Here is a 115,343-nt window from a genome sequence, read left to right on the forward strand (position 1 = left end):
GGTATTCGTGAGTTGGGAATTGTGGTTATAGAAAAACAGGAGCTATCCCATTTTTTTCCAGAGATGCGCGCGTTGATGAATCAATGTCGATTTCATAATTGCAGGCATATCAATGAACCCGGTTGTGTCATTATGGAGGCTGTGGAAGAAGGCGATATTGAGAGTTCCCGCTATGATAGCTACCTCAGTATATATCATAACGAAGATAGTAGAGCTTAATCTTTATAAAAATATAGCGCCTTCTTACATCAGGAAGGGGCTATATTTTTATAAAGCAAGTTAGGCGGCAGCCCTTATTGTATCGCTTGTGTCAAGTTTAAAAAGTCGCGAAGATAGGTACACTCTTTTGACGCGATGGTAAAGAATGGTGTATCTTTATATTGTGTGCTCAATTCTTTGAAGTACCTATTTTGCATTGAAAAGCGGTAAAAAGGATTTTTCAAGGGTGAATCATAATACTGCCAACGTGATTCATTGGTATAAACAAAATCTTTTTGTTCGCATTTGGCCAGCATAAAAGTGCATTTAGCCTTGAATTCTTTATTGGAACTGAGCGCGCGCGCTTTGCTATACCATTCCTTAGCCGATTTAGTCTGTAGGTAGTTTCGTTGCCAATGGAGTGTCGAGGGAGCGTGGTTATCTGTCGATGACCAATCGTAGGATACGATCGACCATGCATTGCCGTAGGTACTTGTCTGATAGATACCTGTAGCCATTTGAAAGTAATACTCCGCTTTTTTCTGATTATCTTTTTCCGTTTTTATCGCATTTTCCAACCGCGCCATCCGTTCAGCATATTTTAGTTTGGTTGTATTTTCCTTTCCGTATTTTTTGGGATAGTCATTTATCGTCACAACAAAGGGGTTGGGTTTGATATCATCTTCATCCGCGCTGTACCAGTTTTTAATTTCCTTTATTTTATGGTCTTTAGGAAGTGCTGCTAAAGTTTTTGCTGCTTTTTGAAAATCCAGTTCGCGCAAATAAGTTGTACCCAGTAATTCGGTGAGATAATCTTTATTGAAATGTTTAATATCCTTCAATAAGAATTTAGATAGGGTGTTCTGTTGGGAATTGTCCGACAATAAATTCCTTATTTTTAACAGGGTTTTAGGTGTAAGGCTATTTTCCCAAAAGTGCATTGTTGTCCACTGCATATTATCTTCCAATGAGTCTTTCACAAAGCCATAGTTGTAAAAAGCATCGGCCTTTACAGCAGCTAAACTAGCCATAGCGGTGTCTTGTGTGTTCAAATAGTGTTTTACAACAAGATTTTGTAGAACGTTCCGGCAGATTAAACTATAGTTGCTGTATTCAAAAGCACTATAACCCCAGTTTTGCTTGCGGATATCTTCTTTACCATCTAGTTTTGCTTTTTCTTCTAACCACGATAAGGTTTTGGTCAATTGAACTTCATCCAGCTGCTTACTGCTTTGCCAGTCCGTTAATTGCGTGAGCAATCGGGTAATTTGCAGCTGATCAATCAATTTTGGACTGAGGTCAGTCTCTTTTATTCCAGCAAGGTATTCTTTTGCTAAAGTATTTTCCTTATTCATCCAACTTAGGTAGGCAGCAGTAATAAGGCCCAATTGGGGTTGAACATATTTTTTGTCGCGATAAAGTTTTAGCGCAAAATTGCGGAGCGAATCCAGATGTAGCTTAACCTTTCCTTTATCGTCATTTTTACTGTAGTAATTATAATTATCGCTACTGAGGTAAAAAGACTCGTTCATTTCTGTTTCTATCTTATTGACTTCGCGTCCTAATAGTACCGCATTTACGGTATTGGCAGGATCGAGCTGATAGCAGTCGCTCAGATATTTCAGGGCATAGTCACTTGTCCCGAAGCCAATGATAGCATTGATGTTGAATCTATCGGCATCATTTTTTGCATATTGAAATATCTCGGCATCGCTGGCTGTAATATAATGGAAATTAGCATACGCGAGGATGCGCCTTTCCGGACTGGCGGTGAATAATTTGGAAAAGAGATAAGCTGCCCTTGCAGGATCACCATTTTTGCGGACAGCCCCCGCATAGTTGGATAGTGCCCAATTGAGGATAGCTTCGTCTCCCTTAGCAGATTGCAGGTACTTTTCATAAATCGTCATGCTCTTGGCGTATTCCTGCCCAAATAGATATAAACGGGCGGCTTGATATGCATAACGGATATAGAGAAAGCTATTTTTGGGGTACTTGGAGATCTGCTGTTCGGCGAGTTCAGCTAATTGTGTGATTTCTTTGAAATTTCGGGTATCCGGATCCCAATAGTTATGTTGAATATTCGTAATGGGTTCCTGCTTTTTGGTGAACATAAAATAAGCACGTTCAGCTTCATGTTTTCCGTCAATCAATGTGCTTAAGAACGTATTTCCTTTAATGGAATCTGGCAGGCTGGTCCAAGCCGATTTTTGTTGATTGCTGGCTAAATTAGCGGTTGCAGCGTTGCTGTTGTACATCAATTGCTCGACATCCTTAACCTTGACCTGTGAACCGAGGTGCTTCACCCAAGTTTCGGCATTAATTAAACTTTCTTTGACTGGTGCTTCCTCCGTATAAAGAAATTGGTAGGGGATGAATTGAAAGGCAGAAAATCCATTGTCCTCCAGATTGGGGAGATAATATGTCGTTTGATTGTCGTAAGGATCCACTTCAGGACCACAGGCGATATTGGTTGCAATCTCTCCAAAGAAGAAAGCTAATGTAGTGCTAGAAAGCAGCAATAATTTTTTGTAATTCGGCATTGCCATGGTTTGCTAGTGTAGCTTGATCTAAATGATAAAAAATAATCCGGTGTTCTTTTCCTTTCAGCTCTCCCTTCAAAAATTTTGCCGTTTGTAGGAGCTCACCCTGATTGATGGATTCAAAACGTATAACATCTCCCTTTTTAAGGTTTGCTTTTGGGAGATCCTTTGTTAAAATATAGAGGTTCGTATTGGGGTTATGGGTAAATAAGGCCGAGTCTTTGATATCCTCTTCGTTGATATGCTTTGAAATACCGATGTAATTATTATTTCTGAAAACGACAAACCACTGAAATAGCGGTAATGCAATATCCATTTCCATCGGATAATTGCGTAATGTTCCGCTTAGGTAAGTCTTGAGGTCCTGTTGATTTAAAATGGAGTTCTGATTGCCAAATTGTCTGAGATTTCCCATATTGTAACACATCAACATGGCTTTTTTCACAGGCGGAATTCCGCTGGTGACCGTATTTTTGACTTGGTGGAGCCGCAGCGTAGCGCTCACGATAACATCTTTTAATGCCGGTAATTGCTGCAAATAGCTGAGCAGATAGAAAAATTTATCACGGGATGTCTTTGTCCAATCGCAGTCCAGTTGGAGTTCGGTAAATTTTTCTTTCCCGGCTTGTTGTATTTTAGCCGTCACAAACGGAACAATCTTATTTGCCAATCCCCTGATCTGCAGGCTATCCATCTCTGCAAAAACACGTTGGTTGACAAATACTACAGGAATCAATTGCTGTTCTTTGGGTATAGGTTGCGTAAACGTAATGGGGCTAATAGGAATGGCTTGTACACCAGATGGATCGAAATCAATATCCATGATGCGGACATAGATAGATTTCGCGTCAATTTCTTTTAAGGATCGGCTTTCTGCGGTATCTAACTGAAATACGGTCTTCCAAAAATAGAAGCCCGTTTCATGCTTTGTTTTGGTGCAGGAACCTAAAAAAAGTAGAGATAGCGGTACAAAAAATAAAAATAGTTGTGTTTTACGCAGCATATTCACCTTATTTAGTCATAATTCAAACAAAATGGGCTTAATTTTGTTTGTTATTCAATAAAATAAAGACGAAATTACAAAGAGATTGTGACTTTATGAAGCCTATTTTCAAATGGATTCTTGGTATTGTAGCGTTTATCCTACTGGCGTTGGCTGGTGGTATTTGGTATTTTAGCAATAAGTGGAAGCCCCTTTTAGATACTAAAATCAAGCAGCTGGTGTCTCAAGCAACGGACAATTTGTATACTATTACATACGACGATATCCACGTCAACCTATTATTAGGCAATATAACAATAGACAATCTGCAGCTCGTCTCAGACAGTTCCGTATATAAAAAGTTGGAGTTGGTCAAAAAAGCACCAGATAACCGCTTTGAAATTTCCATCAATAGGCTGAAAATAAAAAGCTTTGGTATCCGGAGGGTATTGATGGAAAAGGAACTTTTTTTGAATGATATCACTGTCGAAACACCAACGATTCATGTCATCAATGAGGTACACCGTTATAACGATACGGTGAGTAGGGGACCTAAAAAACCATTGTATGAAAAGATAAAGGATAATCTGAAAAAAATTCAGGTTCGGGCTGTCAATTTGAATGATATCGATTTTAAATATACGCAGGTCCAAAAAGGGGTTTATCAAGATTTCGAAGTCAAGAAGGTCAAGGTTCGTATAGATGACGTTTTAATCGATTCGACTTCTGAGCGAGATAAGCAGCGCTTTTATCATACGAAAATGATTGATATTGAGGTGCCTGGTTTTACCTATAAAACTCCAGACGGGTTTTATAAGATAAACTTTGATCAGTTGAAAATCAATAGTAAAAATCGCAATGTCCTGTTGACTAAAGTTGCTTATCAGCCGACGCTGAATAAGGCTGCATATTACCGAAAGAAAGGTGAAGGTGGAAGCTATATGGTGCTGAAAATGGATACTCTGCTTTTGACGGGATTCAATTTTGCCGAGCTATCCCGTGATAAGAAAATATATGCACAAAATGCACGCTTAAAAAATGGTTCTCTTTCGATTTATAGTGATAAACATTATAAAAGCCCACCCACCAGTCAGATTGGAAATGCTCCGCACATGAAATTAATGCAGATGTCGACACGCTTGGGAATTGATTCATTGATTTTAGATAATATAGGAATTACGTATGCTGAAATGAGTGATGAGTATAGTCAAATCGGTACCATTACTTTTGATCACACGTATGGTACGATATTGAATGTGACAAATGATTCGACAAAATTGCTTAAGCAGAAGCTCATGCGTGCAAATTTGAGCAGCAATTTTATGAACGCAGGCAAGCTTTCTACCAACTTCGTTTTTGATATGACCTCTAAAGTTGGGGCCTATACCTACAAGGGCACACTTGGGAAAATGGATCTAACAGTCGTTAATAAAATGATCCGGCCATTGTTAAATGTTGAGGTTAAATCGGGCAATCTCAGTCAGATTACATTTGACATATGGGCCAACGATTACCGTAGTAAAGGGACCTTTAAAATGGATTATGATGATCTCAAAGTTAATATCCTGTCGGAGCCAGGTGATGATGGTCGTCGAGAAAAAAAGGGGCTGCTGTCTTTTATGATTAATCAGGTGTTGTTTAATCCGGGCAATCCGGATTTATACGGTAAATATACGGTAGGGCATATCAATAAGCGCAGGGACCCCAATCATCCATTTTTTAAAGCGATGTGGCAGACTTTGTTGGTTGGAATTAAGCAATGTGTCGGCCTTGGTCCAGAACGGGAAGCTAAATTAATGAACACAGCTGGAAAAGTTGAAAAAGTCGTTGGGGGAATCAGCAAGGCCAAGAAAATGATTTCAAGTATATTTAAGAAGCACAAAACGCCTGAGGAGTTGCTGAAGGAAGAAAAAGAAGATGAGGCCAAAGAGGCGGCAAAGATTGAAGAGAAAAGGAAGCGTGACCGTGAAAAGGCTGAAAAGGAACTCGAGAAAGAAGGGGCGGGAAATTAAAGATCCGTTTCACGTGAAAAGGTTGCCTTGGTTTAGTCGGCGCGCCAAAAAACACAACGGAGATAATTTGTATTTATTGACAGATTTATCTTAGTTTGAGACATTATGATAGATTCGATTTTAAGTTTTATCCGATTTGTTTTCAAATATAAAAATGGGCTTGTAGACAAAATCATGTTCTATGTGAGCATGATTTGTGCTGCAATCGTTATATTTAATGTAGGCTATGTTACTGATCCTGCACTAGGGAAATTGCTGGGTAAAACAATTCATTATCTTTTCTTTGTGCTCTTTTTCATGATTGCTCTCCGCGAGTCATCCTCCATTTACGCACTCAAAAAAATTGCTGTGGAGCATTACTCGGGCTTGGTTATTCTCATTTACTTTGTATTTATTCTTATTGCCCGTTTTGCAGGGTTTGGAGCACTCGCTGTTTTTTCAAGAGAACAGTGGGTTTATCTCGGAATCTATCTAATTTTTATCGCGGAGCTGTCGAAGAGCACACTTTTCTTTGATAATTTTTATTTTAATCCGACCATATTATTTGTCATCAGTTTCCTCGCTCTTATCCTGCTTGGCACGGTACTCTTGATGTTGCCGCGGACCACGGTAGAAGCTCCGTTAAGTTTTGTGGACGCCTTATTTATGGCAACAAGCGCTGTTTGTATCACGGGCTTGTCGGTTGCCGATATTTCAACAAATTTTAGCATGTTCGGACAAACTGTGGTCATTGTCTTGATACAGGTTGGAGGATTAGGTATTATGACATTTACAGGTTTTTTTGGTTATTTTTTTTCGGGTGGATTTTCATTTAAGAATCAATTGATGTTTGGTGAAATTTTAGGTGAAAATAAAGTAGCCTCCGTCATTAAAACCCTATTGACCATGATCTTTATTACGCTGCTGTTTGAATTGCTTGGAGCAATACTGATCTTTAGTACCTTGGAAAGTGCTAATTTTCCAAATTTGGGGAGCATGGTTTTCTTTTCGATCTTTCATTCCATTTCGTCATTCTGTAACGCTGGATTTTCGATTTTATCTGGAGGAATTACCCATGAAGCCTATAAATTCAATTATCCGTTCCAATTGGCATTGTCCTCGCTTTTCATTCTGGGCGGTTTGGGGTTTGGAATAGTATTGAATTTCTACACCTATATGAAAGAATCCATATTGCTTTATTATCACCGATGGATCACAAAGAAAAACTATAAGCATAAAGCATGGAGCTTTAGCTTTAATTCTAAATTGGTGCTGGTCTGTAATGCGATTATTATTGTAGGTGCCACTTTGTTTTTCTATTTCTTAGAGCGAGGGAATACACTTTCTCTTGAAAAGGGAATCGATGGGGAATGGGCGACTTCCTTCTTTATGGCCAATGCGGCACGTTCGGCAGGTTACAATAGTGTTGATTTGAGTTTTGTTGGGCCACCAACTGTTTTTTTGATTATGCTGCTGATGTGGGTCGGGGCCTCCCCCGGATCTACTGGTGGGGGAGTAAAGGTAACTACAGTTGCTGTTTCACTGTTGAATATTGTTTCGCTGGCTAAAGGAAAAGAATATATAGAGATTTTTAAAAGGCGAATAGCAGGCGAGTCTGTTAACAAGGCTTTTGCGATTATTTTATTGTCGTTTTTTGTGGTTGGATTCAGTTTTTTTGTGCTCATTTTTACAGATCCCGATAAGAGTATGAAAGCACTCCTCTTTGAATCACTATCAGCCTATACAACATGTGGATTAAGTTTGGGGATTACACCGTCGCTCAGTACGGGGGGGAAATTAATTATTGCGTTGACAATGCTTGTTGGACGTGTTGGGATGTTGACGCTATTGGTAGCTTTTATTAAAAATACAACCCGGAGAAATATTGTATTTCCGGAAGAAAAAATCTTGTTTTAAGCAGACAAGTGACCGTTTTGGCTAAATTTGATGGCTTTATCAGCGGAATATGAGCATATAAATTGAAAGATAGCTTGGAATTAAAGGTAAATTTATTTTAGTTTGAGATATGAAGTATATTGTTTTAGGATTGGGGCATTTTGGACGTTCTTTAGGGGTACATCTTACTGAACTCGGGCATGAGGTGATTGGTGCCGACCGAAATCTCAGTATCGTTGAACAATTAAAGGACAAGATAACGCACACGGTATGCCTAGATACCACCGACCGAGAAGCGGTATCGTCATTACCGCTTAAAGATGCTCATGCTGTCATTGTTGCAATAGGAGAGGATGAGGGAGCTTCGCTCATGACCGTGGCGCTCTTAAAACAGTTGAAAGTTAAACGCATCATTGGTCGAATTGTTTCAGATTTACAAAAAACTGTGTTGGAGGCCATGGAAATCAATGAATATATCATGCCGGAAGAAGAGGCTGCTGAGCGGTTGGCAATGCGTTTAGACAATATTGATATCGTCGATTCGTTTAAAGTCTCGGATAAATACTCTATTGTCGAGACTAAAGTTCCGGCGCGTTACGTGGGGATGACCTTGCGTGAAGCGAACCTGACGAATTTATACAAGGTGATCGTCTTAACCACCGTGAAAATTACAGAAATGAAAAAGGATGGTGTGACTAAAGAACAAAAAGAAGCTTCAGGAATTGCCGCATCGGAAACGATCATGGAAGAGGGTGATATTTTGGTTGTTTTTGGTGAGCTATCCAATATTAATAAGTTAATTCAAAAAGGAGAATAAAATATGTTATTGACAACAACAGGTACTATTGAGGGACACCAAATTGAACGCTATTTGGGAATAGTCTCTTCCGAAGTGGTTCTGGGGGCAAATGCAATCAAGGATATGATGGCGGGTTTCCGCGATTTTTTTGGCGGAAGATCCAACTCTTATGAACGCGCATTCCAGGAAACCCGTGAAGCAGCGCTGCGTGAACTTGAAGACCGTGCACGCGCCTTGGGCGCTGATGCGGTCGTTGGGGTTCGACTGGACTTCCAGACGGTAGGAACAGGAGGAATGATGATGGTGGGCGCAACGGGAACGGCGGTAAAAATGAGATCTTAATTACAAGGGGGCAAAAAATTTTGCTCCCTTTTTTATGTGTCCCTCGCTAAGGCAACATTTCAGCTATTGAGTGCCCAAAGGCTTGGCCCGGTTTTTCTAGATACCTTCTATTTATGTATTTAAAAGGAAGAGCGATCGATTGCCGAGTCAATACAGCTAACACCTTGCTGTTAACAGGACACTGAGCGATAATTATAATTGTATATAAAAACAAATTTATCTAAGTTTGGCTTTTAAGACTTTTAAACAACCTAAGAAGGTAAATGAAATCATCGAGATTTATCAAACCGCATATAATGTGTTCATAGATACAACGAAAAGCAAGTTATGAATGAACGATTATTTGGTAAGTTGAATAAATTAGATATATTCATCACCTTAAAATGACAAATTTATACGGATGAAAAATTGGTTTAAGGCGAATTCAGCACATTTGATCGTTATTGCGATATTTATTGCGCTCGTATTTTTTTATTTTACCCCTGTTTGGCAAGGAAAAACACTGGCGCAGTCGGATGTGGTACAGGCGCAGGCGGCGCAGAAGGAATTATTTGATTTTAAGGCAAAGGATGGTAAAGCGCCCTTATGGACTAACTCGATGTTTGGCGGAATGCCGACTTATCAAATTTGGCAAGAAAATGAGAATAACATTGGTACCTATTTCTTAAAAGCCGTTAAGTTCGCCTTTCCGAGCCCAATGGATACGGTGCTATTTTATTTGTTGGGGGCTTATTTCCTTTTTAGTGTCTTACGGATCAAACCCTGGCTTGCCGCAGTCGGCGCAATAGCCATTGCATTTACATCCTATAATTTTATTTATATTGAAGCTGGGCATATAACAAGGGCCAATGCAATCGCATTTATTCCGCCTGTTATTGCTGCGGTTATTATGTGTTACCGGGGAAGTAAATTGTGGGGGCCTGTATTATTGGCGTTGTTTCTTTCGCTGGAAATTCGCGTCAATCACTTACAGACAACCTATTATCTGTTGATTGTCCTCATGGTATACGTGATTTTCACGTTCATCGATGCACTTAAACAAAAGCAATTAAAAGGTTTTTTTATAGCTTCAGGAAGGCAGATTATTGCAGTGGTCATCGCTTTGATGGTAAATGCATCTATTTTATTGCCGACTTGGGAATATAGTAAATTAAGTACGCGTGGGCATGCCAATATCACGAAGGTTGATAACAACAATGCTAAAGAGAAAGGGCTTGATAAAGAATATGCCTATGAGTGGAGCCAAGGGATTGGTGAAACCATTACCTTTTTAATTCCGAATGCCTATGGTGGTTCAACTGGAGGACAATTGGACGAGAAATCACATGTCGCTAAGTTCTTAATGGAACGAGGAGGGGCGTCGGAGATTCAAGCTGGCCAGATGGCGCAAGGCATGCCAACCTATTGGGGCGACAAACGTTTTACTTCGGGACCATGGTATTTTGGGGCAGGAGTTTTCTTCCTATTTGTGTTGGGCCTTGTTATTGTCAAGGATCGCTTCAAGTGGTGGATTTTGGCAACAACCATTTTAGCATTGCTTTTGTCATTTGGAAAAAACTTTACCCTTGTATCGGATCTGTTCTTTGACTATTTCCCCATGTACAATAAGTTTAGGGCTGTTGAATCTATTCTTGTTGTGGTTTCTATTACAGTGCCAATGATGGCGATTATGGCATTAAATGAACTGTTAACACGTGCTAAGGAGATACCAAACTTAGATAAAAAAATCTTATATACTTTTATTGGAGTCGGTGGAGTCTGTCTGTTGATTGCCATAATGCCGGATCTCTTTTTGAATTTTGGAAATGCGGGGCATAGCAATTTGGTAGAAATGTTAGAGCGTCAAATCGGTGATAAGGCCTTTGCGACAGAGTTGGCAAACCAGTTGGTTCTGGATCGCAAAGATATCGCGAGTAAAGATGCCTACCGTTCTTTTTTCATTGTTTTGCTGACCTTTGGATTCGTTTGGGTCTTTTTAAAGAAAAAACTGAGCGAGGGTGTATTATTAGGGGCTTTGCTCGTCTTATTCCTGTTTGATTTATGGAGTGTAGATAAGCGCTTCTTGAATGATAAATCTTTTATGGAGAAGGGGGCTACAGCACAGCAAGTATTCCAACAACGGGAAGTGGATCAATTGATCTTAATGGATAAAGATCCAAGCTACCGCGTGCTTGACTTGACTTCGGATCCGTTTTCGGATGCCCGGCCGTCCTACTTCCATAAATCCTTAGGCGGATACCATGCAGCAAAATTAATGCGTTTCCAGGAAATTTTGGAAAATCAATTTAATGGCGCCCTTAACGAAGATGTATTGGATATGTTCAACGTGCGTTATTTGATTACGACAGATCCTCAGAATCAGTCACAACGAATTGTAAGAAGAAGTACAGCTGCAGGGAATGCTTGGTTTGTAGATCGGGTAAGTTTTGTGAAAGGAAACGCCGAAGAAATGCAGGCAATTAGTTCTTTTGATCCACATAAGGAGGCCTTTGTGAATCAACAATATCAAAATGAGATTAAGGCTAAAACATCGACTGCTTCAACGACAGGGGAGATTAAGTTGACCTCCTACCATCCCGATAAAATGCAATATGAATATACAGTTGCCAATGACGCTTTTGCTGTATTTTCTGAAGTATTTTACGATAAAGGATGGAAAGCTTATGTGGATGGAAAAGAAACGCCAATTATTCGTGCGGACTATATCTTAAGGGCACTGCAGTTACCTGCGGGAACGCATAAGGTAGAGTTTGTTTTTGATCCAGAGTCACACAAATTGGGTAATTTATTGACTTTAATCTCGTCTATTGTTCTTGTATTGGGAATAGGGACGGCGATATATTTCTCCTTTAAAGGGAATAAAAAAGAAACAGCGGCTTAGCTGCTGTTTCTTTTCGAATTGTTTGAGCTTTAGAATAATTTGAGCTGCGGGTCGGTTATTCTAAAGCTCTTTCTATGATGCGGCGTAGACCCATGCGCCAATACAGCTGATCTGTGTTTAACTGTTGGGTACCCTTTGTTGTTGAGCCAGTCGTAGTGGGGATAATCCACAGCAATGTTGTCCATATATTCATCCCGATAAGTTTTGGCCAGAATTGAAGCGGCTGCGATCGACAGATACTTGCCATCCCCCTTGACGATACATGTATGCGGAATCTGTTGATAGGGAATAAACTTATTTCCGTCAACGATGATATACTCCGCTTTGGTCTTTAAGAGATCAAGCGCCTTGTGCATGGCTAAGTAGCTTGCATTATGGATGTTTATGCGATCTATTTCTTCAGCCGAAACACTAGCAACAGCAAATGCGAGAGCTTCGCGTTCGATAATTGGCCGCAATATCATCCTTTTTTTCTCACTAAGTTGTTTGGAGTCGTTAAGGAGATCGTGGTAATAGTCTGTTGGGAAAATTACAGCTGCCGCGAAAACAGGTCCCGCCAAACAACCCCTGCCTGCTTCGTCACAACCCGCCTCTATCCACTGCTCCTGATAATATGATAATAACATGTTCCGCCCTTAAAATAGCCGAAAATACAAATAAATTTACACTAATCTATTGTAACTTCTGTGTGAATATTGGCCATTTACATTAATTAACACTAATAATGTCTTCTTTTGTAAAGATTTAGAGCACTGAACTATTAATGCTGAAGTAATTTTCATTGGCAAAACAAAAGTTTGTTCTGGTGTAGGCCATATGGTTTCAACATTAAACTTGAGCAATAATTTTAGTGTCGAAGATTTATCAATTATAGAAATATAAAAATACGTGTTATGAGAGGCTTTATGCTTTTTTTGTTTAGTATGCTGATGGGATGGACCGTTTATGGCCAGACGAAGAGCGTGCAGGGAATCTTGAAAGATGACAAGAATCGAATTGTCGCCGGTGCAACGGTGAAGTTGACATCAAAGTTGGATTCCATGACTACAGGATCCAATATGGCGGGGATTTTTATCTTTGATAAGATCAAATCCGATACCTTTAAAATTACCGTTTCAAACTTAGGCTTCGAGCGTTTTGAAAAGGAATTTAGTATTCCCAAAGGCGAGTCAAAATATATAATTCCAAGTTTAACTTTACAACAGAATTCACAGATGCTGCAGGAAGTTGTGGTTGATGGTGTCCCTACTGTCGTTGTTAAAAGTGATACCCTGGAATACACCATGAAAGATCTAAAGCTCCGCGATGGCGCCGTTGCGGAAGACGCTTTGAAGAAGTTGCAAGGCGTAGAGGTTGATAAAGACGGTAATGTAACGGCACAAGGTGAATCCGTAAAACGGGTTCGTATTAATGGTAAGGACTTTTTTGGTGGAGATGTAAAGACTGCTACCCAAAATCTACCTGCAAATATTATCCAAAAGATGCAGGTCATTGATGATTATGGTGATATGGCCAATGTCACTGGCAATAAAAACGGTGATTCGGAAAAGGTATTAAATATCCAGATTGACCCCAAATACAATACGGGACACATGACTACACTACGAGCAGGCGTGGGAACCGAAGACCGTTACCAAGCTACAGGGATGTGGATGGGAATGCGTGAAGGTGAACAAATTTCGGTGCTGGGGAATTTGAATAATACCAATGCCCCCTTATTCGATTTTAGTACTGTAGGCGGTGGTGCACGTCGTGGCCAAGGTGGCGGTGGCCGTCGCGGTGGCGGCATGTTTGGTGGATCGGACGGTTTGACAAAAATTGGTTCCATAGGACTGAATTACCGCAAAGACTTTAATGATAAACTGACTGTTTACGGTAGCTATAGTTTTAGCCATAGCAACAATACAACGCTATCCCAACGTTTTCAGGAAAATACACTGCCTAATATCATGCAGACGGACAGTGTGACATCCAATTCGAACACGGTTGGCGATAGCCATCGTTTCGAAGCAAATGTCGAATGGAAGCCTACAACGAAAGATTATATCAAAATATCACCTCAGTTTGGTTACGACAAGAGCGATGCAACGACAGGTACGAATTCGCTCACGTATCGTAGTAGTGTATTTAATAATTCTCAGGCGCAAGATATTGTTGCCAATTCCACTGCACCGCGATTTGGGATTAGCGGGTTGTATAATCATAAATTTAATGATAAAGGAAGGAATGTTTTTGTAAACATGAACTTCAATAATGCAAAAACAACGAAAGATCAGAATGCCATTCTAGATAGGTTGTTGGCCGATCCCAACAATGCAAATGCTCCCTTAGATTCGATCTATGAGAAGACGATTCTGGAAGCAAATAATAAAAGTTGGAATGGAGGCGCTTCGGTGAATTATACTGAACCTGTCTCCGAGAAAGGAAAAGTAGAGTTTACCTATGATTTCAACAAAAATAAGTATGATAATTCGAACAAACAGCAGGGGTTCGATCGTGATGGAAACTTAATTGCGGAGGACCCGAAGTTGAATTTTGATTACAATTACGATTATTCCTTCACAACACATAAAATAGGCGCAAACTATTTGTATAGTGGCGATAAAATAACCTATTCCATTGGAGCAGCAGCTCAACCTTCCCAATTAAGAGGAGATGCGATCAGTTCAGGCTTAGTCGTTCCAATTCATCGCAACAATATGAACTGGATGCCTATTGCACGTTTTGAGTATAAATTTTCGAGACAGTCCAATATCTCTGTCAATTATTCGGGAACACCGAATGAGCCTTCAGTAACGCAGATCTTGCCCTTTGATATGAGTACAAACCGGACCAGTATCGTAATCGGTAACGCCAATCTGAATCCGGAATTTAGCCATCAATTGAATGTACGGTTCCGTAAAAATGATTTTCAAAAAGGAAATAACTTCTTTGCGTTTGTTAATGCCGGCTTGACTAACAACAAGATTGTGAGCTTGAGCAAAAGCTATTTTGATGATTTAATGGACTATCAAACTGGACAAACAAATTCTACGTTAGTTTCTGAAACCCGCTACTTGAATGAAACAAGCGATAAACCATTTAATGTGAGTTCTTTTTATCATTACGGAAAGTCATTGAAAGAAAAAACATATAATATTATGTTAATGGGAGGGGTGTCCTACAATAAAAATATTGGATATGTTTCCACGGAGAAAGATGATAACATCGGTCAAAAGAACGTCGCCCGGAATATTGTATTAAATCAAGGTTTAATGTTTAGATACAACCCTTCGGAGAATTTGGAAATCAATCCGGGAGTACGCTACCAATTTAATCATACGGAGAATTCATTGACAAATCGTACGACGAATGTTTCTTCTTGGACACCCACATTGATTGGCTCTGTTAACATCACAAAAACAACCATTTTCGGAGCGGATCTATCGAAGCAATTCAATAGTGGTTATGGAGCCGGTATCAATGCAAACCCGTTTGTCATCAATACGTACCTTGAGCAGAAGTTCTTGAGTCAACAACGTGGTACAGTACGTTTACAAGCATTTGACTTATTGAATCAGCAAACGAATGTTTCCCGGACAGTGAGTGAATCTATGATTACGGATAGCCGTACCAACCGTTTGGGACGATATTTTATGATTTTGTTTACATACAAGTTCCAAAAATTCGCCATGGGAAACCCTGAAGGCGAGAACAGATTCCCAGGGGGGATGAGACCTCCGCGCATGTAATTTGAATAATCTTATTGCGATAGGATATAAAAACGGTCATAGTGATTTCGCTATGACCGTTTTGCGTTTAAAAATGCCTAGTTTTGTGACGGCTTCATGTGACCCTACGGTTTGAAGATTGAGCAAAGTGGCAAAAAATGATAGATTATATATTTTTTGTCGGAGAAGATGGTTAAGGTTAGTGGGCGCGCAAAAATAGATAAACTAAAAGAAGCTACAGCAAGTTTGTACTGCATGGAATACGAAATTATTAGACTTTCAAACGGAATACGCGTAGTATTTCAATATCAGAATTTACCGGTTACACATGTATGCATGGTAATCAACGCCGGGTCTCGGGATGAGACTGTGGGGAAGTTCGGTGTTGCCCATTTTATTGAGCATCTACTATTTAAGCGGACGGAAAGACGTTCTACACAGCAGATTATAAATCATTTGGAATCGGTTGGGGGAGATTTGAATGCCTATACAACGAAGGAATATACTTGCGTCCATGCGTCTATACTTCGTCCTTATTTAGATCGTGCATTAGATCTTTTTGAGGACATCTTTTTTCACTCCACTTTCCCCGAAACAGAAATGGATAAGGAGAAGTCTGTAATCGTAGATGAAATGGCTTCTTACTTGGATAGTCCCGAAGAGTCAATCGTTGACGATTTCGAAGACCTTATATTTCAGGGCTCCGGATTGGGACACAATATTCTGGGATTGGAGGATCAGCTCCTTGCATTACAAAAGAACGATATCGACGATTTTATGCGGGGAAATTACGATACCAATGAAATGGTTATCGGTATCACCGGCAATTATAGCCTCAAAGAGGTTGAGAAATTGCTGCACAAGATCTTTGGTGGGGTTCCAGCAAATAGAATTATGCGGATCAGAAATGATGTCAATCCGATTATTGAACAGCATATTGCTGTTGCAAAACCAATTAATCAGGTTCATTACATGCTTGGATCTTTGGCATATGGTTATCGTGATGAGCGTAAGACAGGGCTATTGCTTTTGAACAATATGCTTGGTGGCATGGGAATGGGGTCTATTCTGAATCTGTCTATTCGGGAGAAATATGGAATTGCCTACACGATAGAATCGAACTATACGATATTCTCGGATACAGGTTTGTTTAGTATCTACCTTGGTACAGATGAGGAAAAAGTGGAGAAGGCTAAAAAACTTGTCTTTAAAGAACTTGCTAAGATGTGTGAACAGCCACTTTCCGAGACGAAGATTAAGAAAGCAAAGCAAAAATTCATCGGACAAATTGCCCTAACAGAAGAGAACCGTATGAGCATGATTATATCAGCGGCAAAAAATGTGATGGACTATGATCGTGTTATCTTATTGGATGAAGTCATTGAAAAGATTCAGCACTTGACGAGTACAGAGTTGCTGGAAATAGCACAAGATGTATTTGATCCGAAGAAGATGTTGTCGCTTAGTTTTGTTCCCGAAGATTGAATTTAAGGCCCTACAATATTCCGTAAGAGGTAGTGGATCGATCGGCCAAGAATAGGAATAATAGCTGGCTGAAATGAATTTATATTGCATATAAAAAGCAATTTATCTAAGTTTGCGCTTAGGGGAATTCGTTCTCATCAACCATTGACTGCAAAAGGCAGATTCAATACCTATGGTAGCAGACAAATAAACGAATAAAAAATATAAGGGATGAAAACAGCATATGTATTTCCTGGTCAAGGAGCCCAATTTGTTGGAATGGGGCAGGACCTGTATAACTTAAATGATGAAACGAAAGCTTTGTTCGAACAGGCTAACGATATTTTAGGATTCCGTATTACGGATATTATGTTTTCCGGTACAGACGAGGAGTTGAAACAGACCAAAGTAACTCAACCGGCTATTTTCTTACATTCGGTCATTTTGGCAAAAGCATTGGGAGAGTCTTTTCAACCGGATATGGTTGCAGGCCACTCATTGGGTGAGTTCTCAGCCTTGGTAGCAGCAGGAGCATTGAGCTTTGGAGATGGCTTGAAATTGGTTGCACAACGCGCCAATGCGATGCAAAAAGCATGTGAGCTTCAGCCTTCAACGATGGCTGCGATATTAGGTCTGGAAGATGCTATAGTGGAAGATATCTGTGCTAAAGTTGATGACGTTGTTGTGGCAGCGAATTATAACTGTCCCGGACAATTGGTGATTTCGGGATCTATTGAAGGGGTGGATAAAGCTTGTGCTTTATTGACCGAGGCTGGTGCTAAGCGCGCATTAAAGCTAAATGTGGGTGGAGCATTTCACTCACCATTGATGGAATCTGCCAAAGTGGAATTGCAAGCGGCTATAGAAGCTGTAGATATTTTGTCGCCTAGCTGTCCGATTTATCAAAATATCGATGCCAAACCACAGACAGATCCAGCGGTTATAAAACAAAATCTGATTGCGCAATTGACTGGCGCTGTACGATGGACGCAGACGGTACAAAATATGTTGGCCGATGGTGCAACAGCTTTTGTAGAAGTTGGCCCAGGCAATGTATTGCAAGGCTTAGTAAAGAAAGTCGACCGTCAGGTGCAGACTTCTGCGGCTTCAGTGACCGCGTAACATAATATTCAGTATAAAAAAGGAATTATTTTGCTGTGCCCTCAAAAAGTGTCCAACTTTTTGAGGGCATTTTTTATGAACGAAAAATCGGAATCACATTAAGAATTACCTGTAAAAATGGATAAGACATAGCGATCAGTTTCGGAGATTACTCGGTGCTTCTTCGGTGCTTGTTCGGAGCTCGTTCGGTACTTCTTCGGTTGCAAGCGAAGAAACACCGAACGAGCTCCGATCGATATCCGTTTTTTAACCGAGAGAATGCAGAATCAACTAGGAGCGTAAAAACTATTTGTCCTTAAACATACTATAGTGATCTTTCATGACCTGCAGCACGAAGTCGTTGGGAGTCATTTTTTCAGGATGTTTGACTTCCATAACCGCTTCAAGACGCTGTACCAAAGCTGTTAAAATTCCTACATCTCTTCTGTCAAAAGCTGTTTGATAGATCTCTTTGACCGAATTGGCATCCTTGTCGCTCAATTTGATAACCTGCGGAAATAAAATTGGATGATTGTCAAAAGTCTCTTCGTAGATTGTGTCGCTCAATTTTAAAGTAGGTTTGAGGCTTATAACCGAAGTTTCCGCGGCAATATCTCCAATGCGTTGTCCATTTTTGGATAAAACGATCGAAGTAATGGCGACACCGCCCATCGTCATCCAAATATCTACGATAGATAGGCTCCATCTGGACAAGTATTGATAAAAGTTGGCCCGCGAACCGTCAAGTTTAACGACCTTTATTTTCATGATCTTCTTGCCTACTGTCTGACCGCCAAAGGCAGTTTCGGTAATCAATGTATAAAAAAACGCGGGCAACGTCAATGCCATCATAATACCATAAAAGAGATAAGGATCTCCGCTGGTGCTATTTATACTGTCCAATAGGAAAAAGCAAAAGAAATAATAACAGACTATAATAAAATAATCTATTGCAAAAGCGATCATTCTTGAACCAAGACTGGCAAGATTATATTCGATTTTTACATTTTGTGCTGTATTTATCTCAAGCTTATTCATATGTAAATTATTTGAATTTAATAGCAATATAGCATATCTGGGTCATTTTAGCTCCAATTTGTGCTTTTCAATGATGGATATTTCATATATTTGGTTGAGCCAGTTAAAAAAATTAATGAGAGAAGCATCCTTTGTAGAACGAAATAAAGAAAAATGGGCGTTAATTGAAAATAATTTATCAATTAATATGCAGGTTGATCCAGATGAACTGGCCTCAAATTACATTGAGCTCACCAATGATCTGGCTTATGCACAAACTTTTTACCCTGAAAGTAAGGTGAAGGCTTACCTGAATGAACTGGCTGTGACCGTACATCAGAAAATCTATAAAGATCAAAAAGCTTCCAATAATAAGTTTAAATCTTTTATCAATGAAGAGATACCGCAGGCAATCTGGTCAATCCGTAGACCTTTGTTGTACTCCTTCTTAATTTTTGTTTTGGCTTCAGTCATTGGTTTTGTATCGTCTGTATACGATATGGATTTTATTCGGCTTATTTTAGGTGACTACTATGTCGATTCGACGATAGAAAGTATAAAAGCGGGTGATCCTGCTGCGGTATATGGAAAGGGGAGCAACTTTGGATCAGCGATTTGGATTACGATTAATAATGTGCGGGTTGCTTTTATGGCCTTTGCTGCTGGACTATTTTTCAGTGTAGGGACAGGTTATGTGCTGTTTAGCAATGGTATTATGCTTGGTGCATTTCACCATATGTTTTTCCAGTATGGCGTTATGGGGAAAGCCATGTCGGCGATTTGGATTCATGGTACCATTGAAATCTCGGTAATTATTGTGGCAGGGGGATGTGGACTGGCCATCGGTAATAGCATTCTATTTCCCAAATCGTTTACACGTTTGACATCTTTTGTTCGTACTGCAAAGATTGCGATGAAAGTTTTAGTCAGCACGATTCCTTTTTTTATTATAGCCGGTACATTGGAAGGTTTTGTGACACGGTATTATAATGCGTCAATTTGGTTATGCTTATTGATCATCGTTTTATCCGTGCTGGCTATCCTTTATTTTTATGTTATTAATCCTTATCGACTAGCAAAACGATTTCAATGGAAATAGATTTTGAGTTTCAAAAAGAACGTAAGGTGGGAGACTTTATCCAAAGTTTCATAGATCTTTTTAAATTGATCTATAAGCACTTTGTTTCTACTATTTTTGGTTTATCTGCGGTTCCCCTAGCAGCGATTGCTTTAGTTTACTATTTTCTCTCTACAAAAATCACTTTTTCGGCCAATAGCGATTCTTTTGAGGATATTGATGCTTTTACTTGGGCTGGATTACTCATTTTGGCATTGATTGCTTTGGGATTGTACGTTTATGGTATTTCCATTGAGTATTTTATGCTACTCAAAGAACGTAAAAGCACAGCATTTTCAGGATCGGAAGTGTTCAGCAATTTCAGATCTAACCTCGGTAAATACTTTATGTTTTTGATTGCCATGATATTGGCTTTAATCGTTGTCTTTATCCCACTGGCAATCGTAGCGGCGATTTGTGCATTTATCCCTTTTATTGGAAGTTTTGCCATTGGTATATTGGGCTCGATGGTTGGGATATGGTTGTTTTGCTCTTTTCTATTTTATCGGGAAGGTTATTCGGATCTGGGAAGCTGTTTTACAGATGCCTATGTCATGTTGAGCAAAAAATTGATTCAATACGGTATCGCAACCTACATTGTGAACTTTATTTTTCAAATGGCTGTCATGATGATTTCCATTGTGCCGTTGGTTATCATGGGGCTTTTGTCATTCAACTTCCTCGGAATAGATGCCGCTTTCTTTGACTCATCCTGGGGAAAACTCCTGATGACATTTGGAGGCTTATTTATCACACTATTTACGCTATTTCTTTATATGTCCGGTGTTTTGGCCAATGGTATTATTTATGAAACAGCCAAAGATCTCAAATTTGGAGAACGTATTTATGGTATGATCGAAAAGATAGGAGGAAAAGATGAATAAACTCTTGTCTTTTTTCTGCATTGCCTGTTTGTCGGTTATGTATGCCTGTGATCCCAAGCCAAGGGACACGGACTCCAACAGCGGTAGGATTGATTCACTTAATGTGCAAATAGATTCTACTTTGGTGGGAGCAGATTCTCTCCGCATTGATTCTGCAGTAAAGGCACCCAATGGCCAACAGGAAAAAGACGAAATTGACCTGTGGGACCCAGCATTATTTGATTCGATCCCAAAATATACCGAAGAACGTTCGTTTAAAATGGATCCTTATCAGGATATTATCAAACGTTACGAGACGGACGAATTTGTTTATTCTGAAAATATTAAAGATCGGGTGGGCGTATTGCAACGCATCCTTGCCCGGCTCGCCGATTGGATCGGAAGTATCATGCCCGATAATCCTTATAAATTTCGGGAAGAATTTGGCTATGTATTTGCCTTCTTAGCTGTCATCGCATTAGCGTTTATTCTTTATAAAGTGCTCTATAACAGAAAACAATATTTTATTAAGCATAGTGAAGAGGAGAGTGAACTGGACGTTTTAGCGTATGTGGAGCGAAACCTAATGAATAGTAACCTGGAACCTTATATTCAGGAGGCTATTGCCCAAAGGAATTATGCATTGGGTATCCGGTACTTACAGCTATTGAATATTCAGAAACTAGCGCAATCCGATCATATCAAATGGAAGCTGAGCAAAACGAATGCTGAATTTACACAGGAGATTCAAAACGAGGAGCTCCGTCGCGGATTTGCGGAATGTACAAGAATATTTGATTATGTCTGGTTTGGCCAATTTGAATTAACAAAGGACAATTTTAATCAATATCAGCAATTGTTTCACCAATATCAAAAACAAATTAAATGAAGGGATCGGTAAAATTTGGATTGATATTATTGACTGTTGTGTTAGTGTTAATAGCCCTTATCGATGCAACAAGTAAGAAACCGATTATCTGGGATCGGACTTTTGATGCAAAAGATAAAAATCCTTTTGGCGCTTATGTGCTACGTCAAGAACTAAAGCATATCATTGATCAAAAGAACACAACGATTGAGCGACCATTGTATGAATATTTAGACAGTACAAAGAAAACCGACGCTAACTTATTTTTTTATACCTCCTATTTTTCGATGGGTGAAGCAGCGGAAGATAAATTACTGGATTATGTAAACCGGGGTGGGAAAGCAATGATTGTAGCCGAGGATATTGATCCTTACCTGTTGGATTCCCTCGGGTTGAAAACAGATAACTTCTATGGTTTTAAAAAAGGTGTGAATATAAAAAGCCAGCTGCGTGTGCGCTTGATGAACGATAACAATAAAATTCATTATAGTAAATCAGATCTTGGCGAAGTATTCAAAAAACTTCCTAAACATGCGACCATTTTGGGCGCGATTACCTATAAGGAATTTACGTTACCGAACTTCATAGCCGTTCAATTCGGTAAAGGGACATTCTATCTGCACCTGACCCCTGATTTATTTGGAAACTATTACTTGCTGAATTCCGCTTCGCAATATGCCTATGTTGCTAAGTCGTTATCTTATCTAAATGATAAGCCGATCGCTTGGTATGATTTTAAAGCGAATCTGGAGCAATATCGGACACCTTTGCGTGTATTGCTTATGAACGATGGTCTTAGGCAAGCTTGGTATGTTTTGTTGGCGGGGCTAGTCCTTTTGCTTGTGTTTCGAAGTAGACGTGAGCAACGGGCTGTGGCGGTCGTGAGCCCAGAACCGAATCTCTCGAAGGACTTTTGTGGAACCATTGCCACTTTATATTATGAAAATGGCGCACCAGGTAATATGGTCGCAAAAAAAATAGATTACTTCCTGCACGATCTTCGGATGCGGTTTCATTTGGACACGCTGATGTTGCGGGAAGAGGAGTTCAGTGAAGAACTGGCTGAGCGGGCTGGAGTTCCGCTCGTAGAGACACAGTCTTTAATCAGGCTGATTGTTCGTATGCAAGATGCTAAACAACATGATGTGGCTGATCTCAAATTGATTAATGATACAATAGAAGAGTTTAAACATAAAGCAAAAATGATATGAGTGACTTCGATAAATATATATCTTTTGAAAACCGAATAGATGTCTCGGTTTTATTCGATAAAATGACGCAGGTAAAGTCGGAGGTGAAAAAAGTCATCGTTGGGCAGGATCAATTGATTGACATGCTCTTAATCTCGATCTTGGCCTCAGGGCATTCTTTGATCGAGGGCTTACCCGGGGTGGCGAAAACATTATCCGCAAAATTGATCGCCAAAACGATTCATAGTGAATTCAAGCGGATTCAATTTACACCGGATTTAATGCCCTCGGATGTAACCGGTTCGTCGATACTTGACTTGAAAAGTAATGAATTTGAATTTCGTAGAGGGCCTATTTTTGCAAATATTGTTTTAATCGATGAAATCAATCGTGCTCCGGCAAAGACGCAGGCAGCACTTTTTGAAAGCATGGCGGAGCAACAGGTGTCGGTAGATGGAACAACCTATCAATTGCCGGGGCCGTTTGTTGTTTTTGCGACTCAAAATCCCATCGAACACGAAGGTACTTATCGACTGCCGGAAGCTCAGCTCGACCGTTTCTTGTTTAAGATCAATGTGAACTATCCTGAACTTGAACAGGAATTGGAAATATTGAAGGAGCATCATGCTCAAAAAGCACAAAATAAAGAGGATCAGGTTCAGGCTGTAGTTTCGGCCACAGAAATTTTAGAATTCCAGAAATTGATCAAGTCTATTTTTGTTCACGAGGAGTTGCTAACTTACATTGCTCAAGTTATTATAAAAACACGAACGAATCCAAGTTTGACATTAGGTGCATCACCGCGGGCTTCTATTGCTTTGCTGGAATCAGCAAAGGCTTCAGCTGCGTTGACAGGCCGGGACTTTGTTACTCCTGAAGATATTCGGAGGGTAGCGTCCGCCGTGCTGGGTCACCGTGTCATGTTGACTCCAGAAAGGGAAATGGAAGGATTTACCACCGCCTATGTCATCGACCAAATCATTAATTCTGTAGAAATTCCTAGATAATGAAGAAACTAAAACAGCTCTTTCTAACAAATCAATTCTTCTACTCCCTATTGGGGATGGCTACACTCTTTACATTTTCTTTTTTCATCAAAGGATTGTTGATTGTGGCCTGGATTGTCTTTTGGATCTGGTTGGCTGTTTTGGCTTTTGATTTTATTGTCTTATTCTCAGGAAAGGGTAAAATTGAAATCACACGGATATATCCTGAAAAATTATCCAACGGAGATGAAAACCCGATGAAGCTTATGGTGAGCTCTTTTTATCCATTTGCAACAAAAGTGGATATTTTGGAGGAGTTCCCGGTACAGCTTCAAATTCGGGACAAGGATTTTGAAGCCACTTTACCCGCCTTTCAGCGCTCAGAAATTTCGTTTTCCTTGCGGCCCACACAAAGGGGAATTTATCAGTTTGGTCGTTGTATGGCTTTGGTTAAGCGTTTCGGATTTTTCAAAAGAAGGTTTGTTACGAATCAGGAACAGGAAATCCCCTGTTATCCATCCTATATTCAGCTTAGAAAATATCAACTGCTTGCAACGAGTAACAGGTTAAATGAACTGGGTATAAAGCGTATTCGACGCATTGGTTCAGCCATGGAATTTGACCATGTTAGAGAGTATGTGCAGGGGGACGATTATAGGCATATGAACTGGAAGGCGTCCGCAAAAGTAAAGAAGCTGATGGTCAATCAATACGAAGAAGAGAAGTCTCAGCCGATCTATTCATTTATTGATTTGGGCCGGGCAATGCGTATGCCATTCAACGGTCTTACCTTATTGGATTATTCCATTAATGCTGCACTTGTTCTTTCCAATGCGACCATCTTAAAGCAGGACCGAGCCGGATTATTAACCTTTTCAAAAGATATCAATGCATTTATAGCTGCAGAAAAGAGGAATAATCAAATGCATAAGATTTCGGAAGCACTATATCAGGTGTCGACCAAATTTGAGGAGTCTGAATTTGGAAGATTATATAGTTATGCCAATGCACATATTAACAAGCGGTCGCTTATTTTTGTCTATACCAATTTTGAGACCTTAGATTCCTTAAAACGTCAGATAAATTATCTGTCGATGTTGAATAGGAGCCACATCATCGTCATCGTTGTTTTTAAAAATGTGGAAATTGAAGAGTTAGCCAAGAGTGCCCCCAAAAAAACCATTGATATTTACAACCAGGTCATTGCTGAAAAGTTTATCTATGAAAAACAGCTTATTGTACAAGAACTGATTCGCAACGGCTTTCAGACCATCTATACAGCGCCCGAAAATCTGACCATCAACTCCATCAATAAATATTTGGAAATTAAGGCACGGGGCCTTATTTAATGATGGAAGTATCTTTCACCATGACTTTTGTCCAGTGATGCTGATATTTTTCGATCGCTTTTAAATGAATCGGATGTGTCTCGTAGCGGGTAATATCTTGAAGGTTTTTGAAAGTGACGATCAACGTATAGTCAAAGCTGTTGTCTACGACAGGTCGCGGGTTTGTATGGGCTGGAATTCCATAGTTAAGTGTTTTGATGACGTCGATTTTACGCAGTTCCTCAAAAAATCCAACAAAATTCTTTTTTTCTTTTTCACTGAGATCTTCTTTTAGCCAAAAATTCACAACGTGGACAATGGTGGTTGGTTGGATATCCTCATCCGATTGAACATTATTTGCCCATGTTGGGGCAGTTACGAGCACCATTGGTGCCAGAAGAAAATTGCGTCTTTTCATGATTGAAACGGTTTAGAACTTTTAAGATACAAAACCTGCGTGATTTTACCAATAGCCTGGGTATAAAAGTCGGTTCAAACTGTTTAAGAATAGAGTGCTGAGAAGGCGCTGTGAAGGGAGGGTATAAAGTTGTATAAAAAAGGGACTATCCAAACTTGGACAGCCCCATTCTATTTTGATGGACGTCTGGCCCTTATAAACCAAACTCTTCTTTTACTTTGTCGATATAATCCAGTTTTTCCCAAGTGAACAGTTCAACTTCGACTTGCTTTTTCTCGCCTGTCGAGCTTTCGAACTCCTTGGTTACTTTTCTTGGTGTTCTTCCCATGTGTCCATAGGCTGCAGTTTCTGAATAAATTGGATTTCTCAGCCCCAAACGGGTTTCAATTCCATATGGCGTCATGTCAAATAAGTGGGCTATTTTTTCCGCAATCTGGCCATCAGTCAGGTTGACTTTGCTCGTGCCGTAGGTATTTACATAGATTCCCATTGGATCTTTTACGCCAATTGCATAGGAAATCTGTACGAGAATTTCATCTGCAACACCCGCTGCCACTAAGTTTTTGGCGATGTGACGGGTTGCATAAGCTGCAGAACGGTCCACCTTTGATGGATCTTTTCCTGAGAAAGCACCACCACCATGTGCACCTCGGCCGCCGTAGGTATCGACAATGATCTTACGGCCGGTAAGACCGGTGTCTCCATGAGGTCCGCCGATAACAAACTTTCCGGTTGGATTGATGTGAAACTTAATTTCATCGTTAAATAACAACTGAAGTTCGGGTTTCAATTGTGCTTTAACACGTGGAATTAAGATTGTTTTGATGTCATGTGTGATTTTATCCAACATGGCTTGTTCGGTGTCAAAGTCGTCATGTTGCGTAGAGATGACGATGGCGTCAATTCTTTTTGGTTTGTGATCGTCGCTATACTCTAGGGTAACTTGAGATTTTGCATCGGGGCGCAAATATTTAATTTCGTTATTTTCGCGACGCAGCTCGGCCAATTCATAAAGTAAGCGATGCGAAAGGTCTAATGCCAAAGGCATAAAATTTTCGGTTTCGTTATTGGCATAACCGAACATGATCCCCTGGTCACCCGCACCCTGCTCCTGTCTTGTCTTGCGGTCTACTCCTTGATTAATATCAGCAGATTGCTCGTGAATCGCCGAAAGGACACCACATGAGTTCGCCTCGAACATATACTCAGATTTGGTATAGCCAATCTTTTGGATTACCGAACGGGCTATTTTTTGAACATCGAGGTATATGTTTGATTTAACTTCCCCAGCAAGGACAACCTGCCCAGTTGTTACCAGCGTTTCAATAGCGACGCGCGAATCTTCGTCCCAAGCTAAAAAATTGTCTATTAATGCATCTGAAATTTGATCCGCAATTTTGTCTGGATGCCCTTCAGAAACAGATTCTGACGTAAATAAATAAGCCATGCTTTACGTAATTTTTAATATTGGATTTGCGCTAGAATGAAATAACAGCAAAGTGATAAGAGCCGTGACAGCGAAGGGTTTTTAGCACTTTTTTACTGTGGTTGCAATCTCCTTGTCGTTGCCTTGTAACGCAACAGCACGCAAATCAGTCCACATTCTATTTTTTGTGCGACAAAGCTACAATACTTTAGGGAGTATTTAAAATCAAATTTATATTTTAACTTTTAAAAGCATGTGAAAACGTGCCGACAGGTATAAAGATTACATTATTTTAAGAAATTGGTAATTTCCGCTATCTTTGGATATGTCAGAACGTAAACAAATATTGTTTGTTATTAATCCTATTTCAGGGGGGAAAAATAAAACTTCTTTTAAAAAGCAGGTGCTCGATGTGCTTGATCTTCAGAAATTTGACCCCACTTTTCAACAGACCGCAAGACCCAACCATGCTTACGAAATTGGTTTGAAAGCCATTGAGGAAGGATATGATGCTGTCATAGCGGTCGGCGGTGATGGTACGATCAATGAATTGGGCTCTGCTTTGGTTGGATCGGGCATTCCGTTGGGTATTATTCCTGAGGGCTCTGGTAATGGCCTAGCACTTTATTTGGGAGTTCCCATGAATGAGGCTGCCGCTATCCGCCGGATTAATCGTTTTGAATCGATTGAGGTTGATTGTGGTATTATTAATAATAGAAGGTTTTTTAATATAGCTGGTTTGGGCTTTGATGCATCCGTGAGTGAAAATTTTGCCAATGAAAATATTCGTGGACCTCTGGGGTATATGAAGTCAGTTTTTAATGTGCTCAGTAAATACCAGCCGGCGCACTATAAATTGACTATTGATGGAAAGGTATACGAACGACAAGCCTTTATGATCAGTGTGGCAAATTCACCACAGTATGGGAATAATGCCTATATCGCGCCACAAGCCTCCGTTAACGATGGTATTTTGGATGTCTGTATCGTACACAAATTTCCACTTTATATTTTGCCCAAGATGATTTTTCATCTTTTTAATAAATCAGCAGATCAATCCAGCTACGTTGAGATTATTCCAGGGAAGAACATACAGATCGAAGTCGATCAGGTGTCACCGGTCCACGTAGACGGTGAACCCATCGAACTTGGCGATAAACTGGATATTTCCATTATGCCAAAAGCATTAAAGATAATTTGTTAAGATCATGAGTAAAAATAAAAAACAGTCCTACGAGGGCGTTGTATATTCGACAGATGACAGCTTCAGTTATCAGCTGGCTGATTTTTTTCAGGAAGCAGATACTTTACCTGTAAATCAGCAAAATTTAAAAGTGCAGCTTGACCGGAAAATGCGAAAAGGGAAAGTTGTTACGTTAGTAACGGGATTTGTTGGGAAAGAGGAAGACTTGGAAAGTTTAGGTAAATTGTTGAAAACGAAGTGCGGAGTTGGCGGAACCGTGAAGGACGGCGAGGTCATCATTCAAGGCGAGTTTAAACAAAAGATCTATGATTTGTTACTTAAAGAGGGGTATCGCGTGAAATTAGTTGGTGGTTAAACAAGTATATCAGGGATAATTGTGGTAAATCTAACGAGTTGTTTATTAGGGAAATATACCTTTAATGACGCGCGTTTGATTGTTTCAAAACATGAGTAATCACTTACTTTTTGTCGTTTAAAATCCTTGATTTTCTTGCATATCAAAAAAAAAATGGCTTTCATTGTAAAATAATTATTGCGAATAAGCGATTTAGCATAGAGTAATAATGATTATATAACGGGAACTGCTGAGAAAAATAACACGGATTAATGGTGTGTTCAGTTTGAAAAAACAAATTTGATTTTTTTTATGTATTTAAGAGGAATATTTTAAATTTGACATTAAATATTAAATTTGCTTTGCAAAATTGATTTCAAAAGCGACTAAGAGTGCATATAATTTAAACAACATTATATATTTAAACAACAGTAAAAAACTAAAAATTAGAAAAATGGCAAACGCACCTAAAACTGCTGCAAAACAAGAGAGCAACAACGGAGGATCTTTCTTTGCTCAAGCTGCAATCATCATCTGTTTCATCGTGGGTTTCTGTGTATGGAAATTTGTGATGGGTAATCCAACTAACTTCGTTGACAACAATCCTGAAAATGCTCCAAATCCAGGTAACTACTTAGGAATGGTTTACCATGCTGGGGCTATCGTACCTGTTTTGCTTGGTTTATTCTTAATGGTATGGGTTTTCTCAGTAGAACGTTTAATCGTTATTAACAAAGCATCTGGTACAGGAAATGTTGGAAACTTTGTGAGAAAAATCCAAACTTTGATTAATGGTGGAAACATCGACACAGCAATCGCTGAGTGTGACAAACAAAAAGGTTCAGTAGCAAACGTAGTTAAAGCTGGTTTATTGAAATACAAAGCAGTATCAGTAGATCCTAACGTTGACACTGAAAAAGCTACTATCGCAATTCAAAAAGAAATCGAAGAAACTACAGCATTAGAAATGCCAATGTTAGAGAAAAACTTGAACGTTATCGCTACATTAGTTTCTATCGGTACATTATGTGGTCTATTAGGTACAGTAACAGGTATGATCAAAGCGTTCTCGGCATTGGCTACAGGTGGTGCTCCAGATTCAGCTAAATTGGCAAACGGTATCTCTGAGGCCTTGATCAATACAGCAACTGGTATCGCGACTTCAACATTCGCTATTGTATTGTATAACATCTTTACTGCAAAAATCGATAAATTAACTTACTCTATCGACGAAGCTGGTTTCTCAATCGTACAAACATACGCTGCAAACCACAAATAAGAACTATGATGAAAGTTTTTGATTTTATTTTATGGAAATCAAAAATCAAAAGCATCATAGGATAGAAGATTGAGTTTTTAATTTAAAAGGAAGAATTTAAAATGGGTAAAGCAAAAGTAAAAAGAGCCAGTACGTCGATCGACATGACAGCGATGTGTGACGTATCGTTCTTACTGCTTACGTTCTTCGTCTTAACGGCGACAGCGCGCCAACCGGAAGCATTGACGGTGGATACCCCAGCATCGACTACGAAAGATAAGTTACCTGATTCAAATGTAGGTATGATCACAATAGGCGATCAAGGTAAAGTTTTCTTCGGTACGACTGATCAACAGGTTCGCGTAAAAGCATTGGAAAGAATGTCAGCAAAGTATGGCGTTGGCTTTTCACAAGAAGATTATGATCGTTTCAAATTGATGGAAAACTTCGGTGTACCAATGTCTAAGTTAAAAGCATTGTTGGCTTTGGATGGAAGTAAGCGTACAGAAAAAGGTGTGCAAACTGGTATCCCAATTGATAGTACAGAAAATACTTCAAATGAGTTGTATTACTGGGTTCAAAATACCCGTCTAGCAGCTGAGGAAGTAAATAAAGAAAAAGAGGCCGCCGATAAAAATTTCGTGCACCCCGGACCTTTAAAAATGGCTATCAAAGCAGATGCGAATGAAAAATATCCTTCGGTTAATTTAGTTATTGAAACATTGCGTAATCAAAAGCAAAACAAATTTAGTTTCATAACAGGCATGCGTGCTGAGGAGAAATAATTGACGATTTAATAAGAACAAACAATGGCAGAATTAAATCAGGATAGTGGTAAAAAAGGCAAAGGCGGGAAAGTAAGATCCAAAAAGAATGGTGGTAAGGTTGACCTTACAGCCATGGTGGATTTGGCTTTCTTGTTGATCACCTTCTTCATGTTGACCACGTCCTTAAATAAACCGCAGGCAATGGATGTGGCTATGCCAGACAAAAATAAAATTAAGGAGCAACAAAACGATGAATTGCTTACAGCAGATAATCGTTCCCTTACAATTTTATTGGGTTCTGACAATAAAGTCTCTTGGGTATATGGTCAAGTAGCTCGTCCGATCGAAGGTCCAACTGTTGCTGGTTACGGTGCAGATGGGATTCGTAAGGTCTTGATGGAAAAAAAGGCTTATGTACCTCGCGTATCAGGCGGTAAAGACATGATTGTAATCATTCGTCCTAGTGATAAATGTACGCAACGTAATCTTGTTGATATTCTTGATGAGATGAAAATTGTAGACGTAAAACGCTATATGATCGGAAAGATTACACCAGAGGAAGTGGAAGTGTTAAAACGTGACAATATCTATAATGATTAGTTATTAGATTGACACAAAAAACTAAAATAAAATGATAGGGTCAAAATTAGATATTTTTAAAAAAGAATGGCTTGATGTCGTTTTTCAAGGCCGTAACAAGGAATATGGAGCTTACGAGCTTCGTAAACTTGCGCCTAAAGCGACTAATAGAGGTCTACTCGTCGTTATCGGCTTCGTAGTGCTAGCAAGTCTTCTTCGTCTTTTCGGAGATAAAATTTTTCCGAAAAAGGCAGTTGAAGCACCTCCAGCAGTAACCGAGGTTACTTTGGAAGACCTTGAAGAAATCAAACCACCAGAGCCACCAGAAGAGGAGCCGCTTCCGCAAGAACCGGAAGAAAAACCTCAGCAAGTAGCTATGGATGTGCCAAAAGAGGATTTGGTTCGTTTCCCTGAACCTAAAGTAGCTCCTGCAAACAAAGTTGTGGAAGAAGTTGCTTCTCAGGAAGAGTTGAAGGATCCAAATAAAACGCCAGCACGTATTACTTTGAAAGGTAGCCCGACTGGTACTTCCGTTGCACGTGGTGAGTTTGGCTCGAAGAAACAAGATGGCGCGATCACGGGTGCTGCAAAAGGAGATCCAAATGGTAATGGAGATGAAATTCTTCCATTTAATGCCATCGAGGTTCAACCAACGCCTGTAGGTGGTATGCAAGCATTTATGTCTTGGATTGCTTCAAACTATGAGTATCCGGCTGCGGCAACTGAAAATGGTGTAAATGGTGTCGTTGAAGTATCCTTCGTTGTAGAAAAAGATGGTAGCTTGACAGACATCAATATCAAACGCGATTTGAAATATGGTACTGGAGATGCAGCTGTAAGGTTGCTTAAAAAAGCGAAGAAATGGAAACCTGGTATTCAAAATGGTCGTCCAGTTCGCGTAGCGTACACTTTACCAATTCGATTGAACCTTCAAAATTAGAATGACAAATTTTAATTCGAATAATAGTTCAAATTATAGACAGAAATCGCCTCTGAAGCGGTTTCTGTCTATTTTAGGACTTTTTATGTTTGGCTTTTACTTTGTTTTGGGCCTATTGATTATATTCTGGGATAATTTCCCCATTGAGATTAATCCAACTTACAAAACAATTTTTGGTGTCGTATTGATTCTGTATTCGTTTATGCGGTTTGTACGACTTTGGCAAAATAATTTTAATTGATCGCCTCTTTCTTTTAGCTACAGCCAAAACTCTCTTCAAAAGTTAAACTATTCTTTATTTAAACTGTCTTATTTTATGATGTATCGTATGAGAAAATATAAAATGGTTCTTGTGGTGCTGGGCATCTGTATGGGCGTATTTGTCTCTTGCAAAAATAAAACGAAGAGTGCAAAGGAAGGTGAGGACATTCTTACAGGGAAGCTTCCGGTGATTGTTGATCAGACCGTATTGCCCATTATTCAGGAGTCAGCGGATGTTTTTGAAAGTTCTTATCCAAATTCAAGTTTGGAATTGATGGCGAGACCGGAAATTAGAGCTGTAAATGCATTGCTGTCTGATTCGGCTTATGTGGTTGTATTGACTAGGAAATTGAGCAATGAGGAAGATAGCTATTTTAAGAAGCGCGGTATTCAGCCAAAGATATTTCAAATGGCTTCGGATGCTGTTGTACTGATTAATAATCGTAACAGCGCTGATACTATAATGCCACAAAACGACGTTAAGTCTTTGTTGGAAGGTAACTTAGCTGGACAACGGTTGATCTTTGATAATGCCAATTCGAGTACTCTACGCTATTTGAAAGACTATTTCAAATTGAACAAAATTGATCCGAAGGCTGTTTCTGCAATGAAGGATAGTGAAGATGTCATGAAATATGTCAGCGAGCAAGCGAATACAGTGGGCGTCATTGGCTACAATTGGTATTTAAAGGCTATCGAAAAAAATTCGAATTTATTGGATAAAATTCGTACATTGAGCATCGGAAGTGTGGGTAAGGAGGGCGAAAAGGTCAGTTTTTATAAACCATCTCAATCGACTATTGCTGATGGCTTATATCCTTTTGTCAGACCTGTCTACATTATGAACTATCAGCCGAATATGGGCCTAGGTTTGGGCTTCAGTGCTTTTTTGACAGGTGATCGTGGACAACGCATCGTATTAAAGGCGGGATTGGTTCCTGCCACCATGCCTGGACGGGAGATCATTATTAGAGATGAAAGTTATATTAAATAGATAATAAATAGTACAAAAATAGATTATGACAAACAGCAAATTATTATTTAGTCTTTTATTGGCCGGATCTGTGGGCACAGTAAGTGCACAAAGTTTGAAAGATGCTAGAGCAGCCATCGAGGCTGAGAATTATGGTAAAGCGAAAACTATCCTTCAACAGTTAGTGAGTAAGCAACCTAAGAATGGAGATAATTATTTCTATTTGGGTCAAATTTATTTGGTAAACGACAGAGCGGATTCTGCCGCTGCGATTTTCAACCAAGGTTTGGCTGCTGATCCAAAGGCTACGATCAATAATGTAGGTTTGGGTTATGTTGACTTAATGAAAAAGGATAAAGCAAGCGCTGAATCTAAATTCGCTTTGGCGACAGCAAAATTAGGTAAAAAAGATTACGAGCCATTATTGGAAATCGGTCGTGCTTATATTAATGCTCCTGAGCCTGATTATGCAAAAGCGTTGGAATACCTGACACAGGCGAAAGAGAAAAACAAAAAAGACGTTGCCGTTCCTATCGCATTAGGTGATGCGTATCGTGGTTTAAAAGAAGGTTCATTGGCTTATACAAGCTATGGTGAAGCAACTGATATCGACCCAAATTCAGTACAAGCGAAAGTTGGACAGGCGGTGATCGTACGCGGTGCGCAAGCTTTTGATGAGGCTATCACGCAACTGGAAGCTATCGCAGCAGAAACTCCGGCTTACGCACCTACTTACCGTGAGTTGGCTGAAACATACAACCAATGGTCTAGACTACCGGGCACTTCTGACGAGAAATATGTCGAGTTAAATAAAAAAGGTGTTGAGCAATACAAAAAATATCTAGAAGTTGCAGGCGATAATTCACTGGAAGCTAAAATCCGTTACGCCGATTTCTTGGTATATGCACGTCAATACGACGATTTGAAAGTGGTTTCTGAGGAATTAGCTAAAAATCCTTCTGTAGATCCAAAGATCTACCGTTATTTGGGTTATATCGCCTTCCAAAAAGCGAAAGATTATCCAAAAGCGTTGGATTACTTAAACCAGATGTTCAGCAAAATGGAAAAGGACCGTGTAATTCCATTGGATTATATGTACCTAGGAATGTCTGAAATTGCGGCTAACAGTCCGAAACATGCCGCTGGCGGGGCGGATAGCACAGCAGCCGCGGCTCCGGTATTGACAGCAGAAAATACAGCAAATATTCAAAAAGGTATCGCTGATATTAAGAAAGCAATTGATTTGGACAAAGAGCTCTTGGGTGAAACAGCCGAGTTGGCTTTTGCTAAATATCAGGAGCAAGAATTGCAGACAGCGGCCTCTCTATTCGAGCTAGTTGCTTCTTACAAAGACAATAAAACATATTTGTATGATGCAAATTACTATGCTGGAGAAGCTTACTATCAAATTGGTGCTAAAGAAGATGCCGCTAGTAAAAACGAAGAGCAAGTTGTCGTTAATCAAGAATTGAGAGACAAAGCTATTGCCGATTTGCAAAAATCACAGACTTTCTTATCCGTTATTGAAACGACAGACAATAAAGAAGCACTGGATAAATATCTGATCAATGCGCTTTATTACAAGGCTTTTGCAGCTTTAACTGCGGACAATCTGGAGCAGCCTAAAGGTGATTTCGTAGCATCCTTCCAAAAATTGATTGAAACAATCAATCAACGTGGTGCGCAAGAGAAAAATAAAAATTATTTAATCGATGCGAATACCTATATCGGCCTTTACTATTATGTGAAGCAAGATCTTCCTAAAGCGAAGGAGAGCTTCCAGAAAGTATTGGCAATAGATCCAACGAATGAAGCTGTTAAAGGCTATTTACAAGGGATCAAATAGGCTTAAGTAAAATCATTCTAAATTAGGCGTAGATCGTAATATCTACGCCTTTTTTGTTTTGTTTTTTACCGTGGAATCTCTATATTTAGAGACAGTTACCAATATAAATTGAATTGAGATGGAGCAAGCCAATAGTATGCCGATAGACTACTTGCCGATATTTATACAGCTTCTAGTTGCTGTAGGATTTGGGGTAGGTACCATAATTATTACACATCTTATCGGGCCAAAGGTCCGTACCGAAAACAAACTTGGGGCTTTTGAGTCGGGGATTGAAGTTGTCGGAAATGCCAGGCAGCCTTTCTCCATCAAGTATTTCTTGGTGGCCATCCTGTTTGTGATTTTTGATGTTGAAGTCATTTTCATGTACCCGTGGGCTGTAAACTTCCGGGAGATGGGATTGCAGGGCTTGATTGAGATGTTTATTTTCATGGGATTGCTCTTGTTGGGCTTTATCTATGTCATCAAGAAGAAAGCATTGAATTGGGACTAAACGTCCCGTTGGTCGTTGGCTCCTTGGGTCAATGATACTTAAACCTATAAATCGACTTTTCATGAGTGATATAAAATTGGCAGAAGCTCCTCCGGGAGTAGAAGGCGCAGGTTTTTTTGCGACGAGTTTGGATAAAGCTATCGGTTTGGCCCGGGCTAATTCGCTTTGGCCTTTGCCTTTTGCGACATCCTGTTGTGGTATCGAATTTATGGCAACAATGGGCTCTACTTACGATTTGGCCAGATTCGGCGCCGAACGCCCTAGTTTCTCACCCCGCCAGGCAGATATGCTTTTGGTGATGGGAACGATCGCTAAAAAGATGGCGCCAGTACTAAGGCAAGTCTACGTACAGATGGCAGAACCACGCTGGGTAATCGCTGTAGGGGCCTGTGCATCGAGTGGTGGTATTTTTGATACGTATTCTGTCTTACAGGGTATCGATGAAATTATACCGGTTGATGTGTACGTGCCCGGTTGTCCTCCCCGCCCAGAAGCAATTTTAGATGGCGTCTTACGTCTGCAGGACATCGTGAAGAATGAATCATTGAACCGGAGAAATACACCCGAATACAAGGCGTTGCTTGAAAAGTACGGAATACATACAAATAAATAGATGATGGAAAACAGTTTTTTATTGGATAAGCTCCAAGGAAATTTTCCGGGAAAGATTACAGAAATTCAAGATGCACACAATCTATTGACCATTGTTGTTGATACGGAAGACGTGATTGATGTACTTCGTTTCTTAAAATCGAATAACGAATTGCAGTTTATTCATCTCACGGATATTACGGCGGTACATTATCCGCATTTAGAAAAGGAATTTGCTGTAGTTTATCATATTCAAAGTCTCGTTTATAATATCCGAATTCGCGTGAAGGTCTTTTTGCATGGACCAAATCCTGAGATTCCAACGGCAACAGTCGTTTGGAGAGGTGCAAATTGGATGGAGCGTGAAACCTTCGATTTTTTTGGTGTCAATTTTATAGGACATCCCGATTTGAGAAGAATTTTGAATGTAGATGATATGGAGGTGTTTCCAATGCGTAAGGAATATCCTTTAGAGGATCCAAATCGCGTAGATAAGAAAGATTTGTATTTCGGCCGTTAATTTATACGATATGAGCGAATTTATAAGCAAGATAACAGCTAATCAACCTGTCTTTGATGATAATGATCCACAGGATGAGTTGATTACCCTAAATATTGGTCCCACACATCCGGCTACGCACGGTGTATTTCAGAATGTCGTGCAAATCGATGGCGAACGAATTGTTAGCGGAGTTTCCACGATTGGTTATATTCACCGTGCATTTGAAAAAATTGCTGAACATCGGCCTTTTTATCAAATCACGCCTTTGACCGACCGTCTGAATTATTGTTCGGCGCCAATCAATAATATGGGCTGGCATATGACGGTAGAAAAGCTGCTCAAGATCGAAATTCCTAAACGGGTACAGTATATGCGGGTTATTGTCATGGAGCTTGCCCGTATTGCTGATCATATTATTTGTAATGGCATTTTAGGTGTGGATACCGGGGCCTTTTCGGGCTTCTTGTATGTGATGCAAGAGCGCGAGTTTATCTATGAAATCTTCGAAGAAATCTGTGGTGCGCGTTTAACGACTAATATTGGCCGTATCGGCGGATTTGAGCGAGATTTCAATGCAATTGCCTTCGAGAAAATACGGGAATTTTTGAAACGCTATCCTCCTGTATTACGGGAGTTCGAAGAAATGTTTGTTCGTAACCGCATTTTTATTGAGCGGACTTCAGGCGTTGCTGCTGTCACAGCGGAAGACGCCTTGGATTATAGCTGGTCTGGTCCTATTTTGCGGGCCGCAGGCGTCGATTATGATGTGCGTGTTCAGAACCCTTATTGTTCATACGATGAGTTTGATTTCGACGTACCTGTTGGCACGACAGGCGATGTATATGACCGTTTCATGGTTCGAAATGCCGAAATGTGGCAATCACTTCGGATTATAGAGCAGGCATTAGCGAAAATTGAAAAAGAACCTAAAGGCGTTTTCCATGCAGAGGTTCCTGATTTCTATTTACCGCCGAAAGAACAGGTGTATACCAATATGGAAGCTTTAATCTACCATTTTAAAATCGTCATGGGTGAGGTGGACACTCCAAAAGCCGAAGTCTATCATGCGGTCGAAGGTGCAAATGGTGAACTTGGTTTTTATTTGATTCATGATGGTGGACGTTCACCTTATCGTCTTCATTTTAGGAGACCTTCTTTTGTCAATTATCAAATGTTTGCGCCAATGAGCGCAGGGATGCTGATTTCAGATGCCATTATAAATATGAGTAGTCTTAACGTTATAGCTGGAGAATTAGATGCTTAGTGTAAAACAACATAATGAAAATGTAAACTTTTCTCCAGAATTGTTAGCCAAGTTTGGAGAAGTGGTAAGCCGTTACCCCGAAGGAAAGCAGAAATCAGGCTTATTGCCCATTTTACATTTGGTTCAGGCGGAATACGGCTGGGTTAGCGCAGATGCGATGGATAAGGTGGCTGTTTACCTGAATATATTGCCTATTGAGGTGTATGAGGTGGCAACCTTCTATACCATGTTTTTGTTGCAACCTAAAGGGAAATATGTACTGGAGATTTGTCGTACAGGACCTTGTTGTTTGGTCGGTGCAGAGCGTATCATGGGGCATTTAGCGCAAAAGCTGGGGGTAAAGGAAGGCGAGGTTACAGGCGACGGGCTTTTCTCTTGGCGTGGTGTAGAATGTTTGGCCGCCTGTGGTTTTGGACCAGTCTTACAGATCGGACCTGAATATACATTCTATGAGAATCTGACAGAAGATAAGGTCGACGAATTGATTGATAATTTAAAAGCTAAAACAGAATAATATGGCACGTAAACTTTTGTTGACTCATATCGATGTTCCTGGCATCAATACCTTTGAGGTCTATCGACAAAAAGGTGGTTATGTTGCTGTTGAAAAAGTAGTGAAGACCATGTCTCCTGAGGAGGTCGTTGAAGAGGTTAAGAAGTCTGGGTTACGTGGCCGTGGAGGTGCTGGATTCCCGACGGGGATGAAATGGTCCTTTTTGGCTAAGCCTGAAGGCGTGCCACGCTATTTGGTCTGTAATGCCGACGAGTCTGAACCAGGGACATTCAAAGACCGTTATTTGATGACGCACATCCCACATGCGCTCATTGAGGGAATGATTGTATCCAGCTTCGCCTTAGGAGCTCATACATCGTATATCTATGTGCGTGGAGAGATGATGCCACAGATCAGAATTCTGGAGCGTGCTATTGCTGAAGCCAAGGAAAAAGGTTTTTTGGGTAAAAATATTTTAGGTTCGGGCTATGATCTGGAGATCCATGTTCAACCTGGAGGCGGTGCGTATATCTGTGGGGAGGAAACAGCTTTATTAGAGTCCTTAGAAGGTAAGCGAGGTAACCCACGTATTAAGCCTCCTTTTCCGGCAATAGCAGGTTTATATAACTGCCCGACAGTGGTGAATAATGTGGAGTCTATTGCAACCACAGTGCCCATTATCAATTTGGGCGGTGAAGAATATGCTAAAATCGGCGTGGAGCGTAGTACCGGGACAAAATTAATTTCCGCTAGCGGAAATATTGTAAAACCAGGGGTCTATGAGATCGAACTTGGTCTTCCTGTGGAAGAGTTTATTTACTCGGATGAATATTGTGGTGGTATTGCCAATGGGAAACGAATGAAAGCTGTCGTAGCTGGAGGCTCTTCGGTTCCAATCCTACCCGCTAACTTGATCTTGAAAACTGCGGCAGGAAATAGCCGGTTGATGACTTATGAGTCATTGGCGGATGGTGGTTTCCAAACAGGGACAATGCTCGGGTCGGGTGGTTTCATCGTATTTGATGAGGATCAGTGCGTGGTGCGTAATACCTGGAATTTTGCGCGTTTTTATCATCATGAAAGCTGTGGTCAATGTTCGCCTTGTCGTGAAGGAACAGGTTGGATGGAGAAGGTGCTGCATAAGATCGAGAGCGGTCACGGCTCGATGTCAGACATTGATTTGCTGTGGGATGTGCAGCGGAAAATTGAAGGCAATACAATCTGTCCATTAGGGGATGCGGCAGCATGGCCTGTGGCAGCAGCAATAAGACACTTTAGGGATGAATTTGAATGGCATATCCTTCATCCGGAAGAGTCACAAACACGGAATTATGGACTGGCACATTATGCCGATCCTTTACAACCAATAGTATCATAATAGAAGCTGTAACGATAAATTAATCATATCATGGCAGAAGCGGAAGATATAAAGTTTAAGGTCACCATCGATGGTATACCGGTAGAGGTTGCTCCTGGGACAAGCATATTAAATGCAGCGAGACAAATCGGTGGCGATATAGTTCCTCCGGCAATGTGTTACTACTCCAAACTGGAGGGCAGTGGCGGTAAATGCCGTACCTGTTTGGTCAAAGTCTCTAAGGGGTCTGAAAAGGATCCAAGGCCAATGCCGAAATTGGTGGCTTCTTGTCGTACGACGGTGATGGACGGTATGGAAGTACAAAATATTACTTCGCCAGAGGTGGTGGAAGCAAGAAAGGGCGTTGTTGAAATTTTATTGATCAATCATCCCTTAGATTGCCCGATCTGCGATCAGGCTGGTGAATGTAAATTGCAGGATCTTGGGTATGAACACGGCAGTGCCAATACACGTTACGAATTCGATCGACGGACATTCGAACGCATTGATTTGGGGGACAAGATCCAATTGCATATGAACCGTTGTATCCTATGTTACCGTTGCGTTTATGTCGCCAATCAGTTGACTGATCAACGTGTACATGGCATCTTAGGTCGTGGTGATCATGCCGAGATATCGACCTATATCGAAAATGTAATCGATAATGATTTCTCTGGCAACGTGATTGATGTATGTCCTGTGGGGGCCTTGACAGATAAAACTTTTCGTTTTAAAAATCGGGTGTGGTTTACGAAGCCTGTCGATGCACATCGTGATTGTCCGACATGTTCGGGCAAAGTAACCTTATGGTATAAAGGTGAGGAGGTCATTCGGGTGACAGCACGGAAGGATGAGTTTGGTGAAGTGGAAGAGTTTATCTGTAATACCTGCCGCTTTGATCAGAAAAAAACGAGCGATTGGATCTTAGAGGAACCGACAGAAATCGATCCGCGTTCTGTTATTTCTGCCAATCATTATGAATTATTTAATCCGCCAAAAGTCATTAAGGAAAATCCGATACTTCAGGAACAAAATCGCGAACAGTTGGCTAGAACAGAAAAATTGAAATAATCACAAACATGGAGTGGTCTTTTGTCATAGAGAAATTAATACTGGTGTCTGTTATTTTTGTTATCACCTTGGTGATTGCGATGTATTCGACACTTGCAGAACGAAAAATTGCAGGTTTTATGCAGGATCGCTATGGTCCCGATCGGGCTGGTATCTTTGGGATCTTACAGCCGCTTTGCGATGGTGGTAAGTTCTTTTTTAAGGAAGAAATTATCCCTGCGGGCGCGCATAAAGTACTTTTTATCGTAGGACCTACGATAGCAATTATAACCGCTTGTATCAGTTCGGCCGTGATTCCTTGGGGACAGGAATTGCAAATAGGAGACCGTACGGTTTCTTTGCAAGTTGCGCAAGGTATCAATGTCGGCGTGTTGTATATGTTTGGTGTGATTGCATTGGGTGTATATGGTATTATGCTGGGCGGTTGGGCTTCCAATAATAAGTTCTCGCTTATGGGGGCAATTCGTGCAGCATCACAGAGTATCAGCTATGAAATTGCCATGGGGTTATCACTGATCGCTTTATTGATGGTCACGCGCACATTGACGCTAGAGGAAATTGTTGCGCAGCAGTCGGGTTTTGTCAATTGGAATATCTGGGCACAGCCGTTGGGTTTTATCATTTTTATGGTCTGTGCTTTTGCCGAATGTAATCGGGTTCCTTTCGATTTACCGGAATGTGAGACAGAGCTTGTCGGTGGCTACCATACGGAATATTCTTCCATGAAATTGGGCCTTTATATGTTCTCCGAATACATCAATATGTTTGTTTCTTCGGCGCTCATGGCATCACTTTATTTTGGCGGTTATAATTTCCCTTTTATGAATGATCTGGGATGGTCGGCCAATATGATCACGATCATCGGGGTAGTGGTATTCTTCATTAAAATATTGCTGTTTATCTTTTTCTTTATGTGGGTGCGTTGGACTTTACCACGTTTCCGCTACGATCAATTGATGAATCTGGGCTGGAAGATGCTGATTCCATTGGCCATTGCCAATATTGTACTCACAGGTGTATTTACATTGATTAAAGATACTTATTTCTCATAAGAAAGGACTTTTTATGCAACTAACCAATCGTAAAAAAGTAATTGAACAAAAACCGATGACATTTTCGGAAAGAATCTACTTTCCGGCTATTATCAAAGGTTTGCGCATTACATTAAGGCATTTTTTTAAGAAAATTCCAACCATTAAATATCCGGAGGAAATAAGACCTTATTCGAAAAATTTTAGGGGGCAGCACTCGCTCAAACGTGATGAGGAAGGGCGTGAGCGCTGTACAGCCTGTGGATTATGTGCTTTGTCTTGCCCGGCAGAGGCGATTACAATGACTGCCGCCGAGCGGAAAAAAGGTGAAGAACATCTTTATCGCGAGGAAAAGTATGCGTCGGTATATGAAATCAATATGTTGCGTTGTATTTTCTGTGGTCTATGTGAAGAGGCCTGTCCGAAAGAAGCGATCTATCTGGATGGACCGCATGTGACAGCAGATTATCTCCGTAAGGATTTTATCTATGGAAAAGATAAATTGGTGGAACCAACTTTTGATATTACCAAATTAAAGAGCTAAACCGGGAAATTATGACAGTATTTTATTTTGTAGCCTTCTTGTCTATTTTCTTTGCGCTGCTGACCATTTTTACAAAAAACCCTGTACACAGTGTACTGTATCTGGTCATTACGTTTTTTACGTTTACAATACATTATATTCTTTTGAATGCACAGTTTTTGGCTGTGGTGAATTTCATCGTATATATGGGAGCCATCATGGTGTTGTTTTTATTTGTACTGATGCTGCTCAACCTGAACAAGGATACCGAACCCATGAAATCCAATCTGGTTAAGTTTATGGGCGTTATAGCCGGTTGTTGCCTATTGGTGACTTTTTTCGGGGTATACCGTGTATTTGATATTTCTAATCCCTTGACTGTTGTTAATCCAGAAATCGGGTTGGTTAAGAATCTGGGTAAGGTGTTGTTTAACGAATTTTTGCTTCCTTTTGAGTTATCATCATTATTGTTATTGACGGCAATGATTGGAGCAATATTATTAGCTAAGAAAGAACCTAAACAAATCTAATGGAAACAGTTGTTCAACAGTTGCAGGGGGTGCCAATAAATCATTATCTGATTTTTTGTGCGATTATTTTCGTTATTGGTGTTATCGGTGTTCTTATTCGCCGTAACGTCATCATTATTATGATGTCTATTGAATTGATGCTGAATGCGGTGAATCTTCTTTTAGCTGCTTTTTCAGTACAGCATGGCGATTCGTCCGGACAGGTCTTTGTCTTTTTTATCATGGCATTGGCAGCGGCAGAAGTTGCCGTAGGCCTAGCGATTATTATTATGGTATATCGGAATACGAAGTCTGTGGATATCGATTCCTTAAATAAACTTCGTTGGTAGAACTTAAGAAATAAATACGATGAGTGAATTAGTTTGGTTGATTCCCCTTTTGCCCTTAATCGGGTTTATTGTGAACGGATTGGGTAGGAATGCCTTCTCCAAAGGTATGATAGGTGCTGTTGGCAGCGCTGTAGTGCTTATTTCTTTTGTATGCAGCTGTATTCTTTTCTCCGAAGTCTACCAAGCGAGACAAGCTGGACAAGCAGGTATTATAGAACAACATGTATTTGACTGGATTGCGGTGGGCAATCTCAAGATCGGTCTGTCCTTTTTGGTAGACCCACTAAGTGCCATCATGCTCCTGATCGTTACAGGGATTGGTTTCCTTATCCATGTCTATTCGATTGGTTATATGCATCATGATCATGGATTTGGTAAGTTCTTCGCCTATTTGAATCTCTTTATCTTTTTTATGTTGCTATTGGTATTGGGATCTAATTATCTGGTCATGTTTATCGGCTGGGAAGGTGTAGGGCTATGTTCTTATTTATTGATCGGCTTTTGGTATAAGAATAGTTCGTATGCAAATGCGGCAAAAAAAGCATTTGTGATGAATAGAATAGGCGATTTAGGTTTTCTACTTGCGGTATTTTTAATACTTGGCACTTTTGGATCCTTAGAATTTTCGACTGTATTTCCTGCGGCCAAGAATTTTGCTGTTGGTGATATCACAGTCGTTAGCATTACCATTTTGTTGTTTATTGCTGCAACAGGTAAATCGGCGCAGATACCTTTGTTTACCTGGTTGCCAGATGCCATGGCTGGCCCGACCCCCGTGTCGGCCCTGATTCATGCGGCAACGATGGTTACGGCCGGTATCTATATGATTGCACGTTCCAATGTCCTGTTTGTCCTTTCACCGTTTACCTTGCAGCTCATTTCTGTGATCGCTATTTGTACAGCCCTATTGGCTGCTGCGATAGCATTGACACAAAATGATATTAAGAAAGTATTGGCTTATTCCACCGTTTCACAATTGGGTTATATGTTTCTTGGCCTTGGTGTCGGAGCATTTACGGGAGCGTTTTTCCATGTATTGACGCATGCCTTTTTCAAAGCCTTACTATTCCTGGGGGCCGGCTCTGTTATACATGGTATGAGTGAAGAACAGGATATGCGAAAAATGGGCGGCTTGAAGAAAGCAATGCCTATTACTTATCTGACGATGTTGATGGGGACAATCGCGATTGCAGGAATTCCACCCTTCTCCGGCTTCTTTTCCAAAGACGAAATATTGGCAGTGGCATTTGCTGCGAGTCCAGTTTTATGGGGTCTGGGTTTTATTGGTGCATTAATGACGGCTTTCTATATGTTCAGGATGTTGTTTATGACCTTTTCTGGAACATTCCGTGGTACGGAAGAGCAAAAGCATCATTTGCATGAATCTCCAAAGAGTATGACAGTGCCACTCATCGTATTGGCTATACTTTCTGTGGTTGGAGGAGTGATCAACTTACCAGCTGTTTTGGGTGGTAATCATTGGCTTGAGGATTTCCTGACACCAGTGTTTTCAGAGGGAAAAGCGATAATGCCTGCAACTCATCATTTGGAACACAGTACGGAATATTTACTAATGGGCGTTTCTGTGGTTGGGGTATTGATTATGGTTGCTTTGGCTTTTAATAAATACGTCAAACGACAACAGTTACAGGAAGAGGGCGAAGGTACGCGTGGTTTCTTGGGTAATCTTTCTTACCATAAGTTTTACGTGGATGAGCTCTACGATAGTATCATTGTACGTCCGATCAATTGGCTCTCGGCTTTCTTCGGAAATGTCGTGGATCAACGTGGTATTGACGGTGTTGTTAACGGTGCCGGTAAGGCAACATTTGATACGGGAAAGGTATTGCGGTTGCTCCAGAATGGTAATGTTGGTTTTTATTTATTGATGATGGTAATTGGGGTGATTGCCATTTTCATCTATGGATTGTTGAGTCTTTAATTTTGGTATAATCGATGGATAACTTGTTTTTACTTATTTTATTGCCGTTAATAAGCGCATTGATTCTAACGTTCTTAAAGACCAATGCTGCAAAGTCTATTGCCTTGATTTTATCATTACTATCTTTGGCTTTGACTATTCCGTTCCTCTGTACTTTTGACACAAATGGCGGAATGCAATTTGAACAAAATTGGCTATGGATTTCTTCCTTGCATATTCATTTTCATATCGGCATTGACGGAATTAGCTTGCCGTTGATCTTATTGACGAATGGATTGATGCCTCTAATTATTGCTACAACCTTTAAAAAGGATTATAAAGGAAACTTTTATGCATTAATGGCTTTTATGCAAGCGGGCTTATTGCTCGTGTTTATGGCCTTGGACGCCTTTACTTTTTATGTAGGTTGGGAGATTGCCTTGATTCCGATTTATTTTATTTGTGCACTCTGGGGTGAAGGAGACCGTATTCGCGTCAATTTAAAATTCTTTATTTATACTTTTTTGGGTAGTCTGTTCATGTTGGTCGGTATTCTTTATCTCTATCAACAAGTGCCCAACCGTGATTTTGAATGGACTTCATTTATTGCATTAGATTTGGGGGAAAATACGCAGCGCTGGTTATTTTGGGCATTTTTTGTTGCTTTTGCCATCAAAATACCAATTTTTCCTTTTCATACTTGGCAACCCAATACGTATACAAATGCGCCAGCGGCAGGCACGATGTTGTTGGCAGGTATCATGCTCAAAATGGGGGTTTACGGTTTAATGCGTTGGCTATTGCCTATCGCACCAGCTGGTGTCGCTTTGTACGGGCATTTTGCGATGATCTTATGCGTTATCGGGATCGTTTATGCTTCCGTCATCGCAATTAAACAGGACGATGTGAAGCGATTGATCGCGTATTCGTCAATAGCCCACGTTGGCTTAATTAGCGCCGGTGTCTTCACATGGAATACGAATGGCCTGAGTGGTGCAACTATTCAAATGTTAAATCATGGTATTTCTGTGATCGGGCTTTTTTATGTGTTGGATATTATACAGCAGCGCACACAGACACGTAGTCTCACAGCGCTTGGCGGAATAGCAAGCAAGGCACCGCGCTTGGCGATCTTCTTTATGATTATTTGTATGGGGGCAGTGGGTTTACCATTAACGAATGGATTCATTGGGGAGTTTTTGTTATTGAAAGGCGTTTTTCAATATGGATTTTGGTTTGCCGTTTTCGCGGGGCTAACCTTAATCCTGGGCGCAGTTTATATCCTTAGGCTTTACCAAGGAACGATGTTGGGGGAAACGACCGAAAAAACTGTACAATTTGAAGATGTAAAAGGAACGGAACTTATTGTATTGACAGTCGTCTCCGTCTTGATCCTTTATATTGGTATATTCCCTAATTTCCTATTGAACCTTTCTGCAGGTTCCGTGGAAGTTTTAAGTACATTTTTAGGCAGATAATAGATATATTTAATTGTATGGGTGCAATAATTACACTTTCGATATTAGCATTAGTCGTCCTTTATCTTGGTTTATTCAAGATGAAATCTATGCTACTGCCTGTTTCTATTCTTGGCTTCTTGGTCGCTATTGGTTTTTTATGGAATGACTGGACTTCGACCAGTGGACCGCTCTATAGTGGGATGGTTCATTTTGATCATTTTGCTATTGCTTTCTCAATCTTATGTATCGCAGTTACCTTGTGCATTTTTGTTATCTCAAAGGGATATTTTGATGAGGAGGGGCAAATTGCGGAATATTATTCATTATTAATTTTCTCCCTCACAGGTGCTGTTCTTGTGAATAGTTATCATAATTTTTCAATGCTTTTTTTAGGTATTGAAATTATGTCTGTAGCGCTTTACATTTTGGTGGGTATACGTAAAAGAGACAAAGCATCAAATGAAGCTGCATTAAAATACTTTTTGATGGGGGCTTTCTCTACGGGCTTTCTATTGTTTGGTATTGCCCTTTTGTACGGTGCTACAGGATCATTTGATTTAAGTGAAATCAAAGACTATGTTGTCAATAACCCGCAGACAATTTCGCCTTTGTTTTATGGGGGTATATTGCTTCTCATTGTGGGACTGACGTTCAAAGTGGGCGCTGTTCCCTTTCATTTCTGGACACCAGATGTTTATGATGGGGCTCCGATATTGATTACCAGTTATATGAGCACCGTCGTTAAAGTTGCTTCTTTTGCTGGATTGTTACGTTTATTCAGTTATAGTCTATTGCCTCTGCAAGATTTTTGGACTCCGGTTTTCTTAGTGATCGCCATTCTCACCTTATTTGTTGGAAATATTTCTGCATTAATGCAGTCTTCCTTCAAACGTATGCTTGCTTATTCAAGTGTTTCGCATGCGGGGTATATGTTATTTGCGATTGTAGCAGTTGGATCTACTTCGGCTAATAGTATCTTTGCTTATGGTCTCGCCTATTCGCTGGCAACCATTGTCGCCTTTACGGGATTAATCCTGGTTAAGAAAACGACCGGCTCCGAACATTTTGAAGCTTTCAATGGCTTGGGCAAGAGAAATCCTTTGCTCGCATTTGCCATCACGATAGCAATGCTTTCTCTCGCGGGTATACCACTGACAGCTGGATTTATCGGTAAGTTTATGATGTTTTCTTCTGTTATGGAAAATTATCATATTGTTTTGCTTGTATTGGCTGTAATCAATGCAGGAATTGCCGTGTATTACTACTTGAAGGTTGTTGTTGCGATGTACTTTAGAGACAGTGAAGAATCCTGTGTCAATGTGCAATGGAATTATTCATTTGTATTATTCCTTGCTGTAGTGCTTACCATTTTAATTGGGGTATATCCAGACTGTGTTTTAAAATTAATATAAAGTTTCTGTTAAACCTGTGGATTCTTCAATGGCAATAGGAACCTTCAATAATTAACGTTGTAATTAAAGCAGGTTAAAACTGAAGGTTTCTGTTAAAATACATGTTGTTTATTTAAGCATGGCGATTTAGCTGTGCTTTTTTTATTTTTATTGGTATAACTCTTGCATACAAATTGTATATTGTAAAAAAGAAATCCTATCAATTGGCAGATGGCGTTTAAAGTGTGTGTTAAATCTTTTTCGATTTGTGTTTTAAGTGTGTTACTATTCTTCTTTATTGGCGGAAAAGTAAATGCACAGGGCTTTATTCGTGGAAAGGTTGTCGACGCACAGACCGGAAAAGGCATCTCACGGGTTTCAATCAATTGGCTAGGGGAAGATAGTGGCGGCAGCAGCGATACCCTTGGATATTTCAAGATCCCAGATATCAAAAAATACAAACAACTTATATTTGGAGCAGTGGGGTATGAGCGGCGGACAGTAGATGTTCGGCGTTTACAGGATTCCATACTCACCGTGCATTTAATTGCCTCGAATAATACATTAGAGGAAGTGGTGGTCAATCGAAAAAACAAGAAACCCAAAGACCCCGCTATAGCACTGATCGAACAGGTTATTGCGCATCGGTCACAAAACCATTACACCCGCATTCCTGAGATTCGTTTTGATGAATATGAAAAGACGCAATTCGGTTTTGTGAATCCTGAAGATAAAGCAAAAAAATTTCCAAAGCCCTTTCGCTTTCTTTTCGAAAACATTGATTCGACAGCTTTTCGGGGGCAGACCATTGCACCCTTCTATTTGGAGGAAAACTATGCCAACGTCTATTCTTCCCATAATCCGAATCGCAGTAAAAAACTTATCATCAGTCACAATCAGACCGAATTAAATCCACGGTTTTTTAACAATGATAATTGGCAAACTCGGTTTCAGACCATACTCCGCGATGTTGATCTCTATGATAATACGATTCAGGTCGCGAACAAAGGGGTCTTAAGTCCAATTGCGACGGGGGCTACAGCGTTTTACAGATACAAAATTCAAGATACGATCCAAATTGAAGGGAAGGATTATATTGAGCTCCAATTTGAAGGTAAATCGGCTATCGATCTGCTCTTCTACGGTGACCTTCTGGTCTCAGACGATACAAGGTACGCCGTTCACCGCGCCACACTGAATATCGGACGTACGGCAAATATCAATTGGATAAATGACGTGCAGATAGATCTAAGCTATAGTGAATTTAAAAACGGCAGTATGCTTCCCGTTCGTGCAGATCTGAAAATGTTATTTGGCGGGAGCAAGTCGGACGTATTGTATGGTCGCAGGGAAACCCAATACCTCGGGCATCGTACGGATTCTATTTCGAATGAGAATTTTGCCGGAGTACCTGTTGAAAAAAGGTATCTCCTCCAATCCGCCCCGCATGTACCCATAGTAGGGGTTAGACCAAGCCCGTTAAGCCGTGCAGAAATAGGGGCGTATCAAAAAGTTGATTCGGTACAGCATATGCGTTCTTTTAACCAGTTAGTTGCATTGGGTTATTTGTTGGCAAAGGGATATTACAACGCAGGAAAGGTTGAATTTGGACCATTGGAATATCTTTATAGCCGGAATAATTACGAAGGAAACCGTGTGCGCCTGAGTGGTCGGACGACGCGTTTATTTTCGGAAAAAGCCTACATTGAAGGATATACAGCCTACGGCGATAAGGATAAAGAGCTAAAGTACTACCTGAGTACAGCATTTACTTTAAACGGAGAACGCATTGTTCAGTTTCCAGCTAATTATTTACGCTTTACTGTACAGCATGATGTCATGGAACCCGGACGTGGTTTGGGGTTTTTGAAGGGCGATGGTTTTTTCCGTTCTTTCGGAAAAAACAAGCCTAATAAGTGGCAGTTTAATGATATTTATCGCATTGATCACCTTATCGAGTTCGGTAATCATGTCAGTATAGGATCGGCATTTACACATACACGTAGGCAGCCTCGCGGTGATCTGTTTTATAGCAATAGCCTACCTTCACCTGATACAGTTCGCCAAGTGAATACAAATGATCTACAGCTGATTTTGCGTTGGGCTCCGAATGAAGAATTTACTTATCATAATCTCGACAGAGGAACCGTAGAAAATAAATATCCCATTTTTACCCTGCAATATAATAAAGGCCTGAAAGGATTTTGGGGCGCAGATTATAATTATGATGCGTTGCGGTTCAGTATTTTCAAGCGTTTATTTTTATCTCCGGCGGGGCAGGCCGATTTTGAATTTTCGGGAGGAAGAATTTGGGGAAAACATCTGCCATATACTTTACTGGAACTTCCAGAGGTCAATAGAGATAAGCAGGGACCGTTGGTCAATTTCGACTTGATGGCTACCTCGGAATTTGTCTCAGATCAGTTTTTGAAATTGACGTATTACCACAATTGGAATGGCTTCTTTTTTAATAGAATTCCTTTGTTCAGAAGGTTAAAGTGGCGCGAAGTGACGGGATTTAAGGCTTTTTATGGAAAGTTAAGTGATGTCAACAACCCCTTTGTAACGCCCGAAAATATTCAGTTTGAACCGGACAAAAATGGTATTGTCCAAACAAAAGCAGTGCGTAACAAACCATATGTAGAAGGGCTAGTAGGGGTGGATAATATCTTTAAATTGATTAGATTAGAGTATAAAAAGAGATTAAGCTATAGTGGTGGTGAAGGCATACCTTCTGATACCTTTACAGCATCCTTACATTTTAATTTTTAGCAATTATGGTCCAATATTCAAATTTAAACTATGTGATTAAAGATAGCATCGGCTACGTTATCATTAACCGCGAACCCCAGCTGAATGCTTTGAATCAGGAAACCCTTGACGAATTGCAAGATATCTTCATGCATTTCAATGCCGATGACCACGTAAGAGGTATTATCCTGACAGGCGCTGGGCCTAAAGCATTCGCTGCAGGAGCAGACATTAAGGAATTTATGGATTTATCTGTAATTCAGGCACGGTGGCTCAGTGAACGAGGACATATTATTTTTTCGGACCTTATTGAAGGTTCTCCCAAGCCAGTTATTGCCGCAATAAATGGGTATGCTTTAGGCGGAGGGCTGGAGATGGCCTTAGCCTGCCATATTCGTATAGCGTCTGACAATGCAAAAATGGGCCTGCCAGAGGTTTCTTTGGGCCTGATTCCGGGCTATGGTGGTACGCAGCGTCTGCCCAAGTTGATCGGAAAAGGACAGGCTATGCAAATGATTTTAACGGGTGATATGATTGACGCGCAGCGAGCCTATGAACTGGGATTGGTCAATGAGGTGATCGCACAGGACAAACTCATTGCCCGGGCGGAGGAAATACTCCATAAGATATTTACGCGTTCTCGCGTTGCAGTGGCAAATGCTATTACTGCTATTAACGCTGCTGAAGATAAACAACAAAACGGGAATAAGGTGGAAATGGATGCTTTCGGACATCTTTTCGGAACAGAAGATTTCAAAGAAGGTGTTTCTGCATTTTTAGCGAAAAGGACACCGAATTTTGAATAATGCCACGGTACTTCGCGAAACGCCATAAGCCGTGTATTGTCAGGTTTGAGTATCGATGAAGAGGTAAAAATAAGACGAAGAAAAGATGTTCGGATTGAGCGCCAATCGTTTTGCGGCAAGTGTTAAGATGGCTCATGAATCTGGATCTGAAAGCTTTGACCGACATTATTTTTGATATTTTTTGCGATATTCCTGTGGCGACATTTTCATCTCCCGTGTAAACGCTTTTGAAAAATGAAAGGGGTCATAAAAGTGAAGTTTGAATGCGATTTCCTTAATCTTAAGTAGTGTGAATTGCAGGTAGGAGCAAGCCCTTTGCATGCGGAGTTGATTGTAATACACCATCGGTGGGTAAGAGGTTTTCTGCTTGAACAAGTTAATAAGATGTGATTTGGAATAGTTGAAATGTGCTGCAATATCGTCCAGATTAATATTGTTCTCCAGATTGTCTTTCATAAATATAATGATATCCTGTATGATATTGTCTACTTGAATTCGGTTGCTTTCTCTAAACTGAGCCTGATATTGAATGGACGCTAAAAAATATTGAAAGCAAAAACTCGTATACTCCAAATTTTCTGGACTATACCCCATTTCCAGGTTTTTGTAGACGCTCTCGAAGAGCTGGATGCGGTTGGCATGTTTGTTTGAATCCGCGTCATCTATATGAATCACTTCGCCCATGATATGTTGAAAAAGAACTGCATCTGTGCCGTCGAAATGAATCCAATAGATGCTCCAGGGATCATTTGATTTTGCGCCATAGCAATGAGCGCTATCTCTCGGGATAATGTATACATCGTTTCTTTTAAGGTTGTGCGTTGTTTCATCCTGTTTTATCCAACCGCTTCCATCTTCGCAATAAATCAGAATATATTCCTTACATCCTTCTTGACGATCACGGTAGTGTTTTTTAGCATTGGGATAATAGCCGATATGTGTGATGTGTAATTTTGATGTGATGTTGTTGCCTTCCAGGTAATTGCATACGGCATAGGGAAGGACAATTGCCTTTTCTCCTTTGAATCCTTCAGCGATGACATCTTCGTTTTGTTTCATAAATCGGGCTTATTTTTGGTTATTCGTATAAAAATAGTAATATTTTACATGTTTATCGTGTTCACTTACATGATTCTCCCCAAGTATTCCATTAATTTTACCTAAGTAAATCTAAATATGTAAACTCTTATGCAAAAGACTGCGACGACCTATCTGCTATTGATCACTTTTGTGGCCGCTATTGGTGGATTTCTATTTGGATATGATTGGGTAGTTATTGGTGGTGCAAAGCCATTTTATGAGGCTTATTTTCATTTGGAATCCGATCCTGCCTTGCAGGGGTGGGCCATGTCTTCGGCGATTGTGGGGAGCTTTGTTGGTGTACTGCTCTCGGGGGGATTGGCCGATCGCTATGGCAGAAAACCGCTGATTTATACTGCTGCAATTTTATTTATAATGTCTGCAGTGGGAACCGGTATGGCGTCCGAACTGGACACTTTTATTATCTATCGGATTTTGGGCGGGATAGGTATCGGTGTAGCCTCCAATTTGGCACCGATGTATATCGCAGAGATCGCCCCCGCAGAAAGTCGAGGGAAATTTGTATCGATCAATCAATTGACCATTGTACTGGGCATCCTTGCAGCACAAGTGGTCAATTGGCTCATTGCAAAGCCGGTTTTAGCCGGAGAATCTATGCTAGAAACCTGGAATGCGCAAGAGGGGTGGAGATGGATGTTTTGGGCCGGAGCGATCCCGGCGGTCATTTTTTTATTGCTACTTTTCCTGATTCCTGAAAGTCCGCGCTGGTTATATACAAAAGGGAAGCACGAACAGGCAAAACGTGTGTTTTTACGCATGGGTGGAGATGAGTATGCAGCAGAAAATATACGTTCTATTGCCGAGGCGGCTGAACTAAGTCAGGCTAAATCCCGAAAGAGAAATTTATTTCAGGGGAAGCTGCTACGGTTGTTGTTGCTAGGAAGCTTTATTGCGGTTTTTCAGCAATGGTGTGGGATTAATGTTATTTTTAATTATGCCCAGGAAATCTTTACAGCTGCTGGATATACGGTTTCGGGGATGCTTTTCAATATTATTATCACTGGCGTGATCAATGTCATTTTTACATTCATTGGCATGTATCTGGTTGATCGAATTGGTCGTCGCGCATTGATGCTTTTCGGATCAGCAGGCCTTTTTGTGATTTATATTGCCTTAGGAGCATGTTATTATTTCAATTGCAGCGGCATTTTTGTGCTTCTCCTTGTACTGGCCGGAATTGCGGTGTATGCGATGACCTTGGCTCCTGTAACTTGGGTAATTATCGCCGAAATATTCCCTACCGCTGTAAGGGCGCAGGCCATGGCGATTGCAACATCGTTATTATGGATTGCATGTTTTGTGCTCACCTATACGTTTCCTTTACTGAATCAAAACCTGGGTGCAGCTGGTACATTCTGGCTGTATGGTGGAGTCTGTTTTATCGGTTGTCTGTTTCTATGGAGCCGATTGAAAGAGACCAAAGGAAAAAGCTTAGAAGAAATTGAACAAGAACTGGAAGGATAATTGGCACCCGGATCATCAACGAAATCAACTCGACCTATATAAACCTATTAGCGTATCAAGAAAATGACAGAATTAACTCGTTATCTCATAAAATCAACAGTAGACCAGAAAGGGATTGTAAAAGCATGGGAGGAGCAGGTTGCTATTCCAACATACGAGATTGGAATAATGGAGAAAAATCCCATATTTGCTGAAAAACGCGTATATCAAGGTAGCTCAGGGGTAGTATATCCTTATCCGATCATAGAGAAAATTAGCGATCAGAAGCGAAATAAGATCTATCAAGCGCTATTTCTTGAAAATGAATATATCAAGGTGATGATTCTTCCAGCCTTAGGTGGGCGGGTTCATATGGCTTATGATAAAGTCCGAGAACGACATTTTGTTTATTATAATGAAGTGATCAAGCCGGCTTTGGTAGGGCTTACTGGCCCTTGGATTTCGGGAGGGATTGAATTTAATTGGCCACAGCATCATCGACCGACTACTTTTATGCCAACAGAGCATTTAATCGAATACAACAGCGATGGAAGCATTACGGTTTGGTGCAACGAAATCGAACGTATGTTTCGGATGAAGGCCATGCAGGGATTTACATTGCATCCCGACAAAGCATATCTAGAAATCAAGGTTCAGGTGTATAATCGGACAGCATTGTCACAAACCTTTCTGTGGTGGGCCAATCCGGCTGTTGTTGTGAATGATGACTATTTTTCCGTCTTCCCTCCCGACGTCAATGCCGTTTTTGATCATGGAAAGCGAGAGGTTTCCTCTTTCCCAATTGCTCGGGGGACTTACTACAAGTACGATTACTCAGCTGGTGTTGATATAGCGCAATACAAGAATATTCCTGTTCCGACCTCCTATATGGCCATTCAATCGAAATACAATTTCGTTGGCGGCTATGAGGCCGGTGCGACCAATGCGGGGATGTTGCATGTGGCCGATCATCACATTTCACCCGGGAAAAAACAGTGGACCTGGGGAAATGGTGATTTTGGTGTCGCCTGGGATAGAAACTTGACCGATGAAAATGGACCGTATATTGAATTGATGGCCGGTGTATATACCGATAATCAGCCTGATTTTGCTTGGTTACAACCTTATGAAGTGAAATCCTGGTCTCAGTATTTTATGCCTTACGCAGAGGTCGGACAGGTGAAAAATGCAACAAAAGATGTGGTGCTCAATATGGAGGTTAGGGAGCAGACAGCTCACATTGTCTTATATACAACGGGGACGTATGAAGGTATACGTATTTTGTTACGCAATACGGTAGGTAAAATCTATTTGGACGAGCAAGCGGACTGTTCTCCTCGGAATATTTATACCCAAAGTGTTGCTGGATTGGACGGTGATCCAACCGAACTCCTATTGACTGTGTATGATAAAAATAACCATGAAATATTGGTCTACCAGCAAGAGCAGGCAAAGGATGCTAAAGATATGCCCAAACCAGCACAGGCAGCATTGCTACCCGAAGATATTCGTTCTATCGAAGAATTGTTTTTGACGGGACAGCATTTGGAACAGTACCGACATGCAACTTATAATCCATTGGATTATTATAAGGAAGCGCTGCGACGTGAACCGAACGATATCCGATGTAATAATGCAATGGGTGCTTTCTTGTTGCGAAGCGGTAAGATCAATGCGTCGATTCCTTATTTTGAGACCGCTATCGCACGCGCTACGGAGCGTAATCCCAATCCTTATGATGGAGAACCTTATTACAACCTAGGTGTAGCTCTGCAACTATCTGGGGATTTGAATGGAGCTTATGCAGCTTTCTACAAAGCAACCTGGAATGCCGCCTGGAAGGATTCTGGCTATTTTGGTTTGGCACAAATTGATGCGAAGAGAGGCGATTGGAAAGCTGCTTTGGAAAAAATAGATCACTCATTGAGCCGAAACTGGTATCACCACAAAGGACGACAGCTGAAGGCCTCTATTTTAAGAAAACTTGGGGCAAAAGATGCCGCTTTAGCATTTATTCAGGAATCAATGGAATTGGATCCCTTTAATATGGGTTGTCGATTCGAATGGTACCTGTTAAATAAAGAAGAATCCATTTTTTCTCCTATTCTCGATTTAGCGCGGGTTAATATTCATAGTGTGATAGAGTACGCATTGGATTTTGCGCATGCCGGTCTGTATGAAGAGGCATCGTTACTGCTGGAAAAAAACATTGAAGATGTAACCTTAGTTTACCCTATGGTATATTATACGTTAGGTTATTTTGCGACCCAGTTAGGCTTGCGCGACAGGGCAAAGAGTTACTGTGATCAGGCCATGACTATGGATCCTACCTATTGTTTTCCAAATCGTTTGGAAGAGATTGCAATTCTCCGACATGCCATCGGTTTAAATGATGCTGACGCAAAGGCCTCGTATTATTTGGGCAATCTTTGGTATGGAAAAAGACAGCATCAGGATGCGGCAGACTGTTGGGAGCATGCGATCCAGTTGGATGGACAGTTTCCTACCGTTTTTCGCAATCTGGCCTTAGCTTATTATAATCGGATAGGCAAGAAGAAAGATGCCGTGACTTTATTGGAGCGGGCATTTTCATTGGATGAAACTGATGCACGTTTACTCATGGAGCTTCATCAGCTCTACAAGAAGGAGGGCCGTCCTTACAAAGAGAGGTTGGCGTTACTCGATCGATATCCGGATTTGGTGACGCTTAGAGATGATCTATTCTTGGAGCGGATCACCCTGTTTAATCTGTTGGGCGAATACGAGCGCGCGAAAACGTTGCTTGCTTCGCGGCAGTTTAAGCCCTGGGAAGGAGGAGAAGGAAAGGTCTCTCGTCAGTACACGATATCTCAGCTGGAATTGGCCAAAAAATCGATACTGCAGAGTGAACTGCAGCAGGCGCTTTCCTTGCTAGAGGCAATTGATTATTACCCACATAATCTTGGTGAAGGTAAGCTGATTACCATGGAGGAAAACGACATTCACTATTATAAAGGGCTTGTCTATCGTTTATTGGGTCGGGAAGAAGAAGCTAAGGTTTATTTCTATAAAGCAACAGAAGGTGCTGATGAACCCCAGCAAGCCCTTTTCTATAATGATCCACAACCAGATAAGATATTCTATCAAGGTTTAGCCTGGCATGAGCTTGGTGATCCAGGGCGAGCTGAACAACGCTTTCAATGCTTAATAGATCATGGAAAGTTATATATTGACAAGCCTTTTAAAATAGATTATTTTGCAGTTTCCTTACCTGATATGGATATTTGGGAGGAAAATCTGGATGATAAGAATAAAATACATTGTCTGTATGTCATGGGATTGGGGTATTTGGGGAATGGGGATCGTGCTCTGGCAATGGATTATTTATCGCAAGTTCTGCAGTTGGATCCCAATCACCAAGGGAGCCAGGCTATCATGCATTCTTTCTTAAGTGAAACTTCTTTAAAGAAATAATTTCGTATGTATCGCTATATCATAGTATTCGTCATTCTATTTCAAAGTTACACGGCCTGGGCAGATGGACTAAATCAGCTTGACCTTGCAGGTGAGTGGAAAGTTCGGCTTGATCCCGAAGATGTCGGTATTGAGCAGGGCTGGGCTGGTAAATCGTTCGAAACATCGATTAAATTACCAGGAACAACAGATGATGCGGGTTTAGGAGCCTTAAATACGTTGACACCTGCTCTTGCCAAACCTCAACTTTCGCATTTAACGCGAGCACATCGTTATGTGGGAGCAGCATGGTATACACGGGAACTTTTAATTCCGGCAGGTTGGGCTGGTAAGGAGATGATCTTAACCCTCGAGCGTGTTCTTTGGGAGTCCATGATTTGGATCGACGGGGTAGCAGTGGTCCAAAATCAACGTAGCCTTGTCAGTCCGCATGAGTTTGACTTAAGCTCACTTCTGAAAGCTGGGAAGAAACATCGGTTGACAATTCGCGTAGATAACAGAAAAAAACTCCCCATCAGCGTTGATGATATGGCGCATGCTTATACCGATCACACCCAAATTATTTGGAATGGTATTCTTGGAAAGATTGCTATTCAGGCCTATGATGCGGTGCGTCTGAAGTCGGTGTATGCTAGCCCTAATCTAGCGAAGAAGGAAATCAATCTGCAGATCAATCTCCGAAACAAACTAGCAAAGGGCGTTGTCGGTAAACTGAAAATAGCGGTAAAAGACAATAGGGGTTCCCTACCACCAGTTGAAAAAACTATTCAGCTCTCGCGGGGGGATTCAACGATCAACCTAAGCTACCTTCTTGGGGATAGACTGAAACTTTGGAGCGAATTTTCGCCGCATTTGTACGACATCGGTGTGGAGTTGAAAGCTGCAGATGCCGTATCAACGTTGCGTACCTCAATAGGTATGCGTGAGCTTTCTACTGATGGGACAATGCTAAAAGTCAATGGTGAGCCTTTATTTTTGAGAGGAACATTGGAATGCAGTATTTTCCCGTTAACAGGACATCCGCCAATGGATAAGGCCGGTTGGCGGAAAGTCTTTCGGACAGCGCGCGAATGGGGACTAAATCATCTGCGGTTTCATTCATGGTGTCCTCCCGAGGCGGCCTTTGCTGTTGCCGACGAATTGGGTTTCTATCTTCAGATTGAGTTGCCGATCTGGGAGAATAATATTGGTAAAGATGAGGGCGTGATGAATTTTCTGTATGAAGAGGCCGATCGAATAATAGAGACCTATGGAAATCATCCATCCTTTTGCTTTTGGAGTATGGGTAATGAATTGAGTGGTGATTTCAACGCGCTGAATGCTTTAGTAAAACACCTAAAGGAGAAAGACAGACGGCATCTTTATACGGCAACTTCTTTTACATTCCAGCAAGGGCATGGTGTGAAGGAAGAGCCCTATGATGATTATCTGATCACCCAGTGGACGGCCAGGGGCTGGGTGCGGGGACAAGGTGTATTTAATAGTGAAGCACCTACCTTTAATAAAAATTATAGCAATGCTTTGGAAGGAATTTCGATTCCGGTCGTGACGCATGAAATTGGACAATATGCTGTCTATCCCAATCTCGCCGAAATCAAAAAATATGAAGGTGTTCTAAAACCGCTAAACTTCATTTCTGTAGCAGAAGATCTGAAACAAAAGGGATTATTACATAAGGCCAAAGCATATACGATGTCCTCAGGAAAATTGGCTTCTATTCTATATAAGGAGGAGATGGAAAGAGCATTGAAGACACCCGGTATCAGCGGTTATCAGCTCCTTGATCTTCATGATTTCCCAGGTCAGGGAACGGCGCTGGTAGGATTATTAGATGCTTTTTGGGACAGTAAAGATATACTTCCTGCGGCCGAATTTCGACAATTTAGCGCTCCTGTAGTGCCTTTGCTCCAGTTTGCGAAAGCTGTATATACCAACAATGAAACGTTCGAAGCTTCTATCGATGTGAGTAATTATGGTCAGGCGGTTTTGAAGAATCAGGGGATTAGCTGGTTCCTGAAGGATGGGGGAAAAATAATCGCACAAGGACATTTTCAGTCGACCATTGAAAAGGGGCATCAAGGCCATGTGGGACATTTTGAGGTACCATTACAAGCAATTGGACGGGCGAAGAAATTGACAATTCAACTTAAACTGGAAGGTACATCCTATGAAAATCATTGGAATATTTGGGTATACCCTCAACAGGTCGCAGTTGATTTTGGGGAAGTGAGCTATACGCGCGAACTGGCGGAAGCGATGCGCTTACTGAAAGAAGGGAAAAAGGTGCTTTTAAATCCCGATTGGAAGAAAATAGACGGCATTGAAGGAAAGTTCGTTCCTGTTTTTTGGAGCCCAGTACATTTTCCAAAACAGGCCGGTACCATGGGCCTACTTTGTGACCCTAAACACCCTGTATTTGCCGATTTCCCAACAGATAATCACACAGACTGGCAATGGTGGGATCTCCAAATTAAATCGACTACGCTAATTACGGATCAGATCAAAGGCGGGAATGCAGTTGTAGAGCTCATTGATAACTTTGCTAATAATAGGAGATTAGCCTCTCTTTTTGAAGGGACAGTCGGAGCGGGCAAACTGATGATTGCTTCGTTTGATCTGGAGGCAGATCTAGCCAACAGACCCGTGGCGAAACAGCTGTTAGGCTCTATCTTAACGTATATGAACAGTACAAAGTTTAGGCCCAAAGTAATCGAAAATCCAGCTATGCTATCGCAGGTATTGCGCTACAAAGAAGCACAGGAAAAATCTGAACCTAAAGCGATCTATTAACGATAAGATCGCTTTGGGAAAATTTAATATACTTGATTTTTTAAAATAAATATGTAGAAATAATTGTTAACTTGGCCTTGTAATCTAATTGTTACCTGAAAAGCACAATGACCAATAAACTGAAGATTGGGAGCTTTAGTTATGAGAAAAGAAAATGATGAAGCCAATTTGATCCAAGCGCTCTCTATAGGGAAGCAGGCTGTTTTACCAAAACTTTACGAACGATATGCAGACCGCATTTTCGATGTATCTTTCCACTTGCTGAAAGATACAGGTTGGAGCGAGGATGTTGTGCAGGAAGTTTTCGTGAAACTGTGGACCAATAGAGAAAGTATAAAACAGGATGTGGATCTCTGGCCGTTCCTTTACGTATTGACAAAAAGAGAGTGTTTCAATAAACTAAGAAGCATCAAACGTTCTCATTCGGCCTTTGAGCTTCTATATTACCATATTGAACATCATTCGGATAGGGCCGATGGTTTAATAGAACGAAAGGAACTTGCCGATGAAATTGAAAATTACCTTGCTCAACTACCTGAACAACAAAAACTCGTTTTTACATTAAGCCGAATTGAAGGAATACCCCACAATCAAATTGCAGCGGAACTCAATCTTTCTAAAAACACGGTAAAAAACCATCTTGCCAGAGCATCGAAACATTTAAAACAAGTCCGTTCTGGACGAAATCCGCTATTATCCTTATTTTTCTATTTTTTCTGAAAAGGATTTCATTGATTGATGGATATTCTCCTAACTGCTTATCGATATGCTAAGCAGTTGGACTGAAGTTCCATTGAAAATTTTATACCTATAACAATTTCATAAGGATCTAAAAAAAATAAAAAAAATATTTCTTCGTGTAGTCCTTTTCTGTTTTTGCGGTGTACTGAAATAAATACTTAGAAAGTACGAACCAATTTGACCATGCAAGAAGAAAGACTACGCTATTTGCTAACCCATTATTTTAGGAATACAATCTCTCGTTCGGAATTGAAGGAGATGCTAGATCAATTAGATCAGCTGGAAGAAACTGAGTTCTCTGATCTTTTTGAACGTATGGGCGAAAGGATTCCTGAACGCTCGGAGCTATTTAACAGGGATCAGGTTTTAAATCAGATCTCAAGTCGAATAGGGGAACATCAAGAAGAGATAGGAGATGAAAGAAAATTAAAGCTGCACTATATCAGATTGGGGGGGATTGCGGCCGCAATTGTTGTTTTTTGTTTTTCAATTCTGTTTCTGGTCCAACAAAGCGCGAAGCAAACAACTTTTCAACAAGCCGTCTCACCAAGGGAAATCGCCTTGCCAGAAAACGGTGCGCCTATACTTAAACTTTCCAATGGTGATCAATATTCAATTTCAGAAGATCACCCTGAAACCTTGGACAAAAACGGTCTGAGCATCGTTAAGGCAACTGATGGCACAGTAGTATATCAAGTTAAAAATAATGGCGAGGGCAGGTCCGAGCTGAGAACTTTCCTCAGCCCAAAAGGTAGCGCATTGACCGTGAAGTTGGTTGATGGCACGCAAGTTCAACTAAACTCGGGCGCGAGCTTGACCTATCCGACACATTTTGATGAACATACCCGAACGGTATTCTTGGATGGGGAAGCCTATTTTGATGTCACCCATGACAGTAGTAAACCTTTTATTGTTCAGACGAAACAAACCCAGGTCAAAGTATTGGGAACGCAATTCAATATTGCCTCTGATCTCAGCAAAACTAAAATCCTGACCACTTTAATCAAAGGTAAGGTTGCTGTAAGTGCGGGGCATAATCAGCAGATTTTAAGTCCTGGAATGCAGGCACAAACCAATCTGCTTACGAAACAAATTGCTGTACAGGAAGCCGACCTAAAGGAGGTTCTCGCTTGGCGGGATGGCTTCTTCCGCTTCACAGAAGATAATATTGAGACTGTCTTGCAAAAAGTGGGCGAATGGTATGATATCAAAGAAGTGAAGGTGAATTCATCGTCCACCGATAAATTTACGGGGATGATAAAGCGGACCAAAAAGCTCTCGGATTTACTCCGGCAGCTGGAAAAAATATCCAATTATAAATTTAAAATTCAGGATGGGAGGGTCCTTGTTATGTAACAATGAGACTTTGAGCTAAAAGTAATCGGAAGTGCTCGCAACACTCCCGATCGTAGTTTAGCAATTAAATAAACCTAATTGAGTTATAAATCATTTAACACCAAACCTATACAAATGTATAAAAGGAATAGCAAAAGTTGCTTTTTTACACAAAAATTCTTTGTAAAAGCATTTATCAGGATGAAAGTATGCATACTAATCCTCATCATCTCCATGGTGCATGTTCATGCATCTAGCTTTGGTCAACAAGTGACATTGGATATAAAAAATGGACGTTTGGTGGACGTCCTGGATGAGATTCAAAAACAAACGGGGTACGAGTTTTTGTACAATAACAGTTTGATTAACAAACAAAAAAGAGTGACCATTAAAGCAAATCACAAAAACTTTAAAGAGGTCCTACAAGAGTTTCTGTCGGAAAGAAACCTGACTTACGAATTGAATCTGAACACGGTATTGATTATGGCCAAGGTGGGTTCTCCGCAAGTTGCTTCCAGCACCGCGGTGTTCTTGCAGCGGCGTAGAATAACAGGGGTTGTGTCTGATAGTAAGGGAGCGCCATTGGAAAGTGTTACGGTTGCGGTTAAGGGGACAACTATTGGAACGAAGACCGATGCGCAGGGGCAATTTGCCTTGGAAATTGAAGATCAGCATAAGGTGCTGCAGTTTTCGCTCGTAGGATTTCAGTCGTTTGAGCAGAATATTAGTGCGTCAAATCAGCTGAAGATCACTTTGGAGCCTGCGGTAAGCGATCTGGAGGAAGCTGTAGTTGTTGCTTATGGAAAGCAACGTAAAATTAGCGTGGTGGGTGCAATTAGTAGCGTTTCCCCGCAACAGTTAAAAACTCCCGTTGCTAAGATCAGCAGCGCATTGGCGGGACAGATGGCAGGTGTTGTTACGGTTCAAGGTTCGGGAGAGCCCGGCTCTGCAACGTCATTTTGGATACGTGGGGTGAGCAGTTTTGCAGGTGGGACCGGTCCACTGGTATTGGTGGACGGGATCGAACGTCCAATGGACCTCGTAGACCCCGAGGATGTCGAGTCATTCTCTGTCTTGAAAGATGCAACTGCCACAGCCGTGTATGGCGTAAGAGGAGCAAATGGTATTGTGATCATTACAACAAAAAGGGGAAAGAAAAGTGTTAAACCGAGTATCAATGCACGTGTTGAGCGCGGTATGTTGGAGCCTGTTGTCCTACCGAAATTGGCAAATGCTGCTCAATGGTTAGATTATTATAACGATATCAATTTTGAAGTTTCTGGAAAAGCCCCATTGACACAAGAAGAGATAAATAAATATGTGAATAAAGTAGATCCAGATGTCTATCCAAATGTGGATTGGATGCAAGAGATCTTTAAAAAGAGAACATCAAATGAACGTTTGAATGTAAATGTGACCGGAGGAGGAGATTTTATTAAATATTACGTGTCGGGTTCTTATATGAAAGAGAACGGTATCTTTCAGCCTCGAAAGACATCGAATTATGATCCATCTGTGAATTTTGACCGGATTAATTTTAGATCGAATGTTGATATTAGACTGTCTCGATCGACTGAAGTAAACCTAAACCTCTCCAATCAATACGAAACAAAAAACCGATTAGGTGTAAATTTGGGTGATATGTATGATATTGTGCTCCACACCACACCAGTGGCAACACCTACCCAATTTTCAAATGGCGCCTATGCACAGCCACAAGGAGGACAAAATCCATATTATTCGCTCAATACCACTGGATTCTCGAAGGATTTCTGGAATAATGCGCAGTCGTTGATTGGTATCACGCAAGATTTTTCGGAGTTGATAACTCCCGGTTTAAAAGCGAATGTTAAGTTTTCCTGGGATGCAAAGAACTCTTCGACATTAGACAAAAGAAAGGCACCAACCACCTATTATGTTGACAAAACAAAACCGCGGGACAGCGAAGGGAATCTTATTTTAAAAGATAACGGTAATGGCAGCGATTATCTTGCTTTAGCCGACTATCATTCGGGAGAGCGTGCGACTAATTTTGAAAGTTCCCTGATGTATGACCAGTTGTTTGGTGACAAGCATCGCGTCGGAGGCCTATTTTTATTCTCCATGCGCGAGCGGACAAATAACTTTCCAGAACGGGATTATATCGCAGCATTCCCCTATCGCAATACGGGGATTGCTTCACGTTTGACCTATTCCTACCAGGACCGTTACTTTATCGAAGGTAACTTTGGCTACAATGGATCTGAGAACTTTGCGCCAAAGAAACGTTTTGGTTTCTTTCCTTCCTTGGCTATGGGCTATGTTATTAGTAATGAAGCGTTCTTTAAGTCGCTATTGCCTGTCGTTAACTTTCTGAAAATTCGGGGGTCAATTGGTCGGATTGGTAGCGATAAAATCGGTGGTTCACGTCGATTTGCTTACAATTCAGAAATGAAGCTCGATGGTGGCTATTCTTTCGGCATTGGTGGCAAAAATTATCTTCAGGGTATAGCAACCGGTTATCCGGGGAATCCACTGGTTGCCTGGGAAAGTGCATTAAAGCGTAACATCGGGGTTGAGTTAAGCCTTTTCAACAAATTGACCATACAGGCCGATTATTTTGCGGAGAAGCGTGATGGAATTTACATTCTTCAGGAAAGTGTGCCTTCCATCGTGGGAATTAATGTAAAACCCTATGTTAATATTGGACAGATGCAAAATAAAGGAGCCGAAGGATCCTTGGAATTTAATCATCGCCAGGGGGAGGTCGGCATACAGGTCCGGGGTAATCTAACTTACAATCGAAATAAAAAATTATTTGATGACAAGCCAATTCCGAGATGGGCATATCAGTCTGAAATAGGACAACGTTGGGGACAGCAGCGCGGATTAATTGCTTTGGGGCTGTTTCAGTCAGAAGAGGAAATCGCGCATAGCCCGATTCAACGCTATGGCGATGTGATACGTCCCGGTGATGTAAAATATCGGGACATCAATGGCGACGGCGAAATTACAGAAGAAGATAAAGTAGCGATAGGTGATACAGATATGCCACAATGGAATTATGGATTTGGCGCCAGTGTATCTTGGAAGGGATTTGATCTATCGGCTTTTTTCCATGGAGTCGGACAAATATCCCGGATTATAGCGGGAGGACCTCTATATGGTCAGACTGGCAACATCTGGGGCTATGGACAGATCTATTCGGATGTCGCTGATCACCGCTGGAGTGCAGACAACCCTAATCCAAATGCAACTTATCCCCGGCTCTCATTTAATATTGCCAATAACTCTCAAGCTTCCACTTTATGGCAACGCGATATGAGCTTTATCCGTTTGAAGAATCTAGAATTGGGCTATACGTTGCCAAAGCAGCTCACGGAAAAATGGAAAATGTCAATCGTGCGTATTTATGCGCAAGGCGTAAATGTGTTCACGTTCAGTAAGTTCAAGTTGTGGGATCCTGAACTGGAAACAGTGTCAGGAAGCAGCTATCCTCAAATGCGTGTTTTTAATGTTGGTTTAAGTGTGACACTTTAATCTGAAAGATAATGATGAAAAAGTATATATACTCGATTTCCTGCCTATTACTGGTATTTTCCCTCGGGGCATGTAGCAAATATCTCGACGTGGATCTAGAAAATCAAATGACTTTAGAAGAGGTTTTTAATAAACGGAAAACCACGGAACAGTATCTGGCTCAGGTGTATGGCTATTTGCCTATAGAACATGATATGTTCAATGGTGAAGGCGGAAATGTTCCGCTGAGTGATGAAGCCTTATTTTCATGGGTAGCCTGGGTTCCGTGGCTTAACTTTGCGAATGGGGCATGGGGCGTGACAACCCAGGATTATACAACTTGGGAACAGAATTATAAAGGGATTAATCAGGCAACCATTTTCATTGAAAATATTGATCGAAATGTGGAATTGAGTGCTGCTACTAAAGATATTATGAAAGCCGAAGCCCGTTTCTTAAGAGCCTATTTTTATTATCTGCTTTTAAAAAGATATGGACCTGTATTTGTATGGGGCGATCGTGCTCCCGATAGTAAAATTGATCCAACAACAGTAGATCGTATGTCTTTGCAGACAAATGTGGATTTCATACTTTCTGAATTTGATAAAGCAAGTGCCGTATTGCCACAGGAAATAACTGATCAAGCCTGGTATGGTCGATTGACAAAAGGGGCTGTGATGGCCGCAAAATCTGAATTACTGCTGTATATGGCTAGGCCACTATTTAACGGAGCGAAACTTTATATAGGAATAAGGAATAAAAGCGGTGAATTCTTATTCCCACAAACAGCAGATCCCAATAAATGGGAGCTTGCGGCCAAATCTGCCAAAGCGTTGATTGATCTGAATGTGTATGCACTTTACCAAGATAACAAAGAGACGAACTCTTTTCGACGTGCAATTAAATCCTATATGGGTATTTATTTTGATAAGTGGAATTCGGAAATTATTTGGGGAAGATGGTCTGATGACGGCTTCAATTATAACGTCCGTACGGCTCCACCGCGAGTTGTGACGATGGGCTGGGGCGGTTATGCACCTTCGCTAAAACTGGTCGACACCTATCCGATGGCAAGTTCAGGACGCTACCCGATTACAGGTTACAGTAGCAATGGACAGCCTATAATTGATGAAAAATCAGGATACCAAGAAACGGGGTTTACAGATAACTATGTGCATCCCTTGGACAATTTTGCCTCTTTTAAGGCGCACAACAGTTGTGTCGGAAGGGATGCACGTTTCTACGCATCCATTTTGGCAAATGGAATGTATTGGACCAATCCAAAACCTCAACCCAGACAGGTGACATTCTTTGATGGCGGAACATCTTCGTATACGAAAACAGGGGACTGCGTAAAATCAGGCTACTTGTGGCGGAGAATGAGTGACCCAACAAATGATATCGAAGCAGGTAACTGGGGGCAGTTTGCATGGCCCTATTATCGTCTGGCTGAGATCTATCTAAACTACGCGGAGGCTTGCAATGAAAAACCTGCTCGTGATGAAGTGGAGGCGTTAAAATATATCAATCTGGTGCGTAAACGGAGCGGCTTGAACGACTTGGAAGTTGCTTATCCAGAGGTTCGGGGAAATAAAGAACTCCTGCGGGTATTGCTGCGAAAAGAAAGAATGGTCGAATTGGCATTTGAAGGCCATCGTTACCCCGATCTGAGAACCTGGATGATTGCAGAGGAAGAAATGAATGAGCCCTATTATACCCGTAATGTTGCCGCAACTTCTTATGAATCCTCTTGGGAACGGACCAAAGATGTTTTTCCTGGAAAGCGAAGTTTTCAGGCCAAACATTATTTCTTCCCGATACAGCAAAAGCAACTGAGCGAGATGATCAACATTACACAGAACTATGGATGGTAGTACTTATTAAATAATACTGAAAACGATGAGAAATTATATATCCTATTGTGTTCTCCTGTTGACACTTTTCCTGATGAATGGATGTCAAAAGGATGATCGAATGAACAACATGGTCGACGACACCATTTATTTCAGAGATTTCAAAGAGAATAAAATAACGGTATTTGACTGGGGAAAATTTGATTATAATGTAACTGTTGTTAAGGCTGGAATTGGGCAACAGGAAGCAAAGATAAACTTCAAGATTGACGAAGCGTACCTAGCAGCCTATAACGCGCAGCAAGGGACAAATTATAAGCTGCTTCCTGCTGACTGCTATAAAATTGCAAATACAACACTAGCCTTTGAAAAAAAGGATTATCTGCAGGATATTGCAGTTGCTTTTGACACTGAGCGCATAAAAGTGCTGCAAGGAAAATATAAGGAATTATATGTGCTTCCGTGCCGCATTGAAGCAGAGGGAGGGGTGTTACATGCGCTGAAACCTGAAATGGCAACGACATTGTTGATTCCTAACGTTAAAGACCCATTTTTGGAATTCACTTCACCGGGTCTGCAGCTTGATCAGATCAAACTGAGCCCCACAGGAGCTGAACAGGTCGTAGGAAAAGCGACATTGGTCACCAATTATCCCAATCAATGGAATCTTGACTATGAAATTGAAGTGGATCCCGTGATTTTGGATAATTACAACGGAACGGTATCAGACGATAAGAAGTTGAAATTACTACCAAAAGCGGCCTATCAGCTTTTACCTGCGCCTTATAAAATTGCTGAAAAGGAGAATAAAACGAGTTTTTCATACACTATTCTGAAAAAAGGACTTATTGATGGAACAACCAATTTATTTGGGGAGTATGCGTTGCCTTTACGGATTAAGTCTGTTTCAAAAAATGGTATTAACCCCGATGCTTCGACAATATTGGTTCCAGTGTCCTTTCAACCGCCAGATATCCCCCGTAGTGGCTGGAAAGTAATTGCGGCTTCTTCCGAATGGATTGGCGGAGGTGAAAAGGAAAATATATTGGACGGGAATCCCGATACCTACTGGCATAATGTCTGGATGGGAGGAGAACCCCCATTACCGCATTATGTCATAATAGATTTTGGAAAGGAATATAATGTGATGATGATTGAATTAACAAGAAGGTTATGGAATAATGACTTAAAAGTCGTTGAGTTTTCGACTAGTAATGACAATAAAACATATGTTCCAATAGGGAAGATTGATTTCGGAACAAACAGTCCCAAATCGACGTTGGCCGTGAATGTTCCGACGACAAAAGCCCGTTATTTAAAATGTACGGTAACAGCAAGTAATCGTCCGCCTTCATCTGCTATAGCAGAAGTATATGTCAAAGGATTATAAAATACATCCGAAATTAGCTATAATACAACATCAAGTATAGTCTAATATACAATTTGGCAGATCTGAAAGTCACTCCATTTTCCGGAGTGACTTTTTTGCTTGAAGTGCGACGGTGCTTAATGGCGTAAACCGGAAGTTTCTACTTTCCTTATGCTGGTTTGCTGTTTAGCGAAGCTGAGCTGACGTTCTTCGCAAAGGGGATGCGACTTGGAAATTTTGAAGAGAAAGGCCACTAGATTAGGTTGTATCCTTTTGAAGGGGATAACACTGGATATGTACTACGCTTTTCAGGAGGCTAGGGAACATAAATGGTATAGGCTTTAAATAAAAAAAGCGACTCTTTTGAAGTCGCTTTTTGTAGCCCGTAGGGGAATCGAACCCCTGTTTCAAGAATGAAAATCTTGCGTCCTAACCCCTAGACGAACGGGCCATATCGTTTTCGATGATGCAAATATAGAAGCTTTTTCAAAAAACGCAAAAAAAAAGTGCTGTCTGTGTGCTAATTCATTGAAATTGAGAAAAATTATTTTTTTAAAGAACCTATTCTACAGCGTAAGCGAGCATATATTCATTGAACTTCTCGTAATGCACGTCATATAGATGTGTATGTTGATCGCTGTGGAGTTCGAGTTTTAATATGCCCTGCAACTGATAGTCGAATGGTTGTATCGTCATGTTATTCAAGAAGGAGACGCCGGCATTCCCCTGAAGTTTATAAATCGCTTCTTTAGCACACCAGCAAGCATAAAGCTGCTCATATCGGTTCTCATCCTGTGCGATGAATGCAAGCTCTGCAGGTTTTAGAAACTTATGTTGGATGCGCTCTACTTTTGTTTTGATGATTTCCATGTCGATACCCACCTCTCCTTTTGTGCTGATCATAGCTGCGGCATAATCAAATGAGTGTGAAAGTGATATTTTTTGGGGGAAATTGGCGAGATAAGGCTTGCCATTTGCATCAGATGGACAATCTATATAACGGGATGTGTTTAATAAGGTGCGCAACAGCACACGGGTGGCAAGCCAATGTAACCGTCTTTTCCCTTTATTGAAAGACCCTAATTTCGCTTTTTCACGTTCATCCAATTGAAGTTTCGACAGTAAATCGTCGTCCGATTCCTCAATTCGCCAAATTGCAAATTTGGTTTGGCTATCAATTTCACGTAGATACACTAGACTCATACCCAAATGTAAAAAACAAATCGCAGATTTTTGTTTTGAAAAATGAAGTAAAATTAGTGGGAGAACTGTATTTTTGAATTTGTATAGCGTGGCCTGATGCTTTTGCTATTTTGATACACATGATTTTATCTGATAAAAGAATTCTCGAAGAGATTGAAAATGGCAGCATTGTCATTCAACCATTTGATCGTAAATGTTTAGGAACAAATTCCTACGATGTGCATTTGGGGAAATATTTGGCAACGTATGCAGACCGTGTACTTGATGCCAAGAAGCACAATGAAATTCAGCATTTTGAAATCCCGGAAGAAGGTTTCGTCTTGGAGCCCAACACCCTTTATTTAGGTGTTACGCAAGAGTATACCGAAACACATAAGCATGTTCCTTTTTTAGAGGGCAAATCGAGTACTGGTCGCTTAGGGATAGATATCCATGCAACTGCAGGAAAGGGCGATGTCGGTTTCTGTAATACCTGGACCTTGGAAATTTCGGTTGCTCAGCCTGTTCGGGTTTACGCAGGAATGCCAATTGGACAATTGATCTATTTTGCTGTAGAAGGCGATATCGAGACATTTTATAACACCAAAGGTAATGCAAAATACAATGGCAAGACCATCCGTCCGGTGGAGTCGATGATGTGGAAGAATAACTTCTAATGAAAACGGTCGGATGGATTGTATTAGCGACGCTATTGATTGCGCTCATCAGTAGCGTGCTTTATTATTTTGTTCATCCAATGTTTGGTGGAAGTTTCAAGGGAGCTCGGGTTGAACGTATGAAACAGTCCCCCAATTTTAAAAATGGTATTTTTCATAACCTCGAAGTAACACCATCGTTGAAAGGCGATGTGAATATGGTCTCTTTGTTGTGGGATTTCCTTTTCAACAAGAACCCCCACTTAAAACCGATCAGTGTATTGCCCGCTATGGAATGCGATTTAGCACATCTTCCCGCAGATGATGTGCTGATTTGGTTTGGTCACTCCTCCTATCTATTGAAGTTAGATGGAAAATTAATAGTGGTGGATCCAGTATTCAGTCCAAATGCTTCTCCCGTCCCAGGGAGCAATAAAGCATTTAAGATGTCGGTCGACTATGCGGCGATGGTTTTTCCGAAAATTGACTATTTGTTTATCTCGCATGATCATTACGATCATCTGGACTATGAGACTGTTGTGAAATTGCGGGATAAAGTCGGTCAGGTGATCTGTGGTCTCGGAGTAGGGGCGCATTTTGAATCTTGGGGATACAAGTACGATCAGATCATCGAGGGGGATTGGTATGACCAGGTAAAACTGGCGCCCGATTTTCAAGTAACCTTCACCCCCGCAAGGCACTTTTCGGGACGTAGATTTACACGGAATAATACCTTGTGGACATCCTTTGTGTTAAAAACCGCTAAGTACAGCATTTTCTTGGGGGGAGATAGCGGGTATGGTAAGCACTTCAAAACAATAGGTGACCAATTTGGTCCTTTTGATTTAGCGATCTTGGAAAATGGACAGTATAATGACGCCTGGCATTATATACATTCGTTACCTGATGAATGGGCTGCTGAAACGAAGGATCTGAAAGCCCAAGCTGTTTTGCCCGTTCATTCTTCTAAATTCGCGTTGGCGATGCACGATTGGAAAGAGCCCATGGAGAAATTTTACGAGACGGCGAACAAAGAACAGATCACACTGCTTACGCCAAAAATAGGGGAAATGATCCATTTGAATAAATTAGATACCGTATACGCCCCTTGGTGGCGGGAAGTTAACTAAGGATCTATTTATTTTTTTCCTCGATCCATAAAGACATATATTTCGTGCTCTGCATCGTGTGGTGCAATAATATCTGACTAATAAAGTTTTGTTGACGATGCCTGTCAATCTGTACTTTTAATAAAGATAGATTAGTCATAAAATCGGACTGATACTTTCGTTTTTCATAACGTTCGTTGATAATACGGATACCATGTTCTTGGGCCGTTTTCCAAAGATCTTCATTTTCGTAGAGCTCAACAGTCTTTCGGCAGAACGTTTCGGGATCGTCTTCGATAAATCCATTCCAATCCAAATTGCCCTTCATGGCTTCTGCACCAACTTTCGTGGTGACAGCTGGTGTACCTGTTTGCATGGCGTCGATAAACTTCCCTTTCACACCGGCACCAAATTGTATTGGAGCCACCAGTAGACGGTAACTTTCCATGGTTAGACGAGCAGATTCCGCTCGGCCCTTGATCAGGAAATTCTCTTTTGGGTTGTTTAACTGAAGTACTTTTTGGGTTGCGTAGGCGCCATAAATGTGTAATTCCACTTTGGGGAGCATCCTCCGTAATTGCGGCCAGATTTGTGTTTTTAGGTATTGTACCGTATGCCAGTTGGGCTCATGAATAAAATTTCCAATAAATAATAAGTTCTTGCGCTCTTCGAAGGTGTTCCATTGCTCCACATCTGCTGCAGTGATCTCATCTTCAAGAAAAGGGAGATAATAAAGAATATCGGGTGAAATGCGAAATTCTTCGATAAGAATCTTCATTTCGGATTCGGAAATGATCAACGAGAGGTCGCTGCGCAATATCGCGGCAATTTCCCGTTTGGCGGTATCGGTAAATAACGCTTGAAAGGAAAAATCACCGTTATTTTTGACAGATGTCTGTCTCGCCTGACGCAAAAAATGCAAATCTTCCGTGTCAAGTACGCGGAGTGCATCTGGACAATGCTGTGCAACACGCCAACCATATTGCTCTTCTACCATAAAGCGGTCAAATACAACAATGTCGGGCTTAAGCTGAGCAATAAATTCATCAAAGCTATTGCTATTCAGCACGATGGCCTGTTCCCGGATCCCGAGAGATTGTAAAGGTGCACTATACGGCGATTTGGCAGCAGCAGAAGCAAATGTAATCTGATAAGAGCGATTAACAAACGTCTCAATTAATTGCATCATACGGAAGCCCGCTGCTGAAGATGTTGGCTCTGGCCATACCAGTCCGATGAACAAAACCTTTTTCTCTTTCATGCCGGAAAATTACTGATTAATGTGAAAAGAATTGACGAAAAATTAACAATTAGTCATTTTCAAACGATTAGCTTTATTTCGTGTTTATACTATATCTCAAGGTTATTCATCATTAAACGATTATATGGCCAAAACTATTGCGCAACGGATTCGACATTTTTCACCAAAGACCTATTGGAAGGAACTAATAGCTGTTTTGGTTATTTTGTTGGCCTTTGTATTTTTTAGAAATGAACGAAAAGAGCTTGCTGCCATCATTCCACATTTGCGTGCGGCCAATCTAACCTGGGTTTTGGTCGGCGTAGGAATTACTCTCGTCTATATTGTACTTCAGGGATTGATGTATGTGCAGAGTTTTAAAGCGATAGGCCTCTCTATTAACCTGAGAATCGCCATTGATCTTTTCCTGAAGCGAAATTTACTCAGTGTGTTTCTGCCTGCGGGTGGGATTAGTTCTTTGGCATATACCACAACGCAGTTGCGAAAAAGAAATTTGAATACGACGCAAATTCATCAAGCAGGGGCGCTGTATGGCTATGTCGGACTACTGACGGTCTTTCTGATCGGAGTACCTGTTATATTGTATACGATTTGGCACAATAAAAATTTTGGTGATGCCTGGATCTCATTGGTGGTTTTGGGGCTGCTTCTGGGTGTCGTATTTTGGCTCGTTTGGTCTTTTAGAACACACAAAGGCATCTATCGCTGGGTTGAACTAAAATTTCCTGCTGTAGCCTCTAATATCGATGAAATATTTTCAGGAGAGGTCAAGCTAAAATATTTGTTGGGTACCATGCTGGCATCGATGGTCGTTGAATGCTGCGGTATTGCCCATGCTTTTGTAAGTATGTATGCCCTTGGTTTGGACCACTCTTTCGAGGCTGCGGCTATTGCCTATACTGTTTCGGTGGTATTGATGATTGTTTCTCCTTTTCTACGGGGACTTGGGGCCGTAGAGTTGACTATGCTGTATATTTTTAAAGCCTACGGCTACTCGCAGGCAGAAGGATTGGGCATTACAATTCTCTATCGGGCATTCGAATTTTGGCTACCTTTAGTACTGGGGCTTCTGGCTTTTGCATGGCGTGGGAAGCAATTGCTGGCACGTATTGGCCCAGCGCTGCTTATCTTCTTCTTGGGCATGGTAAATCTCGTATCTGTATTGACGCCTCCTTTGGCCGACCGGATGAAACTTGATCGTTTCTATTTGCCTTTAGAAGCAATTCACGCTTCCAAATTTATGGTGTTAGTGTTGGGCTTAGGGCTGTTGGTAACCTCGGCTTACTTGATCAAAGGTTTCCGAATTGCGTTTTGGATCGCCGTAGTGTTTAGCGCATTGTCGCTTTTTGGGCACGTGTTTAAGGCATTGGACTATGAAGAAGCTTCGGTTGCTTTATTGACCTTGATTTTACTGGCCATGAGCTATAAGCAATATCGGATCAAGAGTAATATTCGCTGGGTGCGAATTGGGTTTATCACATTTTTTGTCGCTCTCCTAGCCATATGCCTTTTTGACGTAATGAGCTTCTACTTCATTGATAAACAGCATTTCGGTGTTGACTTCACCTGGCGACAATCCATCTATCATACAGCACGGAGTTTCCTCTTGTTTGCCGATGATGAATTGATGCCCCAAACTGTTTTTGGTCAAGAATTTCTGCGGATCACCCAGGTACTTGGACTTTTTTGCTGGTTTCTCCTAATCTATGCGTTAGCTCGCCCCCGTCTCTTGGCAGATGAAGACTCCAGTCATTCTGAATTGGAACGTGCAGAACAATTATTGCGCGAATTTGGACAGTCTCCCATGGATTTCTTTAAATTGGGAAAAGATAAGAGTCTGTTCTTCTCCGAAGTATGCGAGGGATTTACCGCCTATCGCTTGGCCAATGAATTTGCCATTGTATTGGATGAACCTGTCTGTGAACAGGGGGATAAGGAAGAGCTAGTCGAGGAATTTGATCAATATTGTTATGCCAATGGATTAAAGGCCATTTATTACCGCGTTGACGAAAATAGTTTGGTTCATTTTTCATCCCTGCGCAAGCAAAAGATCACCATTGGACAAGAGGCGGTATTGGAACTCGATACATTTAAGTTGGAGGGCAAAGACCGAAAGTCTTTGCGTAACGGGCTGAATGCAATTCAAAAAAAGGGTTTTGCTACGGAAGTTTTGAAGGCACCGCAAAAGAAAGAAGTTATAGCCGAATTGAAAGTGATATCTGATGAATGGTTGAGCGCATTTGATAAAAAAGAAATGGTTTTTTCGCAAGGGACGTTTGATGAAAATGAGCTTATTTTGCAAGATATCATTGTACTGAAAAATGAGCAGAATACTATCGTAGCCTTTCTGAATATTATTCCCGATTATGCCAAAGATGAGTGCACCTATGATATGATCCGGAAGTCGCTTGACGCGCCGGGCGGGAGTATGGACGCATTGATTGTCGAGCTTATTGCGTATGCTAAGGCTCAAAAATACGTCTATTTAAATTTGGGCATGGTACCAATGACGGGGTTGGGGGCGACAGATAGTCCCGCAGAAAAGATTATGAAATTTGCCTCAACACGATTGGGCAACTTTAAACATTATCATAGCCTGCGCGACTTTAAAGAGAAGTATGCGACATTTTGGGAAAATAAATACCTTATATTTGATGACGATTTTGATCTCATACAACTTCCTGTAGCACTGGTCAAAGTGATGAAACCGAATGAATAGCTTTCATGTAGATCGTGTAAAAATGAAAAAAATAGCCACTTTATTTATAATTGCTAGCATGGCGTTTCATGCGTTTGCACAACAACGTTTGATTGACATGAAATATTGGAACAATAAAGCTACTTTACCGTTAGTGCTCTACCTGAGTGGCGATGGTGGATTTAATTCATTCTCTAACAAGCTTTGTGAGCTGATTGCTGGAGTAGGATATACTGTGGCAGCGATCGATTCGAAAACCTATTTCTGGAAGAAGAAAAGCCCGAGTGAGATTGCTGCCGATGTTTCGAATACGCTGAAAAACGTACTCTTAGCACGGCAAAATATGCATCTTTTTGTAGTGGGGTATTCATTTGGCGCAGACGCGGTTCCTTTTATTATTAATCGCCTGGATCCCGTCATTAAGAAGAACCTCAAGAGTGTTGTCCTGCTGGAACCATCTGTGTCAACAGATTTGGAGATTCATATAGCGGATATTTTGGGTCGGAGTAATACAAAACGGAGTCTGGACGTGATCGCGGAAATCAATCGAATGGGTGCAGTCAAAACGGGCGTTATTCTTGGTGATGATGAAGCTGATTTCCCGATACAGAAGATAACACTTAAGAATTTCACAAAGAAATACCTGTCCGGCGGGCATCATTTTAGTGGCAATGCAGACCAGGTCGCGAAGAATACTGTTGCACTCTTTTAGCCGAGGAGCCTAGTATAACTTTGTTGATGGTCAGATCAAGTAAGCGACCAAATAGACAGCTCTTTATTTTTTTGTGATCCAGGGTATGTTGCGGTATCATTTTCTTATCCTAGATCAAATAATTCAGGGAAAGAAGGTGTTACTTTTGAATGACTTATAAAATAGATAAAAATGGAATTAGGAATAGGAATGTTTGGCGACTCGAGGATAGATCCTGTTACAGGTCAAATCCAGGCAGCACAAGATAGAATGAAAGAAATTATTGAAGAGATCAAGCTTATGGATCAAGTAGGATTGGATTTCTTTGGAATAGGGGAGCATCACCGTGCAGATTATGCGGTTGCAGCACCCGAAATTATCTTGGCGGCGGCTTCTACCGTTACCAAAAATATTAAATTGGGCAGTGCAGTTTCGGTATTAAGTTCTGCCGATCCGGTTAAATTATTTCAGGATTTTGCGGCTGTCGATCTTTTATCCGATGGACGTGCTGAGCTGATGGCTGGAAGAGGATCCTTCATTGAATCCTTCCCTTTATTTGGTTATGATCTAAAAGATTATTCCGAGTTGTTTGAGGAAAAACTAGAGCTTTTGCTTCGATTGAACAAGCAAAATCCGATAACTTGGCGTGGAAATTTTAGAGCGCCGTTAATTAATCAAGAGGTCTTTCCTCGGCCTAAAAATGGATCATTGCCGATTTGGGTTGCCGTAGGTGGTACAACATCTTCTGTTATCCGTGCCGGAAAGCTGGGTTTACCGGTCATGTTCGCCATCATCGGCGGGATGTATGAAAGCTTCGATCATTTATTTGAAATGTATCGTCAGGCTTATGAAGATAATGGACACGATATGGCTAACTTTCAGGTTGGGGTACATATGCATGCGTTCTTTGGCGACAACAGCGCTCAGGTAGCAGATTATTACTATCCGATTTATTCGGCCCAGATGGATCGTATCGGTGCAAGTCGTGGATGGCCGCCATATCAACGGACTCAATATGACTTCGGAAGGTCTTCGAGAGGGCACCTCATTGTTGGGGATGCTGCTTATGCCGTGGATAAAATATTGCAAATACAGGAAAAATTTGGATTGACACGTTTCTCTGCACATATGGATGTGGGGGCACCTGGGCATAAAGAAATGCTGCGTTCTATAGAGATTTTTGGTGAGAAAATAGCACCTGAAATTCGAAAGGCTCTTCATAAAGATGCCTAAAGAGCGATTATCATTTTTTTAACGCTGAGATATTCGTTACCTTTGTGACGTAAATCATTTTAGAGAGTAAGATGCTTGGATTAAAGTTGTTGACAGATCCGCGATGGGCAAACATCGCAGAAGGAAATTTGGAGGAAATTTTGACAGATCATGCCTGGTGTGAACAAAAGGCTGCTTCGAATGCCATATCCTTAATTACCAACAACTCAGAACACGAAGATTTAGTGCATGAGCTGACAGCAATTGCTATCGAAGAAATGGAACATTTTAAGATGGTTATTGATATCATCAAAGAACGTGGCTATACCTTGGGGCGTGAACGAAAAGATGATTATGTCGGTCAATTGATGAAATTCTCTAAAAAAGACGGCAGTAGAAATATGGCTTTTATTGACCGTTTATTGTTTGCAGCGATGATCGAAGCCCGTAGCTGCGAACGTTTTAGAGTGCTTTCACAAAATATTCAAGATAAAGATCTTGCGAAGTTTTACTATGATTTAATGGTATCTGAGGCAAATCATTATACCACATTTTTAAATTTTGCACGCAAATATTCCGTAGACGTCGACGTAGAAAAGCGTTGGAAGGAGTGGTTGGAATTTGAAGGGAAGCTAATTCAGTCGTACGGAAGTAAAGAAGCCATTCATGGCTAATTGAACCTCGCTCCTACCTATTTTAAAACACATACATAACAGTTGTCCCGTTCTATTTCTTAGAACGGGATTTTTTGTCACTTATTTATTCTTATCTTTGTACCGTGATTGAAAAAAGTAAAATAATAGATATCAGGAGTTTGTCTTTGGATCAGATCAAAGATCAACTTACCGCGTTGGGGGAGCAGGGCTTTCGTGCGAAGCAGATTTATGAATGGATTTGGGCGAAATCTTGCGTAGATTTTGATCAGATGAGTAATTTGAGTAAGCCCCTTCGTGAGAAGCTGAAAGCGAATTTTACGATCAATGCAGTTACAGTCAAAGAATCTCAGATCAGCTCCGATAAAACAATTAAAAGTAGTTTTTGGCTGTATGACAACAACATCATTGAAGGGGTATTAATACCAGCTCCGGAGCGTATGACAGCCTGTGTTAGTTCACAAGTTGGTTGTAGCTTGACCTGTAAATTCTGTGCAACGGGTTATATGGATCGTAAACGTAACCTCAATGCCGATGAGATCTACGATCAAGTCGTTCTTATCAGCAAGCAGGCCGAAGAAAATTATGGACAGCCACTGACAAATATTGTTTATATGGGAATGGGCGAGCCCTTGTTGAATTATGCCAATATGATGAAATCGGTTGAGCGCATTACTGCCCCAGATGGATTGAACATGGCTGCCAAGCGGATTACCGTTTCTACTGCCGGTATTGCAAAAATGATTAAGAAACTCGGTGATGATCAGGTACGTTTCAATTTAGCGCTTTCTTTACATGCTGCAAATGATAAAAAGCGGAATGAAATTATGCCGATCAATGAGCAGAACTCACTAAAGGCACTGGCCGAAGCCCTCAAATATTTTTATGCGAAAACAAAGAACCCCATTACATTTGAATATATTGTCTTTAACAATTTCAATGATGAGTTGGAGGATGCAAAAGAACTGGCCAAGTTCTGTAAACACGTTCCTTGTAAGGTCAACCTGATTGAATACAACCCTATCGCACTGGCCGATTTCCTGAATGCTGAAGCAGATAAAATCGAGGTATTTGCAAATTATTTAAAAAGCCAAGGTATCATCACGAATGTCAGACGGAGCCGTGGCAAAGATATTGATGCAGCCTGCGGACAATTAGCTATCAAGGATAAGGAAAAAGAGGAATCCGAAGCATAATCTGAAGGATAGTTCCTATCTTTAATAGGGAATTAACCAGATGAAATCCGAATTAAATAAGGTTTTTAGCGATTTTATAGCCATATTTTTTCCAAGGGAATGTGGCTGTTGCGGCTGTGTGCTAAAATATCAGGAAAAGTTTGTCTGTACAGAATGCGATTTCCATTTGCCCTATACTAACTTTCACGAATATTCGGATAATGATACCGCAAGACAGCTCTGGGGGAAGGCTCCGGTGGAAGAGGCCTGTTCTTTCTTATTATTGCAAAAGGATAGTCGCGTAGAGCGCCTCATTTATCAGATCAAATACAACAACCAACCTTTTCTTGCTGAATATTTTGGTTATCTATACGGCTTAAAATTAATCAAAATAAAGGCCTATCAGGATATCAATTGTATTGTTCCTGTTCCCTTGCACCGTAGCAAACTCCGAAAAAGAGGCTACAACCAATCCACTTACTTCGGAAGAGGGTTGTCCAGAGCAATGGGAATCCCTTTGCGTGAAGATATTTTGGTCAGGAAGAAAGCGACAATGAGCCAAACGGGTAAGGGGCGGCTCGACCGGTACGACAATGTAAGTGATATTTTCGATTACAAGCCCACTATGTTGCCGGCTAATGTACACATCCTTGTGGTTGACGATGTATTGACCACGGGAGCAACGGTTGTTTCAGCCGCATTAACACTCTTAGATGCAGTTGATTGCCGGATATCTGTTGCTACTTTGGCAAGGGCCTAGTTTGCAAGTCTATCCCATAACTTATACCCTTCTCCGTCCGGATAAAGCGAATTCAATAATTACGGGAACCACTATTACGAGCAGGCCATGCCTTCAATAGTAATGACCAGGTCAAAACGAATTCAACACGTTATTTGCGACGTCGGTTCACATAGTTTAGCAGATAGGCAAATCCTGCCATGCCGATTCCGATGCTGTCTGCAAATAAATCCCACCAATCACCACTGCGATACGTAAAAATATAGAGTTGGAGTAATTCTGTCAGTCCTGCAAATAAAAAACCAAGGATAGAAACGACAAAGATTGGAATCCAACGGGTCGGTTTACCATGGAATTGCTGGATTACACCATTGTATAGCAGCGTACAGAAAACAAAGAACATCCCACAATGGACTAATTTATCCATACCTGGATAGGCGGGAACTGCATCAAAATTATTGCCCGGGAGGGTGCATAAAATAATAACTATTATGGCCCAAATAAAACACCACTTATAGTCTAATAAGATTTTAATCATGGCGATAAATATCCAAAAATTTCCTGATAGAAATAAAAATATTATTTATTTAAAAATTATTTATCTGTAAATCAGTTGTTTAGTTATATTGTTTTGTTTTATATGGTACTATGTATTGCATGGTACCATAAAATACATATATCTTTGTATTGTTATGATAGCTGAAAATACACAAATCCAAATGAGGAAGGGGATACTTGAATATTGTATCCTATCCATAATTTCTCGAGGAGAAATTTATGCCTCCGATATTATCAGCGAACTGAAGAAAGCTCAATTATTGGTTGTGGAAGGAACCTTATATCCGCTTTTAACACGTCTAAAAAATAATGGCCTGTTAAGCTATATATGGAAGGAGTCAACTTCAGGTCCGCCTAGAAAATATTATGAAATCACCCAAGAAGGGTTAGAAGTCCTTTCAAGACTAGATGTTACCTGGAATGAGCTCGTGTTTGCTGTAAACACGTCATTGGTGGGTAGAAACAATGATTCAACTAAACCAGTTAAAGATAATAACGATGAATAAGACAATAATTATCAACATAAATAGTATCGTCTTCCATATTGAAGAAGATGCTTATGAGGTGCTTCGCTCCTACATGATTGATATAAAGAAGCACTTTGGACAATCGGAAGATAGTAAGGAGATTTTAGAAGATATCGAAAATCGTATTTCTGAAATGTTTACCGAAAAGATTCAGGCGGGGAGCAAAGAAGTTCTGAATATGGATGATGTGAATGCTGTCATTGAGCAGATGGGGAGCGTAAGCGATTTTGAGTCTGAGGATCAGGATGGTTATGCGTCTTTTCAGCGCCAGCCAAATGCAGATGGCTTTAAAGTAGGAAAGAAGCTGATGCGCGATCCCGATGACAAAGTTTTCAGTGGAGTATGTAGCGGACTGGGCCATTTTTTTGGTATTGAGGCAAAATGGGTACGACTACTCTTTGCGTTATTTGTTGTGATCGGCGGATCGGGTGTGTTGGTCTATGTTATCCTATGGATCGTAATGCCGCTCGCTGTAACCCGTGCAGATAAAATGGAAATGCGTGGTGAAGCACCGAACATTCAGAATTTCAAACGTTCTTTCGATGAAGAAATGAGTGGCGTAAAGGATTCGTTTTCGAGGGGAATAGACCGTACAGGCGATAGTGTTGCTAAGTTGCTGCAGGTTGTTGTAAAAGTTATCGGTGTATTTTTTGTTATTATCGTCGGGTTGACACTCATTGGTTTGATCATTGGGCTAATTTTCTTTGCTTTGGCTATTGTGAACGTAATTCCTGACGTCATGGACGATTCGGGTCCTTTTTACCTCATGGATCCAAGCGATGTACCTTTTGCCTTGATTGCGGGTTTCTTGGCCATTTTTATCCCTTTTGCCGGATTGTTTTATTTGCTTCTCCGAGTACTCTTCGATAAAAAACCAATGAACAATTATTTGACAACTACCTTGTTTTTAGTCTGGTTGGCATCGATAGGCGCTATTATCTACTACGCTACATCGGTAGCAAAGGAGTTTAAAGAATCCAGTACAATTGTTGAAGAGAAACCGCTGCAAAAACAGGCTGTTTATTATTTAAACGAAAATGATATTCGGGTAATCCGCTTGAAAAATGGTGTAAAAAGCGGTTTGGGTATCAAAAGCGAAAACCTTTCTACTTACCTGAGACGTAATATTCGTATTCGAGTTGAACGTTTAGACTCCCTACAGGAACCTTATGTACGCTATGAGTATTCGGCTAAAGGAAGTACGTATAAAGTAGCAACGGACAGAGCTGGTAAAATTAATTATGCCTTGAGACAGGATAGTACGTCATTGATATTTGACAATGCGTTCCAGTTGAATGAAGGCGAGCGTTATCGGGATCAGGAAGTGAATGTTACCTTGTTTCTCCCGGTAGGCACCAAATTGATCATCAATGATAATTTGGAAGATAAATTAAGGGATATTTCATTTTACGAATGTCGTGATCGGTATAGCGAAGATCTAAGGGATGTAAAAGACGTCGAGTTTGTGGTCACCTCACTCGGCTTGAAATGTGCTCTGCCCCCCAAAAAGTCTGATGAAACTGAAGAAGCAGATGCGGAGGGTAATGGAGTAGTCGCAAATGATACTTCTATTGTCATCCGTCGGGATACCATTATCAATGTCAAAAAAGATGGTGTTACCATAGAGACAAAAAAGAAATAATATAAAGCAAGTCTTCCGCCCCTAGGCGGAAGACAAATATTGAAGCTGTAACCAATCGAAAATTAATACTAAACCTCGTGTGATAAGCCGACTTAAAACAATCAAGTAAATGCTATTACACTTTTTGATAAACGAATGAAAAGATATTTTTACCTCTTACTCCTAAATTTTTTGATTGTTTCCTTTGCCTATCCACAAGTGAAAGTTACCGGCAAAGTACAGGCGGAAAATAATGCGCCTTTGGCTTCTGCAACTGCTTATCTGATGAAAGCAAAGACGGCTGTTATTTTGAAAGCCGTTGTTACCGATGAAAATGGAGAATACCAATTCTCGGATGTACAAGCTGGAAGTTATTATGTCGAAGCGAAAATGGTTGGGTATACCGCCAATAAGGGCAACGCTTTTGATATCAGTACGTCAGATTACAAGGTGCCAACGATCCTACTGAACGCGGACACACGAAAATTGCAGGAGGTCGCCGTAGAGGGTAAGCGGCCGATGGTTGAAAGCAAGCCTGGTAAACTGGTTTTAAATGTGGAAAACTCTCCCTTAGCCGCAGGGAATAATGCCTTGGATATTGTACAGCGGGCTCCTGGAGTGAGTTTAGATAACAATAACAATCTACAGCTGATGGGTCAATCTGGTGTTTCTGTGACCATCGATGGTCGGCAAACCTATATGTCGGGTGAACAGTTGGTGAATTTTTTGAAGAGTACGGATGGCAATCAGATTAAGTCCGTCGAAGTGATTACTACTCGTGCAGCAAAAGATGACGCTGAGGGGGCAGTGGGAACAATTAATATTGTACTCAAAAAAAATCGGATGGAAGGTTTTAACGGAACCTTTAACGTGACGGCAGGGAGGGGAGAAAAATTCAGAGGGAATAGCTCCTTATCCCTGAACTATAAGAAGAATAATACGACAGTATTTGGGTCGTATGCGTATTCGGATGAAAAAAGCCATCGGAAGCTCCTGCTTGATCGTGTTATTCAGAATAAAGGTGAAAAGACCTATTTTAACCAAAGGTCGATATTGGATGAAAAGGAAAAGAACCATTCCTATCGCTTTGGTGTTGAGCAGAGGACATCGGCCAGAAATACGTTAACCGTTCAGTTTAATGGATCGAATAATATCGAATACAATGATAACGATAGTAAGACCAATGTAGGAAAGTCTTTCACAACATTGGATTCGCTTTTGATTTCGACATCACAGTTCAAAGAGTTATTTGATCGTTACTCCGCTAATTTAAATAATGAGTTTAGAATTGATTCGAATGGCAGAAAACTTACCCTTGACCTGGATTGGAGTAAATTCAAAAGCAGCAAACGCGTAGGTTATAATAACCAATATTTTGATGGTCAGATGGATGCGATTACCCCCGAGGAAATCCAACGCAGTAGAATGCCCATCGGAATTGATATCTATGTCGCCAAACTGGATTATGAACAACCGCTATCGAAGGTTTCCAAGCTTGAGATGGGGGCTAAATATTCCAACGTTACGTCGGATAACGACTTAACCTTTGAAGACTTTTTGAACAATTCCTGGATTAATAATGAAAAGCGTACGAATCATTTTGTGTATAAGGAGCAGATCGCCGCTGGATACATAGACTATAACAATACCATAGGGAAATGGGGCCTGAAGGTCGGCGCGAGGGGAGAATATACATTTTCTGACGGGAACTCGTTGACCTTAAATAAGCAAGTGAAACGGAATTACTTTAAACTTTTTCCGAATGCAAATCTGACATATACATTCCATGAGAATCATATCCTTTCTTTAGGTTACGCAAGGAAAATCACCCGTCCTAATTATCGACAGTTGAATCCTTTTGATTATTTCATTGATAAACTAACCTTTGAACGTGGTAATCCTTACCTGAATCCGCAATTTTCCAATGAATTCACCCTAAACTATACCTTGATGCAACGTTATAATGTGACATTGGGTATTAACGATGTGCGGGATGCGATTGTAGAGAGCATGGGGCAAGATTCGGTGCTGAAACAGACCTGGGTTATACGTGAAAATTTAGGTAAAAATCTGACGGCGTATCTGAATCTGAACATCCCAGTTACGGTATCCAAGATTTGGAGCATGAATAACAATATTACAGGCATCCATTTTAACTTTGATGGCATGGTAAGTGGTCATCCGCTGAAAAGGACCTCCTTTCTTTTGCAAGCTACATCAATGCACAATTTAAAATTGGCGAAAAGTCTGTCGGCTAATGTCAATTTGAGGTATTTCTCTCCGTTCAACTATAATGTATACGATATGAAGGCCCGTTGGGATATGGAGGTTGGGGCAACAAAGACATTTAAAGATCAACGTAGTTCGTTGAAGCTGGCGGTGAGCGACTTGTTTAATACAGGGAATCAGAACCTGAAAACCAATTTCGGCGACTTTGACTCCAGTATCAGGCAATACCAAGATCGTCGTGTGGTTCGATTGACCTATTCGTATAAATTCGGAAATTTAAAAAACAACTATCGTAAGAAAGATACAAGTAATGAGGAGAAAGAAAGAGCGCAATAGGCCCTTGAATTTTCTAAAAAAAAGCGACACCGCGAGATGATCTAAAATCATCCCGCGGTGTCGCTTTTTTTTATAGACAATGCTATTAGAAAATGTATTTGGTACTTAAAAAGTTCGATTCATTTTCACTAACGATGTCATTCAGCAATTTCTTGTTTTCTTCGGTGAACTTTGCCGCGACCAGCGATCGTATCGAGAATGAACGTAGGGCATCCACAACCGATAATGTTCCCTCAGCGCTGTCCTTTCTTCCGGTGAAAGGGAAGGTATCTGGACCACGTTGACATTGACAATTGATATTGACACGACTTACCTGATTGACCAAAGGATCGATTAAAGACGACACAACTGCAGCATTGTTACTAAAGATACTGACCTGCTGTCCATGTGAAGAGCCAATAAGGTACTCAATAGGTTCTTCAAGATCGTCAAATGGCACAACAGGGATAACTGGACCAAATTGTTCCTCCCTGTAAAGTTTCATTTGAGAATTGACCGGATAAACAATCGCTGGGTAGAAGAAAGATTCGGCTACCTGTCCGCCATTTTCGTTAATCACCTTTGCACCGTAAGCTTTTGCATCTTCAATACATTCAGTCAGATAAGCTGGTTTGTTAACCTCTGGAAGAGGTGTCAAAGACACGCCTTTTTCCCAGGGCATACCATATTTTAGTTTAGCAACTTCCGCAGAAAGACGTTTTAAGAATTCCTGTGCCAGGCTGCGGTGTACATAGATAATTTTAAGTGCGGTACAGCGTTGGCCATTGAATGAAAGCGAACCCAGTACGGTTTCAGAAACAGCAAGATTTAAATCGGCATCCTTGGTGATGATCGCTGCATTTTTAGCGTCCAGACCAAGAATTGCGCGGAGACGGTTAACTTTAGGATGTAATTTCTTCAGTTCGTCAGCAACACGGCTTGAACCGATCAAGGTCAACACATTGATCTTTCCGGATTGCATCAGACTTGGAACAATCTTGTTGCCACGACCATAAATTGTATTGACTACGCCTTTGGGGAAACTTGTTCTAAAAGCTTCTAATAAAGGGTAGTGTAGTAAAGTACCGTGTTTAGGTGGTTTGAACAACATGGTATTTCCCATGATCAATGCCGGGATCAACGTTGTAAACGTTTCATTCAGCGGGTAGTTGAATGGCCCCATACATAAAACGACTCCTAGTGGAGATCTTCTGATTTGGGCAATGATACCTTGTTCGATCTGAAAGCGGGAAGAATCGCGGTCGATATCTTTCAATGCGTCGATCGTTGCGTATATATACTCCACCGTGCGGTCAAACTCCTTAACAGAGTCAGCATAGGATTTGCCAATTTCCCACATAATAAGCTTGACAACAATGTCCTTCTTGGCAATCATCTTTTGCGTGAAATTTTCAACACAGGTAATACGATCGGCAACGCTCATTGTCGGCCACTCTCCACGGCCGTTGTCGTATGCTTTTACAGCAGCTTCCAAGGCTTCCATGGACTCTTTTTCAGTACAAACAGGGAAACTACCGATGCGCTTACGTTTCAAGCCATCCTTGGTCTTTACACAGATTGGTGAAAATACCTCGTTTACTTGACCCGTCCAAGAAATCATTTCTCCATTGGAAAGGAACTCTCTTTGATCGACCTGTTCGTCCAGTGTAAATTCTGCGGGAATGTCTTTCTCCTCGTAGAAGATACCTTCTAAGTTTAAGCTCATTGTTTTTAAAAATGGTTTAGATTGATATTTATAAAGATATCGCTAATATACTGTAAATTTTACAATATTTGTTAATTTTTTATTAAAATAAGTTTAGGGACTAGCGTTTTCATTACAATCCATGCAATCAAATAGGCGATGGAACAGAAAGAAAAAATAATAAAATAGCCCGCTTCTTCCCCCTTAAAACCCATAAAAACCAGTTGAGTCTCTTTCGCATAGTCGAATAGCCAGCCCGAAGTTTTATTGATAATAAAGGCTCCAACGCCACCCGCAAGCCCACCTATTCCTGTAACAGTGGCAATAGCACGTTTTGGAAAAGAATCGCCAATCGTAGAAAATATATTGGCCGACCAAGACTGATGTGCCGCACCTGCAAAACCAATTAAAATAACAGGAATCCAATAGGAAATATGCCCTAAGGGTTGTGCAAAGAGTACGACCAATGGGACGAAAGCAAACAGCAACATGGCCTTCATTCGGCCTTCATAGGCATTCATTCCCTTTTTCTCCACAAAATACGTCGGCAACCAGCCGCCATAAATAGACAGCATCGTGATCGCATATAAAACAAATATGGCCAATTGCCCTTCTGTATCGGAAGACTTTATGTCGTAAACAGCCGATAGATAAGCTGGCATCCAGAATAAGAAGAACCACCAGACACCGTCGGTCATGAATTTTCCGAAGACAAAAGCCCAGGTTTGCTTGTACTTGAGGCATTCCCCGATGGTGGTTTTAGGCTGTTTTGGTGCTCCAGTCTGTTCTGTTTGGTGTTCATGATCATCTTGGTGAATATAAGCCAATTCTGCCGCATTTACTTTCGGATTTTCGTGCGGTTTTTTATAAAGAAAGATCCAGAAACCCATCCAGACAAATCCAAGGGCTCCTATAATGATGAAAGACATCTCCCAACCCCAATGTGCGGCGATAACTGGTATCATCAGCGGTGCTGCTAGGGCGCCAATGGTCGCTCCAGAATTGAAGATACTCGTCGCTAAAGCACGATCTTTCTTTGGAAAATACTCTGCGGTCGCTTTAATGGCAGCTGGGAAATTTCCAGCTTCACCGACAGCCAATACAAACCGGGCGAAAATAAATAAGTTTACACTAACGCTGATGATTAAACCGACATTGTTCACATGAGAAATGGCTTCTTTTGCGCCTTCAAATCCAACAAACCACTCGCCAGCGACAATTCCTGAGGTTGCAATACCACAAAAAGCATGTAATATGGCACCAATGGACCAAACAGCAATCGCCCATAGAAAACCTTTTTTTGTATCCATCCAATCGACAAAACGTCCGGCGAAAAGCATGCTGATGGCGTAAAAAATAGAAAATAAAGCGGTAATGTTCCCATAGTCCGTATTGGTCCAGTGGAATTCGGGACTGATAAAATCTTTCCAGGTTAAGGATAATACCTGGCGATCCAAGTAATTAATTGTGGTTGCAAAAAATAGGAGGGCACAGATTACCCAGCGGTAACTACCCTTTTTCTCTGTATTAATCATAATGGGTTTAATTGTTTATTTTTCTTGAACCTATCGTTTCAAATGACCAATAATTAATGCTGTATGCCATCCTTTAACGATGTTATTGGAAGGCATACAGCATCGATTATTGTTTTAACGTGCTTTTGAGACAAGATCAAGTGCTTTTTGTGTATTTTCGAATAAATTGCTGGTGTCCTTTGGATCAATCAGTTTACTGCCCATCCCTACTGCGCATACACCTGACCTGAACCATGCTTTTAGATTTTCTATTTCGATGTCTACACCCCCCGTTGGTATAAAGTTCTGACCTTTAAAAAGATCCCGAATAGATGACATAAATGCTGGTCCCAAAATATTTGCAGGGAATAATTTTATCAATGCGGCCTGTTGCTGCTGAGCCGTGTAGATTTCTGTCGGTGTCATGCAGCCCGGAATCCACAACTTATGGTGCTCATGTACGAGCGAACCAACCAAAGGATTCACTAAGGGTGCAACGATAAAATCCGCTCCAACCTGGAGAAACTGTTGTGCATCGTCCACCGATTTGATGGTGCCGATCCCCAGGTAGAGGTCTGGCATCTCGAGGTTTCTTGTTGCAACAAGCTGCTCAAAAACAGCCAAAGCTTCGGGACCACGATTTGTAAATTCAAAAACGCGTACACCCGCTCGGTATAAAGTTCGTAGAATATCGATACTTTCTTCCTGATCATGATGGAAGAATAAAGGAAGTGTTCCTTGTTCGATAATTTTATTTAATACAATCTCTTTTAAATTCATGCTATCATTCTCTTTTTTATATCGTCCACTGTACTTGTTGTTGCATCGCTGGCGATAAATAGTTTATCGAATGCCGCGCTTGTTGCAAATTTCAAGGTCTCCTCCGGGGAGAGGTTGGAATACAATCCATAAATCAGACCAGCCATAAAGCAGTCGCCACTTCCTACTTTATCCAAAATCTCTTCCGCGATATAGGTTGTAGATTTGATGAGACGGTCTTTATCAAATAATGTGGTATAGTACTTTATCCCTTTGGTATGGTGGTCAAAACGAAAGGTATTGGCTACATACTGGCATTTGGGGTTTGAAGCAACAATTTCCCGGCTGGTCCGGTCTGCTTGGGCTTGTAATTCTTCTTCGCTGTATCCTGAAGAGCTTGCTAAGAATTGTTCGTCTAGTGAAGTTCCGAGCATCTGGTGTGCAGCCCAAATATTGCCCATAATTAAATTGCAATACCTGGCAATCGGAGGCATCACCTCTTTCGGCGTTTTACCATATTTCCAGAGCTTTGATCGGTAGTTCAGGTCTAGGGATACAAAAATTCCTTTTTCCTGTGCTTTTTGCACCGCTTCAAGACAGAGGTCTGCAATCTCTTGACTGATTGCAGGGCAAATTGCCGAAAAGTGAAACCATTTTACATCCTTCAAGGCTTTATCCCAATCAATACTGCCAACTTTGAGGCTTGCAAAAGATGAATTGGCACGATCGTAGATAACCCCCGCATTTTTAAGATCTTTGCCTTTTGGAAGATAGTATATACCCAAGCGCTCTCCGCCCCATTGCATCGCCGATGTATCGATGTTTCTACGGTTCAAATAGGAGTCTATACCTTCACAAATGGCATTTTGCGGTATTGCAGATAAATAAGATGATGGCAGGCCCCATAGGGCCAAAGCTGTAGCGACGTTTAATTCTGCTCCTCCAACGTAAAAAGGCAATTGATGCTGTTCAATCCAGTTTTCTTCAATATCCGGGCAGATCCGCAACAGCAATTCCCCAAAGCTTAAAACTTTACCCTGCATGTTCATTCATTAAAATTCAAAATATTCTTTTGCGTTATTGTAGCTGATATCCTGTATGATTTTCCCGACCCATTCGATATCATTTGGTATTTCTCCTTTTTCGATGTCCTGTCCAAAGATGTCACAGACCAATCTTCTAAAGTATTCATGTCTTGGAAAAGAAAGAAAACTTCTGGAATCGGTCAACATGCCTACAAGACGACTTAACAAACCCATATTCGACAAGGTATTAATCTGTTTTGTCATGCCGTCTTTTTGGTCCAAAAACCACCAAGCTGAGCCAAACTGAATTTTTCCTTTGATAGAACCATCATTGAAATTCCCAACCATTGTCGCAATAAGTTCATTGTCGGCTGGATTGAGATTATAGATAATTGTCTTGGTTAGCTTATCTTGGTTGTCTAATTTATTCAAAAACTTTGATAATGTACGTCCCTGACTAAAATCCCCAATAGAATCCCAGCCGGTATCTGGACCGATCAATCGGTGCATGCGGGAGTTATTGTTACGTAAAGCGCCCAAGTGGTATTGTTGCACCCAGCCTTTCTCATGATCCCATTCTGCAAAATAGACCAACATGGCCGATTTAAACTTCAGGTTCTCTTCAAAAGTTATTTCTTTGCCTGCACGAATTTTATCAAAGATGAATGCGATTTCAGTTTCGGTATAATCTTCAGCATAGATGTGTTCCAAACCATGATCTGAGACTTTACAACCGTTGGCGGCAAAGAAGTCGTGCCTTGCTTTCAAGGCGTTGAGGTAGTCGCTTAAACTGCTTATCTGGATATTGCTGACTGCTTCAAGCTTGTCGATGTATTGGTTCAATGCAGGCAGGTCATCGCAATTCATTGCTTTGTCAGGACGAAATGCCGGAAGCATTTTAAATGATTCACGCTCTTTCGCAAAATGCTGATGAAATTCCAGGCTATCGATCGGGTCGTCTGTTGTGCAAACGACTTCAACATGCATCATCTTGAGTAGTCCGCGTACCGAATGACTATCTTGTTGCAGCAAAGCACTGGTATCTGCATAGATCTTGGCCGCAGTTTTTGGAGATAATAGATCAGTTATGCCAAAATAACGTTGTAATTCAAGGTGTGTCCAATGGTGTAATGGATTTCGTAAGGTATAAGGAACAGTTTCGGCCCATTTGATGAATTTTTCTTCATCTGAAGCGTCTCCGGTAACATAATGTTCGTTGACACCGTTGGCACGCATGGCCCGCCATTTGTAATGATCACCATGTAACCAAACCTGACTTATATTATCAAACTTGACGTTATTTGCAATCTGTTCTGGGATTAGATGATTATGGTAATCAATAATCGGCAGATGTTTTGAATAATTGTGGTACAGCTCTTCAGCTGCTTTTGTGTTCAATAAAAAGTTGTCGTCTAAAAAAGTTTTCATACAATGTATTGATTTGCAGGTTTATCTGTTTTCTACCTTCTTTTGTCTGTCGACCTTTTTATTGCTGAAGTAATCGGACATAAAAAATGCAAAAGGGGATGAAAATACGGTCGCCTGAATTTCCCAAACTGTTTAAATGGTCAATGAAAATACCAATATTCAAGTCATCCTTAAAGGAAATTCACGAAAATAAATGCGCAAACGTTATCGGTGGGGTTTAAGGCAATCGGATTATGCCGCATTTTCTACGTTTTCTGAGCGAATTTTCGCTATCGCTGATTGCTTGAAATTTTGAAAAAGTCGCGAATAATATGAGCTGCTAAAGCGTAATTGTATTGCATATAAAAAGCAATTTCTCTAAGTTTGTTCAACAAATTGCTCAACATGGATATCCAGTCACTCTATCAGATTTATAAACAGTATCCGAATATTACAACAGATACACGTAAAATTGAAAAAGATAGTCTATTTTTCGCTTTAAAAGGGGCCAATTTCAATGGGAATACTTTCGCCGAGAAAGCACTTGAAATGGGTGCTAAATATGTTGTTATTGATGACGAGACCTACCGAAAAGGAGAAGCGTATATTCTTGTTGATGATGTTTTAAAAACATTACAGCAACTGGCAAATTACCATAGACAGCAATTGCATATTCCAGTTATTGGGGTGACGGGAACCAATGGAAAAACGACGACCAAAGAGCTTTTGAATGCTGTTGTGTCGCAGAAATACAAGACCTATGCGACCAAAGGAAATTTGAATAATCACATCGGCGTCCCATTGACATTATTGGCCATAGATGATTCAATTGAGCTCGCCATCATCGAAATGGGGGCAAATCATTTGGAAGAGATTGCTTTCCTATGTGGGATTGCCGAACCGACACATGGTTTGATTTCTAACGTTGGTAAGGCCCATCTCGAAGGTTTTGGATCCTTTGAAGGCGTAAAGAAAACCAAAGGCGAACTGTACGATTGGTTGCAGGACCATCAAGGGGTATTATTTTTGCAGGCAGATAACCCACATCTCAAAGAGATGGCTTCCGCCCGCAAGATAGCCAACATCGTCACCTATGGCTTTTCTGAAGGTAATGATGTGATTGGAAAGCTTCTTAGGGCAAATCCCCTCTTGCAAATTGAATGGCACAAGAAGGGTGCGACCGAATCTTATGTTGTCGATACCCAGTTAACCGGATCTTATAATACCGAAAACTTCCTTGCAGCTATTGCTGTGGGTTTGCATTTTGGCGTTTCTTCTGCGTCGATCAATCGGGGTATTGAAGGGTATACACCTACGAACAATCGCTCCCAGATTATGAAAACTGCGCATAATATCCTAATCTGCGACTATTATAATGCAAATGCAACTAGTATGGCCGCTGCGCTGGACAATATCCGGATTATTGAAGCGGATAAGAAGGCTATTGTATTGGGTGATATGTTTGAATTGGGAGCAGAATCCTTTGAAGAACATAAAAAAATTGTCGAGAATGTAAGATCCATTCCTGCAGATCGTAAGGTTTTTGTAGGAAAAGAATTTTTTGCCCATCGGTATGAGAGCGGAGAGTTTTATGAAACTACTGCCGAAGCGAAACAAGCAATCAGCGAAAATCCGATAACTGATGCCACGGTTTTATTGAAAGCATCACGCGGCATGGCTTTTGAAAATCTGGTCGATCTACTATAGCCTTTTTAGCCTTGTGTTATGGACAATTAGGGGACAAGTTCGGGCTGCAACCATAGTGTCACCATGGTACTTCCGCATTGAATGTACTTAAAAAGGTGGACTCAACGTGGACTCACTGTGGACTTACCGTGGTCGCATGGCGAAGATAGTAGGAGTTTGCTGTGGCTTTGGTGCCGCTGATACCGAATTACCGGCCAAGTGGATTCGAGCAAAAAGAAGTGCAAAATAACTAGTTTTGTCATGTAAGGATTAAATAATGAGGAAAATGAGTAAATTCGGTCCGCGAAGAAATGATGCTCATTTGGAAAAACGTACCTTTGTTTCATATAATGGATAAAAGACGTTTTTTTTTAGAAATAGCCTATTTTGGACAGGCTTATCATGGTTGGCAAATTCAGAACAATGCAATTTCCGTGCAGGAAGTGCTAAATAAAGCGCTTGAAACCCTGTTGCGAGAACCTGTTGAAACAACTGGAGCTGGCCGTACAGATACGGGTGTTCATGCCAAGCAATTGTATGCGCATTTCGATGCAGCACCTGTGGGTATTCTACAAAATGCGGATCGTTTTATTCATTCGCTCAATGCCTTATTGCCCTTTGATGTGGCCGTTAAGCGTTTGATCGAAGTGGGGCCTGAAGCGCACGCTCGCTTCGATGCGACACAACGATCCTATGAATACCATCTTCATTTTCATAAAGATCCTTTCATCTATCCTTATTCATGTTTTATGCGCGATCTTCCGGATGTAGAAAAGATGAATGAAGCTGCAAAATTTTTATTGGGCAGGCAGGATTTTGAATGCTTTAGTAAGTCTCATACGCAGGTGTTTACAAATATTTGCGATATTCGTAGAGCCGAGTGGGTATGGCATACCGAACAACATTTGGTTTTTCATATTACCGCTGATCGGTTTTTGCGCAATATGGTACGCGCTATTGTGGGGACATCGTTGGAAATAGGGATAAAAGGCAAACCTGTTTCATTTATGCAGGAGGTTATTCAAAGCAAAAACCGAGGAAAGGCAGGAGTTTCAGTACCGGCACATGGCCTGTATTTAACAGAAGTAGCCTACCCTTATTTATAGAATTTAATAGATATAAAATTTAACGTGAGTCAAGATAAAATAACGGGTAAAACCTACGATATCAATTTGGTAAAACGCATGAGTCGCTATATGCGGCCATATCATGTGGCGTTTTGGATATCGGTTGTTCTAACAATATTGTTGGCTGCCGTGGCGCCTGCTTTACCTATGCTAATCCAGCATACACTCGATAACTATATCTTAAACTTCGATACTAAGGGATTGTCCCTCATGCTGATTGCGATGTTGGCATTGGTCATCCTGCAGACCTTGATCCGTTATTACCATACCTTAATGACAAATACATTGGGGCAGTCGGTTATCCGTGATATTCGGATTCAGGTATTTAACCACATTGTTCAACTCAGGCTAAAGTATTTTGATCGAACAGCACTAGGGAAATTGATTACACGTACCATCTCTGATTTGGAGACTCTTTCCAATATTTTTTCTGAAGGTTTGATTCAGATTATCGGCGATTTATTGCAGTTGGTCGTTATTCTGGTTGTGATGTTTTACTCCGATTGGAAGCTGACATTGATTGTTTTAATTCCGATGCCTTTGATGGTGGCAGCAACTTATGTGTTTAAAGAGGCGATGAAGTCTGCTTTTATCGATGTGCGGAAATGGGTTTCTAACTTAAATACCTTTTTGCAGGAACACATTACGGGAGTCGGTATTATCCAATATTTTGCGCGTGAAAAACAGGAAATGGATAAGTTTAAGGAAATTAATGCGCAACATCGTAATGCTCATATTCGGACCAATTGGTATTTCTCCATCTTTTTTCCTGTTTTGGAAATTATCATGGCTATTGCTTTGGGATTATTGGTCTGGTTCGGTTCCAAACAAATTATGGGTGATGTGATCTCTCCGGGGGTAGTGGTGGCCTTTATCATGTATATCAATATGATCTTTAGGCCCATTCGGGAGCTTATTGACAAATTCAATACGCTTCAAATGGGCATGGTTAGCGCTGAACGTATCTTTGAAGTGTTGGATACCGATGAAAAGACCCCAAATTTGGGTACATTGAAACCTGCACACATCAAAGGTGAGATTGCGTTTCGCGATGTTTGGTTCGCCTATAATGAGGAAAACTGGGTCCTAAAGGATGTAAACTTTAACGTTAATCCGGGTGAGACGCTGGCTTTAGTTGGGGCGACCGGTGCCGGAAAATCTTCTACGATCAATATTCTGAGCCGTTTTTATGAAATCAATAAAGGTGAAATCCTGTTGGATGGCCGTAATATCAGGGATTATGAGCTCGATTATCTAAGAAATACCATTGCTACGGTATTGCAGGATGTGTTCCTCTTCTCGGATAGTGTCATCAATAATATTACTTTAGGTGATCCTGCGATCTCTAGAGAACAGGTCATTGAGGCGGCAAAAGAAGTGGGGGCGCATGACTTTATAATGCGTCTGCCTGGCGGTTATGATTACGATGTGAAAGAACGTGGGGCAACCTTATCTGCGGGGCAGGCCCAATTGATTTCTTTTATACGGGCTTTGGTGCACGATCCTCGGATTCTTATTTTGGACGAAGCAACTTCTTCTGTAGATACCGAAACGGAAGAACTGATCCAGCATGCCATCGACAACTTAATGAAGGGTAGGACTTCCATCGTTATTGCTCACCGTTTGTCCACCATTCAGAAAGCAGATAAGATTATTGTGCTGGATAAAGGCGAAATCAAGGAAATCGGAACGCATCAGGAATTGCTATCTTTTGATGGGTATTATAAAAAACTATACGACTTGCAATTTCATTCTGCAGGGATTTAATTAATCAATAATACTCTCTTTTGGGATCGTTTCTTCATCTTCGATCCGTGTATTTGCTTTAATTTCTGAACCTCGGCCTACGAGCACGTTTGCTCCGATCGAGACATTTGGTCCGATATTAACGAAATCTTCGATGATGGTATTGCTTTCGATAACGGCAGAACCGGCGATAACGCAATGGTTGCCTATCTGTACATCGGGAGCGATGGATGCGCCGGGAAGGATAATGGTTCCTTCACCAATCTCTGCTCGTTTTGATACGTAGGCTTTGGGATGGATGAGGGTCTGGTAATTCCAGTCTGCATTTTCCGATACAATCCGTTGGCGAAGGCCTGGGTTCTTGACTGCAATAAAGAAATCTTCATCCGTGCTTTTTACTTGATGATGAAGTTGAACCTCATAATCGAATACATCTTCAATGAGTAGCGATTTGTCGATAAGGCCACCAATTTCAATTGCTAAATCTTCTGCTACATCTACTGCAGTTTTTGCGTGGGCAGTTGCACCGTATATATATAACATGGTATTTTTTTTTCGCAAAGATAAAACTTTCTAAAATGAAGCCCTTTGGTATCGTGTAAAAAAATGCAACAAAATATAGGGTTTGATTGTTTTGCTGTTTAAAGAGCGTTAAGGTTGATTGTTTTTCGGACGCAATAATATTGCATATAAAAATCAATTTATCTAAGTTTGTTGGTATACAAAAATTAAACTATGATTCAACGTATCCAAACTGTTTATTTGCTGATAGCAGGATTAGTCATTTTTGGCTTGTTTCTATTTCCCTATGTTAATTATAGCGATTTAGTTGGTTTAGGAAAGAATGTGAAGGTGACCGGTGTGTATAGTGTTGCTGCGGGTCAGCCGGTACACGAGGGGGGATTTGGTTATATTCTCCAGACTGTGGCCACCGTATTATTAGGCGGGCTTCCCCTGTTCACGATATTTAAATTTAAACAGCGTAAAGTTCAACTTTTGCTTATTTGGGTAGAGGTTGTCGCAATTATCTTATTTGCAGTATGGCTCTACTCTTCTGCAAGTACTCATTTAGCTACGGTCGGTCAATTTTTGGGTGCTGGGAATATCGGTGTAGGATTCTTCTTGTTGCCTATCGCGATTATTTTCTGTGCGTTAGCCATGGGAGGCGTGCGTAAAGATGAAAAGCTGATCCGGTCTGCCGATCGGTTGCGTGCATAATTTTAAAATAATAACACCATAATAGTTAAAGCCACGAAGATCGTGGCTTTTTTAAATATAATATGATATGAACGTTTTTTTTCGATATGTTGTTGTCTTGATGCTCTTCCTTGGAGGCGGGTTTGTAAAGGCGCAGTCAGCAGATTCATTGCTGGTTGTTGACGATATTCAATTCGATGTAAAGGAATTTCACGTAGATGAGCCTAAGCATGAATTGGTGATCAATTTGTTTGCTATATCGTATAGTAAGAATCCTCGGGAATATAAAATGAACACCTTTTCCACGCAAGTGTTGGATCAGAAGAAACAATCCCATTTCTTTTCAACGATTCAGATGGGTAATGTATTGGTTAAATTTGAAGATAAGCAGAATTATCTACACTATTTGCTGGAAGAAGATAAGCCTGTGGATATTCAGGTCGTTATAAAGGATTGGAAGAAAACGGATAAACCAGTTATGATCAAACTGGTCTTTGAGAGCAGTACGGAAGAGGGGGAATTTTTGGAGGTTCCTATTTCATTAAAGAAATAATTGATTTTGGCTCTTGACAAAAAAAAAACTTCGAAGTTATAACTTCGAAGCTTTTTTGATTATATTATCGATTGTATCTGATCTGTTGTTTGTCCATCATGCCCATCTGGTCTTTCATCATTTTGATCTGATCAGCTAATAACTTATTTTTATCTGCTTTTTTAGCTTCTTGAAGAAGTTTTTCGGCTTCGCGTTTATTGCGCTTCGCCATGGCGACACCAGCCAAGCTTAATTTTGCTAAGGCGATGTTATGGTCCATATGGAGACCCAAAGCCAACGCTTTCTTAAAATATTTTTCAGATTGCATAGGTGCACGTTGTGATTCGATCAGTCCGATCAGCATGTTGTAGTAACCATGCTGTTGTGGGATCAATTGCTTTTCGTAGTTGGTGATTTTACCCAGCCATTTTTCAGCTGCGGCCATATTTTGTTTACGCATATGCCATTGCGCAATCAGCATATATTCATGGAAAAATACAGTAACGAAGCCTAAGATCGTGATCAAGATCCCTAAAATTCCCCATCCCCAATTTCCGGTCCAGAATAAGGCAACTGTTCCGATAAGCAATGCACTGCAAATAATGATTCTAACGAGATTTGACATAAATCGTTGTTTAAATATTTGTATTCAATTTAATTCTGCAAATATCCGTTAATTTCACCGTTTAAGCAAAGGTTCAGGTTGTTATTTTGTAAAAATGTGTTTTTCCAGAAAAACGCAGCTTTTAGATTAAGCAATGTTTTCTAATCATCTTGCTTTGGAATATCGCGGAATAGGAGGGGGGCGCCGGATAAATTTGCCTTTATATGCAACTTTGTCTATGTTTGAATTATGGAAAAGCAATACGATGATTCTTGGGCCCCTGTGCTAAAGCCTTTATTCGCCCAGCCCTACATGAAACAGCTGTCTTCTTTTGTGCAAGCAGAGCGGCAGAAAACGAAAGTGTTTCCGCCAGCAAGTCTGGTGATGAATGCTTTTAAGCTGACGCCATTGGATCAGGTGAAAGTCGTTATTTTAGGGCAGGATCCTTACCATAATGATGGGCAGGCACATGGACTGTCTTTTTCAGTTCCGGCAGGGATTGCCTTGCCCCCGTCTTTAAAAAATATTTTTAAGGAATTGCAGGACGATATCCCTGGCTTTGTTGAGCCGCATGCTGGCGATTTGACGTCTTGGGCTAAGCAGGGGGTGTTATTGTTAAATGCAACCTTGACAGTACAGGCACATTTGGCCGGTTCTCATCAAAAGAAAGGCTGGGAGATTTTTACGGACAGTATTATTCATGCTATTTCCGAGCGTTGTGAACATGTGGTATTTCTGTTGTGGGGAAGCTATGCCCAGAAGAAAAGTGTGCTTATTGATGCCAAAAAGCATCTTATTCTCACGGCAGTACATCCCTCTCCGTTGTCCGTTTATCGTGGTTTTTTTGGTAGTAAGCATTTTTCACGCGCAAATCAGTATTTGACGGCACATGGTAAAACCCCGATTGACTGGCGTTTGGTTTAGGATTTACCTTGGGTTAAGCGTTACCAAGTGCTGGGCGGTCCCGCATCAAATTGGATAAACATCATTGCCGGTGATCGGCGCATGGTGCAAATGCGTCCAAGAGCAAGATTCCGGTAATGATATTGTTGATTGGGCTTATTCCGTCGCTTAATATTCTAAAGGAATAATGGGTTCTTTTTTACTGGTCGACATAATCATCATGGTTTGGAATGTCTTTACAAAAGGTATTTTAGAGATTTTTTCCATGATGACGCCTTCATAAGCTTTGATATCTTTCACGTAAACCTTGAGGATGAAATCACAATTGCCGGTGACGTGGTGGCATTCGGTTACCTCTGGTATCATTTTGACAGCGGCGACAAATTCAGGTATAGCGTTGTGGGTATGAAAATCGAGCGAAATCTGGATGAACGATTTGATTCCAAGCCCCAGTTTCTCCTCGTCCACAAAAGCATGGTAACTTTTGATGAAGCCTGAGTTTTCCAGTTTTCGCACACGCTCTAAGGTTGGTGCGGGAGATAGTCCGATGCTAGATGCGAGTTGCAAATTAGTTATACGACCATTCTCTTGTAATAGTTTAAGAATTTTTAAATCTGTTTTATCCGGTGCAAAGGGCATATCTTAAGTCTTAATAATCAATAGTATTTGTAAATATACAAAATTATATTTGGAAATTTAAAAATATACAAAATTATTGATGATTAATAGATTTTAACTATATTGTTGTTATTTTGTTATAATTTTAATTGATGTAAAATCATTTGACTGTCATAATCGATTGAAATGTGCTCATTTTAATGAAATGGAGTGATAAATGTCATTTTTTTATTAAAAATACCTTCGTAAGGTGCTATTAAATGCTGTTTTATTGGCTTTGAAATTGTAACTTTGCAGTTCGATAGGTGCGGAGGTGAAGCCCTCCCAAATTAGTTAAACCGTGAGAGCGCAATATGAGTACTAAAGACGACGATTTGTTAAAAGAGCTGGAGCTCGAAGAATATAAATACGGGTTCACGACAGATATCGAAATGGAAATTGCAGCCAAAGGCCTTACTGAGGATACGGTTCGTTTTATTTCGGCAAAAAAGAATGAACCTGAATGGCTATTGGAATGGAGATTAAAAGCTTTCCGTCATTTCTTGACGTTAAGAATGCCTACTTGGCAAAATTTCAAAGCTCCGGAAATTGATTTTCAAGAGATTTCCTACTATGCGGCCCCGAAAGCAAAACCACAGCTTAATTCGATGGATGAGGTTGACCCTGAGTTGATTTCCACTTTCGAAAAGTTGGGGATTCCTTTGGATGAGCAGAAAATCTTGGCTGGAGTAGTTGCAGTAGATGCTGTCTTTGATTCTGTATCCGTCAAAACAACGTTTCGTGAGAAATTAAAAGAACAGGGGGTTATTTTCTGTTCATTTGGTGAGGCTGTGCAAGAGCATCCCGACCTGGTAAAGAAATATCTAGGTACGGTTGTTCCGCAAACAGATAACATTTATGCAGCCTTGAATTCGGCTGTGTTTTCCGATGGATCATTCGTGTACGTCCCAAAAGGAGTAAGGTGTCCAATGGAATTGTCTACCTATTTCCGTATCAATGCACAGAATACCGGGCAATTCGAACGCACGTTGATCATTGCAGATGAGGGGGCTTATGTTTCTTATTTGGAAGGATGTACTGCACCTATGCGTGATGAAAACCAGCTGCATGCTGCAGTGGTTGAATTGATTGCCGAACGCGATGCTGATATTAAATATTCTACCGTTCAAAACTGGTACCCTGGTGATAAAGAAGGAAAAGGTGGTATTTATAACTTTGTAACCAAGCGTGGAATCTGTAAGGGCGATAACAGTAAAATCTCCTGGACACAGGTAGAAACCGGTTCTGCAATTACATGGAAATACCCGGGGGTGATCTTAAAGGGCGATAACTCGATTGGTGAGTTTTACTCTGTAGCCATGACGCGTAATCATCAGGTAGCTGATACAGGAACGAAGATGGTTCATTTGGGTAAAAACACAAAATCTAAAATTATTTCTAAAGGTATCTCTGCCGGTAAGAGCCACAACAGTTATAGAGGTTTAGTGAAAATCGGTCCAAATGCCGACAACTCACGTAACTTTACACAATGTGATTCCTTATTGATCGGTGATAAATGTGGAGCGCATACATTCCCTTATATCGAAAATAGAAATAAGACGGCCAAATTAGAGCATGAGGCGACTACTTCCAAAATCGGTGAAGATCAGGTATTCTATTTGAATCAACGGGGTATAGACTCTGAGAAAGCTGTTGGTTTAATTGTCAACGGATATGCAAAGGAAGTATTAAATCAATTGCCGATGGAGTTTGCTGTAGAGGCTCAAAAATTATTGGCAATTTCATTAGAAGGTTCAGTAGGATAGATAAAAAAAATCATTGGGAATGTAGTTTAAGACGCTACATTGCACCATACTCAATACGAATAAAATGTTAAGCATTAAAAATTTACATGCGTCTGTAGAAGACAAACAAATATTAAAAGGGTTAAACCTAGAAGTAAAAGCTGGCGAAGTTCATGCAATTATGGGACCAAACGGTGCTGGTAAAAGTACATTAGGTAACGTATTGGCAGGTCGTGAATCCTATGAAGTAAGTGAAGGTTCTGCACTATTGGATGGTGTAGATTTATTGGATCTTTCTCCTGAGGACCGCGCACGTGAAGGGCTGTTTTTGGCTTTTCAATATCCTGTGGAAATTCCGGGCGTATCGAATATCAATTTCTTGAAAACAGCTGTAAATGATATTCGTGAGTATAAAGGCCTTCCTCCAATGGAAGCGAAGGAATTTTTACAAATGGTAAAAGACAAGCAAAAATTGGTTGAGTTTTCAGCTAATTTGGCTAACCGCTCTTTAAATGAAGGATTCTCCGGTGGTGAGAAAAAGCGTAACGAAATTTTTCAATTAGCGATGTTGAATCCGAAATTATCTATTTTGGATGAGACAGATTCTGGTTTGGATATCGATGCACTTCGTATCGTTGCAAATGGTGTGAATCAATTGCGCTCTAAAGACAATGCTTTTATTGTTATTACACACTACCAACGTTTGTTGGATTATATCGTTCCAGATTTTGTTCACGTATTGTACAATGGCCGTATCGTGAAATCGGGACCTAAAGAATTAGCTTTGGAGCTCGAAGAAAAAGGATACGATTGGTTAAAAGAATATGATACACAAAACGCCTAATCTTTTACCTGAGTAAATAGGATTAGAAGAGAATTTTGGCGATTTGATTAAAAAATAACATGAGTACATTAGTTTCAGAATCATTACTTCAACAAGTGTTGGGAGCTTTCAAAGAGCAAGGCGTTTCAGACGAACCTTCGTTTTTCGTGGAGGCCCGCCAACTTGCATTCGAGCGTTTCGAAGCAGCAGGCTTTCCCACCGTTAAGAATGAAGAATGGAAATATACAAACATCCACAGTATTATCAATAAGCCTTATGCGCTTGATGTCGATGTGGATATCGAAGGCTTAAACTTTAGTGCAGGTGAGATTCCGCAGCTAGATGCCTACCGCATTATTTTGGTGAATGGTCAATATGTATTAGCGGTAAGTGAATTAGAAGATGTAAAGGGACTGTCGGTTATTCCAATGGATGAAGCCGCTTCAGAGCCTGCATTTGAGTCCCATTTTGCTAAATATGCAGATAAGTCAGACAATATTATGGTCGCATTGAATACGGCTGCTTTTACCAATGGTGTTTTTATCCATTTGAAAAAGGGAGTTGTACTTGATAAACCAATACAGATTATTCATGTCGCTACAGGGAAAGAGGATTTCTTTGCACAAACACGTAATTTGATCGTTGTCGAGCCAAATGCAGAGCTTGAATTGATCGAAAGCTTTATTACTGCAGAGGGCACCGCAAATAATGTACACAATAAGGTCTCTGAGATTATCGTCAAAGAGAACGCTAAAGTGCAACATTATTATTTGCAGCTCGCGGAATCTGTAAGCCGTTACTTTAATCATACAGAGGTATACCAAGAAAAATGCAGCCTTTACAATAATTACAACTGTAATTTTCCAGGCGCTTCGTTTATCCGTAACAATATCAATGTCCGTTTGGACGCCGAGCATGTGGAGAGCCATTTATATGGAATCAACTTAACGGCTGCTGATCAATTGGTCGATAACCATACTATCGTAGACCACCTGAAACCACATTGTGAGTCTTACGAATGGTATAAAAATATTACACAGGACAAGTCCGTTGCGGTTTTCAATGGAAAAATCTTTGTGCGCGAGGATGCGCAGAAAACGAATGCTTTTCAACAGAACAATAATATGTTGATGTCGGACAATTCGGCGGTTTATACCAAACCACAATTGGAGATCTTTGCCGATGACGTAAAATGTTCACACGGGTGTACCATCGGTCAGTTTGATAATGAAGCGCTGTTTTATCTGAGAGCAAGAGGGATTGGCGAAGAGTCTGCCCGTATCCTGTTGGTACACGCATTTGCATTTGACGTAACGACACGTTTCTCTAATGAAGTTGTTCGCAAATATGTTGAAGAGCTTGTAGAAGAAAGCCTAAGAACAAATTAAATCCATTTAGGATCATATAGCTTTTAAAAAGGGCGTTTACCCATGCGGTGAACGCCCTTTTTATAGAAACAGTAGGATCTGCGCGATCTTTTTGTAGGTTTGTACGACCATGTACATGTCTTTATCTACCACTTACGCTTACAAACCTTGGGTTTATAGTGTCTTCGCTTATTTTCTTGTTAAGACCCCTATCGACAAATAGATAGGACTGTCTCTTTGTATTAGCATATTCCTGCTTTATGGAATACGCTGGAAATGAGTCTGCATCCTGCTTATTTTTTGGTAAAGTGATCTGTTGTGTGCCTACAGAAATGTTGGAACGGGTGTTTTCGGTTTATTTTAATATAGCCTTTTTGCTGAGTATAATTGGTGTCCTTTTTACTGGATCTATAGCAGATGCTATCGGTTGCGACGGCTTTTGTTATAGAAGGAGGCTGGAAAAAAAGATAGTACTATAAAACGAAAAAAGCTTCCAAATTTTGGAAGCTTTTTTGAGCGAAAGACGAGATTCGAACTCGCGACCCCAACCTTGGCAAGGTTGTGCTCTACCAACTGAGCTACTTTCGCGTTGATGCTACAAAAGTAAGGCATTTATTCGTATTCTGCAAGAGGAAAAGCAAAAAATATTAACTTAAATTGATCGCATCAACACAATTAATACCGTCTATAGCCGCTGAAATGATACCGCCGGCATAACCTGCCCCTTCACCACAAGGGTAAAGTCCTTTGACCTGAGGGTGTTGTAAATCTTCTTTATTTCTAGGAATCCGAATCGGTGAAGAGGTACGTGACTCTACACCTACTAAAATGGCTTCATTGGTATAATACCCTTTCATCTTTTTGCCAAAGATGGGTAATGCACCGCGTAATGCTTCGTGAACAAAAGCAGGTAGCACTTCGGTGAGATCTGCAGATGCTGTTCCCGGCTTGTACGAGTTTTCAGGCAGATCCATAGACACACGTCCTTCAACAAAGTCGACCATGCGTTGCGCCGGAGCAACGAGCTTACCGCCACCTACGGCAAAAGCCTTTCGCTCGATCTCTTTCTGAAAATTCAGTAATGCAAATGGATCCTTATGTGCATTGGCGACGTCCTCAAGGTTGATCTGAATAACGGTGCCCGAATTGGCGTGTGGATTATTTCGTTTGGATGGCGACCATCCGTTGACAACAATTTCATCTAAATCTGTTGCACAGGGCGCAATGACGCCGCCTGGGCACATGCAGAATGAAAATACACCACGGTCATTCACCTGTTCAACCAGGCTATAATAGGCTGGCGGCAAATGCTCGCTTCTTACCTGGCAGTGGTATTGCGCCTGATCAATAATTGCCTGCGGGTGCTCGATACGCACGCCCAAAGCAAATGCTTTGGCTTCGATCAGCCAATTGTTGCGATGAAAAAGCTCGAAAATATCCCGCGCAGAGTGTCCTGTCGCTACAATGACATGATCTGCCTTAATTTCTTCACCATTGGCTAATTTGACACCGCGTACTTGACCGAAAGATTCTAAAATGTCATCGACACGTTGGTCAAAATGAAATTCGCCCCCAAATTCAAGGACGCTCTCGCGCATGGCCTCAATAATATGCGGCAATTTATTTGTACCGATATGTGGCCGTGCATTCACCAGAATATCCGTCGTTGCCCCATGGGAAACGAAAAGTTTGAGTACTTTATCGACATCACCTCTCTTATTGGAACGTGTATATAATTTTCCATCGGAGTAAGTTCCTGCTCCACCTTCACCAAAGCAGTAGTTTGACTCAGGATTTACGATGCCTTCCCGGTTCAGCTTAGCTAGATCGCGTCTACGGTCTTGGACCTTTTTACCGCGTTCGATTACAATTGGTTTGAGACCACGTTCAATACAGCGTATTGCTGCAAACAGGCCGGCAGGACCCGCGCCAATAATAATAACGGGTGTTCCGTCTTTAACGGACTTAAAATTATTTTCGTAGATTTCTGGAACAGGAAGCTCGTCAATGTAGTAAATAACCCGAGCTCGGTAAACAACCTGCTTGCTTCGGGCATCAATGGAACGTTTACGGATTTTATAACCTTTGACTTGTTGAGGTTGGACTTTCAGGGCTTTGATCCCTTGCTGTAGAATATACTGATCGTCCTCGATTCTTTCTGGAAGTATCGCAATTTCAATTTCTTTTTGCATAGTATGAGGGCTGGGTTTTTATCCCAAAACCGGGACAAAGTTAATGAATATTGGCTATTTGGAGATTTGGAAATAAAAATATTCTTATCTTAGTAAGAGCTTGGTATATGCTTTGATAGTGTAACCGTATAATTTGAATAGTATTTAATTCTTTGAACAATGAAAATTAAAAGATTTTTGGTCGCCCTATGTGGTTTATTTGCATTAGTATCATTAAACTCCTGTGGCTACAATACGATGGTCTCACAAGATGAGAATGTTAAAGGAAAATGGGCACAAGTTGAAAATGCGTATCAACGTCGTGCGGATCTAGTTCCAAATTTGGTTAATACAGTAAAAGGAGCGGCAAAACACGAAGAAAGTACATTGACAGCTGTTGTAGAGGCAAGAGCTAAAGCAACTTCGGTGACGATTAATGCCGATGATTTGTCTGAGGAGAATATTGCCAAGTTTCAAAAAGTTCAAGATGAATTCAGCGGTTCGTTAAGTCGTCTTTTGGCGTCTGTTGAAGCTTATCCTGATTTGAAAGCCAATCAGAACTTTTTGGAATTACAAGCACAGCTGGAAGGTACTGAAAATCGTATTTCAACAGAACGTAGATCTTACAACGAAGCGGTACAGCAATATAATACCACCGTACGTAGCTTCCCGAATAATTTAATGGCGGGTATGTTCGGATTTAAGGCAAAAGGTACATTTACTGCGGCCCCGGGTTCGGATAAAGCGCCAACGGTATCATTCTAACAGCAAATTGTTAGGAATGAACAGGATGATGGATGATGCGGCTTTCGTAGAAGCACATCATCCATTTTTTTATCGTGTTTTAATTAGTTTAGACCCTTTGAATCTGGAATAACCGGTATGGTAATCTAGTTTTGGAGTGCAAACGTATACAAACTATGGCATTAAATTCTGAAGAACAAGAGAAGATCGTTCACGCTATTAATGTGGCTGAAAATGAGACTTCTGGTGAGATTCGTGTGGTGGTCGAAAATCATTGCCCCGACGAGGTACATGATCGTGCAACCTATTATTTTTCCAAATTGGGTATGCATAAGACCGCATTGAAAAATGGTGTTCTTATCTATATCGCGCTTGAAGACCATAAATTTTCCATTATTGGCGATAAGGGAATTCACCAACGTGTAGAAGGTGATTTTTGGAACAGTACCAAAGATCTTATGGTGGCGGAGTTTCGGGTGGATCGTATTGTTGAGGGCTTGGTCAAAGGGATCGAACATGCGGGTAAACAATTGGCAAAATTCTTCCCGCGTGAACACGATGACATCAATGAGCTTCCAAATGATATTGTTTTTGGAGACCGTTAGTTGTTAAGTGACCAGAAACAGTCCCGAAAAGCGATTCCCTGTCTCATAAATAAACTGATAAAGATCGTGATAAACCCGATTTCGGGATTCACCGAACGCTATTTGCATGAAAACTGCTCAAGGCAAATAAAAATGAATAAAAGAGAATTATAGGATGAAATTTGTATCGAGATTATTTTCTCGGGTTCGAATCCCTGCTATGGCTATGTTGCTTTGTTTGCTGTCGGTAGCCACAGTATTGGGACAAGATTTCCCAGAAACATCAAATAGGCTTGTCAATGATTATACAAACACATTGACCGCAAGTCAGAAGCAATTATTGGAGCAGAAGCTATTGGCATTTGAGGATTCCGCATCTACGCAGATTGCAGTGGTTATGATGAATTCTACCGGTGGCTATGATATTTCTGATTATGCGGTTCGTTTAGCGAAAAAATGGGGTATTGGGAATAAAAAGTATAATAACGGTATTCTGTTGTTGGTCGCTCTGGGAGATCGGGCGGTGACCATTCAAACAGGTTATGGTATAGAGGGCGCTGTCCCGGATGCCATTGCATATCGTATTATTGAAAATGATATCAAGCCGGCTTTTCGTCAGGGCGATTACTACAAAGGAGTGGACGATGCGACCAGTTCATTAATTTCCTACACAAAGGGTGAGTACAAAGCTGATCCAAAACAACCGAAAGGAAAGGGATCAGGTTCGGTGATGTTTGTTGTTATTATTGTGATAGTCTTGGTTGTTCTTTTCTCCAATCGCGGTGGACGAGGTGGTGGCGGTGGTGGCCGTGTGATGAATGGACGCGGCGCTTCTGATATCTTTTGGTGGACATTGCTGAATGGTCTTGGCGGCGGTGGCGGCCGAGGTGGCGGCGGTGGCTTCGGCGGAGGCTCTGGTGGCGGCTTTGGCGGTTTCGGTGGCGGTGATTTTGGTGGTGGCGGTGCTTCCGGACGTTGGTAACATCTTTGCTAAATAATGTTAAATAAAACGACAGTGAAACGGAAATGTTTTACATTTATGGGAAGTATATAATTATGAAAAAGGGAATATTAATGGGTTTAAGCTTTTTACCGGCCTTGTTAATGGCACAAGAAAGCTACACGGTTACAGGAAAAGTAAACACGACGTCAGACAAAGCGAAAGTGTTTATGCAGTATGCTGCGAATGGCACTCGTCAGACTGATTCAGCAACGGTCGTAAAAGGCGAATTTAAGTTCAACGGACAGGTAGCTACACCAACAAAAGGTATGATGATCTATTCGCCGGAGGGCTTAACTTTTGCAGAACTTAGAAATAGTCAAAAGCAACCTGAGACAGCACAGTTATATCTTTCTAAAGGCGTTATCAAAGTCGATGCAACCAAAGGGTTTAAAAATGCAACGGTCTCAGGTACGGCGCTTAATGACGATCTGACGCAGTACAAGGCTTTTGTGAAGCCGCATACAGATGCGTTCGAGGCATTGAACCAACAATATTATGCGGCTTCGGAGACGCAAAAACAGGATCCTAAATTCATCGAAGGATTACAAAAACAAGCTGGTGAGATTTCCGAAAAAATGGAAAAAGCAGATGCTGAATTTATTAACAAAAACCCAAAAAGCTGGTATACGTTGGATTTGTTGTCTGAGAATATCAGCGGTGAGAACGTCAATGAATATGTGACTTCTTTTGAGAAATTGTCTCCTGAATTGAAAAATTCTGAAAAAGGGAAGGAATTGGCTGAGCGTATCCAAAAGTTGAAAGCAGTAGCTGTTGGTTCGGTAGCACCTGACTTCACATTGCCAGACACAACAGGCAAGAATATTTCCTTATCTTCTTTAAGAGGAAAATATGTCTTGTTGGATTTTTGGGCAAGCTGGTGTGGTCCTTGTCGTCATGAGAACCCGAATGTCGTTGCGGCTTTCAATAAATTCAAAGATAAAGGGTTTACCGTGTTTGGTGTTTCTTTAGACAATCCCGGTAAAAAAGATGCTTGGGTGAAAGCTATCCATGATGATAATTTACAACAATGGCCACACGTTTCGGACCTACAGGGCTGGAAATCCGCTCCGGTAAAATTGTACGAAGTACGTGGTATTCCGCAAAACTTCTTAATTGATCCTTCTGGTAAAATTGTCGCATCAAATTTAAGAGGTGAGGCTTTGGAAGCGAAGTTAGCTGAATTGCTAAAGTAAACTGATATCTAGTTGCCATTAGGCATTGGAATAGCCCCTAATTGTTATACTCAGGTGAACTGAGTCTGCGATTAGGGGTTTCTTTTTAATCATGTTTATCCTGATCCAATTGCTCTTTCATCGTTACTGCGCTAGCTGTAGTGTTAAAATAGGGGGAATTCGCTAACTTCGTCTGCTGCTATGGCAAATGATTGCGGGAAACCGCTGTATCCTCGTAAAAGCTGGATTAGGGGATGATGAATCCTAGGTGTTTAAACATGGTGATCAACGGGATTTCTAGTGCTATTGTGGTTATAAAATTATAAAGATGAAAAAAATAGCAATTTTGGGTATATTTTTGGGTACGGTGATCGCTTCCTGTAGTGGCGATCAAGATAAGGGGATTCCTGTTGTCAACCTGGAGGCGTTGCATGGCATTCCTTTGGATCACCCTATTGATCAATTGGCTAAAGACACGACATTTATCGATGTTAAGCTGCCGCCAAATGCCCGGATCGATCAGTTGTCGCAACAGGAGCTGGGCCAATTAAAGGCTGCGGCATATCGTTTTTATCAGCATGTTACACTGGAAAATAATCAATACCGTGTTGATCTCAAAGATCCTAAAGTCCTACACCTATCGGAACAGGTTGTTAAGGCGTATGAACAGGCGATCAGTAATACGAATCATTTTGCGGACTCGATGGCCAAAGCAGGCCAGGCCATTCAGCTGCCGCCGGTATCTGAAGAATACCGCAATAATTTGCTTAAATAACAACTGTGCAGGATATGATGCTCATATGCCTTTATGGAATATGACCGTTCAGGTATCAGGCCTTACCAAAGAATTTGGGGCAAATCTCGCAACGTAAGGCATAAAAAAGAGTATACATCACGATGTATACTCTTTTTTTATTGTTAGTCAAGAATAAACTAGATCATTTACAATGAAAGTATCTCAATGATACGCAGCAGATCTTCATTCATTTTTACGTTATGCTTAATAGCGCTCTTAAAGGGAGTGAATCTTACTTCACTGCAAATCAGTCCGGCCATTTCACCTCTGCGGCCTTGTAGTAAAGCCTCTACCGCTGCAACTCCAAGCCTGCTGGCCAATACGCGGTCCATGCAAGTAGGGCTTCCGCCGCGCTGAATATGTCCTAAAATAGATAATCTAACGTCGTAATGCGGGAAATTTTCCTTGATTTTTTCCGATACCACCATACCGCCTTCTTTGTCGCCTTCAGCAACAATAATAATGCGGGATGATTTATTTTTACGGCTTTTGTCAAGTCTTTTCATGATCGCATCATAGTCTACCTCGAACTCAGGAACCAGGACTGCTTCAGCACCAGTACTGATACCAGAACGGACGGCGATAAGACCAGAGTCGCGGCCCATCACTTCGATCACAAAAAGTCTATCGTGAGACTCAGCGGTGTCGCGTATTTTGTCTACGGCTTGGATAACAGTATTAATGGCCGTATCATAGCCAATAGTGAAGTCTGTGCCGGCCAAATCGTTATCGATTGTACCCGGAAGACCGATGATAGGAAAATCGAATTCTTCGATAAATTTGGATGCGCCGGTAAATGTACCATCGCCACCGATAACAACCATGGCATCAATACCGTGGCTGCGTAAGTTTTCATAAGCCTGCTTACGTCCTTCAATTGTTTTGAAAGCCTCGCTGCGGGCTGTTTTTAGGATAGTACCACCACGTTGTATGATATTGGCTACAGATTTAGCATCCATAGGGATAATCTCACCATTAACTAGACCATCATAACCTCTGCGTACCCCAAATACTTCAAGATTATTGTAGATCCCCGCTCTAACAACAGCGCGGATACCAGCATTCATTCCTGGAGCATCTCCTCCAGATGTCAAAACAGCAATTTTTTTAATGTTACTCATACGTACTCAAACTTAGCTATTTTTAAGCGTATATACAATTATATTTCCGTTATTAGAAGTCGCCAATATCGTTATTAAGAACAAGCAATCGCTTTTTTAACTGCAATTCATCTAAGCGTGAGCTAAAGATAATGCAAATTTAATAATTGCTTGTTTGCTGCTCTTATTCTTGGCGGATACCTTCTGCTGTGTAAAGGTTATTTTTTTGCCTTAAAGGCATCAATTCCGCTCTGTAAAAACGCAGTGTACTCCGCAATATTATAGTTTGCACCGGTTTTTGGAACCAATACGGTGCCGGATGCATCGACGATAACATAGAGTGGTTGCGAATTGCTGTCGAAAGCTGAGGCTTGGAAATCGCTATTTTTATTTCCTATCGTTTTGATTTTTTTGCCACTGTATTTTGATACGAATTGTTCGTTTGCAGGTAATTCTGTTTTATCGTCGACAAACAATTCGGCCATTATAAATTCTTCCTTCAATAGCTTGGCAACGGCGGGATCAGTCCAGACATTTGCTTCCATCTTTCGGCAATTGACACAATTCCAGCCTGTAAAATCTATCAATACAGGTTTATTCTGTTCTTTTGAAGCCGCAAGCGCCTCATCATAATCGTAATAGGGATCAAATCCTTTTGGTGTACCGCGTTCGTGAAAAATCTCCGCGTATTTTTTGACTTTACCGTCAGTGTGTGCGGGAGCGGCTGCTATTCCTGCCGACAGGTCAAAGTCCTGTGTTGCCGAAGGCGGCAAGAACGCTGAAATAGATTTTAGGGGAGCTCCCCATAGTCCCGGTACCATATAGATAACGAAGGAGAATACAATGATAGCGAGGATAGTTCTGGGTACGGAGAGGAATTTTAATTCACTGTCATGTGAAAATTTAATCTTTCCAATAAGGTATAAGCCCATCATACTAAAGATGGCAATCCATAGCGATAAGAACACCTCCCGATCCAGCCAATTCCAATGGTAGGCCAAATCTACATTTGATAAGAATTTCAGCGCCAGTGCGAGCTCTAAGAAGCCGAGTACAACCTTCACTGAATTTAACCAGCCACCAGATTTTGGCAGGGATTTTAACATCGAAGGGAACATTGCAAATAAGCCAAAAGGAATTGCAAGTGCTATAGAAAAACCGAGCATACCGATTGCGGGACCTAGGCGTTCTCCTTTTGAGGCCGCTTCGACCAATAAGGTGCCAATAATGGGGCCAGTACAGGAGAAGGAGACCAGTGAAAGGCTGAATGCCATAAAGAAAAGTCCTACTAGGCCGCCTTTGTCGGATTTGGCATCCATTTTATTGACGAAGGAACTCGGTAAGGTGATTTCAAAAGCACCAAAAAAGGACGCGGCAAAAACAACCAATAACAGGAAGAATAGGAAATTAAATATCCCATTTGTCGATAAAGCATTCAACGCATCCGAACCAAAGGAAATGGTAATAATCATTCCTAAAGCGACATAGATCACAATAATAAAGAGACCGTAGAGGAGTGCCTTGCTGATACCGCTTGCGCGGCTTCCAGCCTGTTTTGTAAAATAACTTACGGTAAGTGGGAGCATTGGAAATATACAAGGCATGAGTAGCGCTGCGAAGCCGCCAACGAGTCCTGCGATAAAGATACTCCAAAGTGATTTTTTACTTGATTCTTGCCCGGAGGGTGCGTTTGCCTTAGCAGGAGCTATTTTGCTGCTGTCTTGACTAACCATTGTGTCAGGTGAAGCTGTAAAATTTAGATCTTCAGGTACCGCTTCAACAGCAGTAGCTGTATCCGGTGATGATTCAAATTGAAGTCCTTCTGTACTTGTTAAGCTATCTTGTGCGGAGGCAAAAGTTGCTGTCGTTAAAGAAAGACTGAAAAAAGCAATTAAAAGTAGAATGAATGTGTTTTTTAACATGCGTATGAATTTCTGATGTTATGGTCAAAAATAAAAAAAGGCGATGAGAATCGCCTTATTAATTTATCCGTGTAGAATCATTTTTACTATTTGATTGTCACAGCAAAAGCATATTCATCTGGAGGAAGACATTGTGATGCATCACATGCTTGCCATTCAACAGTGCCTTTAACGGTGGCAGTTCCTTTGTTTAAAGTTACTTTCTGTTGGAAAATTACCTCGTTTGTAAAATAACCAACATCCATCTTAAATACATCCTCGTGTTTTACTTTTGGTTTCGGCTCTGCAGTTTTACCAACCAATGCGTAATCTGCTGCTTTAGCAAAGTTGAAAGAAGTTGGAATCGGGCCCCCATCTTTCACGTTTTGTGAATAAATGTGCCATCCATTTTGAATTGTAGCCTTTACATAAACTACAGCTTCTTTGTTATTTAACTTTTTGCTCGCCACAGTCCATTTTACAGGTTTGTGAATCTGAGCGAATGCTCCCGTAACTGCAAAAATTACCACAGTCATTAACAGTATTAACTTTTTCATCAGAATTTAATTTGTTCTTTCCTTTTTCACTACAATGATTGCAGTGTGTTCTTGTTCTTTGATGCTTCGGGTGAATAAAGGTTTAATCACGCTGTTGACAAATTTAGAACAAAGGTTTGACAATTCTAAAATGGGTTATCCTTTTTTTGTAAAGATTAGGTAATAAGATGTGTAATTTCTTTGATATCAAATTCGCGCAGGGTGTCTTCTAAAAGAACCAGTAGCTTCCCGTCATTAGACACTTGTTGAATAATGCCAGTTTTTTTGATGCCGTCGACTAGAAATGGTCTTTCCTCACCTTTCCAAAATAATAATGCGTTGTAGCGGCTTAACTGATGTTGAGGGCCCTCCTTATACAGGGTCAGGTACTCCTGTTGGACCACTTGGAATAACTCCTGTGCCAGTTCCTTGATGTTGTAATCCTGTCGATCGGTCAGGCAGGCGAGCGAAGTTATTGTTGTTGCTGTGTCAAAATTAATTTGATTAATATTTACACCAATGCCGATAATAGCGT

94 protein-coding genes, 2 tRNA genes and 1 pseudogene (1 of these 97 running past the window's edge) are annotated in these 115,343 nt (G+C 40.9%); 72 read left to right on the forward strand and 25 right to left on the reverse strand.

The window, feature by feature from the left end:
- A pseudogene (locus AAW12_RS07745) lies at nt 1-219 on the forward strand (ribosome small subunit-dependent GTPase A); the annotation flags it as partial.
- 74 nt (nt 220-293) lie between these two features.
- Here AAW12_RS07745 and AAW12_RS07750 read toward each other — a convergent pair.
- Together AAW12_RS07750 and AAW12_RS07755 are read right to left on the reverse strand one after the other, a co-directional pair.
- The gene (locus AAW12_RS07750; RefSeq protein ID WP_046673049.1) at nt 294-2,747 is read right to left on the reverse strand and encodes a hypothetical protein; all 2,454 of its coding nucleotides are present in this window, start codon (nt 2,745-2,747) and stop codon (nt 294-296) included.
- Nucleotides 2,707-3,744, reverse strand: coding sequence for a hypothetical protein (locus tag AAW12_RS07755; protein ID WP_046673050.1), 1,038 nt, complete (start codon nt 3,742-3,744; stop codon nt 2,707-2,709). The genes AAW12_RS07750 and AAW12_RS07755 overlap by 41 nt, the downstream gene beginning before the upstream one ends.
- A gap of 95 nt (nt 3,745-3,839) precedes the next feature.
- Between AAW12_RS07755 and AAW12_RS07760 the strand changes: the two genes are divergently transcribed.
- The 5 genes from AAW12_RS07760 (at nt 3,840) to AAW12_RS07780 (ending at nt 11,632) form a co-directional block, all read left to right on the forward strand.
- Entirely contained in the window at nt 3,840-5,735 is a 1,896-nt protein-coding gene (locus AAW12_RS07760; RefSeq protein ID WP_053003576.1) for a hypothetical protein, read from the forward strand.
- A 105-nt stretch (nt 5,736-5,840) separates the two neighbouring features.
- A complete protein-coding gene (locus tag AAW12_RS07765) occupies nt 5,841-7,631 on the forward strand; it encodes a TrkH family potassium uptake protein (RefSeq protein ID WP_231585228.1) in 1,791 nt (596 codons plus the stop codon).
- A 109-nt stretch (nt 7,632-7,740) separates the two neighbouring features.
- Complete coding sequence (locus tag AAW12_RS07770) at nt 7,741-8,427, forward strand: potassium channel family protein (protein WP_046673051.1); 687 nt, start codon at nt 7,741-7,743, stop codon at nt 8,425-8,427.
- A 3-nt stretch (nt 8,428-8,430) separates the two neighbouring features.
- On the forward strand, nt 8,431-8,751 hold the full coding sequence (locus tag AAW12_RS07775; protein ID WP_046673052.1) for a YbjQ family protein: 321 nt from the start codon (nt 8,431-8,433) through the stop codon (nt 8,749-8,751).
- 400 nt (nt 8,752-9,151) lie between these two features.
- Nucleotides 9,152-11,632: a YfhO family protein gene (locus tag AAW12_RS07780; protein WP_046673053.1), complete on the forward strand. Its 2,481-nt coding sequence runs from the start codon at nt 9,152-9,154 to the stop codon at nt 11,630-11,632.
- A 29-nt stretch (nt 11,633-11,661) separates the two neighbouring features.
- Here the strand turns inward: AAW12_RS07780 and AAW12_RS07785 are convergent, their stop codons facing one another.
- On the reverse strand, nt 11,662-12,258 hold the full coding sequence (locus tag AAW12_RS07785) for a ribonuclease HII (RefSeq protein WP_046673054.1): 597 nt from the start codon (nt 12,256-12,258) through the stop codon (nt 11,662-11,664).
- A gap of 267 nt (nt 12,259-12,525) precedes the next feature.
- On the opposite strand from AAW12_RS07785, the gene AAW12_RS07790 reads away from it, so the two are divergent.
- The 3 genes from AAW12_RS07790 to fabD all read left to right on the forward strand — a co-directional run bounded on the left by AAW12_RS07790 (nt 12,526) and on the right by fabD (nt 17,928).
- The gene (locus AAW12_RS07790) at nt 12,526-15,363 is read left to right on the forward strand and encodes an outer membrane beta-barrel protein (RefSeq protein ID WP_156167579.1); all 2,838 of its coding nucleotides are present in this window, start codon (nt 12,526-12,528) and stop codon (nt 15,361-15,363) included.
- A 234-nt stretch (nt 15,364-15,597) separates the two neighbouring features.
- Nucleotides 15,598-16,827 (forward strand): M16 family metallopeptidase, encoded by a 1,230-nt coding sequence (locus tag AAW12_RS07795; RefSeq protein WP_046673152.1) that lies wholly within the window; start codon nt 15,598-15,600, stop codon nt 16,825-16,827.
- Between the two features lie 210 nt (nt 16,828-17,037).
- On the forward strand, nt 17,038-17,928 hold the full coding sequence (gene fabD, locus AAW12_RS07800; protein WP_046673056.1) for an ACP S-malonyltransferase: 891 nt from the start codon (nt 17,038-17,040) through the stop codon (nt 17,926-17,928).
- Between the two features lie 285 nt (nt 17,929-18,213).
- On the opposite strand, the gene AAW12_RS07805 is transcribed toward fabD, so the two are convergent.
- Nucleotides 18,214-18,945, reverse strand: a complete 732-nt coding sequence (locus AAW12_RS07805; protein ID WP_046673057.1) for an RDD family protein — start codon at nt 18,943-18,945, stop codon at nt 18,214-18,216.
- A gap of 115 nt (nt 18,946-19,060) precedes the next feature.
- On the opposite strand from AAW12_RS07805, the gene AAW12_RS07810 reads away from it, so the two are divergent.
- From AAW12_RS07810 to AAW12_RS07835, 6 genes are read left to right on the forward strand one after another with little or no spacing between them, the layout of a single operon-like run.
- Nucleotides 19,061-20,023: a stage II sporulation protein M gene (locus AAW12_RS07810; RefSeq protein ID WP_046673153.1), complete on the forward strand. Its 963-nt coding sequence runs from the start codon at nt 19,061-19,063 to the stop codon at nt 20,021-20,023.
- Nucleotides 20,014-20,925 carry a hypothetical protein gene (locus AAW12_RS07815; protein WP_046673058.1) on the forward strand — a complete coding sequence of 304 codons (912 nt, stop codon included), beginning with the start codon at nt 20,014-20,016 and terminating at the stop codon, nt 20,923-20,925. Before AAW12_RS07810 ends, AAW12_RS07815 begins: the two co-directional genes overlap by 10 nt.
- Nucleotides 20,918-21,793, forward strand: a complete 876-nt coding sequence (locus tag AAW12_RS07820; protein WP_046673059.1) for a DUF4129 domain-containing protein — start codon at nt 20,918-20,920, stop codon at nt 21,791-21,793. Before AAW12_RS07815 ends, AAW12_RS07820 begins: the two co-directional genes overlap by 8 nt.
- Nucleotides 21,790-22,983, forward strand: coding sequence for a DUF4350 domain-containing protein (locus AAW12_RS07825; RefSeq protein WP_046673060.1), 1,194 nt, complete (start codon nt 21,790-21,792; stop codon nt 22,981-22,983). The genes AAW12_RS07820 and AAW12_RS07825 overlap by 4 nt, the downstream gene beginning before the upstream one ends.
- Nucleotides 22,980-23,969, forward strand: a complete 990-nt coding sequence (locus AAW12_RS07830; RefSeq protein ID WP_046673061.1) for an AAA family ATPase — start codon at nt 22,980-22,982, stop codon at nt 23,967-23,969. The genes AAW12_RS07825 and AAW12_RS07830 overlap by 4 nt, the downstream gene beginning before the upstream one ends.
- A complete protein-coding gene (locus AAW12_RS07835; protein ID WP_046673062.1) occupies nt 23,969-25,297 on the forward strand; it encodes a DUF58 domain-containing protein in 1,329 nt (442 codons plus the stop codon). Before AAW12_RS07830 ends, AAW12_RS07835 begins: the two co-directional genes overlap by 1 nt.
- Here AAW12_RS07835 and AAW12_RS07840 read toward each other — a convergent pair.
- Nucleotides 25,290-25,694, reverse strand: coding sequence for a Dabb family protein (locus AAW12_RS07840; RefSeq protein WP_046673063.1), 405 nt, complete (start codon nt 25,692-25,694; stop codon nt 25,290-25,292). The genes AAW12_RS07835 and AAW12_RS07840 overlap by 8 nt on opposite strands.
- 193 nt (nt 25,695-25,887) lie before the next feature.
- Complete coding sequence (metK, locus tag AAW12_RS07845; RefSeq protein ID WP_046673064.1) at nt 25,888-27,141, reverse strand: methionine adenosyltransferase; 1,254 nt, start codon at nt 27,139-27,141, stop codon at nt 25,888-25,890.
- Nucleotides 27,142-27,445: 304 nt separating this feature from the next.
- Between metK and AAW12_RS07850 the strand changes: the two genes are divergently transcribed.
- The 24 genes from AAW12_RS07850 to AAW12_RS07970 all read left to right on the forward strand — a co-directional run bounded on the left by AAW12_RS07850 (nt 27,446) and on the right by AAW12_RS07970 (nt 51,795).
- Nucleotides 27,446-28,324, forward strand: a complete 879-nt coding sequence (locus tag AAW12_RS07850; protein WP_046673065.1) for a diacylglycerol/lipid kinase family protein — start codon at nt 27,446-27,448, stop codon at nt 28,322-28,324.
- A 4-nt stretch (nt 28,325-28,328) separates the two neighbouring features.
- Nucleotides 28,329-28,679 (forward strand): translation initiation factor, encoded by a 351-nt coding sequence (locus AAW12_RS07855; protein WP_046673066.1) that lies wholly within the window; start codon nt 28,329-28,331, stop codon nt 28,677-28,679.
- A gap of 433 nt (nt 28,680-29,112) precedes the next feature.
- A complete protein-coding gene (locus AAW12_RS07860; protein ID WP_046673067.1) occupies nt 29,113-29,937 on the forward strand; it encodes a MotA/TolQ/ExbB proton channel family protein in 825 nt (274 codons plus the stop codon).
- A 101-nt stretch (nt 29,938-30,038) separates the two neighbouring features.
- The gene (locus AAW12_RS07865; RefSeq protein WP_046673068.1) at nt 30,039-30,701 is read left to right on the forward strand and encodes an ExbD/TolR family protein; all 663 of its coding nucleotides are present in this window, start codon (nt 30,039-30,041) and stop codon (nt 30,699-30,701) included.
- 24 nt (nt 30,702-30,725) lie between these two features.
- Nucleotides 30,726-31,283, forward strand: coding sequence for an ExbD/TolR family protein (locus AAW12_RS07870; RefSeq protein ID WP_046673069.1), 558 nt, complete (start codon nt 30,726-30,728; stop codon nt 31,281-31,283).
- Nucleotides 31,284-31,314: 31 nt separating this feature from the next.
- Nucleotides 31,315-32,202, forward strand: a complete 888-nt coding sequence (locus tag AAW12_RS07875; RefSeq protein WP_046673070.1) for an energy transducer TonB — start codon at nt 31,315-31,317, stop codon at nt 32,200-32,202.
- A 328-nt stretch (nt 32,203-32,530) separates the two neighbouring features.
- Complete coding sequence (locus tag AAW12_RS07885) at nt 32,531-33,457, forward strand: PstS family phosphate ABC transporter substrate-binding protein (protein WP_231585229.1); 927 nt, start codon at nt 32,531-32,533, stop codon at nt 33,455-33,457.
- Between the two features lie 25 nt (nt 33,458-33,482).
- Entirely contained in the window at nt 33,483-35,282 is a 1,800-nt protein-coding gene (locus AAW12_RS07890) for a tetratricopeptide repeat protein (RefSeq protein WP_046673073.1), read from the forward strand.
- Between the two features lie 118 nt (nt 35,283-35,400).
- Complete coding sequence (locus AAW12_RS07895; protein WP_046673074.1) at nt 35,401-35,775, forward strand: NADH-quinone oxidoreductase subunit A; 375 nt, start codon at nt 35,401-35,403, stop codon at nt 35,773-35,775.
- 61 nt (nt 35,776-35,836) lie between these two features.
- The gene (locus tag AAW12_RS07900) at nt 35,837-36,388 is read left to right on the forward strand and encodes an NADH-quinone oxidoreductase subunit B (RefSeq protein ID WP_046673075.1); all 552 of its coding nucleotides are present in this window, start codon (nt 35,837-35,839) and stop codon (nt 36,386-36,388) included.
- Nucleotides 36,389-36,886 carry an NADH-quinone oxidoreductase subunit C gene (locus tag AAW12_RS07905; RefSeq protein ID WP_046673076.1) on the forward strand — a complete coding sequence of 166 codons (498 nt, stop codon included), beginning with the start codon at nt 36,389-36,391 and terminating at the stop codon, nt 36,884-36,886.
- Nucleotides 36,887-36,896: 10 nt separating this feature from the next.
- Nucleotides 36,897-38,132 (forward strand): NADH-quinone oxidoreductase subunit D, encoded by a 1,236-nt coding sequence (locus AAW12_RS07910; RefSeq protein ID WP_046673077.1) that lies wholly within the window; start codon nt 36,897-36,899, stop codon nt 38,130-38,132.
- Nucleotides 38,125-38,646: a complex I 24 kDa subunit family protein gene (nuoE, locus tag AAW12_RS07915; RefSeq protein WP_046673078.1), complete on the forward strand. Its 522-nt coding sequence runs from the start codon at nt 38,125-38,127 to the stop codon at nt 38,644-38,646. Before AAW12_RS07910 ends, nuoE begins: the two co-directional genes overlap by 8 nt.
- A 1-nt stretch (nt 38,647) precedes the next feature.
- Complete coding sequence (gene nuoF / locus AAW12_RS07920; protein ID WP_046673079.1) at nt 38,648-40,003, forward strand: NADH-quinone oxidoreductase subunit NuoF; 1,356 nt, start codon at nt 38,648-38,650, stop codon at nt 40,001-40,003.
- Between the two features lie 30 nt (nt 40,004-40,033).
- Nucleotides 40,034-41,053: a 2Fe-2S iron-sulfur cluster-binding protein gene (locus AAW12_RS07925; RefSeq protein WP_046673080.1), complete on the forward strand. Its 1,020-nt coding sequence runs from the start codon at nt 40,034-40,036 to the stop codon at nt 41,051-41,053.
- A gap of 8 nt (nt 41,054-41,061) precedes the next feature.
- Nucleotides 41,062-42,105, forward strand: coding sequence for an NADH-quinone oxidoreductase subunit NuoH (gene nuoH, locus AAW12_RS07930; RefSeq protein WP_046673081.1), 1,044 nt, complete (start codon nt 41,062-41,064; stop codon nt 42,103-42,105).
- A 13-nt stretch (nt 42,106-42,118) separates the two neighbouring features.
- A complete protein-coding gene (locus AAW12_RS07935; RefSeq protein WP_046673082.1) occupies nt 42,119-42,628 on the forward strand; it encodes a NuoI/complex I 23 kDa subunit family protein in 510 nt (169 codons plus the stop codon).
- 11 nt (nt 42,629-42,639) lie between these two features.
- Nucleotides 42,640-43,137 carry an NADH-quinone oxidoreductase subunit J gene (locus AAW12_RS07940; RefSeq protein ID WP_046673083.1) on the forward strand — a complete coding sequence of 166 codons (498 nt, stop codon included), beginning with the start codon at nt 42,640-42,642 and terminating at the stop codon, nt 43,135-43,137.
- Nucleotides 43,137-43,466 carry an NADH-quinone oxidoreductase subunit NuoK gene (nuoK, locus tag AAW12_RS07945; protein ID WP_046673084.1) on the forward strand — a complete coding sequence of 110 codons (330 nt, stop codon included), beginning with the start codon at nt 43,137-43,139 and terminating at the stop codon, nt 43,464-43,466. The genes AAW12_RS07940 and nuoK overlap by 1 nt, the downstream gene beginning before the upstream one ends.
- Before the next feature lie 19 nt (nt 43,467-43,485).
- Nucleotides 43,486-45,408, forward strand: a complete 1,923-nt coding sequence (gene nuoL / locus AAW12_RS07950; RefSeq protein WP_046673085.1) for an NADH-quinone oxidoreductase subunit L — start codon at nt 43,486-43,488, stop codon at nt 45,406-45,408.
- 14 nt (nt 45,409-45,422) lie between these two features.
- Nucleotides 45,423-46,865 carry a NuoM family protein gene (locus AAW12_RS07955; RefSeq protein WP_046673086.1) on the forward strand — a complete coding sequence of 481 codons (1,443 nt, stop codon included), beginning with the start codon at nt 45,423-45,425 and terminating at the stop codon, nt 46,863-46,865.
- Nucleotides 46,866-46,882: 17 nt separating this feature from the next.
- Entirely contained in the window at nt 46,883-48,259 is a 1,377-nt protein-coding gene (locus AAW12_RS07960; protein ID WP_046673087.1) for an NADH-quinone oxidoreductase subunit N, read from the forward strand.
- Between the two features lie 258 nt (nt 48,260-48,517).
- Nucleotides 48,518-51,010 carry a DUF5686 family protein gene (locus AAW12_RS07965; protein ID WP_046673154.1) on the forward strand — a complete coding sequence of 831 codons (2,493 nt, stop codon included), beginning with the start codon at nt 48,518-48,520 and terminating at the stop codon, nt 51,008-51,010.
- 5 nt (nt 51,011-51,015) lie between these two features.
- Entirely contained in the window at nt 51,016-51,795 is a 780-nt protein-coding gene (locus AAW12_RS07970; RefSeq protein ID WP_046673088.1) for an enoyl-CoA hydratase/isomerase family protein, read from the forward strand.
- A gap of 165 nt (nt 51,796-51,960) precedes the next feature.
- Here AAW12_RS07970 and AAW12_RS07975 read toward each other — a convergent pair whose 3' ends face one another.
- A complete protein-coding gene (locus AAW12_RS07975; protein ID WP_046673089.1) occupies nt 51,961-52,854 on the reverse strand; it encodes an AraC family transcriptional regulator in 894 nt (297 codons plus the stop codon).
- Nucleotides 52,855-52,983: 129 nt separating this feature from the next.
- Here AAW12_RS07975 and AAW12_RS07980 point away from each other — a divergent pair, with 129 nt between their 5' ends.
- The 8 genes from AAW12_RS07980 to AAW12_RS08015 all read left to right on the forward strand — a co-directional run bounded on the left by AAW12_RS07980 (nt 52,984) and on the right by AAW12_RS08015 (nt 69,399).
- Nucleotides 52,984-54,360, forward strand: coding sequence for a sugar porter family MFS transporter (locus AAW12_RS07980; RefSeq protein WP_046673090.1), 1,377 nt, complete (start codon nt 52,984-52,986; stop codon nt 54,358-54,360).
- Nucleotides 54,361-54,423: 63 nt separating this feature from the next.
- Nucleotides 54,424-57,792 (forward strand): DUF5107 domain-containing protein, encoded by a 3,369-nt coding sequence (locus AAW12_RS07985; RefSeq protein WP_046673091.1) that lies wholly within the window; start codon nt 54,424-54,426, stop codon nt 57,790-57,792.
- A gap of 6 nt (nt 57,793-57,798) precedes the next feature.
- Entirely contained in the window at nt 57,799-60,582 is a 2,784-nt protein-coding gene (locus AAW12_RS07990) for a glycoside hydrolase family 2 (RefSeq protein ID WP_046673092.1), read from the forward strand.
- 141 nt (nt 60,583-60,723) lie between these two features.
- Complete coding sequence (locus tag AAW12_RS07995) at nt 60,724-61,302, forward strand: RNA polymerase sigma factor (protein ID WP_046673093.1); 579 nt, start codon at nt 60,724-60,726, stop codon at nt 61,300-61,302.
- 204 nt (nt 61,303-61,506) lie between these two features.
- Complete coding sequence (locus tag AAW12_RS08000) at nt 61,507-62,679, forward strand: FecR family protein (protein WP_046673094.1); 1,173 nt, start codon at nt 61,507-61,509, stop codon at nt 62,677-62,679.
- Between the two features lie 180 nt (nt 62,680-62,859).
- Complete coding sequence (locus AAW12_RS08005; protein WP_046673155.1) at nt 62,860-66,177, forward strand: TonB-dependent receptor; 3,318 nt, start codon at nt 62,860-62,862, stop codon at nt 66,175-66,177.
- Nucleotides 66,178-66,188: 11 nt separating this feature from the next.
- Nucleotides 66,189-68,030: a RagB/SusD family nutrient uptake outer membrane protein gene (locus AAW12_RS08010; protein ID WP_197083999.1), complete on the forward strand. Its 1,842-nt coding sequence runs from the start codon at nt 66,189-66,191 to the stop codon at nt 68,028-68,030.
- Nucleotides 68,031-68,055: 25 nt separating this feature from the next.
- A complete protein-coding gene (locus AAW12_RS08015) occupies nt 68,056-69,399 on the forward strand; it encodes a BT_3987 domain-containing protein (protein WP_084823110.1) in 1,344 nt (447 codons plus the stop codon).
- A gap of 358 nt (nt 69,400-69,757) precedes the next feature.
- Here AAW12_RS08015 and AAW12_RS08020 read toward each other — a convergent pair.
- Both AAW12_RS08020 and AAW12_RS08025 read right to left on the reverse strand, forming a co-directional pair.
- Nucleotides 69,758-69,829, reverse strand: a tRNA-Glu gene (locus AAW12_RS08020).
- Nucleotides 69,830-69,939: 110 nt separating this feature from the next.
- Nucleotides 69,940-70,581, reverse strand: coding sequence for a 4'-phosphopantetheinyl transferase family protein (locus AAW12_RS08025; RefSeq protein ID WP_046673097.1), 642 nt, complete (start codon nt 70,579-70,581; stop codon nt 69,940-69,942).
- Nucleotides 70,582-70,700: 119 nt separating this feature from the next.
- Between AAW12_RS08025 and dcd the strand changes: the two genes are divergently transcribed.
- Together dcd and AAW12_RS08035 are read left to right on the forward strand one after the other, a co-directional pair.
- The gene (gene dcd / locus AAW12_RS08030; RefSeq protein WP_046673098.1) at nt 70,701-71,237 is read left to right on the forward strand and encodes a dCTP deaminase; all 537 of its coding nucleotides are present in this window, start codon (nt 70,701-70,703) and stop codon (nt 71,235-71,237) included.
- Nucleotides 71,237-72,346 carry an MBL fold metallo-hydrolase gene (locus AAW12_RS08035; RefSeq protein WP_053003579.1) on the forward strand — a complete coding sequence of 370 codons (1,110 nt, stop codon included), beginning with the start codon at nt 71,237-71,239 and terminating at the stop codon, nt 72,344-72,346. The genes dcd and AAW12_RS08035 overlap by 1 nt, the downstream gene beginning before the upstream one ends.
- 4 nt (nt 72,347-72,350) lie before the next feature.
- Here AAW12_RS08035 and AAW12_RS08040 read toward each other — a convergent pair whose 3' ends face one another.
- Complete coding sequence (locus tag AAW12_RS08040; RefSeq protein WP_046673099.1) at nt 72,351-73,586, reverse strand: glycosyltransferase; 1,236 nt, start codon at nt 73,584-73,586, stop codon at nt 72,351-72,353.
- A gap of 124 nt (nt 73,587-73,710) precedes the next feature.
- Here AAW12_RS08040 and AAW12_RS08045 point away from each other — a divergent pair, with 124 nt between their 5' ends.
- The 6 genes from AAW12_RS08045 (at nt 73,711) to AAW12_RS08070 (ending at nt 80,775) form a co-directional block, all read left to right on the forward strand.
- Nucleotides 73,711-76,305: a phosphatidylglycerol lysyltransferase domain-containing protein gene (locus tag AAW12_RS08045; RefSeq protein WP_046673100.1), complete on the forward strand. Its 2,595-nt coding sequence runs from the start codon at nt 73,711-73,713 to the stop codon at nt 76,303-76,305.
- Between the two features lie 58 nt (nt 76,306-76,363).
- Nucleotides 76,364-76,996, forward strand: a complete 633-nt coding sequence (locus tag AAW12_RS08050; RefSeq protein WP_053003580.1) for an AcvB/VirJ family lysyl-phosphatidylglycerol hydrolase — start codon at nt 76,364-76,366, stop codon at nt 76,994-76,996.
- Nucleotides 76,997-77,167: 171 nt separating this feature from the next.
- On the forward strand, nt 77,168-78,208 hold the full coding sequence (locus AAW12_RS08055; RefSeq protein ID WP_046673101.1) for an Atu2307/SP_0267 family LLM class monooxygenase: 1,041 nt from the start codon (nt 77,168-77,170) through the stop codon (nt 78,206-78,208).
- Between the two features lie 71 nt (nt 78,209-78,279).
- Entirely contained in the window at nt 78,280-78,861 is a 582-nt protein-coding gene (locus tag AAW12_RS08060) for a tRNA-(ms[2]io[6]A)-hydroxylase (protein WP_046673102.1), read from the forward strand.
- Nucleotides 78,862-78,965: 104 nt separating this feature from the next.
- The gene (gene rlmN, locus AAW12_RS08065; protein ID WP_156167580.1) at nt 78,966-80,036 is read left to right on the forward strand and encodes a 23S rRNA (adenine(2503)-C(2))-methyltransferase RlmN; all 1,071 of its coding nucleotides are present in this window, start codon (nt 78,966-78,968) and stop codon (nt 80,034-80,036) included.
- A 40-nt stretch (nt 80,037-80,076) separates the two neighbouring features.
- Entirely contained in the window at nt 80,077-80,775 is a 699-nt protein-coding gene (locus AAW12_RS08070) for a ComF family protein (RefSeq protein WP_046673103.1), read from the forward strand.
- A gap of 130 nt (nt 80,776-80,905) precedes the next feature.
- On the opposite strand, the gene AAW12_RS08075 is transcribed toward AAW12_RS08070, so the two are convergent.
- Nucleotides 80,906-81,292 (reverse strand): VanZ family protein, encoded by a 387-nt coding sequence (locus AAW12_RS08075; protein ID WP_084823112.1) that lies wholly within the window; start codon nt 81,290-81,292, stop codon nt 80,906-80,908.
- A gap of 154 nt (nt 81,293-81,446) precedes the next feature.
- On the opposite strand from AAW12_RS08075, the gene AAW12_RS08080 reads away from it, so the two are divergent.
- The 3 genes from AAW12_RS08080 (at nt 81,447) to AAW12_RS08090 (ending at nt 86,025) form a co-directional block, all read left to right on the forward strand.
- A complete protein-coding gene (locus AAW12_RS08080) occupies nt 81,447-81,818 on the forward strand; it encodes a PadR family transcriptional regulator (RefSeq protein ID WP_046673104.1) in 372 nt (123 codons plus the stop codon).
- The gene (locus tag AAW12_RS08085; protein ID WP_046673105.1) at nt 81,811-83,481 is read left to right on the forward strand and encodes a PspC domain-containing protein; all 1,671 of its coding nucleotides are present in this window, start codon (nt 81,811-81,813) and stop codon (nt 83,479-83,481) included. The genes AAW12_RS08080 and AAW12_RS08085 overlap by 8 nt, the downstream gene beginning before the upstream one ends.
- 135 nt (nt 83,482-83,616) lie before the next feature.
- On the forward strand, nt 83,617-86,025 hold the full coding sequence (locus AAW12_RS08090; RefSeq protein WP_046673106.1) for a TonB-dependent receptor domain-containing protein: 2,409 nt from the start codon (nt 83,617-83,619) through the stop codon (nt 86,023-86,025).
- A gap of 85 nt (nt 86,026-86,110) precedes the next feature.
- On the opposite strand, the gene AAW12_RS08095 is transcribed toward AAW12_RS08090, so the two are convergent.
- The 5 genes from AAW12_RS08095 to uxaC form a co-directional block, all read right to left on the reverse strand.
- Nucleotides 86,111-87,730 (reverse strand): NADP-dependent glyceraldehyde-3-phosphate dehydrogenase, encoded by a 1,620-nt coding sequence (locus AAW12_RS08095; RefSeq protein ID WP_046673107.1) that lies wholly within the window; start codon nt 87,728-87,730, stop codon nt 86,111-86,113.
- Nucleotides 87,731-87,801: 71 nt separating this feature from the next.
- Nucleotides 87,802-89,244: an MFS transporter gene (locus AAW12_RS08100; RefSeq protein WP_410528172.1), complete on the reverse strand. Its 1,443-nt coding sequence runs from the start codon at nt 89,242-89,244 to the stop codon at nt 87,802-87,804.
- A 114-nt stretch (nt 89,245-89,358) separates the two neighbouring features.
- Nucleotides 89,359-90,003 carry a ketohydroxyglutarate aldolase gene (locus AAW12_RS08105; RefSeq protein ID WP_046673108.1) on the reverse strand — a complete coding sequence of 215 codons (645 nt, stop codon included), beginning with the start codon at nt 90,001-90,003 and terminating at the stop codon, nt 89,359-89,361.
- The gene (locus tag AAW12_RS08110) at nt 90,000-91,025 is read right to left on the reverse strand and encodes a sugar kinase (protein ID WP_231585230.1); all 1,026 of its coding nucleotides are present in this window, start codon (nt 91,023-91,025) and stop codon (nt 90,000-90,002) included. Before AAW12_RS08110 ends, AAW12_RS08105 begins: the two co-directional genes overlap by 4 nt.
- Before the next feature lie 9 nt (nt 91,026-91,034).
- On the reverse strand, nt 91,035-92,435 hold the full coding sequence (gene uxaC, locus AAW12_RS08115) for a glucuronate isomerase (protein ID WP_046673110.1): 1,401 nt from the start codon (nt 92,433-92,435) through the stop codon (nt 91,035-91,037).
- Nucleotides 92,436-92,819: 384 nt separating this feature from the next.
- Here uxaC and AAW12_RS08120 point away from each other — a divergent pair, with 384 nt between their 5' ends.
- From AAW12_RS08120 to AAW12_RS08130, 3 genes are all read left to right on the forward strand, one after another.
- Nucleotides 92,820-94,121 (forward strand): UDP-N-acetylmuramoyl-tripeptide--D-alanyl-D-alanine ligase, encoded by a 1,302-nt coding sequence (locus AAW12_RS08120; protein ID WP_046673111.1) that lies wholly within the window; start codon nt 92,820-92,822, stop codon nt 94,119-94,121.
- 329 nt (nt 94,122-94,450) lie between these two features.
- Entirely contained in the window at nt 94,451-95,206 is a 756-nt protein-coding gene (gene truA, locus AAW12_RS08125; RefSeq protein ID WP_046673112.1) for a tRNA pseudouridine(38-40) synthase TruA, read from the forward strand.
- Between the two features lie 24 nt (nt 95,207-95,230).
- Complete coding sequence (locus AAW12_RS08130; protein ID WP_046673113.1) at nt 95,231-96,994, forward strand: ABC transporter ATP-binding protein; 1,764 nt, start codon at nt 95,231-95,233, stop codon at nt 96,992-96,994.
- Here AAW12_RS08130 and AAW12_RS08135 read toward each other — a convergent pair whose 3' ends face one another.
- Nucleotides 96,995-97,516: a hypothetical protein gene (locus AAW12_RS08135; protein ID WP_053003581.1), complete on the reverse strand. Its 522-nt coding sequence runs from the start codon at nt 97,514-97,516 to the stop codon at nt 96,995-96,997. It lies immediately after the preceding gene.
- A 192-nt stretch (nt 97,517-97,708) separates the two neighbouring features.
- Here AAW12_RS08135 and AAW12_RS08140 point away from each other — a divergent pair, with 192 nt between their 5' ends.
- Complete coding sequence (locus AAW12_RS08140; RefSeq protein ID WP_046673114.1) at nt 97,709-98,191, forward strand: DUF4293 domain-containing protein; 483 nt, start codon at nt 97,709-97,711, stop codon at nt 98,189-98,191.
- A 67-nt stretch (nt 98,192-98,258) separates the two neighbouring features.
- Entirely contained in the window at nt 98,259-98,723 is a 465-nt protein-coding gene (locus AAW12_RS08145) for a hypothetical protein (protein ID WP_231585231.1), read from the forward strand.
- A gap of 64 nt (nt 98,724-98,787) precedes the next feature.
- Here AAW12_RS08145 and AAW12_RS08150 read toward each other — a convergent pair whose 3' ends face one another.
- Complete coding sequence (locus AAW12_RS08150) at nt 98,788-99,327, reverse strand: hypothetical protein (RefSeq protein ID WP_046673115.1); 540 nt, start codon at nt 99,325-99,327, stop codon at nt 98,788-98,790.
- A gap of 228 nt (nt 99,328-99,555) precedes the next feature.
- Here AAW12_RS08150 and ung point away from each other — a divergent pair, with 228 nt between their 5' ends.
- Nucleotides 99,556-100,230, forward strand: coding sequence for a uracil-DNA glycosylase (gene ung / locus AAW12_RS08155; RefSeq protein ID WP_046673116.1), 675 nt, complete (start codon nt 99,556-99,558; stop codon nt 100,228-100,230).
- Nucleotides 100,231-100,377: 147 nt separating this feature from the next.
- Here ung and AAW12_RS08160 read toward each other — a convergent pair whose 3' ends face one another.
- Complete coding sequence (locus tag AAW12_RS08160) at nt 100,378-100,848, reverse strand: Lrp/AsnC family transcriptional regulator (RefSeq protein ID WP_046673117.1); 471 nt, start codon at nt 100,846-100,848, stop codon at nt 100,378-100,380.
- Nucleotides 100,849-101,180: 332 nt separating this feature from the next.
- On the opposite strand from AAW12_RS08160, the gene sufB reads away from it, so the two are divergent.
- The 3 genes from sufB to sufD all read left to right on the forward strand — a co-directional run bounded on the left by sufB (nt 101,181) and on the right by sufD (nt 104,822).
- A complete protein-coding gene (gene sufB, locus AAW12_RS08165) occupies nt 101,181-102,632 on the forward strand; it encodes a Fe-S cluster assembly protein SufB (RefSeq protein ID WP_046673118.1) in 1,452 nt (483 codons plus the stop codon).
- A 64-nt stretch (nt 102,633-102,696) separates the two neighbouring features.
- Entirely contained in the window at nt 102,697-103,455 is a 759-nt protein-coding gene (gene sufC / locus AAW12_RS08170; RefSeq protein WP_046673119.1) for a Fe-S cluster assembly ATPase SufC, read from the forward strand.
- 59 nt (nt 103,456-103,514) lie between these two features.
- Nucleotides 103,515-104,822 (forward strand): Fe-S cluster assembly protein SufD, encoded by a 1,308-nt coding sequence (gene sufD / locus AAW12_RS08175; protein ID WP_046673120.1) that lies wholly within the window; start codon nt 103,515-103,517, stop codon nt 104,820-104,822.
- Between the two features lie 494 nt (nt 104,823-105,316).
- Here sufD and AAW12_RS08185 read toward each other — a convergent pair.
- Both AAW12_RS08185 and AAW12_RS08190 read right to left on the reverse strand, forming a co-directional pair.
- Nucleotides 105,317-105,389: transfer RNA gene (locus AAW12_RS08185), tRNA-Gly, on the reverse strand.
- A gap of 59 nt (nt 105,390-105,448) precedes the next feature.
- On the reverse strand, nt 105,449-106,993 hold the full coding sequence (locus tag AAW12_RS08190; protein ID WP_046673122.1) for an NAD(P)/FAD-dependent oxidoreductase: 1,545 nt from the start codon (nt 106,991-106,993) through the stop codon (nt 105,449-105,451).
- Between the two features lie 165 nt (nt 106,994-107,158).
- Between AAW12_RS08190 and AAW12_RS08195 the strand changes: the two genes are divergently transcribed.
- The 5 genes from AAW12_RS08195 (at nt 107,159) to AAW12_RS08215 (ending at nt 111,250) form a co-directional block, all read left to right on the forward strand.
- On the forward strand, nt 107,159-107,737 hold the full coding sequence (locus AAW12_RS08195; protein WP_046673163.1) for a LemA family protein: 579 nt from the start codon (nt 107,159-107,161) through the stop codon (nt 107,735-107,737).
- A gap of 155 nt (nt 107,738-107,892) precedes the next feature.
- Complete coding sequence (locus AAW12_RS08200) at nt 107,893-108,321, forward strand: TPM domain-containing protein (protein ID WP_046673123.1); 429 nt, start codon at nt 107,893-107,895, stop codon at nt 108,319-108,321.
- A gap of 199 nt (nt 108,322-108,520) precedes the next feature.
- Nucleotides 108,521-109,282 (forward strand): TPM domain-containing protein, encoded by a 762-nt coding sequence (locus AAW12_RS08205; protein ID WP_046673124.1) that lies wholly within the window; start codon nt 108,521-108,523, stop codon nt 109,280-109,282.
- 74 nt (nt 109,283-109,356) lie between these two features.
- The gene (locus AAW12_RS08210; RefSeq protein WP_046673125.1) at nt 109,357-110,496 is read left to right on the forward strand and encodes a TlpA disulfide reductase family protein; all 1,140 of its coding nucleotides are present in this window, start codon (nt 109,357-109,359) and stop codon (nt 110,494-110,496) included.
- Between the two features lie 307 nt (nt 110,497-110,803).
- Complete coding sequence (locus tag AAW12_RS08215) at nt 110,804-111,250, forward strand: hypothetical protein (RefSeq protein WP_046673126.1); 447 nt, start codon at nt 110,804-110,806, stop codon at nt 111,248-111,250.
- A gap of 167 nt (nt 111,251-111,417) precedes the next feature.
- On the opposite strand, the gene pfkA is transcribed toward AAW12_RS08215, so the two are convergent.
- The 4 genes from pfkA to AAW12_RS08235 form a co-directional block, all read right to left on the reverse strand.
- The gene (pfkA, locus tag AAW12_RS08220; RefSeq protein WP_046673127.1) at nt 111,418-112,392 is read right to left on the reverse strand and encodes a 6-phosphofructokinase; all 975 of its coding nucleotides are present in this window, start codon (nt 112,390-112,392) and stop codon (nt 111,418-111,420) included.
- A 197-nt stretch (nt 112,393-112,589) separates the two neighbouring features.
- On the reverse strand, nt 112,590-114,293 hold the full coding sequence (locus AAW12_RS08225) for a protein-disulfide reductase DsbD family protein (RefSeq protein WP_046673128.1): 1,704 nt from the start codon (nt 114,291-114,293) through the stop codon (nt 112,590-112,592).
- A gap of 86 nt (nt 114,294-114,379) precedes the next feature.
- Nucleotides 114,380-114,829 carry a protein-disulfide reductase DsbD domain-containing protein gene (locus AAW12_RS08230; RefSeq protein ID WP_046673129.1) on the reverse strand — a complete coding sequence of 150 codons (450 nt, stop codon included), beginning with the start codon at nt 114,827-114,829 and terminating at the stop codon, nt 114,380-114,382.
- A 155-nt stretch (nt 114,830-114,984) separates the two neighbouring features.
- Nucleotides 114,985-115,343: the end of a biotin--[acetyl-CoA-carboxylase] ligase gene (locus AAW12_RS08235; RefSeq protein WP_053003582.1), read on the reverse strand. Its footprint extends 412 nt past the window's final position; 359 of the gene's 771 nt are visible here — the last part of the coding sequence; its start codon lies off the right edge, out of view — the gene reads right to left on this strand; it ends in the stop codon at nt 114,985-114,987.

Origin of the sequence: Sphingobacterium sp. Ag1 (assembly GCF_000988325.1) — a bacterium.
In the GTDB taxonomy this organism is placed as follows: domain Bacteria; phylum Bacteroidota; class Bacteroidia; order Sphingobacteriales; family Sphingobacteriaceae; genus Sphingobacterium.

What these genes read in the sequence shown, in the direction of transcription:
- AAW12_RS07750 (WP_046673049.1), bottom strand. Translation starts at nt 2,747, where the DNA reads ATGGCAATGCCGAATTACAAAAAATTATTGCTGCTTTCTAGCACTACA.
- AAW12_RS07755 (WP_046673050.1), bottom strand. Translation starts at nt 3,744, where the DNA reads ATGCTGCGTAAAACACAACTATTTTTATTTTTTGTACCGCTATCTCTA.
- AAW12_RS07760 (WP_053003576.1), top strand. Translation starts at nt 3,840, where the DNA reads ATGAAGCCTATTTTCAAATGGATTCTTGGTATTGTAGCGTTTATCCTA.
- AAW12_RS07765 (WP_231585228.1), top strand. Translation starts at nt 5,841, where the DNA reads ATGATAGATTCGATTTTAAGTTTTATCCGATTTGTTTTCAAATATAAA.
- AAW12_RS07770 (WP_046673051.1), top strand. Translation starts at nt 7,741, where the DNA reads ATGAAGTATATTGTTTTAGGATTGGGGCATTTTGGACGTTCTTTAGGG.
- AAW12_RS07775 (WP_046673052.1), top strand. Translation starts at nt 8,431, where the DNA reads ATGTTATTGACAACAACAGGTACTATTGAGGGACACCAAATTGAACGC.
- AAW12_RS07780 (WP_046673053.1), top strand. Translation starts at nt 9,152, where the DNA reads ATGAAAAATTGGTTTAAGGCGAATTCAGCACATTTGATCGTTATTGCG.
- AAW12_RS07785 (WP_046673054.1), bottom strand. Translation starts at nt 12,258, where the DNA reads ATGTTATTATCATATTATCAGGAGCAGTGGATAGAGGCGGGTTGTGAC.
- AAW12_RS07790 (WP_156167579.1), top strand. Translation starts at nt 12,526, where the DNA reads ATGAGAGGCTTTATGCTTTTTTTGTTTAGTATGCTGATGGGATGGACC.
- AAW12_RS07795 (WP_046673152.1), top strand. Translation starts at nt 15,598, where the DNA reads ATGGAATACGAAATTATTAGACTTTCAAACGGAATACGCGTAGTATTT.
- fabD (WP_046673056.1), top strand. Translation starts at nt 17,038, where the DNA reads ATGAAAACAGCATATGTATTTCCTGGTCAAGGAGCCCAATTTGTTGGA.
- AAW12_RS07805 (WP_046673057.1), bottom strand. Translation starts at nt 18,945, where the DNA reads ATGAATAAGCTTGAGATAAATACAGCACAAAATGTAAAAATCGAATAT.
- AAW12_RS07810 (WP_046673153.1), top strand. Translation starts at nt 19,061, where the DNA reads ATGAGAGAAGCATCCTTTGTAGAACGAAATAAAGAAAAATGGGCGTTA.
- AAW12_RS07815 (WP_046673058.1), top strand. Translation starts at nt 20,014, where the DNA reads ATGGAAATAGATTTTGAGTTTCAAAAAGAACGTAAGGTGGGAGACTTT.
- AAW12_RS07820 (WP_046673059.1), top strand. Translation starts at nt 20,918, where the DNA reads ATGAATAAACTCTTGTCTTTTTTCTGCATTGCCTGTTTGTCGGTTATG.
- AAW12_RS07825 (WP_046673060.1), top strand. Translation starts at nt 21,790, where the DNA reads ATGAAGGGATCGGTAAAATTTGGATTGATATTATTGACTGTTGTGTTA.
- AAW12_RS07830 (WP_046673061.1), top strand. Translation starts at nt 22,980, where the DNA reads ATGAGTGACTTCGATAAATATATATCTTTTGAAAACCGAATAGATGTC.
- AAW12_RS07835 (WP_046673062.1), top strand. Translation starts at nt 23,969, where the DNA reads ATGAAGAAACTAAAACAGCTCTTTCTAACAAATCAATTCTTCTACTCC.
- AAW12_RS07840 (WP_046673063.1), bottom strand. Translation starts at nt 25,694, where the DNA reads ATGAAAAGACGCAATTTTCTTCTGGCACCAATGGTGCTCGTAACTGCC.
- metK (WP_046673064.1), bottom strand. Translation starts at nt 27,141, where the DNA reads ATGGCTTATTTATTTACGTCAGAATCTGTTTCTGAAGGGCATCCAGAC.
- AAW12_RS07850 (WP_046673065.1), top strand. Translation starts at nt 27,446, where the DNA reads ATGTCAGAACGTAAACAAATATTGTTTGTTATTAATCCTATTTCAGGG.
- AAW12_RS07855 (WP_046673066.1), top strand. Translation starts at nt 28,329, where the DNA reads ATGAGTAAAAATAAAAAACAGTCCTACGAGGGCGTTGTATATTCGACA.
- AAW12_RS07860 (WP_046673067.1), top strand. Translation starts at nt 29,113, where the DNA reads ATGGCAAACGCACCTAAAACTGCTGCAAAACAAGAGAGCAACAACGGA.
- AAW12_RS07865 (WP_046673068.1), top strand. Translation starts at nt 30,039, where the DNA reads ATGGGTAAAGCAAAAGTAAAAAGAGCCAGTACGTCGATCGACATGACA.
- AAW12_RS07870 (WP_046673069.1), top strand. Translation starts at nt 30,726, where the DNA reads ATGGCAGAATTAAATCAGGATAGTGGTAAAAAAGGCAAAGGCGGGAAA.
- AAW12_RS07875 (WP_046673070.1), top strand. Translation starts at nt 31,315, where the DNA reads ATGATAGGGTCAAAATTAGATATTTTTAAAAAAGAATGGCTTGATGTC.
- AAW12_RS07885 (WP_231585229.1), top strand. Translation starts at nt 32,531, where the DNA reads ATGAGAAAATATAAAATGGTTCTTGTGGTGCTGGGCATCTGTATGGGC.
- AAW12_RS07890 (WP_046673073.1), top strand. Translation starts at nt 33,483, where the DNA reads ATGACAAACAGCAAATTATTATTTAGTCTTTTATTGGCCGGATCTGTG.
- AAW12_RS07895 (WP_046673074.1), top strand. Translation starts at nt 35,401, where the DNA reads ATGGAGCAAGCCAATAGTATGCCGATAGACTACTTGCCGATATTTATA.
- AAW12_RS07900 (WP_046673075.1), top strand. Translation starts at nt 35,837, where the DNA reads ATGAGTGATATAAAATTGGCAGAAGCTCCTCCGGGAGTAGAAGGCGCA.
- AAW12_RS07905 (WP_046673076.1), top strand. Translation starts at nt 36,389, where the DNA reads ATGATGGAAAACAGTTTTTTATTGGATAAGCTCCAAGGAAATTTTCCG.
- AAW12_RS07910 (WP_046673077.1), top strand. Translation starts at nt 36,897, where the DNA reads ATGAGCGAATTTATAAGCAAGATAACAGCTAATCAACCTGTCTTTGAT.
- nuoE (WP_046673078.1), top strand. Translation starts at nt 38,125, where the DNA reads ATGCTTAGTGTAAAACAACATAATGAAAATGTAAACTTTTCTCCAGAA.
- nuoF (WP_046673079.1), top strand. Translation starts at nt 38,648, where the DNA reads ATGGCACGTAAACTTTTGTTGACTCATATCGATGTTCCTGGCATCAAT.
- AAW12_RS07925 (WP_046673080.1), top strand. Translation starts at nt 40,034, where the DNA reads ATGGCAGAAGCGGAAGATATAAAGTTTAAGGTCACCATCGATGGTATA.
- nuoH (WP_046673081.1), top strand. Translation starts at nt 41,062, where the DNA reads ATGGAGTGGTCTTTTGTCATAGAGAAATTAATACTGGTGTCTGTTATT.
- AAW12_RS07935 (WP_046673082.1), top strand. Translation starts at nt 42,119, where the DNA reads ATGCAACTAACCAATCGTAAAAAAGTAATTGAACAAAAACCGATGACA.
- AAW12_RS07940 (WP_046673083.1), top strand. Translation starts at nt 42,640, where the DNA reads ATGACAGTATTTTATTTTGTAGCCTTCTTGTCTATTTTCTTTGCGCTG.
- nuoK (WP_046673084.1), top strand. Translation starts at nt 43,137, where the DNA reads ATGGAAACAGTTGTTCAACAGTTGCAGGGGGTGCCAATAAATCATTAT.
- nuoL (WP_046673085.1), top strand. Translation starts at nt 43,486, where the DNA reads ATGAGTGAATTAGTTTGGTTGATTCCCCTTTTGCCCTTAATCGGGTTT.
- AAW12_RS07955 (WP_046673086.1), top strand. Translation starts at nt 45,423, where the DNA reads ATGGATAACTTGTTTTTACTTATTTTATTGCCGTTAATAAGCGCATTG.
- AAW12_RS07960 (WP_046673087.1), top strand. Translation starts at nt 46,883, where the DNA reads ATGGGTGCAATAATTACACTTTCGATATTAGCATTAGTCGTCCTTTAT.
- AAW12_RS07970 (WP_046673088.1), top strand. Translation starts at nt 51,016, where the DNA reads ATGGTCCAATATTCAAATTTAAACTATGTGATTAAAGATAGCATCGGC.
- AAW12_RS07975 (WP_046673089.1), bottom strand. Translation starts at nt 52,854, where the DNA reads ATGAAACAAAACGAAGATGTCATCGCTGAAGGATTCAAAGGAGAAAAG.
- AAW12_RS07980 (WP_046673090.1), top strand. Translation starts at nt 52,984, where the DNA reads ATGCAAAAGACTGCGACGACCTATCTGCTATTGATCACTTTTGTGGCC.
- AAW12_RS07985 (WP_046673091.1), top strand. Translation starts at nt 54,424, where the DNA reads ATGACAGAATTAACTCGTTATCTCATAAAATCAACAGTAGACCAGAAA.
- AAW12_RS07990 (WP_046673092.1), top strand. Translation starts at nt 57,799, where the DNA reads ATGTATCGCTATATCATAGTATTCGTCATTCTATTTCAAAGTTACACG.
- AAW12_RS07995 (WP_046673093.1), top strand. Translation starts at nt 60,724, where the DNA reads ATGAGAAAAGAAAATGATGAAGCCAATTTGATCCAAGCGCTCTCTATA.
- AAW12_RS08000 (WP_046673094.1), top strand. Translation starts at nt 61,507, where the DNA reads ATGCAAGAAGAAAGACTACGCTATTTGCTAACCCATTATTTTAGGAAT.
- AAW12_RS08005 (WP_046673155.1), top strand. Translation starts at nt 62,860, where the DNA reads ATGAAAGTATGCATACTAATCCTCATCATCTCCATGGTGCATGTTCAT.
- AAW12_RS08010 (WP_197083999.1), top strand. Translation starts at nt 66,189, where the DNA reads ATGATGAAAAAGTATATATACTCGATTTCCTGCCTATTACTGGTATTT.
- AAW12_RS08015 (WP_084823110.1), top strand. Translation starts at nt 68,056, where the DNA reads ATGAGAAATTATATATCCTATTGTGTTCTCCTGTTGACACTTTTCCTG.
- AAW12_RS08025 (WP_046673097.1), bottom strand. Translation starts at nt 70,581, where the DNA reads ATGAGTCTAGTGTATCTACGTGAAATTGATAGCCAAACCAAATTTGCA.
- dcd (WP_046673098.1), top strand. Translation starts at nt 70,701, where the DNA reads ATGATTTTATCTGATAAAAGAATTCTCGAAGAGATTGAAAATGGCAGC.
- AAW12_RS08035 (WP_053003579.1), top strand. Translation starts at nt 71,237, where the DNA reads ATGAAAACGGTCGGATGGATTGTATTAGCGACGCTATTGATTGCGCTC.
- AAW12_RS08040 (WP_046673099.1), bottom strand. Translation starts at nt 73,586, where the DNA reads ATGAAAGAGAAAAAGGTTTTGTTCATCGGACTGGTATGGCCAGAGCCA.
- AAW12_RS08045 (WP_046673100.1), top strand. Translation starts at nt 73,711, where the DNA reads ATGGCCAAAACTATTGCGCAACGGATTCGACATTTTTCACCAAAGACC.
- AAW12_RS08050 (WP_053003580.1), top strand. Translation starts at nt 76,364, where the DNA reads ATGGCGTTTCATGCGTTTGCACAACAACGTTTGATTGACATGAAATAT.
- AAW12_RS08055 (WP_046673101.1), top strand. Translation starts at nt 77,168, where the DNA reads ATGGAATTAGGAATAGGAATGTTTGGCGACTCGAGGATAGATCCTGTT.
- AAW12_RS08060 (WP_046673102.1), top strand. Translation starts at nt 78,280, where the DNA reads ATGCTTGGATTAAAGTTGTTGACAGATCCGCGATGGGCAAACATCGCA.
- AAW12_RS08070 (WP_046673103.1), top strand. Translation starts at nt 80,077, where the DNA reads ATGAAATCCGAATTAAATAAGGTTTTTAGCGATTTTATAGCCATATTT.
- AAW12_RS08075 (WP_084823112.1), bottom strand. Translation starts at nt 81,292, where the DNA reads ATGATTAAAATCTTATTAGACTATAAGTGGTGTTTTATTTGGGCCATA.
- AAW12_RS08080 (WP_046673104.1), top strand. Translation starts at nt 81,447, where the DNA reads ATGATAGCTGAAAATACACAAATCCAAATGAGGAAGGGGATACTTGAA.
- AAW12_RS08085 (WP_046673105.1), top strand. Translation starts at nt 81,811, where the DNA reads ATGAATAAGACAATAATTATCAACATAAATAGTATCGTCTTCCATATT.
- AAW12_RS08090 (WP_046673106.1), top strand. Translation starts at nt 83,617, where the DNA reads ATGAAAAGATATTTTTACCTCTTACTCCTAAATTTTTTGATTGTTTCC.
- AAW12_RS08095 (WP_046673107.1), bottom strand. Translation starts at nt 87,730, where the DNA reads ATGAGCTTAAACTTAGAAGGTATCTTCTACGAGGAGAAAGACATTCCC.
- AAW12_RS08100 (WP_410528172.1), bottom strand. Translation starts at nt 89,244, where the DNA reads ATGATTAATACAGAGAAAAAGGGTAGTTACCGCTGGGTAATCTGTGCC.
- AAW12_RS08105 (WP_046673108.1), bottom strand. Translation starts at nt 90,003, where the DNA reads ATGAATTTAAAAGAGATTGTATTAAATAAAATTATCGAACAAGGAACA.
- AAW12_RS08110 (WP_231585230.1), bottom strand. Translation starts at nt 91,025, where the DNA reads ATGCAGGGTAAAGTTTTAAGCTTTGGGGAATTGCTGTTGCGGATCTGC.
- uxaC (WP_046673110.1), bottom strand. Translation starts at nt 92,435, where the DNA reads ATGAAAACTTTTTTAGACGACAACTTTTTATTGAACACAAAAGCAGCT.
- AAW12_RS08120 (WP_046673111.1), top strand. Translation starts at nt 92,820, where the DNA reads ATGGATATCCAGTCACTCTATCAGATTTATAAACAGTATCCGAATATT.
- truA (WP_046673112.1), top strand. Translation starts at nt 94,451, where the DNA reads ATGGATAAAAGACGTTTTTTTTTAGAAATAGCCTATTTTGGACAGGCT.
- AAW12_RS08135 (WP_053003581.1), bottom strand. Translation starts at nt 97,516, where the DNA reads ATGTTATATATATACGGTGCAACTGCCCACGCAAAAACTGCAGTAGAT.
- AAW12_RS08140 (WP_046673114.1), top strand. Translation starts at nt 97,709, where the DNA reads ATGATTCAACGTATCCAAACTGTTTATTTGCTGATAGCAGGATTAGTC.
- AAW12_RS08145 (WP_231585231.1), top strand. Translation starts at nt 98,259, where the DNA reads ATGAACGTTTTTTTTCGATATGTTGTTGTCTTGATGCTCTTCCTTGGA.
- AAW12_RS08150 (WP_046673115.1), bottom strand. Translation starts at nt 99,327, where the DNA reads ATGTCAAATCTCGTTAGAATCATTATTTGCAGTGCATTGCTTATCGGA.
- ung (WP_046673116.1), top strand. Translation starts at nt 99,556, where the DNA reads ATGGAAAAGCAATACGATGATTCTTGGGCCCCTGTGCTAAAGCCTTTA.
- AAW12_RS08160 (WP_046673117.1), bottom strand. Translation starts at nt 100,848, where the DNA reads ATGCCCTTTGCACCGGATAAAACAGATTTAAAAATTCTTAAACTATTA.
- sufB (WP_046673118.1), top strand. Translation starts at nt 101,181, where the DNA reads ATGAGTACTAAAGACGACGATTTGTTAAAAGAGCTGGAGCTCGAAGAA.
- sufC (WP_046673119.1), top strand. Translation starts at nt 102,697, where the DNA reads ATGTTAAGCATTAAAAATTTACATGCGTCTGTAGAAGACAAACAAATA.
- sufD (WP_046673120.1), top strand. Translation starts at nt 103,515, where the DNA reads ATGAGTACATTAGTTTCAGAATCATTACTTCAACAAGTGTTGGGAGCT.
- AAW12_RS08190 (WP_046673122.1), bottom strand. Translation starts at nt 106,993, where the DNA reads ATGCAAAAAGAAATTGAAATTGCGATACTTCCAGAAAGAATCGAGGAC.
- AAW12_RS08200 (WP_046673123.1), top strand. Translation starts at nt 107,893, where the DNA reads ATGGCATTAAATTCTGAAGAACAAGAGAAGATCGTTCACGCTATTAAT.
- AAW12_RS08205 (WP_046673124.1), top strand. Translation starts at nt 108,521, where the DNA reads ATGGCTATGTTGCTTTGTTTGCTGTCGGTAGCCACAGTATTGGGACAA.
- AAW12_RS08210 (WP_046673125.1), top strand. Translation starts at nt 109,357, where the DNA reads ATGAAAAAGGGAATATTAATGGGTTTAAGCTTTTTACCGGCCTTGTTA.
- AAW12_RS08215 (WP_046673126.1), top strand. Translation starts at nt 110,804, where the DNA reads ATGAAAAAAATAGCAATTTTGGGTATATTTTTGGGTACGGTGATCGCT.
- pfkA (WP_046673127.1), bottom strand. Translation starts at nt 112,392, where the DNA reads ATGAGTAACATTAAAAAAATTGCTGTTTTGACATCTGGAGGAGATGCT.
- AAW12_RS08225 (WP_046673128.1), bottom strand. Translation starts at nt 114,293, where the DNA reads ATGTTAAAAAACACATTCATTCTACTTTTAATTGCTTTTTTCAGTCTT.
- AAW12_RS08230 (WP_046673129.1), bottom strand. Translation starts at nt 114,829, where the DNA reads ATGAAAAAGTTAATACTGTTAATGACTGTGGTAATTTTTGCAGTTACG.